General features: G+C 61.9%; 106 protein-coding genes, 1 tRNA gene and 1 riboswitch (1 of these 108 cut by a window edge). Of the genes, 55 read left to right on the top strand and 52 right to left on the bottom strand.

Annotated features, from left to right (window positions below; genetic code table 11):
* Window positions 1–6 precede the first annotated feature (6 nt).
* The gene (locus NP945_RS00265) at window positions 7–159 is read right to left on the bottom strand and encodes a histidine kinase (protein ID WP_127266685.1); all 153 of its coding nucleotides are present in this window, start codon (window positions 157–159) and stop codon (window positions 7–9) included.
* A gap of 210 nt (window positions 160–369) precedes the next feature.
* Here NP945_RS00265 and NP945_RS00270 point away from each other — a divergent pair, with 210 nt between their 5' ends.
* From NP945_RS00270 to NP945_RS00280, 3 genes are read left to right on the top strand one after another with little or no spacing between them, the layout of a single operon-like run.
* Window positions 370–981 carry a shikimate kinase gene (locus NP945_RS00270; RefSeq protein ID WP_256745265.1) on the top strand — a complete coding sequence of 204 codons (612 nt, stop codon included), beginning with the start codon at window positions 370–372 and terminating at the stop codon, window positions 979–981.
* Window positions 978–2114, top strand: a complete 1137-nt coding sequence (aroB, locus tag NP945_RS00275) for a 3-dehydroquinate synthase (protein ID WP_256745266.1) — start codon at window positions 978–980, stop codon at window positions 2112–2114. The genes NP945_RS00270 and aroB overlap by 4 nt, the downstream gene beginning before the upstream one ends.
* Window positions 2111–3004: an HlyC/CorC family transporter gene (locus tag NP945_RS00280; protein ID WP_127323131.1), complete on the top strand. Its 894-nt coding sequence runs from the start codon at window positions 2111–2113 to the stop codon at window positions 3002–3004. Before aroB ends, NP945_RS00280 begins: the two co-directional genes overlap by 4 nt.
* Window positions 3005–3028: 24 nt before the next feature.
* Here NP945_RS00280 and NP945_RS00285 read toward each other — a convergent pair whose 3' ends face one another.
* From NP945_RS00285 to NP945_RS00295, 3 genes are read right to left on the bottom strand one after another with little or no spacing between them, the layout of a single operon-like run.
* Window positions 3029–4570, bottom strand: a complete 1542-nt coding sequence (locus tag NP945_RS00285) for a SpoVR family protein (protein WP_256745267.1) — start codon at window positions 4568–4570, stop codon at window positions 3029–3031.
* A gap of 9 nt (window positions 4571–4579) precedes the next feature.
* On the bottom strand, window positions 4580–5890 hold the full coding sequence (locus NP945_RS00290) for a YeaH/YhbH family protein (protein ID WP_128308428.1): 1311 nt from the start codon (window positions 5888–5890) through the stop codon (window positions 4580–4582).
* Between the two features lie 17 nt (window positions 5891–5907).
* Window positions 5908–7857, bottom strand: a complete 1950-nt coding sequence (locus tag NP945_RS00295) for a PrkA family serine protein kinase (RefSeq protein WP_256745268.1) — start codon at window positions 7855–7857, stop codon at window positions 5908–5910.
* 240 nt (window positions 7858–8097) lie between these two features.
* On the opposite strand from NP945_RS00295, the gene NP945_RS00300 reads away from it, so the two are divergent.
* Window positions 8098–8904 carry an alpha/beta hydrolase gene (locus tag NP945_RS00300; protein ID WP_256745269.1) on the top strand — a complete coding sequence of 269 codons (807 nt, stop codon included), beginning with the start codon at window positions 8098–8100 and terminating at the stop codon, window positions 8902–8904.
* Window positions 8905–9004: 100 nt separating this feature from the next.
* Window positions 9005–10558, top strand: a complete 1554-nt coding sequence (locus tag NP945_RS00305) for an acetolactate synthase large subunit (protein WP_256745270.1) — start codon at window positions 9005–9007, stop codon at window positions 10556–10558.
* A gap of 30 nt (window positions 10559–10588) precedes the next feature.
* On the opposite strand, the gene NP945_RS00310 is transcribed toward NP945_RS00305, so the two are convergent.
* Window positions 10589–10891: a BolA family transcriptional regulator gene (locus NP945_RS00310; protein ID WP_027038090.1), complete on the bottom strand. Its 303-nt coding sequence runs from the start codon at window positions 10889–10891 to the stop codon at window positions 10589–10591.
* A 181-nt stretch (window positions 10892–11072) separates the two neighbouring features.
* Between NP945_RS00310 and NP945_RS00315 the strand changes: the two genes are divergently transcribed.
* The 4 genes from NP945_RS00315 to NP945_RS00330 all read left to right on the top strand — a co-directional run bounded on the left by NP945_RS00315 (window position 11073) and on the right by NP945_RS00330 (window position 15750).
* A complete protein-coding gene (locus tag NP945_RS00315) occupies window positions 11073–11702 on the top strand; it encodes a J domain-containing protein (RefSeq protein ID WP_013529366.1) in 630 nt (209 codons plus the stop codon).
* 123 nt (window positions 11703–11825) lie between these two features.
* Window positions 11826–12812: a cobaltochelatase subunit CobS gene (gene cobS / locus NP945_RS00320; RefSeq protein ID WP_013529367.1), complete on the top strand. Its 987-nt coding sequence runs from the start codon at window positions 11826–11828 to the stop codon at window positions 12810–12812.
* A gap of 11 nt (window positions 12813–12823) precedes the next feature.
* On the top strand, window positions 12824–14725 hold the full coding sequence (cobT, locus tag NP945_RS00325) for a cobaltochelatase subunit CobT (protein WP_256745271.1): 1902 nt from the start codon (window positions 12824–12826) through the stop codon (window positions 14723–14725).
* Entirely contained in the window at window positions 14722–15750 is a 1029-nt protein-coding gene (locus NP945_RS00330) for an esterase-like activity of phytase family protein (RefSeq protein WP_256745272.1), read from the top strand. The genes cobT and NP945_RS00330 overlap by 4 nt, the downstream gene beginning before the upstream one ends.
* Before the next feature lie 10 nt (window positions 15751–15760).
* Here NP945_RS00330 and NP945_RS00335 read toward each other — a convergent pair whose 3' ends face one another.
* The 3 genes from NP945_RS00335 to rpmB form a co-directional block, all read right to left on the bottom strand.
* A complete protein-coding gene (locus tag NP945_RS00335; protein ID WP_256745273.1) occupies window positions 15761–16432 on the bottom strand; it encodes a hypothetical protein in 672 nt (223 codons plus the stop codon).
* A 59-nt stretch (window positions 16433–16491) separates the two neighbouring features.
* A complete protein-coding gene (locus NP945_RS00340; RefSeq protein WP_127266961.1) occupies window positions 16492–17172 on the bottom strand; it encodes a queuosine precursor transporter in 681 nt (226 codons plus the stop codon).
* 186 nt (window positions 17173–17358) lie between these two features.
* A complete protein-coding gene (gene rpmB / locus NP945_RS00345) occupies window positions 17359–17655 on the bottom strand; it encodes a 50S ribosomal protein L28 (RefSeq protein ID WP_013529373.1) in 297 nt (98 codons plus the stop codon).
* A 257-nt stretch (window positions 17656–17912) separates the two neighbouring features.
* Here rpmB and NP945_RS00350 point away from each other — a divergent pair, with 257 nt between their 5' ends.
* The 3 genes from NP945_RS00350 to NP945_RS00360 are packed head-to-tail and all read left to right on the top strand — an operon-like array spanning window position 17913 to window position 20351.
* A complete protein-coding gene (locus tag NP945_RS00350) occupies window positions 17913–18701 on the top strand; it encodes a DUF3108 domain-containing protein (RefSeq protein WP_256745274.1) in 789 nt (262 codons plus the stop codon).
* A gap of 34 nt (window positions 18702–18735) precedes the next feature.
* A complete protein-coding gene (locus NP945_RS00355) occupies window positions 18736–19668 on the top strand; it encodes a DMT family transporter (protein WP_256745275.1) in 933 nt (310 codons plus the stop codon).
* Complete coding sequence (locus NP945_RS00360; RefSeq protein ID WP_256745276.1) at window positions 19665–20351, top strand: lysoplasmalogenase family protein; 687 nt, start codon at window positions 19665–19667, stop codon at window positions 20349–20351. Before NP945_RS00355 ends, NP945_RS00360 begins: the two co-directional genes overlap by 4 nt.
* 1 nt (window position 20352) lies before the next feature.
* Here NP945_RS00360 and NP945_RS00365 read toward each other — a convergent pair whose 3' ends face one another.
* Together NP945_RS00365 and gloB are read right to left on the bottom strand one after the other, a co-directional pair.
* Window positions 20353–20781: a cupin domain-containing protein gene (locus tag NP945_RS00365; RefSeq protein ID WP_256745277.1), complete on the bottom strand. Its 429-nt coding sequence runs from the start codon at window positions 20779–20781 to the stop codon at window positions 20353–20355.
* Between the two features lie 19 nt (window positions 20782–20800).
* The gene (gloB, locus tag NP945_RS00370) at window positions 20801–21568 is read right to left on the bottom strand and encodes a hydroxyacylglutathione hydrolase (RefSeq protein WP_256745278.1); all 768 of its coding nucleotides are present in this window, start codon (window positions 21566–21568) and stop codon (window positions 20801–20803) included.
* 137 nt (window positions 21569–21705) lie between these two features.
* Between gloB and NP945_RS00375 the strand changes: the two genes are divergently transcribed.
* The 3 genes from NP945_RS00375 (at window position 21706) to NP945_RS00385 (ending at window position 25337) form a co-directional block, all read left to right on the top strand.
* Window positions 21706–22488, top strand: coding sequence for a class I SAM-dependent methyltransferase (locus tag NP945_RS00375; RefSeq protein WP_256745279.1), 783 nt, complete (start codon window positions 21706–21708; stop codon window positions 22486–22488).
* A 132-nt stretch (window positions 22489–22620) separates the two neighbouring features.
* The gene (locus tag NP945_RS00380; RefSeq protein WP_128308797.1) at window positions 22621–24447 is read left to right on the top strand and encodes an ABC transporter ATP-binding protein/permease; all 1827 of its coding nucleotides are present in this window, start codon (window positions 22621–22623) and stop codon (window positions 24445–24447) included.
* A gap of 86 nt (window positions 24448–24533) precedes the next feature.
* Entirely contained in the window at window positions 24534–25337 is an 804-nt protein-coding gene (locus NP945_RS00385) for a DUF1194 domain-containing protein (protein ID WP_256745280.1), read from the top strand.
* A 69-nt stretch (window positions 25338–25406) separates the two neighbouring features.
* Here NP945_RS00385 and NP945_RS00390 read toward each other — a convergent pair whose 3' ends face one another.
* Window positions 25407–26342, bottom strand: a complete 936-nt coding sequence (locus tag NP945_RS00390) for a glycosyltransferase family 2 protein (protein ID WP_128309654.1) — start codon at window positions 26340–26342, stop codon at window positions 25407–25409.
* A 15-nt stretch (window positions 26343–26357) separates the two neighbouring features.
* Complete coding sequence (locus NP945_RS00395) at window positions 26358–27314, bottom strand: glycosyltransferase (protein ID WP_236383418.1); 957 nt, start codon at window positions 27312–27314, stop codon at window positions 26358–26360.
* Window positions 27315–27641: 327 nt separating this feature from the next.
* On the opposite strand from NP945_RS00395, the gene NP945_RS00400 reads away from it, so the two are divergent.
* On the top strand, window positions 27642–27962 hold the full coding sequence (locus tag NP945_RS00400) for a DUF1330 domain-containing protein (RefSeq protein ID WP_127268376.1): 321 nt from the start codon (window positions 27642–27644) through the stop codon (window positions 27960–27962).
* Between the two features lie 7 nt (window positions 27963–27969).
* On the opposite strand, the gene metW is transcribed toward NP945_RS00400, so the two are convergent.
* A complete protein-coding gene (gene metW / locus NP945_RS00405; protein WP_127268377.1) occupies window positions 27970–28587 on the bottom strand; it encodes a methionine biosynthesis protein MetW in 618 nt (205 codons plus the stop codon).
* Entirely contained in the window at window positions 28584–29753 is a 1170-nt protein-coding gene (locus NP945_RS00410; RefSeq protein ID WP_127271091.1) for a homoserine O-acetyltransferase, read from the bottom strand. The genes metW and NP945_RS00410 overlap by 4 nt, the downstream gene beginning before the upstream one ends.
* Window positions 29754–29867: 114 nt before the next feature.
* Window positions 29868–29945, bottom strand: a riboswitch (SAM riboswitch).
* A 135-nt stretch (window positions 29946–30080) separates the two neighbouring features.
* On the opposite strand from NP945_RS00410, the gene hisC reads away from it, so the two are divergent.
* Both hisC and NP945_RS00420 read left to right on the top strand, forming a co-directional pair.
* A complete protein-coding gene (gene hisC, locus NP945_RS00415; RefSeq protein ID WP_256745281.1) occupies window positions 30081–31190 on the top strand; it encodes a histidinol-phosphate transaminase in 1110 nt (369 codons plus the stop codon).
* Window positions 31191–31195: 5 nt separating this feature from the next.
* The gene (locus NP945_RS00420; RefSeq protein WP_256745282.1) at window positions 31196–32131 is read left to right on the top strand and encodes a prephenate/arogenate dehydrogenase family protein; all 936 of its coding nucleotides are present in this window, start codon (window positions 31196–31198) and stop codon (window positions 32129–32131) included.
* Window positions 32132–32138: 7 nt separating this feature from the next.
* Here the strand turns inward: NP945_RS00420 and NP945_RS00425 are convergent, their stop codons facing one another.
* On the bottom strand, window positions 32139–33062 hold the full coding sequence (locus NP945_RS00425) for a sugar kinase (RefSeq protein ID WP_256745283.1): 924 nt from the start codon (window positions 33060–33062) through the stop codon (window positions 32139–32141).
* 7 nt (window positions 33063–33069) lie between these two features.
* Window positions 33070–34068 carry a DUF2125 domain-containing protein gene (locus NP945_RS00430; RefSeq protein ID WP_256745284.1) on the bottom strand — a complete coding sequence of 333 codons (999 nt, stop codon included), beginning with the start codon at window positions 34066–34068 and terminating at the stop codon, window positions 33070–33072.
* 142 nt (window positions 34069–34210) lie between these two features.
* Here NP945_RS00430 and NP945_RS00435 point away from each other — a divergent pair, with 142 nt between their 5' ends.
* From NP945_RS00435 to NP945_RS00445, 3 genes are all read left to right on the top strand, one after another.
* Window positions 34211–34732: a gamma-glutamylcyclotransferase gene (locus tag NP945_RS00435; RefSeq protein WP_256745285.1), complete on the top strand. Its 522-nt coding sequence runs from the start codon at window positions 34211–34213 to the stop codon at window positions 34730–34732.
* A gap of 121 nt (window positions 34733–34853) precedes the next feature.
* Complete coding sequence (locus tag NP945_RS00440) at window positions 34854–35801, top strand: aldo/keto reductase (RefSeq protein WP_127329945.1); 948 nt, start codon at window positions 34854–34856, stop codon at window positions 35799–35801.
* 88 nt (window positions 35802–35889) lie between these two features.
* On the top strand, window positions 35890–36516 hold the full coding sequence (locus tag NP945_RS00445) for a LysE family translocator (RefSeq protein WP_256745286.1): 627 nt from the start codon (window positions 35890–35892) through the stop codon (window positions 36514–36516).
* A gap of 25 nt (window positions 36517–36541) precedes the next feature.
* Here NP945_RS00445 and NP945_RS00450 read toward each other — a convergent pair whose 3' ends face one another.
* Together NP945_RS00450 and NP945_RS00455 are read right to left on the bottom strand one after the other, a co-directional pair.
* Window positions 36542–37342, bottom strand: a complete 801-nt coding sequence (locus NP945_RS00450) for a 1-acyl-sn-glycerol-3-phosphate acyltransferase (protein ID WP_256745287.1) — start codon at window positions 37340–37342, stop codon at window positions 36542–36544.
* Between the two features lie 123 nt (window positions 37343–37465).
* Window positions 37466–38368, bottom strand: a complete 903-nt coding sequence (locus NP945_RS00455; protein ID WP_256745288.1) for a LysR family transcriptional regulator — start codon at window positions 38366–38368, stop codon at window positions 37466–37468.
* 117 nt (window positions 38369–38485) lie between these two features.
* On the opposite strand from NP945_RS00455, the gene NP945_RS00460 reads away from it, so the two are divergent.
* Both NP945_RS00460 and NP945_RS00465 read left to right on the top strand, forming a co-directional pair.
* Window positions 38486–38956 carry a DUF1348 family protein gene (locus NP945_RS00460; RefSeq protein ID WP_256745289.1) on the top strand — a complete coding sequence of 157 codons (471 nt, stop codon included), beginning with the start codon at window positions 38486–38488 and terminating at the stop codon, window positions 38954–38956.
* Between the two features lie 78 nt (window positions 38957–39034).
* Window positions 39035–39613, top strand: a complete 579-nt coding sequence (locus NP945_RS00465) for a pyridoxamine 5'-phosphate oxidase family protein (RefSeq protein ID WP_256745562.1) — start codon at window positions 39035–39037, stop codon at window positions 39611–39613.
* Here NP945_RS00465 and NP945_RS00470 read toward each other — a convergent pair whose 3' ends face one another.
* The 3 genes from NP945_RS00470 to ftsE all read right to left on the bottom strand — a co-directional run bounded on the left by NP945_RS00470 (window position 39614) and on the right by ftsE (window position 42119).
* Window positions 39614–40339: a YdcF family protein gene (locus tag NP945_RS00470; protein ID WP_127270825.1), complete on the bottom strand. Its 726-nt coding sequence runs from the start codon at window positions 40337–40339 to the stop codon at window positions 39614–39616.
* Between the two features lie 132 nt (window positions 40340–40471).
* Window positions 40472–41467 (bottom strand): ABC transporter permease, encoded by a 996-nt coding sequence (locus NP945_RS00475; RefSeq protein ID WP_027038121.1) that lies wholly within the window; start codon window positions 41465–41467, stop codon window positions 40472–40474.
* Window positions 41460–42119 carry a cell division ATP-binding protein FtsE gene (ftsE, locus tag NP945_RS00480; RefSeq protein WP_010911739.1) on the bottom strand — a complete coding sequence of 220 codons (660 nt, stop codon included), beginning with the start codon at window positions 42117–42119 and terminating at the stop codon, window positions 41460–41462. Before ftsE ends, NP945_RS00475 begins: the two co-directional genes overlap by 8 nt.
* 192 nt (window positions 42120–42311) lie before the next feature.
* On the opposite strand from ftsE, the gene NP945_RS00485 reads away from it, so the two are divergent.
* From NP945_RS00485 to NP945_RS00495, 3 genes are all read left to right on the top strand, one after another.
* Window positions 42312–42956 carry a hypothetical protein gene (locus NP945_RS00485; RefSeq protein ID WP_256745290.1) on the top strand — a complete coding sequence of 215 codons (645 nt, stop codon included), beginning with the start codon at window positions 42312–42314 and terminating at the stop codon, window positions 42954–42956.
* Between the two features lie 23 nt (window positions 42957–42979).
* Window positions 42980–43522 (top strand): hypoxanthine phosphoribosyltransferase, encoded by a 543-nt coding sequence (gene hpt / locus NP945_RS00490; RefSeq protein ID WP_256745291.1) that lies wholly within the window; start codon window positions 42980–42982, stop codon window positions 43520–43522.
* A gap of 74 nt (window positions 43523–43596) precedes the next feature.
* Entirely contained in the window at window positions 43597–43968 is a 372-nt protein-coding gene (locus tag NP945_RS00495) for a response regulator (protein ID WP_027038124.1), read from the top strand.
* On the opposite strand, the gene NP945_RS00500 is transcribed toward NP945_RS00495, so the two are convergent.
* Window positions 43969–44916, bottom strand: coding sequence for a DMT family transporter (locus NP945_RS00500; RefSeq protein WP_256745563.1), 948 nt, complete (start codon window positions 44914–44916; stop codon window positions 43969–43971). It abuts the gene before it with no gap.
* A gap of 222 nt (window positions 44917–45138) precedes the next feature.
* On the opposite strand from NP945_RS00500, the gene NP945_RS00505 reads away from it, so the two are divergent.
* The gene (locus NP945_RS00505; protein WP_256745292.1) at window positions 45139–46020 is read left to right on the top strand and encodes a LysR family transcriptional regulator; all 882 of its coding nucleotides are present in this window, start codon (window positions 45139–45141) and stop codon (window positions 46018–46020) included.
* Here NP945_RS00505 and NP945_RS00510 read toward each other — a convergent pair.
* From NP945_RS00510 to argH, 6 genes are all read right to left on the bottom strand, one after another.
* Entirely contained in the window at window positions 45999–46370 is a 372-nt protein-coding gene (locus NP945_RS00510; RefSeq protein ID WP_256745293.1) for a glyoxalase superfamily protein, read from the bottom strand. The genes NP945_RS00505 and NP945_RS00510 overlap by 22 nt on opposite strands.
* Window positions 46371–46482: 112 nt before the next feature.
* Window positions 46483–49071: a TIGR02302 family protein gene (locus NP945_RS00515; protein WP_127301959.1), complete on the bottom strand. Its 2589-nt coding sequence runs from the start codon at window positions 49069–49071 to the stop codon at window positions 46483–46485.
* A 235-nt stretch (window positions 49072–49306) separates the two neighbouring features.
* The gene (locus NP945_RS00520; RefSeq protein WP_127272538.1) at window positions 49307–50248 is read right to left on the bottom strand and encodes a threonine/serine dehydratase; all 942 of its coding nucleotides are present in this window, start codon (window positions 50246–50248) and stop codon (window positions 49307–49309) included.
* Between the two features lie 39 nt (window positions 50249–50287).
* Window positions 50288–51556 carry a diaminopimelate decarboxylase gene (gene lysA / locus NP945_RS00525; RefSeq protein ID WP_127331562.1) on the bottom strand — a complete coding sequence of 423 codons (1269 nt, stop codon included), beginning with the start codon at window positions 51554–51556 and terminating at the stop codon, window positions 50288–50290.
* A 63-nt stretch (window positions 51557–51619) separates the two neighbouring features.
* Entirely contained in the window at window positions 51620–51826 is a 207-nt protein-coding gene (locus tag NP945_RS00530) for a lipoprotein (RefSeq protein ID WP_256745294.1), read from the bottom strand.
* A gap of 117 nt (window positions 51827–51943) precedes the next feature.
* Entirely contained in the window at window positions 51944–53344 is a 1401-nt protein-coding gene (argH, locus tag NP945_RS00535) for an argininosuccinate lyase (protein WP_127408624.1), read from the bottom strand.
* A 35-nt stretch (window positions 53345–53379) separates the two neighbouring features.
* On the opposite strand from argH, the gene NP945_RS00540 reads away from it, so the two are divergent.
* Window positions 53380–54069, top strand: a complete 690-nt coding sequence (locus NP945_RS00540; RefSeq protein ID WP_256745295.1) for a TlpA disulfide reductase family protein — start codon at window positions 53380–53382, stop codon at window positions 54067–54069.
* 1 nt (window position 54070) lies between these two features.
* Here the strand turns inward: NP945_RS00540 and NP945_RS00545 are convergent, their stop codons facing one another.
* Complete coding sequence (locus tag NP945_RS00545; protein WP_127318798.1) at window positions 54071–56503, bottom strand: EAL domain-containing protein; 2433 nt, start codon at window positions 56501–56503, stop codon at window positions 54071–54073.
* Window positions 56504–56862: 359 nt separating this feature from the next.
* Here NP945_RS00545 and ugpB point away from each other — a divergent pair, with 359 nt between their 5' ends.
* The 4 genes from ugpB to NP945_RS00565 all read left to right on the top strand — a co-directional run bounded on the left by ugpB (window position 56863) and on the right by NP945_RS00565 (window position 61185).
* Window positions 56863–58173 carry a sn-glycerol-3-phosphate ABC transporter substrate-binding protein UgpB gene (gene ugpB, locus NP945_RS00550; RefSeq protein WP_023811116.1) on the top strand — a complete coding sequence of 437 codons (1311 nt, stop codon included), beginning with the start codon at window positions 56863–56865 and terminating at the stop codon, window positions 58171–58173.
* A 194-nt stretch (window positions 58174–58367) separates the two neighbouring features.
* On the top strand, window positions 58368–59252 hold the full coding sequence (gene ugpA, locus NP945_RS00555) for a sn-glycerol-3-phosphate ABC transporter permease UgpA (protein ID WP_023811118.1): 885 nt from the start codon (window positions 58368–58370) through the stop codon (window positions 59250–59252).
* A 9-nt stretch (window positions 59253–59261) separates the two neighbouring features.
* A complete protein-coding gene (ugpE, locus tag NP945_RS00560; RefSeq protein ID WP_127268504.1) occupies window positions 59262–60110 on the top strand; it encodes a sn-glycerol-3-phosphate ABC transporter permease UgpE in 849 nt (282 codons plus the stop codon).
* A gap of 7 nt (window positions 60111–60117) precedes the next feature.
* Complete coding sequence (locus tag NP945_RS00565; protein WP_256745296.1) at window positions 60118–61185, top strand: sn-glycerol-3-phosphate import ATP-binding protein UgpC; 1068 nt, start codon at window positions 60118–60120, stop codon at window positions 61183–61185.
* 137 nt (window positions 61186–61322) lie between these two features.
* On the opposite strand, the gene NP945_RS00570 is transcribed toward NP945_RS00565, so the two are convergent.
* The 5 genes from NP945_RS00570 to NP945_RS00590 all read right to left on the bottom strand — a co-directional run bounded on the left by NP945_RS00570 (window position 61323) and on the right by NP945_RS00590 (window position 67199).
* Window positions 61323–62405, bottom strand: coding sequence for an ABC transporter ATP-binding protein (locus NP945_RS00570; protein WP_127318804.1), 1083 nt, complete (start codon window positions 62403–62405; stop codon window positions 61323–61325).
* Window positions 62402–63982, bottom strand: a complete 1581-nt coding sequence (locus tag NP945_RS00575; RefSeq protein ID WP_256745564.1) for an iron ABC transporter permease — start codon at window positions 63980–63982, stop codon at window positions 62402–62404. Before NP945_RS00575 ends, NP945_RS00570 begins: the two co-directional genes overlap by 4 nt.
* A 174-nt stretch (window positions 63983–64156) precedes the next feature.
* Window positions 64157–65164: an iron ABC transporter substrate-binding protein gene (locus NP945_RS00580; protein WP_256745297.1), complete on the bottom strand. Its 1008-nt coding sequence runs from the start codon at window positions 65162–65164 to the stop codon at window positions 64157–64159.
* 158 nt (window positions 65165–65322) lie between these two features.
* A complete protein-coding gene (locus NP945_RS00585) occupies window positions 65323–66549 on the bottom strand; it encodes a cytochrome P450 (RefSeq protein WP_256745298.1) in 1227 nt (408 codons plus the stop codon).
* Window positions 66546–67199, bottom strand: coding sequence for an N-acetyltransferase (locus NP945_RS00590; RefSeq protein ID WP_127318816.1), 654 nt, complete (start codon window positions 67197–67199; stop codon window positions 66546–66548). Before NP945_RS00590 ends, NP945_RS00585 begins: the two co-directional genes overlap by 4 nt.
* Before the next feature lie 90 nt (window positions 67200–67289).
* Between NP945_RS00590 and NP945_RS00595 the strand changes: the two genes are divergently transcribed.
* The 4 genes from NP945_RS00595 to NP945_RS00610 all read left to right on the top strand — a co-directional run bounded on the left by NP945_RS00595 (window position 67290) and on the right by NP945_RS00610 (window position 71808).
* The gene (locus tag NP945_RS00595) at window positions 67290–68309 is read left to right on the top strand and encodes a hypothetical protein (protein WP_256745299.1); all 1020 of its coding nucleotides are present in this window, start codon (window positions 67290–67292) and stop codon (window positions 68307–68309) included.
* A 156-nt stretch (window positions 68310–68465) separates the two neighbouring features.
* Window positions 68466–69017: a sigma-70 family RNA polymerase sigma factor gene (locus NP945_RS00600; protein WP_127271203.1), complete on the top strand. Its 552-nt coding sequence runs from the start codon at window positions 68466–68468 to the stop codon at window positions 69015–69017.
* Window position 69018: 1 nt separating this feature from the next.
* On the top strand, window positions 69019–69657 hold the full coding sequence (locus NP945_RS00605) for an NrsF family protein (RefSeq protein ID WP_127271201.1): 639 nt from the start codon (window positions 69019–69021) through the stop codon (window positions 69655–69657).
* 216 nt (window positions 69658–69873) lie between these two features.
* On the top strand, window positions 69874–71808 hold the full coding sequence (locus NP945_RS00610) for a PAS domain S-box protein (protein ID WP_256745300.1): 1935 nt from the start codon (window positions 69874–69876) through the stop codon (window positions 71806–71808).
* Between the two features lie 57 nt (window positions 71809–71865).
* Here the strand turns inward: NP945_RS00610 and NP945_RS00615 are convergent, their stop codons facing one another.
* From NP945_RS00615 to NP945_RS00645, 7 genes are all read right to left on the bottom strand, one after another.
* A complete protein-coding gene (locus NP945_RS00615; protein WP_013529423.1) occupies window positions 71866–72744 on the bottom strand; it encodes a 3-hydroxybutyryl-CoA dehydrogenase in 879 nt (292 codons plus the stop codon).
* A 206-nt stretch (window positions 72745–72950) separates the two neighbouring features.
* Window positions 72951–73880 carry an electron transfer flavoprotein subunit alpha/FixB family protein gene (locus tag NP945_RS00620; protein WP_256745301.1) on the bottom strand — a complete coding sequence of 310 codons (930 nt, stop codon included), beginning with the start codon at window positions 73878–73880 and terminating at the stop codon, window positions 72951–72953.
* 23 nt (window positions 73881–73903) lie between these two features.
* The gene (locus NP945_RS00625) at window positions 73904–74653 is read right to left on the bottom strand and encodes an electron transfer flavoprotein subunit beta/FixA family protein (RefSeq protein WP_127277120.1); all 750 of its coding nucleotides are present in this window, start codon (window positions 74651–74653) and stop codon (window positions 73904–73906) included.
* Window positions 74654–74866: 213 nt separating this feature from the next.
* The gene (locus NP945_RS00630) at window positions 74867–75667 is read right to left on the bottom strand and encodes a rhomboid family intramembrane serine protease (protein WP_127272488.1); all 801 of its coding nucleotides are present in this window, start codon (window positions 75665–75667) and stop codon (window positions 74867–74869) included.
* Window positions 75668–75695: 28 nt separating this feature from the next.
* Window positions 75696–76277: a cob(I)yrinic acid a,c-diamide adenosyltransferase gene (locus NP945_RS00635; protein ID WP_127270629.1), complete on the bottom strand. Its 582-nt coding sequence runs from the start codon at window positions 76275–76277 to the stop codon at window positions 75696–75698.
* 22 nt (window positions 76278–76299) lie between these two features.
* Window positions 76300–76491 carry a twin transmembrane helix small protein gene (locus NP945_RS00640; RefSeq protein ID WP_013529428.1) on the bottom strand — a complete coding sequence of 64 codons (192 nt, stop codon included), beginning with the start codon at window positions 76489–76491 and terminating at the stop codon, window positions 76300–76302.
* A 25-nt stretch (window positions 76492–76516) separates the two neighbouring features.
* Window positions 76517–77383, bottom strand: a complete 867-nt coding sequence (locus NP945_RS00645) for an SDR family oxidoreductase (RefSeq protein ID WP_256745302.1) — start codon at window positions 77381–77383, stop codon at window positions 76517–76519.
* Between the two features lie 55 nt (window positions 77384–77438).
* On the opposite strand from NP945_RS00645, the gene NP945_RS00650 reads away from it, so the two are divergent.
* Window positions 77439–78290 (top strand): YihY/virulence factor BrkB family protein, encoded by an 852-nt coding sequence (locus NP945_RS00650; protein ID WP_127270626.1) that lies wholly within the window; start codon window positions 77439–77441, stop codon window positions 78288–78290.
* A gap of 86 nt (window positions 78291–78376) precedes the next feature.
* Here NP945_RS00650 and NP945_RS00655 read toward each other — a convergent pair whose 3' ends face one another.
* Complete coding sequence (locus NP945_RS00655) at window positions 78377–79273, bottom strand: DMT family transporter (protein WP_256745303.1); 897 nt, start codon at window positions 79271–79273, stop codon at window positions 78377–78379.
* Between the two features lie 148 nt (window positions 79274–79421).
* Window positions 79422–80297, bottom strand: coding sequence for a tRNA glutamyl-Q(34) synthetase GluQRS (gene gluQRS / locus NP945_RS00660; protein WP_256745304.1), 876 nt, complete (start codon window positions 80295–80297; stop codon window positions 79422–79424).
* Between the two features lie 73 nt (window positions 80298–80370).
* Here gluQRS and NP945_RS00665 point away from each other — a divergent pair, with 73 nt between their 5' ends.
* Both NP945_RS00665 and NP945_RS00670 read left to right on the top strand, forming a co-directional pair.
* Window positions 80371–81012 carry a DNA-3-methyladenine glycosylase gene (locus NP945_RS00665; RefSeq protein ID WP_256745305.1) on the top strand — a complete coding sequence of 214 codons (642 nt, stop codon included), beginning with the start codon at window positions 80371–80373 and terminating at the stop codon, window positions 81010–81012.
* Window positions 81013–81140: 128 nt separating this feature from the next.
* Complete coding sequence (locus NP945_RS00670; RefSeq protein ID WP_006328497.1) at window positions 81141–81698, top strand: HNH endonuclease; 558 nt, start codon at window positions 81141–81143, stop codon at window positions 81696–81698.
* Window positions 81699–81860: 162 nt separating this feature from the next.
* Here NP945_RS00670 and NP945_RS00675 read toward each other — a convergent pair whose 3' ends face one another.
* Window positions 81861–82379, bottom strand: a complete 519-nt coding sequence (locus tag NP945_RS00675) for a disulfide bond formation protein B (protein WP_013529434.1) — start codon at window positions 82377–82379, stop codon at window positions 81861–81863.
* A 34-nt stretch (window positions 82380–82413) separates the two neighbouring features.
* On the bottom strand, window positions 82414–83001 hold the full coding sequence (locus tag NP945_RS00680; RefSeq protein ID WP_023811139.1) for a YqaA family protein: 588 nt from the start codon (window positions 82999–83001) through the stop codon (window positions 82414–82416).
* 276 nt (window positions 83002–83277) lie between these two features.
* Between NP945_RS00680 and NP945_RS00685 the strand changes: the two genes are divergently transcribed.
* Window positions 83278–83362: transfer RNA gene (locus tag NP945_RS00685), tRNA-Leu, on the top strand.
* A gap of 6 nt (window positions 83363–83368) precedes the next feature.
* Here the strand turns inward: NP945_RS00685 and NP945_RS00690 are convergent.
* The 3 genes from NP945_RS00690 to NP945_RS00700 form a co-directional block, all read right to left on the bottom strand.
* Window positions 83369–84319, bottom strand: coding sequence for a tyrosine-type recombinase/integrase (locus NP945_RS00690; RefSeq protein ID WP_256745306.1), 951 nt, complete (start codon window positions 84317–84319; stop codon window positions 83369–83371).
* A 1008-nt stretch (window positions 84320–85327) separates the two neighbouring features.
* Window positions 85328–86014 carry a hypothetical protein gene (locus NP945_RS00695; protein WP_256745307.1) on the bottom strand — a complete coding sequence of 229 codons (687 nt, stop codon included), beginning with the start codon at window positions 86012–86014 and terminating at the stop codon, window positions 85328–85330.
* Window positions 86015–86073: 59 nt separating this feature from the next.
* Entirely contained in the window at window positions 86074–86292 is a 219-nt protein-coding gene (locus tag NP945_RS00700; protein ID WP_256745308.1) for a hypothetical protein, read from the bottom strand.
* Between the two features lie 123 nt (window positions 86293–86415).
* On the opposite strand from NP945_RS00700, the gene NP945_RS00705 reads away from it, so the two are divergent.
* Both NP945_RS00705 and NP945_RS31915 read left to right on the top strand, forming a co-directional pair.
* On the top strand, window positions 86416–86637 hold the full coding sequence (locus tag NP945_RS00705; protein WP_256745309.1) for a DUF6471 domain-containing protein: 222 nt from the start codon (window positions 86416–86418) through the stop codon (window positions 86635–86637).
* Between the two features lie 143 nt (window positions 86638–86780).
* Window positions 86781–87095 carry a helix-turn-helix domain-containing protein gene (locus NP945_RS31915; protein ID WP_372337951.1) on the top strand — a complete coding sequence of 105 codons (315 nt, stop codon included), beginning with the start codon at window positions 86781–86783 and terminating at the stop codon, window positions 87093–87095.
* Between the two features lie 220 nt (window positions 87096–87315).
* On the opposite strand, the gene NP945_RS00710 is transcribed toward NP945_RS31915, so the two are convergent.
* Window positions 87316–89625 carry a DUF5906 domain-containing protein gene (locus tag NP945_RS00710; RefSeq protein ID WP_256745310.1) on the bottom strand — a complete coding sequence of 770 codons (2310 nt, stop codon included), beginning with the start codon at window positions 89623–89625 and terminating at the stop codon, window positions 87316–87318.
* Window positions 89622–90062 (bottom strand): AlpA family transcriptional regulator, encoded by a 441-nt coding sequence (locus NP945_RS00715; RefSeq protein ID WP_256745311.1) that lies wholly within the window; start codon window positions 90060–90062, stop codon window positions 89622–89624. The genes NP945_RS00710 and NP945_RS00715 overlap by 4 nt, the downstream gene beginning before the upstream one ends.
* Before the next feature lie 232 nt (window positions 90063–90294).
* Here NP945_RS00715 and NP945_RS00720 point away from each other — a divergent pair, with 232 nt between their 5' ends.
* The 13 genes from NP945_RS00720 to brxL all read left to right on the top strand — a co-directional run bounded on the left by NP945_RS00720 (window position 90295) and on the right by brxL (window position 110973).
* A complete protein-coding gene (locus NP945_RS00720) occupies window positions 90295–90759 on the top strand; it encodes a hypothetical protein (protein ID WP_256745312.1) in 465 nt (154 codons plus the stop codon).
* 760 nt (window positions 90760–91519) lie between these two features.
* Window positions 91520–91855 carry a hypothetical protein gene (locus NP945_RS00725; protein ID WP_256745313.1) on the top strand — a complete coding sequence of 112 codons (336 nt, stop codon included), beginning with the start codon at window positions 91520–91522 and terminating at the stop codon, window positions 91853–91855.
* A gap of 762 nt (window positions 91856–92617) precedes the next feature.
* Window positions 92618–92905 carry a hypothetical protein gene (locus NP945_RS00730; RefSeq protein ID WP_256745314.1) on the top strand — a complete coding sequence of 96 codons (288 nt, stop codon included), beginning with the start codon at window positions 92618–92620 and terminating at the stop codon, window positions 92903–92905.
* A 159-nt stretch (window positions 92906–93064) separates the two neighbouring features.
* Entirely contained in the window at window positions 93065–95452 is a 2388-nt protein-coding gene (locus NP945_RS00735; RefSeq protein WP_256745315.1) for a hypothetical protein, read from the top strand.
* Window positions 95445–96947: a septum formation inhibitor-activating ATPase gene (locus NP945_RS00740; protein ID WP_256745316.1), complete on the top strand. Its 1503-nt coding sequence runs from the start codon at window positions 95445–95447 to the stop codon at window positions 96945–96947. Before NP945_RS00735 ends, NP945_RS00740 begins: the two co-directional genes overlap by 8 nt.
* A gap of 99 nt (window positions 96948–97046) precedes the next feature.
* Complete coding sequence (locus NP945_RS31920) at window positions 97047–97568, top strand: BrxE family protein (protein ID WP_135899109.1); 522 nt, start codon at window positions 97047–97049, stop codon at window positions 97566–97568.
* The gene (locus NP945_RS00745) at window positions 97565–98353 is read left to right on the top strand and encodes a BrxA family protein (protein WP_135899107.1); all 789 of its coding nucleotides are present in this window, start codon (window positions 97565–97567) and stop codon (window positions 98351–98353) included. Before NP945_RS31920 ends, NP945_RS00745 begins: the two co-directional genes overlap by 4 nt.
* Window positions 98334–98909 carry a BREX protein BrxB domain-containing protein gene (locus NP945_RS00750; RefSeq protein WP_256745317.1) on the top strand — a complete coding sequence of 192 codons (576 nt, stop codon included), beginning with the start codon at window positions 98334–98336 and terminating at the stop codon, window positions 98907–98909. The genes NP945_RS00745 and NP945_RS00750 overlap by 20 nt, the downstream gene beginning before the upstream one ends.
* A gap of 28 nt (window positions 98910–98937) precedes the next feature.
* Window positions 98938–102573, top strand: a complete 3636-nt coding sequence (gene brxC, locus NP945_RS00755) for a BREX system P-loop protein BrxC (protein ID WP_256745318.1) — start codon at window positions 98938–98940, stop codon at window positions 102571–102573.
* Complete coding sequence (locus NP945_RS00760; protein WP_256745319.1) at window positions 102563–104458, top strand: BREX-1 system adenine-specific DNA-methyltransferase PglX; 1896 nt, start codon at window positions 102563–102565, stop codon at window positions 104456–104458. Before brxC ends, NP945_RS00760 begins: the two co-directional genes overlap by 11 nt.
* A gap of 2 nt (window positions 104459–104460) precedes the next feature.
* Window positions 104461–106368: a BREX-1 system adenine-specific DNA-methyltransferase PglX gene (locus NP945_RS00765; RefSeq protein WP_256745320.1), complete on the top strand. Its 1908-nt coding sequence runs from the start codon at window positions 104461–104463 to the stop codon at window positions 106366–106368.
* The gene (locus NP945_RS00770; protein ID WP_135899096.1) at window positions 106365–108893 is read left to right on the top strand and encodes a PglZ domain-containing protein; all 2529 of its coding nucleotides are present in this window, start codon (window positions 106365–106367) and stop codon (window positions 108891–108893) included. Before NP945_RS00765 ends, NP945_RS00770 begins: the two co-directional genes overlap by 4 nt.
* Window positions 108883–110973, top strand: coding sequence for a BREX system Lon protease-like protein BrxL (brxL, locus tag NP945_RS00775; RefSeq protein ID WP_256745321.1), 2091 nt, complete (start codon window positions 108883–108885; stop codon window positions 110971–110973). The genes NP945_RS00770 and brxL overlap by 11 nt, the downstream gene beginning before the upstream one ends.
* Window positions 110974–111004: 31 nt before the next feature.
* Here the strand turns inward: brxL and NP945_RS00780 are convergent, their stop codons facing one another.
* Together NP945_RS00780 and NP945_RS00785 are read right to left on the bottom strand one after the other, a co-directional pair.
* Complete coding sequence (locus NP945_RS00780; protein ID WP_256745322.1) at window positions 111005–111568, bottom strand: hypothetical protein; 564 nt, start codon at window positions 111566–111568, stop codon at window positions 111005–111007.
* Window positions 111569–111734: 166 nt separating this feature from the next.
* Window positions 111735–111814: the end of an RES family NAD+ phosphorylase gene (locus NP945_RS00785; protein ID WP_135899092.1), read on the bottom strand. 622 nt of this gene lie beyond the right edge of the window; only the last 80 of its 702 coding nucleotides appear in the window; its start codon lies off the right edge, out of view; it ends in the stop codon at window positions 111735–111737.

Consider the following 111814-nt stretch of genomic DNA (forward strand, 5'->3'; position numbering starts at 1 on the left):
TCGGGTTCAGCTTTTCTTGGGGTTCAGCTTTTCCGGAGGGATGCGCACGCTCATTTCGCCCTTCTTTGGCTCGACGAACATCACCAGTGCGAACATCGCACCATAGGCAATGCCTGCCAGAATCGCTGTTACCACGACAAAGCGAAACAGTGTCGGCATCAATTTTCGCCCGTCTTCTTGTTCTGCGTTTCCAAACCCTGTCCCCTTATGGGACGCCAATCCGGCCAATTCAAGGAAGAAGCGGAGGCCTGTTAGCAACTTCTGATGCAGACCCTGCTGGTCCATATCGGGTTCAAGGCGCTTGCCCCGCTTGACGCAAACGGGCTTTTCATGTCGATACGCCGGCAAAGAGGGCCTTCGAAACATCCGATGAACGCGCTGCCAGCAAATCCTCCAGACGAGATCCACGCCGCGTTGCTTGGCCGGCTGGGCAGCCGTTCCGTCGTCTTCGTCGGATTGATGGGTGCCGGCAAGACGGCGATCGGCCGCAAGGTGGCGACGATGCTGGCTCTGCCCTTCATCGACAGCGACCAGGAGATCGAAAGCGTCTCGCGCATGACCGTTCCGGAGCTGTTCGAGCGCTATGGCGAGACCGAATTCCGGGCGCTGGAGCAGCGCGTCATCCTGCGCGTGCTGGAAAACGGCCCGCAGGTGCTGTCGACCGGCGGCGGCGCCTTCATGAATGCGCAGACGCGCGAGGCGATTGCAGCCCAGGGCGTGTCGGTATGGCTGAAGGCCGAGCTCGATCTTCTGATGGACCGCGTCTCCAAGAAACAGAACCGGCCATTGTTGAAAAGTGCCGATCCGCGCGCCGTGCTGGAGCGGCTGATGGGCGAGCGCTATCCGGTCTACGCGACATCTGATGTCACCGTGCCGACCCGCGACGACCGCAAGGAAGTCATCGCGACCGAGGTGGTGGACGCGCTGTGCCGGCATTTCGGCATCGATGAGACGACGGCGACGGGCGAGGTGGAACAGTGAGCATCGAGGCACCCGTTGTCGTCGAAGTCGGCCTTGGCGACCGGACCTACGATATCCTGATAGGTTCGGGGTTGTTGGCCCGCGCGGGTGCCGAGATATCGGGCCGCCTGCCGGGTACACGCGCCGCGGTCGTCACCGACGCCAATGTCGCGGCAGCGCATCTCGCTACCCTTCAGGCCAGCCTCGAAACGGACGGCATCCAGACCGCCGTGATCACGTTGCCGCCCGGCGAGAAGACCAAGAGTTTTGCTCATCTCGAAGAGGTGGTCGACGGTGTGCTGGCTGCGAAACTGGAACGCGGCGACATCGTCATCGCCTTCGGCGGCGGCGTTATCGGCGACCTTGCCGGCTTTGCCGCCGGCATCGTGCGGCGCGGGATGAATTTCGTGCAGATCCCGACCTCGCTGCTGGCGCAGGTCGATTCCTCGGTCGGCGGCAAGACCGGCATCAACAGCCCACGCGGCAAGAACCTCGTCGGCGTCTTCCATCAGCCGAAACTGGTGTTGGCCGACACCGGGGTGCTCGACACGCTGCCTATCCGCGAATTCCGCGCCGGCTATGCCGAACTCGCCAAATACGGGCTCATCGACCGGCCAGAATTTTTCACCTGGCTGGAAAAGAATTGGGTCCAGGTTTTCGCCGGCGGGCCGGAGAGGGCGCAGGCTATTGCCGAAGCCTGCCGCGCCAAGGCCGAAATGGTTGCGCGCGACGAATTCGAGACCGGCGACCGCGCGCTGCTCAATCTCGGCCACACATTCGGCCACGCGCTGGAAGCCGCCACCCGGTATGACGGAGCCCGCCTCGTCCATGGCGAAGGCGTCGCCATCGGCATGGCGCTGGCCTACCGGTTCTCGTCGCGGCTCAATCTGGCAAGCCCCGATGATGCCGCGCGCGTCGAGGCGCATCTGCGTGCCGTCGGCCTGCCCTGGCGGATAGCGGACATCCCGGGCGATCTGCCTGACGCCGAGGCGCTGCTTGCCTTCATCACCCAGGACAAGAAGGTATCGCGCGGCGCGCTGACCTTCATCCTGACGCGCGGCGTCGGCCAAGCCTTCATCGCCAAGGACGTGCCGGCCTCGGAAGTGCTGTCGTTCCTCAGGGAGAATCACCCAAAGGAAAGCGACCGGAGATGAACGAGCCCGGCTGGATCGTCGTCGCCGTCCTTGCCATCCTCATCCTGCTGCTCGTTGCCGTGCGCACGCGCCTGCTTGCCATGTTCGGATACGAGCTTTCGCGCATCGAGCCGCAGCGTTCCAGCCAGGACGAGTTGCGCGGCGCGGTCGACGATTTCCGCCGCGACGGCCAGGTGGTGCGCGAGGATCGCGACCGCGTCGGTGGCCTGTTCGATCTCGCCGAACTCGAAGTCTCCGACATCATGGTCCACCGCACCAACATGCGCTCGGTCAATGCCGACAATGCGCCGGAAGCGGTGGTGCGCGAGATCTTGCAAAGCCCGCACACCCGCATGCCGCTGTGGAAAGGCTCGCTCGACAACATCGTCGGCGTGCTGCATGCAAAGGATCTGCTGCGCGCCTTGAACGAAGTCGGCAACGACTTCTCCAGGATCGATGTGATGAAGATCGCCTCGAAGCCCTGGTTCGTGCCCGACACCACGACCTTGCAGGAACAGCTCAACGCCTTCCTTCGCCGCAAAGCGCATTTCGCCGTCGTCGTCGACGAATATGGCGAGGTCGAAGGACTGGTGACGCTGGAGGACATTATCGAGGAGATCGTCGGCGAGATCGCCGACGAGCATGATGTCGACATACAGGGCGTCAAGCAGGAGGCCGACGGCTCCGTGGTCGTCGACGGTACGGTGCCGATCCGTGACCTCAACCGGGCTCTCGACTGGAACCTGCCGGATGAGGAGGCCACCACCATTGCCGGCCTCGTCATCCACGAGACGCAATCGATCCCCGAGGAGAAGCAGGCTTTTACGTTCCACGGCAAGCGCTTCATCGTCATGAAACGCGACAAGAACCGGATCGCAAGGCTGAGGATCAGGCCAGCCGGCGACACCTGATACGCGAAGGGAGGCCGGGGCACGTCATCCGGCGATCTGGCTGGTCGAGCGTTCGTGGATCGTCGCGCCGGTCTCGGCATCCATGGCCGCCAGGCTGACTTCATAACCCCAAAGCCTGCGGATGTGACGAAGCGTGGCGTCGCGGCTGGCATCCTCGAGAAGGATGCCGTCATTGACCTTGTGCTGCAGGCGCAAATGGCGGTCGCCGAGCAGATCGACATCCACCACCTGAATGTCCGGCCGGTTCGCGCCGAGATCATAGCTGTTGGCGAGCGTGGCGCGTATCTTGGCGTAGCCGCGCTCGTCGTGGATCGAGGCGACCAGACAATGCGGTTGGTCGGCAGCGTCGCCAAGCACAAAAAACCGCCATTTCCGGATCAAGGCCGGACTGAGGTACTGGCGGATGAAGGATTCGTCGCGATGCTCGGCCCAGGCGTCAAGCAGGACCTCGCGCCAGTTGCCCTGGCCAGCGATGTCGGGGAACCAATCGCGGTCCTCGGCCGTGGGTTTGGTCGACATGCGCTGAATGTCCTGCATCATGTCGAGGCCGAGAGCATAGGGGTTGATGCCTGAAAAACGCGGATCGTCGAAGGCCGGCTGAAAGACCACGTTGGAATGATTGCGCAGGATTTCGAGCATGGCGCCTTCGCTGATCTGGCCGCGGTCGAACAGCATGTTCATCAGCGTATAGTGCACGAACGTGGCGCAGCCCTCGTTCATCACCTGTGTTTGCCGTTGCGGGTAAAAATATTGCGCGATGACCCGAACGATCCTGATGATCTCACGCTGCCAGGGCTCCAGGACCGGGCTGTTCTTTTCCAGGAAATAGAGCAGGTTTTCCTCAGGCAGGTTTAGCGATTTCTTCCGCTCCGGGTCCTGGCCCTTGTCGTTGGCCGCTTGCTGCGAAGGCGGCAGCGTACGCCACAAGTCGTTGTAGGAGCGCTCCTCGTATTCGAGACGCTCGCGAATTCCTTCGCGTTGCCGTTCCGAAGACAGCCTCGGCGGCCGGTGATAGCGAAACACGCCCTGATCCATCAGCGCGTGGGCGGAATCGAGCACAGCCTCGACGGCGGCGAGGCCGTGCCGCTCCTCGCAACGGACTATGTAGCCCTTGGCGAAGTCCAGGTAGCCGAGGATCGCACCTGCATCCGTCCATTGTTTGAACAATTGATTGTTCTTGAAGAAATGATTGTGCCCGAGCGCTGCATGGGCCGTCACCAAGGCCTGCAGGGCCATGGTGTTTTCCTCCATCAGATAGACGATGCAGGGATTGGAATTGATGACCAGTTCATAAGCAAGCCCTCGCCCGCCCTTGCGATAGAGCAGATCCTGGTGGAGGAAATGTTTGCCGAAAGACCAGTGACGGTACATCAATGGCATGCCAATGGACGAATAGGCGTCGAGCATCTGTTGCGAGGAGATGATCTCCATCTGAACGGGATAGGTGTCCAGATGAAGCTCTTCGACCGCAAGTGCCTCGATCGCGTCATAGGCCCGCGACAATGTTTTGAAATCCCAGTCGGACCCTGAAAAAAGCAGGCTGGATTTGCTGGCTTGTCTGACCATCGGGAACCCTCATGCCCGCTTGAGGGAGACCGGCTGCCTGCCGAAAAGCTGGCGAAAGACCGGGTAGATATCGGCGGGCGTAGCGATGCGGCTCATCTGGAAGTTCGGCCATTTCTGGTCGATGGCGTTATAGGCACGCCACAGCGATGTCCCGTTTTCGGTCGAGCCGAAAATATGGGCTTCACGCTCGTCGATGATCTCGACATAGGCAAAATACTGGCACAGCCGCATGAGCTCGCCGTTGAGCAGCGAAATGCATCGCTCTGAATCGCCGGCGAAATTGTCGCCGTCCGAGGCCTGGGCAGCATAGATATTCCAGTCGTGGGCCGGGTAGCGGCTCGCGATAATACGGTGCATTTCCTCCAGCGCGGTGGAAACGACAGTGCCGCCGCTTTGGGTGTTGTAGAAAAATGTCTCCTCGTCGACCTCCTGAGCCAGGTGCGTGTGGCGGATGAAGACAATCTCGATGCGGTCGTAGCGTCGTTTCAAGAACAGGTGCAGCAAGACGAAGAAGCGCTTGGCCAGATCCTTCTCGCGCTCGCCCATGGACCCGGACACGTCCATCAGACAGAACATGACGGCATTGGCGTTCGGCACCGGCCGGGAATCGAAGCGGTTGAAGCGGATGTCAACCGGATCGACATAGGCAATGCGTCGGCGGCGTCGTTCCAGCCGGTCAAGCTCTTCGCGCAATGCCGCGATACGCTGGCGCGCGTCGGCGCTGGATGGCGCCTCCTCGAGCGAGGCGATTTCCTCGAGGATCGCATCCAGTTCGACCTGCTTGGGGCGCCTCAGCGCAATGCGGCGGCCGTGGCTGTTGCGCATCGTGCGGCCGACATTGATGTTGGTCGGCGAACCGGTGGCGGCGAAGCCCGCCCTGCGCGGCTTGAAGGCAAGGATCTCCTTGAGGTTGAGCTTGACCATGTCGGGGAGTTCGAGATCCTCGAAGAAAAGATCGAGCACTTCCTCGCGCGACAGTACGAAACGAAAGTCGTCCTCGGATGCCTTGTTTCCCGGGGACGACGCTCCCCCGCCGCCTCCGCCGGGCTTGGGGATCAGGTCTCCAGCGGAGAAATGCCTGTTGCCCGGCAAGATGTGCTGGCGCCTGCCACTGTCGCGGGCGTTGCTGAAGCTCGGCTCGCTTGTGCCTCTTTCGGGCATGCGCACGGCGTGCTCGGAATCCGCGTCGGCGATCCTGCCGGTGCGGATCTGGTCGCGTATGCTCCGTTTCAATTCCTCGCGCGCGCGTCGCAGGAAGCGCTGGCGATTGCCGAGGCTCTTGTCTTTCGGGTTCAGGCGGCGGTCGATGAAGATCGGCATGGAACCATCCGGGTTCTCTAACCCGCCCTGTTCACCCGCATGTACCAGTCCACAAGGCGACGAACCTGCCGCTCTGTGTAGCCGCGCTCGACCATCCGCTGCACGAATTCATTGTGCCGCTTTTCCGTGACGCTGTCCTGCTTGGAGCCGAAACTGATCACCGGCAGGAGGTCCTCGACCTGGCCGAACATGCGTTTCTCGATGACTTCCCGCAGCTTTTCGTAACTTGTCCACGCCGGGTTGCGGCCATGGTTTCTTGCACGGGCGCGCAGCGTGAATTTCACCACCTCATTGCGGAAGTCCTTGGGATTGGCGATGCCGGCCGGTTTTTCGACCTGCGAAAGCTCGTTGTCCAAAACCTCGCGGTTGAGGATCTGGCCGGTGTCGGGATCCTTGTAGTCCTGGTCTTCGATCCAGGCGTCGGCATAGGCGATGTAGCGGTCGAAAAGATTCTGGCCGTACTCGCTGTACGATTCCAGATAGGCTTTCTGGATCTCATGGCCGATGAATTCGGCATACCGCGCGGCCAGCTCGGACTTGATGAACTCCAGATAGGCGGCTTCCGTCTCCTTCGGAAACTGTTCGCGCTTGATCGCCTCCTCCAGGATGTACATGAGGTGCACGGGGTCGGCGGCCACCTCTTCAGTGTCGTAGTTGAAGGTCTGCGACAGGATCTTGAAGGCAAAGCGCGTGCTGACGCCTGCCATGCCCTCGTCGACGCCGGCGGCGTCCCGATATTCCTGAACCGACTTCGCCTTGGGGTCGACCTCCTTGAGGTTCTCGCCATCATAGGCGCGCATCTTGGTGTAGAGCGGCGAATTGTCGTGCTCGGCCAAGCGGGTCGAGACGGTAAACCGGCTGAGGATGTCCAGCACCTCGGGAGCGCAGGGACTGGCGGCCAATTCGCTCTCCCGCAGCAGTTTCTCGTAGATCTGCCGCTCTTCGGTTATCCGCAGGCAATACGGCACCTTGACCACGAGGATGCGATCGAGAAAAGCCTCATTGTTCTTGTTGTTCTTGAACTGCAGCCATTCCGACTCGTTGGAATGGGCCACGATGATTCCCTGGTAGGGAAAGGCGCCGAAATTTTCGGTGCCGTTGTAGCTGCCTTCCTGGGTAGCGGTCAGCAGCGGATGCAGGACCTTGATAGGCGCCTTGAACATCTCGACGAATTCAAGCAGGCCCTGAGTGGTCCGGTTCAGTCCGCCACTATAGGAATAGGCGTCCGGATCGGATTGGCTGAAGTTTTCCAATTGCCGGATGTCCACCTTGCCGACCAGGGCTGAGACGTCCTGATTGTTCTCGTCGCCAGGCTCGGTCTTGGCGATGCCGATCTGGCGCAGTCGCGACGGCATCAGCTTGACGACGCTGAACTTGGAAATGTCGCCGGAAAGTTCGTCGAGGCGCTTGGCCGCCCATGGCGAAATGAGCCCATTCAACCGGCGTCGGGCAATGCCGTATTTTTCCTCCAGCAGGTCGCCCATGCGATCAGGATGGAAAAGACCAAGCGGCGATTCGAAAACCGGGCTGACCTGGTTGCCGACCTTCAACGTGTAGATAGGGCGCTGTTCCATCAACTTCTTCAGCCGCTCGGCAAGGGAGGATTTGCCGCCGCCGACCGGACCGAGCAAATAGAGGATTTGCTTGCGCTCCTCGAGCCCCTGCGACGCATAGCGAAAATAGCCGGCGATGCGCTCGATTGTGTCCTCCATGCCATAGAAATCGGCAAAGGAGGGGTACACTTTCAGGGTCCGATTGGAGAAAATGCGGCCGAGCCGCTCATCCTTGCTGGTGTCGACCAGGTTCGGCTCGCCGATCGCCTCGACCATCCGTTCAGGCGCCGAGGCATACATCGACTTGTCCTCGCGGCAGGCAAGGAGATATTGCTGGATGCTGATCTCTTCCTGCGCCGCGTTGGTGTAAATTTCCGAAAACAGATCAAAGACGTCAGACTGGTTCTCTCGCATGATGCTTTTGCCCTCGGAGCCGCTGTGGCTTCCATTCGGCTCACCTCGCATTCAACTGTCGGGGGGTACCGTTTGTTCCCTTCATGTGAAGAGGTGGCTGCGATCGTAAGATTTGAGGCCACTCCGAGATCAAGGCGCTCGGTGCGGAGCGGCATTCAGCGCGGGTAGCGGGTGTGTTGCGAATCCCTGACTGGACGGCTGGGGCCGCCGCGTGCAGTCTTGCCTCGTCAGGAGACAGTGATGATCGATCGACGAAGCCTGATCATGGCCTCGGTGGCGGCGATGCTGCCATTGAAAGCATCGGCCGCGTCGGAAACACGCCGACCCACGCCAAAAACCTTAGACTACGGGTCGGCCAAGCTCGACATCTATGCGCCCGATGGTGCAATCGGCCTGCCGGTCGTGTTTTTCGTTCATGGCGGCACCTGGCAGTTTGGCAAACGCAGTCAGGTCAACGCCAAACCGGCCTTCCTGCTCGCCAACGGCTTCTGCTTCGTCTCCATCGATTACCGCATGCTGCCGCAGGCCGATGTCGCCACCCAGGCCGGTGACGTCGAAAAGGCATACGCTTTCATCAGGGCCAACATCGCCCGGCATGGCGGCGATCCCAACCGCATTGTCGGCATGGGCCATTCGGCCGGCTGCCATCTGATTGCGCTGACCGGCATGCGCGGCGGATTGCCCGGCATAGCCGCGCTCATTCTCGACGATACCAGGGCCTATGATCTTGCAGCACTTGCCAAGAAGGGCGGCATGGTGCGGGCCTATGCCCGCGTCTTTTCCAATCCCGCGCAATGGGCGGCACTGTCGCCGGCCAGCCATGTCGACGGCCGCAAGCACCCGCCGACGTTCATTGCCTATTCGCGCGCCCCTGGCCGGAGTGAGGACTCCAAGGCCTTTGCCGAGCGCCTGCGCGCGACGGGCACCCAGGTCACACTGTTCGACGGCAGCGCCTACACGCATATGTCGATCAATCGCGATTTCGGCGAGGACGGTGACGCGCTGACCGCTGCCGCGCTGGCATTCCTGAAATCGACGGTTGGCTGATCCTTACGGCACTGGATCAGATCAAAAGTGGCGGCGGGATATTGCTGTGCGGGCGCGCCCGGGTGCAAGTGCTCTTCGATCGTGAGCGGGAGGGAATTGCATGAACGGCGCCGATGTCCTGTGTGACGTGCTTCTGGCCAACGATGTGACGGTCTGCTTTGCCAATCCCGGCACCTCCGAAATGCACTTCGTTGCCGCACTTGATCGCAAGCCGAAAATGCGTTGCGTGCTCGGGCTGTTCGAAGGGGTGGTGACTGGTGCCGCCGATGGCTATGCGCGGATGACCGATCGGCCGGCCGCGACGCTGCTGCATACCGGTCCCGGCCTGGCCAACGGGCTCGCCAACATGCACAATGCCCGGCGTGCCTTCAGCCCGATGATCAACATCGTCGGCGACCATGCGTCTTACCATCTGCCGCTCGATGCCCCGCTCACCAGCGATATCGAGAGCCTTGCGGCGCCGATGTCCAACTGGGTCGGCCGCGTCAAGGGCCCGGCCGATATCGTGCCGGCAGCTGAAGCAGCCTTTCGCGCCTCGCTGACACCGCCCGGCGTCGCGACGATGATCCTGCCGGCGGATGCTGCCTGGGGCGCAGTCGACGCGGTTTCGGTCGGCAAGGTGAAGCTGGTGCCAGCGCCGGCCGTCGATATGGACGCCGTGCGCAAGGTCGCCGCGGCGATCCGTACCGCTCCGGGCCGGGCAGGCATGATCGTTCGCGGAAAGGCCGCACGCGCCGATGCGCTCGCCATCGCCGGGCAGATTTCGACGGGCAGCGATGTCCGCCTGTTCGGCGAGGTTCTGATCGCACGGATGCAACGCGGGCGTGGGCGTGTCGCGCCGACCCGCATCCCCTATCCGGTCGATGCGGCGATGGCTGTGCTGAGCGACGTCGATGTTCTGATCCTGGTCGGTGCGAAGGAGCCGGTTGCCTTCTTCGCCTATCCGGGGAAACCGGGACGGCTCGTGCGGGAAGGCTGCGAGGTGCTGACACTGGCCGCCCATGGCGACGATCTGCATGCGGCGCTGGAGGCGCTTCGCGACGAACTTGGCATCAAACCGTCACAACAACAGGTGCTCGCGGCCGCTTTTCCCGACGAGGCAACGCCGAACGGCAAGCTGACGGAAGATGGCATCGCGCTGTCGGTGGCGCGCAAACTGCCGGCCGATGCGATCGTTTGCGATGAAGCGGTCACCTCGGCCAGGCGTTTCTTCGCGCTGTCGGCCTTTGCAGCGCCGCACGACTACATGATGGGCACGGGCGGATCGATCGGCGGCGGCATCCCGATGGCGACCGGGGCGGCAATCGCCTGTCCGGACCGCAAGGTGATCAACCTCGAAGCCGACGGCAGCGGCATGTACACGGTGCAGGGATTGTGGACGCAGGCGCGGGAAAAGCTCGACGTGGTGACGATCGTGTTTTCCAACCGAACCTATGCGATCCTGCACGGCGAGATGAAGAATGTCGGCGTCGGCGCCATCGGCGAGAACGCCAGGCGCATGCTCGACATCGACCATCCCTCGCTCGACTGGATTTCGCTGGCCAAAGGCATGGGCGTGGAGGCAGCCCGCGCCGAGACGTGCGAGCGGTTCGAAGCGCTGCTGGACAGCGCGCTGTCACGGCGTGGCCCGTTCCTCATCGAAGCGGTGCTCTGAGCGCGGCGAAAAACGATCGGCGGAACCGAACTACCAGCGCGTCTTTTCGCCGGGAGCCGCCGGTTCGATCGCCAGCGCGTGCACGCCGGCCTGCAATTCGTCGGCAAGCAGTTCATTGACGGCGCGGTGACGGTCGATGCGGCTCATGCCGGCAAAGGCGGAAGCGACGACGCGGACGCGAAAATGCGTCTCGCCGGTGCCGTCATAAGTGCCGTGATGGTCGGAGCCGTGATGATGGTGGCCGGCATGGAGATGGCTCTCGTTGATGATAACCAGCCTGTCCGGCGAAAATGCCTTATTGAGCTTGTCTTCCATGGTCGCCTGTATGGACATCGCCATCTCCCTTCACCACATATCGCTGGCGTCTCGGCCTGGAAACCGAAAATCGGTTTCGCAAGGGGCCGCCGCCGAGCAACAAAATCCGCCATTCGCCTGCTTTATGCCGCGATTCAGCGGTTAGGGCGATGATCGCGAAAATGTCAATTCTTGTTTCGCATCTGCGAACGCCCCATAAATGGGTAAGATGAAGCCGTACCCCAAATATTTCGAGAAGATTCGCGTCCGCCCCGACAAGGACGCGGAGCTGAAGTCGCACTCGCCGATCTGCCAGTGGGACGGCTGCAAGGAAGCGGGCACCCATCGTGCGCCGGTCGGGCGCATGAAGGAAGGCGAGTATTTCCACTTCTGCTTCGATCATGTGCGCGAGTACAACAAGGGCTTCAACTACTTTTCCGGCGTGCCGGACACCGAGGTCGCGCGCTTCCAGAAGGAAGCCATGACCGGGCACCGGCCGACCTGGAAAATGGGCGCCAACGGAGCCTCGACGCGATCGTCGCCCGATATGGCCCAGATGCGTTCCGGCCGGGCCGGCTACTATAACCGCATGCGCGACCCGTTCGACCTGTTCAAGGGACCGAAGGATCCGCGCGAGGCGCGCGAGCGCAAGGCCAAGCCGCTTGAGGCCAAGGCGCTGGAAACGCTTGGTCTTGATACAAAGGCGACTGGCAAGGAGATCAAGGCGCGCTATAAGGAACTGGTGAAACTGCACCATCCGGATGCGAATGGTGGCGACAGAGGTTCGGAAGACCGGTTCCGCGATGTGCTGCAGGCCTATCGCGTGCTCAAACAGGCGGGCCTGTGCTGAGCGGCCATACGGTTCGTGTCGTTTTCCAACTTTCATAAGGTTGGAAAAGGCTCTAAGACCGCCCCCGGACAAAATCGATTGCCGGCGAAATCAGACGTTTCGCCCGTGGAGACGTTGAGAGATATGAACAAGGTCGATCGTGACATCGCCAACCTGCCCGACACGACGGTGTCGGTGAAGGAGAAATTCGGCTTCGAGTCCAAGATGGTGGTGCCGGCCTATTCGGTGACATCGGAGCATGTGCCGGACATCGATCCGGACTATCTGTTCGACAAGAACACGACGATGGCGATCCTTGCGGGCTTTGCCTACAACCGCCGCGTCATGGTGTCGGGCTATCACGGCACCGGCAAGTCGACCCATATCGAACAGGTCGCCGCTCGCCTCAACTGGCCTTGCGTGCGCGTCAACCTCGACAGCCATGTCAGCCGTATCGATCTCGTCGGCAAGGACGCGATCGTCGTCAAGGACGGTTTGCAGATCACCGAATTCCGCGACGGCATCCTGCCCTGGGCCTACCAGCACAATGTCGCGCTGTGCTTCGACGAGTACGATGCCGGCCGTCCGGATGTGATGTTCGTCATCCAGCGCGTGCTGGAATCGTCGGGCCGGCTGACGCTGCTCGACCAGAGCCGGGTCATTCGCCCGCATCCGGCCTTCCGGCTGTTCTCGACCGCAAACACCGTCGGCCTTGGCGACACCACCGGCCTCTATCACGGCACCCAGCAGATCAACCAGGCGCAGATGGACCGCTGGTCGATCGTCACCACGCTGAACTATTTGCCGCACGACAACGAAGTCGCCATCGTGCTGGCCAAGGCCAAGCACTATCGCGACGGCAAGGGCAAGGACATCGTCAACAAGATGGTGCGCGTCGCCGACATGACGCGCTCGGCCTTCATCAACGGCGATCTGTCGACCGTGATGAGCCCGCGCACGGTGATCACCTGGGCCGAGAATGCCGAGATATTCGGCAATATCGGCATGGCGTTCCGGCTGACCTTCCTCAACAAATGCGACGAACTGGAGCGCTCGGTGGTGGCCGAGTTCTATCAGCGCGCCTTCGGCGAGGATCTGCCCGAGAGCGCCGCCAACGTGGTGCTGGGCTAAGCAGGGTCTCGATGGCGGGTCCGGGCGACAACACGCGCAACAAGTCGAAGACGGGGTCTGAAGCCGACAGCTTCAAGCGTGCCGTCACCGTCTGCATGCGCGCCATTGCCGGCGACAAGGAACTGGAGGTCGGTTTCGCCAAGGACCGGCCCGCACTTGCCGGCAGCCGCGCGCGTCTGCCCGAATTGCCGAAGAAGGCGTCCAAGACCGATATTGCGATCACCCGCGGCCTCGGCGATTCCATGGCGCTGAAGCGCGCCTGCCATGATGTGCGCATCCACACCAAGCTGGCGCCGGAAGGCAAGGCGGCCCGCGCCATCTATGACGCGGTCGAGCAGGCCCGCGTCGAGGCGATAGGCTCACGCGCCATGCAGGGCGTCGCCGACAATATCGGCTCGATGCTGGAGGACAAATACGCCAAGGCCAACCTCGTCGACATCAAGGACAAGGCCGACGCGCCGATCGAGGAAGCTCTTGCCCTGATGGTGCGCGAGAAGCTGACCGGCCGCCCGGTCCCGAAAAGCGGCGAGCGGCTGGTCGAACTCTGGCGCCCTTGGGTCGAGGAGAAGGCCAAGGCCGACCTCGACGGATTGTCGGCCAAGCTCGGCGACCAGCAGGCGTTCGCCCGGGTCGTGCGCGAGATGCTCGTCTCCATGGAAATGGCCGAGGAACTTGGCGACGACCAGGAGACGGAAGATTCCGAGGACAATGACGACAACCAGCCGCAAGGCGAGGAGCAGAGCGAGGAGGGTGGCGAAGAGGATTCCGGCTCCGAGCAGTCGCAGTCCGAGGATGCCGAAGCTTCGGCCGATGACGAGCAGTCGGCCGAGACGGAAGCCTCCGATGCCACCGCCGACGATCTGTCCGACGATGACGACGCCGATGCCGAAACACCCGGCGAGGCGCGCCGTAACGACAATCCCTTCACCAATCTGCCGAAGGAAATCGACTACAAGGTCTTCACCACCGCTTTCGACGAGACGGTCGGCGCCGAGGAGCTGTGCGAAGAGGAAGAACTCGACCGGCTGCGTGCCTTCCTCGACAAGCAGCTGGCCAATCTGTCCGGCGTCGTCGGGCGGTTGGCCAACCGCCTGCAGCGCCGGCTGATGGCACAACAGAACCGCTCCTGGGATTTCGACCTGGAAGAGGGTTACCTCGACCCGGCAAGGCTGGTGCGGGTCGTCATCGACCCGATGCAGCCGCTGTCGTTCAAGCAGGAGCGCGACACCAAATTTCGCGACACGGTGGTGACGCTGGTGCTCGACAATTCCGGCTCAATGCGCGGCCGGCCGATCACGGTCGCGGCAACCTGCGCCGACATCTTGGCGCGCACGCTGGAGCGTTGCGGCGTCTCGGTCGAGATCCTCGGCTTCACGACACGGGCGTGGAAGGGCGGGCAGGCGCGCGAGAAATGGCTGAAGGACGGCAAGCCGCCGAATCCTGGCCGGCTCAACGATCTGCGCCACATCATCTACAAGTCCGCCGACCATCCGTGGCGGCGGGCGCGGCGCAATCTCGGCCTGATGATGCGCGAAGGCCTGCTTAAGGAAAATATCGACGGCGAGGCGCTGCTGTGGGCGCATAACCGGCTGATCGCCCGGCCCGAGCAGCGCAAGATCCTGATGATGATCTCGGACGGCGCGCCGGTCGACGATTCAACGCTGTCGGTCAATCCGGGCAATTATCTCGAGCGCCATCTGCGCGCCGTCATCGAGCTGATCGAGACGCGTTCGCCGGTGGAACTGCTGGCCATCGGCATCGGCCACGACGTCACGCGCTACTACCGCCGCGCTGTCACCATCGTCGATGCCGAGGAGCTGGCCGGCGCCATGACCGAGCAGCTGGCTTCGCTGTTCGCCGAGGAAAGCGCGAAGGATACGCGACGCGGCGGTGGTATGCGGCGCGCCGGATGATTTCCAGGCGCGGCGGGTTTCGGCAGACGCTTTTCGCCGCCATCGTCCTGCTTTCCGGCGTGGCTTCGGCAGCAGCCGGTTTGGCAGACTCTGGTTCTGTCGAACCGGTCGAAATCTCGGCCCGCCCGATCACCCAATTCCACATTGGCCGTGCCGACAAGCAGTTCGGCGCTTTCGAATTCGTCGGCGGGCTGGAGATGACCTCGCCGACACGCGATTTCGGCGCGCTGTCAGCCTTCCGCTTCCTGAAAGCCGGCGGTGATTTCATCGGCGTTGCCGACACCGGCTTCTGGTTCTTCGGCACGGTGGTCCGCGACGCGGAAAAGCGACCCTCCGGCATCCAGAATTTCCGCATGCAGCAGATGGTCGACCAGACCGGCCGGCCGATCGACAGGAAATGGGAGGTCGATGCGGAAGGTCTCGCGGTCAAGGACGGCATCGCCACCGTCGGCTTCGAGCGCAGCCACCGCGTCGCCCAGTTCAAGATCGACCCCAACGACATGAAGGCGCCGTTCAAGCCGCTGGATTTCGTCGTGCCGGCCCGCGAGCTGCGCCAGAATCGCGGCTTCGAGACCGTCACCCACGCCAATGCCAACGGCCAGCATGAGGGCGGCCTGGTCGTGGTCTCCGAGAAGAGCCTGGACAAGGCCGGCAACATCTATGCCGCCATCATCGAAGGGCCGCACAAGGGCGTCTTCACCGTCAAGCGCAATGGCGATTTCGACATCACCGACGGCGCCTTCCTGCCCGATGGTGATCTGTTGCTTCTGGAGCGCAGTTTCTCGATGGCCAGCGGCGTCAAGATGCGGCTGCGGCGCATCTACGGCGAAAGCGTCGAGAAGGGCGCGGTCGCCGACGGGCCGGTGCTGCTGGAGGCCGACATGGACTACCAGATCGACAATATGGAAGGGCTCGACGTCTGGAGCCGCGACGACGGCGCGCTGATGGTGTCGCTGATCTCGGACGACAACCACTCGATCCTGCAGCGCAACCTCTATCTGGAATTCATTCTCCACCAGGATTGACCCGCCGGCTTTACGTCCTGGTGGCGATCCAGATGACATGGCGGGCGCCGCGCTTGCCGTTGGCGCGCGTACTGACCTCTTCGACCGCGAAGCCTGCCTGCTTCAGCCGCCGCGTGAAGCCGCTGTCGGGGCCTTGCGACCACACCGCCAGCACGCCGCCGGGTTTCAGGGCGCTGCGTGCGGCTGCGAGGCCTTGCACGCTGTAAAGTGCGTCGTTGGATTTGTGGACGATGCCTTCCGGGCCGTTGTCGACATCGAGCAGGATGGCGTCCCAGGCCGCGGGCCGCGACCGGATCAACTGCCCGACATCGGTTTCCTGGATGGTGACGCGAGGATCGTCGAGACAGCCGTCAAAGATTTCGGCCATCGGGCCACGTGCCCAGGCGACGACGGCGGGCACCAGTTCGGCGACGACAATTCCGGCATCATTGGCCAATTCTGTGAGTGCGGCGCGCAAGGTAAAACCCATGCCAAGCCCACCGATCAGGATTGTGGGCCGGCTATGGCCGGCAATCCGCTCACAGGACAGTTTTGCCAGCGCTTCCTCGGAACCGCTGAGGCGGCTGTTCATGAGCTCGTTGGTGCCCAGCATGATCGAGAATTCGGTGCCGCGCCGCTTGAGGCGAAGTTCTTGTCCGCCGTCCGGGGTCTTTGCCGAATCGAGCTGAACCCACGGGATCATGATCTTTGTCCGACCATGATCTTTTCCGAAAATCGGGTCCCACTTTTCGGGATCATGGTTTAAGCCGCAACAGCGGGCTGGCTCCAGCGGGCCGCGAGCAGACGGTAGGGGATCAACGCCACCACGGCGATGATCAGCTTCACGCTGAGGTCGCCCAGCGCCCAGGAGATCCAACGCATCGCGTCGACATGGAAGACGCCCATCAAGGGTGCGTTTTCCAACGCAAAGCCGTCGTTGGGACCAGCGAAGGCAAAGGCGGCCGAGAACGCGACGGTGAAGAACACGGCTGTGTCGAACACCGACCCGACCAGCGTGCCGACGATCGGCGCCCGCCACCAGCTCTGGCGGCGCAGCCGGTTGAAGACAGTCACATCGAGCAATTGCGCGGCAAGGAACGCCGCTCCGGACGCGGCCGCGATCCGCACCAGCCGGTCGGCGGCGGTCTCGAATTCGATCAGGCCGTGACGGAACAGGAAGGGCGGGACAAGGATCGAGCAGATCACCGCCGTCATGAAGCCGACAAAGACGATCCGGCGCGCCACAGTGGGGCCGTAACGGCGGTTGGCGAGGTCGGTGACCAGAAACGAGAAGGGATAGGTGAAGGCCCCCCAGGTCAGAAGGTCGGCCAGCGAGAGGCCGCCGATCTGGCCCTGCATCGGGAATTGCACGAGAATGTTCGATGCCACGACGACAAGCGTCATGGCGGCCACGAAGGGCAAGTATCGCGAGAAGAAAGTCATTTTTTTATCCTGGGTAATGGAACCAGCGGAACGTATTCCTAAATCGGATTACGCTAGCTTCGGAGTTTGAGCATCGGATTGCCGAAACCTTGCGGCTTCGATCCGATGCCTAGGCCAACAAAAGGTTGGCCAGAGGCCAACAACAAGAGGTTGGCCAGGGCGGTCGTCCCCCGCCTTTGAACTGTTTTAAGCGGCAGCCTGTTCGGCGGTCTTCTTGGCGATCTGCTTCTTCAGCAAACGGGCGCGCTGCGACAATTCCTTGACGTCGGCCTTGGCCAGGAAGGCGTCGAGGCCGCCGCGATGTTCGACCGAACGCAGCGCGTTGGCCGAAATGCGAAGACGCACGTTCTGGTTCAGCGCTTCCGAAATCAGCGTCACATTGACGAGGTTCGGCAGGAAGCGACGCTTGGTCTTGTTGTTGGCGTGGCTCACATTGTTGCCGGACATGACTGCCTTGGCAGTGAGTTCGCAGGTGCGGGACATTGTTCTAACCTTCAGTTCTCGGGGTCTGCCAAACACTCAAGCCCACGCCGGGTGGCGCGCGGTTCTGGTCAGGCGGCCTTATGGAAAAAGTTGGCGTTCCATAGTTGCATTTCGCCGAGGCGTCAAGCTCCAGCTTGCCTGCGGACACGCCCGGCATTTCATATTAAGGCCGGAATTCATCCTATAAGCGGTTCCATAGGGACATGCCAGACCGGAGTTGCCCGCCTCCGGCCGAAAATCAAGGACCCGATCCCGCCATGCTTCGTTCGCCACATGCCCTTGTTGCCATGCTTGCCATAGCTTTGCCGTCCGCCGCGTCTGCTGCCTCGCCGCAGTCGTTCAAGGGCGAGTACACGGTGTCGTTCCTCGGCCTTTCGATAGCGAAATCAACGTTTTCCAGCCGCTATGAGAACGGCGCCTACGCGATCCAAGGCAGTGTCACCGCGGCAGGGCTGGCCAAGCTGTTCGACGACACGCGCGGCACGATCTCATCCAAGGGCACGATCGCGGGCAAGAAAATGGTGCCGCAGGCATTCCGCGCCGACTACACCTCCGGCAAGAAAGCATCGGTGGTCGATATCCGCTTTGCCAATGGCAGGGTCACCTCGACGAAGGTCGTACCGGCACCGGGCAAACGCGACCCCAAGAACTGGGTGCCGCTCGGTGCCGGCGACCTGGCGTCGGTGCTCGATCCCATGGCCGCCACCGTCATTCATGCCGACAGTCTCGACCAGGTCTGCGGCCGCACGGTGAAGTTCTATGACGGCGAGATGCGTGCCGACCTGACGTTGACCTACGCGTCGAAAGGCACGATCTCGGTCCCAGGCTACAAGGGCGACACCGTCACCTGCCGGATGGGCTTCGAGCCGGTGGCGGGTTATCGCAAGGGCCGCAAGGCGCTCAACTATCTCAAGAACAAAAGCCGCATGATGGTGACGTTTGCACCGCTCGGCCAAACCGGCGTATATGCGCCGATCCGTGCCACGGTGGGCACGCAGATCGGCACCTTGACCATCAGCGCCGGGCGTTTCGAAGCCGTACAATAGCCAGGCGCGGAATTGGCGCGCCACTGGAGACAGAATGGGGCGCGCAACACTGATCGGCTTTTCGGCGGTCGCCATGTGGGCGTTGCTCGCACTGCTCACCGATGCGTCGGGCCAGGTGCCGCCGTTCCTCTTGTCGGCGATCACCTTCTCGATCGGCACCGGGGTCGGGCTCATCGCGCGGCTGTTCATGCCGGCACCCGACAAGAGCCAGAAGATACCGCCGCAGGTGTGGCTGATCGGCATTGCCGGCCTGTTCGGCTACCACTTCTTCTATTTCACCGCGCTGCGCAATGCGCCGGCGGTGGAGGCGAGCCTGATCGCCTATCTGTGGCCGCTGCTGATCGTGCTCGGCTCGGCGCTGATGCCGGGCGAAAAACTGGCGTGGAACCATGTCGTCGGCGCGCTGCTCGGCCTTGCCGGCACCGTGCTGATCGTCACCAAGGGTGGCGGGCTGGCCTTCGACGCCCGCTATTCCTTCGGCTATGCCATGGCTGCCGTCTGCGCCGTCCTGTGGTCGTCCTATTCGTTGTTGTCGCGGCGCTTCCCCTCGGTGCCGACCAGCATCGTCACCTGGTTCTGTGCTGCCACCGCGGTGCTGTCGCTCGCCTGCCACCTGGCGCTGGAACAGACCGTTCTGCCCGTCGGCGCCGGCCAGTGGCTGGCGGTGCTTGGTCTTGGCCTGATGCCGGTGGGCGCTGCCTTCTATGCCTGGGACATCGGCGTCAAGCGCGGCAACATCCAGGTGTTGGGTGCCGCAAGCTACGCCGCACCGCTGCTGTCGACGCTGGTGCTGATCGCGGCCGGCGTCGCCGAGCCGTCGTTGCGCATCCTCGCCGCCTGCGTGCTCATCACCGGTGGCGCGGCGCTCGCCGCAAAATCGCTGTTCCTGCGCAAGCCTGCCGCAACCGAGAGAGCCGCGGCATCCGAAGGCGGAGCCCGGGGCATTCGAAGGCGGAGCCGGGCATGACGATGCCGTTTGCGGGCGGTATCGACGCCAATGCCAATGCGACACTGATTTTTTCGCTGGCGGCGGCGATGATCTATGCGTTCACGCTAGGCATGCCGTCGACGCTCGCCCGCTCGGCGGCAAAGACGCTTGCCGTGGCGATGCTTGCCGTTCTGGCCGGGCTGCAGGGCGGCCCGCTGCTGCTGGTCGCCGCGCTCGCCCTCAGCGCCGCTGGCGACGCATTCCTGTCGCGCGACGGTGAAAAGGCGTTTCTCGGCGGTCTGGCCAGTTTTCTCGTCGCCCACATCGTCTATGTCGCGCTGTTCCTGCGCAGCGGTGGCGGATTGGGAGTGCTTGGTGCCGAGCCGTGGCGCGGTGCGATCGCGCTCGCCATGGCGCTGTTCGTGGTCATCATGCTGGCGGCGCTGTGGCGTCGCGTCGGTCCCAGCCTGCGTATCCCGATCACCGTCTATATCGCCGCGATCCTGGCAATGGGCATCTCGGCGCTGACAACAAGCAATATGTGGGTGATCGGTGGCGCCGTGCTGTTCATGGTATCGGACGGGCTGCTCGCCACCGAGAAATTCCTTGTCGCCGCCATCTCGCCCCACCGCGCCTGGATGCGCTTCGCCGTCTGGGCGCTGTACTACGCCGCCCAACTCGCGACGACACTTGGGTTCCTGCTAAATTTGGGTTCTTATTGAGTTAGGGTTGTTTCGGCTGCCAGCCGGGTGCGGCCAGCTCAAAGGCGGCAAACTCGAAGCCCGGCGCGACGGTGCAGCCGACCAGCGTCCATTCGCCCAGGCTGCGCGCGGACTGCCACCAGCCTACCGGCACGACGATCTGCGGCCGCTCGCCGGCTGCGAGATCAATGCCGAGCACCTGCTCTACAAGGGCGCTGCCTTCTTCCCACATCGAGAGCGCCAGCGGTGCGCCGGCATGGAAATGCCAGACCTCGGCGGCGTCCTTGACCCGGTGCCAGGCCGAAACCTGATGCTCCTCAAGCAGGAAATAGATGGCAGTCGAATGGCCGCGCGCGCCGCCGGTGCCATCGCGAAAGGTCTCGGCATACCAGCCGCCTTCCGGATGCGGCTTCAGCCCGAGCGTCGCGATAATTTCTGCGGAGCTGGTCATGGCGACGATACCACCGGGCCTAGAAATTGTCCTTACGCTTGCGGATTTCGGCAAAGACCTCGGCGTCCGAAGCTTTCTCCAGCCCCAGATGCTTGCGGATCGCCGGATCGTGCCAGCGCAGGAAGGGATTGGTCGACAGCTCCTCGCCGATCGTCGTCGGCAGCGTCGGCTTGTTGTCGGCGCGCAGCTTTTCGATCCTGGCGGCGCGTTCCTTCAATGCCGAATTGGACGGGTCGACGGTCAGCGCGAAACGGGCGTTGGAGAGCGTATATTCGTGGCCGCAATAGATGGCCGTTTCAGCCGGAAGTGCAGCCAGCTTCTTCAGCGATTCATACATCACCGGCGGCTTGCATTCGAACAGCCGTCCGCAACCCAGCGCAAACAGCGTGTCGGCGGTGAACGCCACACCCGAAGCCGGCAAATAGTAGGAAACGTGGCCGGCGGTGTGGCCGGGCGTGGCGATGACTTCGATCTTTTCATCGCCAAGATGGAGAACCGAGCCGTCTTCGACGGTCTCGTCGATGCCGGGGATCTTGGCCTTTTCCGCTTCCGGGCCGACGATGCGCAGCTTGAAGCGCTCCTTCAGCGCCAGATTGGCCTCGACGTGATCCATGTGATGATGCGTGGTCAGGATCGTCGTCGGCGTCCAGCCGGTGCGCTTTATCGCGGCCAGGATAGGCGCTTCCTCGGGCGCGTCGATGATCGCGGTCTGGCCGCTTTTGGGATCATGCACCAGCACGCCGAAATTGTCGCTGCGGCACATGAACTGTTCGATTTCGACCGGCATCGCATCTCTCCGTTTATGGCCGCAGACATAGGGCGCCGGCGCGTGGATGTCATCCCGGATGTCGAATGACATCTCGGAATGTCGGGTCGTCGCGGCCTTTTGTTGAAACCCGCCGATATCACGGCTACATCCCTGCCATGCATTCCGACATCGTCGATCTTCGCTCCTTCTATTCGACAACACTCGGCCGTTTCGCCGAGCGTTCGATCACCATGGCGTTGTCGTCGATATGGGCAGCGGTACCCAACGAGCGGCTGGTTGGTCTGGGTTACACCTTGCCCTGGCTGGAGCGGTTCGGCACCGATGCCGAGCGGGTCTTTGCCTTCATGCCGGCAACGCAAGGCGCGGTGGTGTGGCCGGCGACAGGGCCGACGGCGACGGCACTGGTCTTCGACGAGGAACTGCCGCTGGTCGATTCCTGCATCGACCGCATGCTGCTCGTCCATTCGCTCGAACATGTCGAGAACCCGCGTGAGACGCTGAACGAGATCTGGCGCGTGCTGTCGCCGGCCGGCCGGGTGGTCATCGTCGTGCCCAACCGGCGCGGTGTCTGGGCGCGCTTCGAGCACACCCCATTCGGCAATGGCCGGCCCTTTTCGCGCGGCCAGCTCACCGAATTGCTGCGCGAGGCCAATTTTACGCCCGCCGCCTGGTCCGATGCGCTGTTCTTTCCGCCGTCGAAGCGCCGTTTCATGATGCGCTTCCACAATGTGCTGGAGCGCGCCGGCCGCCGGCTGTGGCCGATCTTTTCCGGCGTCATCGTCGTCGAGGCGCAGAAACGGCTCTATCAAGGCGTGCCCGTGGTCCAGCGCGCCTCGCGCCGCGTCTTCGTGCCGGTGCTGTCGCCGCATGGCGCCACGCGGCTTGGCCGTCACAAAACCGATGCCAAGCCCTCGGCTGCGCGGGTGACGGCTTCGTGATCACGGCAAGCGTGCCTGACGTCGTTTTCCTGCCTATCTGTCGCAAGCGGACCGGCAGCCCATCCGGCAGCCCATACGAACGCCTGTCAAGTTTCTCCATCCGGTTTCAGCACGGACGCAAGGACCTCGGCCATGGCTGATCAACCGGACAATGCCGCCGTCGTTCAGCCGGTTGCGGTGGCGGTCGAAGCCAGCAGCCTGCGCGACCAGGTGGCGACGATCCGGCGGGCGCTGGCGCGATCGCCGGTTCGCAAATGGTTGCTGTGGACATCGGTCGGCATCATGGCCGTGATCATCGCAACGTCGATCGGCCAGGTTCTGCTCAATCGCTGGAACCAGCCTTTCTACGATGCGCTTGCGCGCCGCGACATGGCGGCCTTCCTGCACCAGCTCCTCGTCTTCGCGATGATCGCCGGCGGGCTGCTGGTGCTCAATATCGGCCAGACCTGGCTCAACCAGATGATCAGGCTCAAACTGCGCGAGGCGCTGACGCTGGATCTGATCGATCAGTGGATGCGGCCGGCGCGCGCCTTCCGGTTGGCCAATGCCGGCGCCATCGGCGTCAATCCCGACCAGCGCATGCAGCAGGACGCCGCGCATCTGTCCGACCTGTCAACCGATCTCGGCGTCGGGCTGCTGCAGTCGTGCATCCTGCTCGTGTCCTTCGTCGGGGTGCTGTGGGAGCTGTCCTCGGGCTTCGTGTTCCACATCGGCGGGACCTCGCTGGCCATACCGGGCTACATGGTCTGGGCCGCTATCCTTTACGCCGGCATCGCCTCCTGGCTGAGCTGGCTGGTCGGGCGCCCGCTCATCCGCCTGAACAGCGACCGCTATACACGCGAAGCCGAGCTGCGCTCCTCGATGGTGCGCGTCAACGAGAATGTCGATGCCATCGCGTTGTATCATGGCGAGGCCGACGCCAGGCGGCGGCTCGAACTCGATCTCGGCACGGTGCTGGGCGCCATGCGGCGCATCTACACCGCCCAGATCAACCTGTCCTGGGTGACCGACACCTATGGCTGGATCACCGTCGTGGCGCCCATACTGGTCGCTTCGCCGGTCTATTTCTCAGGTGATATCAGCTTTGGCGGGCTGATGATGGCGGTCGGCGCCTTCAACCAGGTCCACTCTTCCTTGCGCTGGTTCATCAACAACATCGGCAGCATTGCCGATTGGCGCGCCACGCTGATGCGCGTGGCCGATTTCCGCATCGCGCTCGATGAAACCGATGCGCTGCATGACACGGAAAAGCGCATTGCCTTCGGCCAAAACGTCAATGGCAGCCTGACTTTCGAGAAGCTCGAAGTGACCTCGCCGGAGGGTTGCACCAGACTCGCCGATCCGCATGTCGAAATCCGCCCCGGCGAGCGCGTCATGATCACCGGCGACCCCGGTGCGGGCAAGACGCTGTTCTTTCGTGCCATTGCCGGCCTGTGGCCATGGGGAAGCGGCCGGATCGGCCTGCCGTCGGGAGAAACCCCCATATTCGTGCCGCGCGTGCCTTATTTTCCGGTCGGCACGTTGCGCGAAGTCCTCGATCACCCGAACGGGCCCGCGCCGGCGAACGATGCCGACATTTCGGCGGTGCTGGCCGAGGTCGGTCTGGGACGGCTATCCTCATCGCTCGACCGTGCCGGGCGTTGGGACCATGAGTTGGGCGATGACGAACAACGCTCGCTGGCCTTCGCCAGGCTCGCGTTGCGGCAGCCGAAATGGGTGATCATCGACGAGGCGCTGGATGCGTTCGACGGCCCATCGCTAAGACGCGTGCTGTCGATGCTCGAGAAGCGTTTGCCGGGGACAGCGATCCTCAACATCGGGCGCGGCCAGCACAACAACCACTTCTTCCCGCGCGCGTTGACGATCGTCAAGGATTCCGGTGCGCCAGCCCTGAAGCCCGCCCGCGTCAGGGCCGGCGCGATCGAACCGCCGCCAGCCGCCGCTCGTCGCAAGAAATGAGCTGATTTCCGGGCGAGGGAAGCAAAGCTTTATTTTGCCGCGATCGCGAGGGAAGCTCCTCGGGAGAAACAATCCTGGCGACGGCCATGCTTGATGCCCTGCGCCTGCTTGCCTGTCTTGCCTGCGCCCAGGCTGCTCCCGCCGCCTCGCCGCGGGATGCGCTCGCCGTCGACGTCGAGCTGGTGCTGGCGGTCGACATCTCGCTGTCGATGGACGAGAAGGAGTTCGCCCTGCAGCGGGCCGGTTATGTCGAGGCGCTGCGGCATCCCGACTTCATCAAGGCTGTCCGCGCCGGCGCCACGGGCCGCATAGCGCTGACCTATTTCGAATGGGCCGGCACGGTCCGCGACGACGCGGTCATCGGCTGGCAGATCATCGATAGTGCCGAGAGCGCGAACAGCTTTGCCGACAAGGTCGCGGCTCGTCCGTTCCGCAGCTTTCGCGGCACTTCGATTTCCGGCGCGCTGGCCTTCGGCACCGAGCTTTTCGACCGCACGTCTTTCCAGGGCGAACGCAGCGTCATCGACATTTCGGGCGACGGACCGAACAATATCGGGCCGCCGGTCACCGCGACGCGTGATGCGGCGACTGCCAAAGGCATCGTCGTCAACGGCCTGCCGATCCTGATCAGCCCGTCGCCCACCTTCAGCCATCTCGACCAGTATTATGCGCAGTGCGTGATCGGCGGACCCGGTTCCTTCGTGCTGCCTATCTATGCCGCCGCCGAGTTTTCGACAGCCATCCGGCGCAAGCTGCTCCTGGAAGTGAGCGGCATTCAGGACGAGGTGACAAGCATCCCCGTCGACGCGGCGACGCCGATAGACTGCCTGCAAGGCGAACGGGACAGGCGGTTTCTATCGGATCCGTATTTTCCCGAACTTGACCGTTGAGCTCTCGACAGAGGGGTTAACGCGATCCGGAGGGAAAACCGTTCCACAATTTCCCGGAATCCCTCTCGGTTAAGCGGGCCGGGCACCAAATTGATTGCGAAACTCGTTGGAGAGATCGCGGCGCCAGCGCCGGCCATGGACATAGCCTTGCATCAATTCCGGCAGCGAATAGCCAAGCGTTTTGGATGAACGGTTGGCCATGTAGCCCTGAAATGCCTCCGGTATCCTGCCTCGCAGGATGTCGGCGATGAGCTGCCGCGAGATCATGTAAGGCGGAATGTGCGGGTAGGCATGGGCAATATGCGGATGTTTGCCCATCAGGTTCGCATAGGCCTCGACATAGCCGTCACGGCGGCCGGAAATCGAGTTTTCCGAATTGTATTTCGTCCAGTCCAGATCCCTGGACAACTGCGCACCGAAGCGCCGGGCAAGGCGCAGCAGCAATTCGCGATCCTGCATGCGGGTGATGTCGCTGTCGTAGCCGCCGATGGCCAGCAAGGCTTCGCGGCGAGCCGTGATCGCGGAGCCGGCAATGAAGATGGTCTGCCCAACCAGCGTCCGCTCCAGCATTGCGGGGCTCACGAACGCCTCGGGGTTGACGCAGTTTGTGATGCGATTGCCTTTCAGGGACACGAACGAACTGATCAGCACTTGCAGTGCAGGATTTTCCTCGAACCAGGTCAGGGTTCGTTCAAGCCGGTGCGGCATGTAGATGTCGTCGGAATCGAGGAACGTCACCAACGGTGCCCGCGCGCGCTCGATGCCGGCATTCCTGGCTGCGTTGGCGCCTCGCCATTTCGCCCCGACATAGATCAGCCGCGGGTCCTGGATGCGGGCCAGCGCCGATTCGGTCCCATCGGTCGAACCATCGTCGACGACAATGTGCTCAAGCCTCGACATGCTCTGGGAGAGTACGCTTTCCACGGCGCGCAACACCGTTTCGCGTCGGTTGTGGGTCGGCGTAATGACCGTGATGAGAGGTGTCGGTTCGATGGTTTTGCCCATTTTGACCATAGTGCTTCAGCTATGTCCCACGTAGAGGGGCACGTTTTCAACCTCGTCCCGAACCAGCCCAAGGGCCATGGCCGCTTGTGCACAAAAAACCAGCGCGCAAAAGGCCAATCCGACGATCAGTGCAAACGGGATCTGCCATGCCGGCATTCCGAGCCGAGTTGCATGCGTCAGAATACGCCCACCCACTTTCCAGGATGTCGAAAACCAACGTCTTGTCGCCTTCAGCACTCGCGCGGCTTGGGATGGCGATGCCAGTGCCACATATTTCCGGTCCGCATCGCGCCCGGTGACCAGGGCACGCCAAAAGAAAAAGCGCCAACCGCGCGGGGGATAATGGCTGGCCCGGGCATCGACTCTGACAAAATCATGCCCGCTTGCTCGTAACTGGCTGGTGAGCAACGTGCAAGAAACCTTGAATCCATTGCTGGCCGGAAAGGGATGGCCGGCTAACCAGCTTCTGCGGAAGGCGCAATTGTTAGCGTTCATCGCGCGCTTGGAGGCAAAGCGTCGATCACCATCACGCAGCGGGAAGAACCACAGAAGCGCAAAGGTCCGCGACGCGAAATCGTCACAGCCGAGATAGGTGTAACCGTTCACGGCGATCGTCTTCGGATCCTGGAGCGGTTTGAGAAGTGCCGACAGCCAGCCGTCTTCGATCACTGTATCGGAATCGCAGAAAATGACGATGTCGCCCTTGGCCAACGCGGCGCCTGCGTTCTTGACCTCATAGTACCGGCCGCCTGTGCAGGCGCTGAAGATCGTGTTTGCTACCATGCCAAGTTGCGGAACAATTTCGGTGAGACGATGCCGCAGAAGCGGTGTGTCGGTATCTGGTCCGCTGTGAACGACGATGACCTCCGGTTTTATGTATTGACCGGTTGTCGTCACGGCTTCTATTTCCCGTGCCAAAGCACTGAACGAAACGCCGATCTCATCTTCATTGATGGACTTGGCGTTTTCCATTTCGACAACGATCGAATAGGTCAGGTTCCCCGCTCCGTGCTTCGCTCGGCATCGCGTCCGGCATGACGCTACGAAAAACATGCTCCCGTGTCATCATCTGGTTGCAGAGTTCAATCCGTCCGCAACCACGAATTCGCAACCTTGCGTCTCAACGGCAACACCCTGAGGGCCGGAGACTGGAAACCGCCTCAGGATCACGCAGGCCGATTCGTCACGATCGCCTCATCTCATTCTTATTACTTTTGGGGTAATCGAATTCTGTCACGACCCTTGGCAATCTGTGCCTGCGGAGCCGGCAATCGGCTTCGATTGAAAGGGAGTGCACTTATGACCGCTTACGCCGTCGCCCATATGCGCCAAGCCACGATGGGCCCGCAGATCGTCGAATACCTGCACAAGATCGATGCCACGCTGGAACCTTTCGGCGGCCGTTTTCTGGTCCATGGCGGCGATGTCGAGGTGATCGAGAACAACTGGCCGGGTCATCTGATTATCATCGAATTTCCCGACAGGCAGCATGTGCATGGCTGGTACAATTCGCCCGCCTATCAAGCGATTCTGGCGCTGCGCACGGACAATTCGGAGGCCGACGTGGTGTTTGCTGACGGCGTCGAACATCCGCACAAGGCCACGGACATCCTCGAATAGCTTGCGGCTACTGCCGTTTCAGCAAGAACACTGCCTGCTGGCCGAAGAAGTTCCAGAACCACCACGGCATCGACAGGCCGATCTTCTGGCCGTTGGCGTCGAGAGCGGTTGCCTTCTCGACGGTCGCGCCGAGCTCGTCGCACAGATTGACGAAGTCGCGGATGGTGCAAAAGTGGATGTTGGGCGTGTCGTACCAGGAATAGGGCAGGTCCTTGGTCACTGGCATGCGGCCGTTGACGAACAGTGACAGACGCACACGCCAATGGCCGAAATTGGGGAAGGAGACGATGGCGCGATTGCCGATCCTGAGCAGTTCGTCGAGCACCAGCTTCGGGTTGCGGGTGGCCTGCAGCGTCTGCGAGAGGACGACGAAGTCAAAGCCCTTGTCGGGATAGAATTCGAGATCCTTGTCGGCATCGCCCTGGATGACCGAGAGGCCGCGCGCCACGCACTCGTTGACGCCGCGCTGCGACAGCTCGAGCCCACGGCCGTCGACCTGCTTGCTGTCCTGCAGCAATTCGAGCAGCGAGCCGTCGCCCGAGCCGACATCGAGCACGCGCGACTGTGGTGGGATGAGGTTGGCGACGACTTCAAGGTCGACGCGCTGGTCGCGGTTGACGCTCATAGGCCCAGCCCTCTCGCCCTGGCGGCCGAGCCGATGAAGCCGTTGATGGCGGCAAACAGTTCCGGCTCGTCGAGCAGGAAGGCGTCGTGGCCGCGGTCGGTCTCGATCTCGACGAAGGATACCGATGCTCCGGCGGCGTTGAGCGCATGCACGATCGAGCGGCTCTCCTCGGTCGGAAAAAGCCAGTCCGAGGTGAACGACACCAGGCAGAAGCGGGTTTTCGTGCCGGCGAAAGCATCGGCCAGCCGGCCGCCATGGTCGGCGGCAAGGTCGAAATAGTCCATCGACCGCGTCATGTAGAGGTAGGAATTGGCGTCGAAGCGATCGACGAAGGTCATGCCCTGGTGGCGCAGATAGCTTTCGATCTGGAAGTCGGCGTCAAAGCCGAAGGTCAGCGCTTCGCGATCCTGCAGATTGCGGCCGAACTTGCGGTGCAGGGCGGCTTCCGACAGGTAAGTGATGTGGGCGGCCATGCGCGCTACCGCCAGGCCCTTTTCCGGGCGTTTGCCGTGCTCGAAATATTTGCCGCCATGCCAGTCCGGATCGGCCATGACAGCCTGGCGGCCAACCTCATGAAAGGCGATGTTCTGTGAGGAATGGCGCGCGCCGGTGGCGATCGGCAGCGCCGAGAAGACGCGCTCCGGATAGCTCGACGCCCATTCCAGCACCTGCATGCCGCCCATCGAGCCACCGAGCACGCAGAACAATTTTTCGATGCCGAAATGGTCGATCAGCATCTGCTGCGCCCGCACCATGTCGCGAATGGTGATAATGGGCAGGTCAAGCCCATAGGGCTTGCCGGTGGCGGGGTTGGTCGAGGCCGGACCGGTGGACCCAAGGCAACCGCCGATGACGTTGGAGCAGATGACGAAGAAGCGATTGGTGTCGATGATCTTGCCGGGGCCGATCAGCACTTCCCACCAGCCAGGCTTGCCGGTCACCGGATTGGTGCTGGCGACGTGCTGGTCTCCGGTCAGTGCATGGCAGACGAGGATGGCGTTGGAGCGGGCATCGTTCAGCGTGCCGTAGGTCTGGTAGGCGATCTGGAACGGTGACAGCAGCGTGCCGGCGTCCAGCTTGAGCGGCTTGTCGGATCCAAAACGCAAAACCGGGCTCGACGGCTGGTCGACCTCGTTGTTGGTTTTACGGGCACGCAGAACGGCCATGACATCCATCTCACACTTTGAGCCCACGCATCGCGCTTGTCGAAAGTCGATGCCGATACGGGTGTCCGGCCGGGGCGGACAACAAAAAACCGGCATTGCGGTCGCAAAGCCGGTTACAGGATGCAAACGGCCCTTTAGCAAGTTGTTTAACGTGGCTGCAAGCCGACCGGCCAAATCACCACGGAAGTCGCACCCCTTCTAGGGCTGTGGCGCGCCGTCGTCAACGGCCAGCCCTGGGCGATGGCTGTCGCCTCTCGACATTGCAGGCCACGGCTTGTATTTCCGCTGCGGCTTCCCTCAGGAAGCGTTCTCGACGGATTTTGCGACATGAGCCAGACACCGGACCAGGCACGTCCAACCCCGCGTGCGGGCATCATGGACATCGACGCCTATGTGCCAGGCAAGAGCACGGCGCCCGCCGGCGTCGCCAAGGTCCACAAGCTGTCATCAAACGAGAATCCGCTAGGGCCCTCGCCGAAAGCGATCGAAGCCGCGCGCGAGATTGCCGGCAAGCTCGACATCTATCCCGACGGCACCGCCAGGCGGCTGCGCGAAGCGATCGCCGAGGTGCACGGCCTCAACCCGCAGAACATCATCTGTTCCAACGGTTCCGACGAGATTCTCGGCCTGCTGGCGCAGACCTATCTGGCGCCCGGCGACGAGGCCGTCATCACCGAACACGCCTTCATGGTCTACAAGATCTACATCCAGTCGGCGGGTGCCGTTCCGGTGACGATCAAGGAAAGAGACGAGCGCGCCGACATCGACGCCATCCTGGCCGCGGTCACGCCGCGCACCAGAATAGTGTTCCTCGCCAATCCCAACAACCCGACCGGCACCTATGTACCGTTCCAGGAGGTACGCCGGCTGCATGCCACGCTGCCGAAGAACGTGCTTCTGGTGCTCGACGCGGCCTATGCCGAATATGTCCGCCGCAACGACTACGAGGCCGGCATCGAGCTGGTCGGCAGCACCGAGAACGTGGTGATGACCCGTACCTTCTCCAAGATCGGCCTGGGTGGCGCGCGGATCGGCTGGATGTATGCGCCGATGCATATCGTCGACGCCATCAACCGCGTGCGCGGTCCCTTCAACGTCAATGCGACGGCGATCGAGGCCGGTATCGCAGCCATCCGCGACCGCGCCCATGTCGAGCGCAGCGTGGCGCACAACGAGACCTGGCTTGCCTGGTTGAGCGAGGAATTCACAAAGCTCGGGCTGCGGGTAACGCCGAGCGTCGGCAATTTCGTCCTCATTCATTTTCCCGATGACCAGAAGCATTCGGCGGCGGCGGCGGACGACTATCTGACGGCGCGCGGCTATATATTGCGGCGCGTTTCGGGCTATGGCTTTCCCAACGCGTTGCGCATGACCGTCGGCACCGAAGAGGCCAATCGCGGCGTTGTCGCCGCTCTCACGACATTCCTGAAAAGCTAGAGACCATGACATCACCGATGTTTGAAAAGATCGCGCTGGTCGGCATCGGCCTGATCGGCTCGTCGCTGGCCCGCGTCATCCGCCGCGAGGGGCTGGCCCCTCACGTGGCCATATCAACACGCAGTGCGGCGACGCTGGCGCGAGCCGAGGAGCTTGGGCTGGGCGATAGCTATACCACCGATGCGAGAGAAGCTGTCCGCGATGCCGACCTGGTCATCATTTCGGTGCCGGTAGGCTCATCCGGCGCGGTGGCCGAGGAAATCGCGCCGGCGCTGAAGCCGGGTGTGATCCTCACCGATGTCGGCTCGACCAAGGCGTCTGTCATCGCGCAGATGCAGCCTTATGTGCCTGAAGGTGTCCATTTCATTCCCGGCCATCCGCTGGCGGGCACGGAAAAATCCGGCCCCGACGCCGGTTTCGCCGACCTGTTCGACAATCGCTGGTGCATCTTCACGCCGCTGCCCGACACCGACCCGGACGCGCTGGAGAGGCTGTCGGAGTTCTGGCGCCGGTGCGGCGCCAACATCGACACGATGGACCCGCAGCATCACGACATGACGCTGGCCATCGTCTCGCATTTGCCGCACATCATCGCCTACAACATCGTCGGCACCGCCGATGATCTGCAGTCGGTGACCAAGTCCGAAGTGATCAAATATTCGGCTTCCGGCTTCCGCGACTTCACCCGCCTTGCCGCCTCCGACCCGACCATGTGGCGGGATGTCTGCCTGCACAACAAGGACGCCATTCTCGAAATGCTGGCGCGGTTCTCGGAAGACCTGGCGTCGCTGCAACGCGCGATCCGCTGGGGCGACGGCGAAAAGCTTTTCGACCTGTTCACCCGCACCCGCGCGGTGCGCCGCTCGATCATCGAGGCCGGCCAGGACATCGACGTGCCCGATTTCGGCCGCCAGGCCGTCGAGCATCCCGCGAAGGGCTAAGTCTGTTTCAGGCTGGCCAGGTCTGCGCAACCATGGCCAGCGTCTCGGCCCTTTCCGGCGCGCCCAGCCTGCCGCCGAAGCGCAGGCATTTGAGCGCGGCGGCCGCACTGGCAAAGCGCAAAGCCTGCTCGACCGGCATGGCTTCCGCCAACCCGACGGCGAAGGCGCCGTGGAAGACATCGCCGGCGGCGAGCGTGTCAACCGCCTTGATCCTTGGCGCCGCGACATGGCGCACACAGCCTGCGCGACGGTCGTGCCACCAACAGCCCGCCGCGCCGCCGGTTACCGCGACAAAGGCGTCGGTGCGGCTGGCGAGATCGGCGCAAGCCGTTTCCGGATCGAGCGCCTGGCCGCAGACGATGCGCGCCGCCGTTTCCGAAGCGACGATGTGCGTGGCGAGCGGCAACAGCTGTTCCAGGACCGGCAACGGTGCGGTGTCGGCATCGAGGATCGCCGGACGCCCAACGGCGCGTGCCGCCTTGAGTGCCAACGCTGCCGCGCCCGGCCAGCGGACATCGACCAGCACGGCGTCGAATGCCGTGAGGTCGGCGACCGGCAAGACTTCGGGATCGGCCTGGGCCAGCCTGTCATAGAACGGCACGATGATGCGCTCGCCATGCGCGTCGACCAGGATCGAGGCCAGCGCCGAGCGGGCGCCTCTGACGCGGCGCACAAAGGTGCAATCGACGCCTTCGGCCTCGATGCCGGCGATGAGCTGGTCGGCGACGGCATCGTCACCCGCACTCGCCCACAGCGATACCTCCGCGCCCAGGCGATGCGCGGCGCAGGCAGCACTGGTGGCCATGCCCGAGGCGATCTGGACGCCGTCGGAGGCAATGAACTTGCCTTGATGCACAGGCAGTGTCTCGACGCGCAGGATGGTGTCCAGCGTCAATGCGCCAACGCTCAGCAGCTTCACGGGTCCCGCCATGGTTGAGCTATTCGACCGGCTTGATCTTGCCCAGCGGAATGAAGCCGAGCGAGGCCTTGCCCCTGACCACCTTCAGCGGCATCGACGGTTCGTTGCCAAGCACTGCCAGGGCAGAAAAACCCTGCTCGATCTGGCTTTTCTGCTCGGGTATGGCGGCGCCAAGGATGGCCGCCACCGCCTTCGGGTCCTTCAGCCTGATCATCAGATCGGCGTTGACCAGACCCTCGGCATCAACCGAGAGCGGTCCCGAAACGGTGATGCGCGCCGTGCCCGACGACAGGTCAAGGTTGCGGATCTCGATCGCCTGGCCACGAAGGCTCTTCACCTGCGTGCCGATCAACGCGACACCGTTCTTCAGCGTGACGTCTCCGTTGGCATCGAGCGCCGGAAGCACGCGCCCGCCAATCGCGTCGGGGTCGATCTCGAGATCGCCGAAACTGCCGAGATAGTCGATATCGTCACCGTTGGGCTGCAGCTGACCCGATGCCTTGCCGGCGCTAAACAGTTGCACCGGATCGGTGTCGTCGGCCGGATCGGTCTGGCCGGACAGGCCCTCCGCCTCCAGCGAGATCCGCTGCGGCAGCGGCCACCACAATTTGAAACTGGCCTGCAGATTGTCCCAGTCGATCCACAGCGGCACCATGTCCGGAACGGAGGTCCTGAGCGGGCCGCGCAGATTGGCAACCGGCGACAGAGGCTGGATGATCTGGGCGGCCGCGTTGAAACTGCCGGCTGAAGCCGCAATGTTCCTGGCATCGTCCTCATAGGCGAGGTTGTCGCAGGAGACGGTAAAGCTCAAGGGATAGCCGCTGACCTGGAGATTGGCACAGCCGGCCTCGACGCCATTCTTGTTGAGCGTGGCAACCGCCTTGTCGGCCTCGCTCCTGACGCGGTCGGCCAGATAAAACCAGCCGCCGCTGTAAAGGGCGAACAGCACGACGATGAACGCTGCAAGCCAGAACAGGCGGCGACGGTTACTTGGCTGGCGTTCGTCACTTGACGTCATGCTTTGGCTCTCGTTAACGCATGGGTGTTGCGGACGGGTGGTCGATTCCGCCAGGCAGACAGACGAATAGTTAGACGGGACGGGCGGAAAAAACACCGGTCCGGGTGCGGTGTTGGCATCTTTTGCAATCAGGCGCGGCGATATGGGCGATTTTTGGGTGTTTGGCTATGGCTCGCTGATCTGGCGGCCGGGATTCGCGCATGTCGAAACACAGCGTGCCCGCCTGCATGGCTACCGGCGCTCGCTCTGCGTCTATTCCTTCGTGCATCGCGGAACGCGCGAGCGGCCGGGGCTGGTGCTCGGCCTCGACCGTGGCGGGTCCTGCGTCGGCCTCGCATTCCGCGTCCCCGGCGACTTGCGCGACGAGGTCATGGCCTATCTTCGCGAGCGCGAACTGGTCACCAATGTCTATCTGGAGCGCATACTCAAGATTCGCCTCGACGGGGGCGGTACGGTCGACGCGGTGGTCTACATTGTCGACCGCCAGCACGAGCAATATGCCGGAGCGCTCGACGCGGCGGATGCAGCGGCCGTGGTGCGCGGCGCGGTCGGCCAGTCCGGCAACAACGAGGACTATGTGCTGAGCACGCTTGAGCATCTCGAGGCACTGGGCATAAGCGACCACTGGCTGGAGGATGTCGCCAGCCAGGTCGCGCCTTTGTGAAGCTGGCTCTGCGGAAAAAGGCGGCCAGGCCTTTGACCTCGTTCAGGCAAGACCTAGGTTAGGCTCCGACCCTCAGCCCGCGGGCGCCATTTGCCCGCCCCAATCATCCCGGAGATCCGCCTTGCAGAAACGTCGTCTCGGTCGCACCGACCTGTCCATCGCGCCGCTGGTTCTGGGCGGCAATGTCTTCGGCTGGACCGCCGACGAGAAAACCTCGTTCGACCTGCTCGACCGCTTCGTCGGCGCCGGCCTCAACGCCATCGATACGGCGGATGCCTATTCGCGCTGGGTTCCCGGCCACAAAGGCGGTGAATCGGAAACCATCATCGGCAAATGGATGAAAGACCGTGGCAATCGCGACAAGGTCGTGGTGATCACCAAGGTCGGTTCGGATATGGGGCAGGGGCACAAGGACCTGTCCGCCGCATACATCGAAAAGGCCGTCGACGCATCGCTGAAGCGGCTGCAGACCGAAGTCATCGACCTCTATCTGTCGCACTGGCCGGACCCTGCAACGCCCTATGAAGAAACGCTTGGCGCCTACGAGAAGCTGCTCGCCAAGGGCAAAATCCGCTATGCCGGCTGTTCGAATCTCGACGCCGGCCAGTTGCGTGCCGCACTCGATGTGGCGAGCTTGCGCAGTCTGCCGCGCTACGAGGTGCTGCAGCCGGAATACAATCTCTACGATCGCTCGTCCTTCGATGGGCCGTTGCGCGATCTGTGCGTGGCCGAGGACATCGGCGTCATCACCTATTTCAGCCTGGCCAAGGGTTTTCTCAGCGGCAAATACCGCAGCGAAGCCGACCTCGGTCAAAGCCCGCGTGGCGGCGGGGTGAAGGACTATCTCAATGCGCGCGGCATGCGCATCCTTGCGGCACTCGACGCGGTTTCATCAAGGCATTCGGCCAAGCAGGCGGAAGTCGCGCTTGCCTGGGTTATCGCTCGGCCGGGCGTCACCGCGCCGATCGCCAGCGCCACCAAGCCTGAACAGATGGACAGCTTGATCAGGGCGGCGTCGCTGAAACTGACCGCCGCCGACATGACCGAACTCGACAGAGCGAGCGGCTGAAGCTTCAGGCGCGACGCCTCGCACGAACGTCCAAGACGCCACTCTGGTCCTGCCATACCGTCTTTTCGCGAGGCAGGACAGAGGAGAGATGACTGAGCCGCTTCTTTCGCAGCCGGATCTTTGGGGGCAACTTCTCGCGCTGATGCTTGCCGCCCTGGTGATCATGGGCAGCCCGGGTCCGGCAACGATAAGCGTTACCGCCGTTGGGGCCGCCTTCGGTTTGCGCCACTCGCTGGGCTATGCCTGGGGAATCATCCTGGGCACGATCGCCGTGCTTCTGGTTGTCGCGACCGGGGTCATGGCGGTGCTTACCTCGATGCCGAAGCTGGCGCCGTTGCTGGCTTTCGCCTCGGCGGCCTACATCCTCTATCTCGCCTTCAAGATCGCCACGGCGCCGCCCATGGCAGCACGCGGCGCGGAGGCTTCGTGTCCAACATGGCTGGCTGGATTCCTTCTCGCGGTCGCCAATCCGAAGGCCTATGTGGCAATCGCCGCCGTGTTCGCCGGTGTTTCGCCCAAACAGGGTAACACTGAGCTTGGTCCATGGCTGAAGCTGATGGCTCTCGCGCTGATGATCGTCGCCATCCACGCCGTGTGGCTTGTCTTGGGAGTGGCATTCGCGCGCTTCCTGCGCCGGCCGGCGGCCTCGCGGATCGTCAACCTGGTCTTTGCCGCGACGCTGGTGTTGACCACCGCGCTGGCCGTTTTCGGCTGAGAACTGCCGGCAGGAGACTTCCGGTTCAGGCTTTGTGTCTTGCGGCGTTGTCCAGCTCTTGCAGTCTTTTCACCGCTGTCGGCGGCAAGGCAGGCGGATTCGGGCCCCGCGCGGCATCAATCAGGAACTGGTCGCAGGCAGCCTCGGTCTCGCCGATCAGCCGGGCCATGAATTCGTCCTTGCTCAGTCCCGGTGGGATCGGCGGCAGGAAGCGCGCCTTCACGGTGCCGGGGTAGCGCAGAAATTTTCGACGCGGCCAATAGAGACCGGCGACATGGGCAACCGGCACCACCGGAATGCCAAGCTGCGCATAGATTTCGACGATGCCGTATTTGTAGGCCGGCTCGTCGCCCGGCGCGCGTCTTGTCCCTTCGGGGTAGATGATGAGCTGGCGAGGATTGCGCGCCATCTCCGCCTTGGTCGCGGCGACCACGGCCTTCAGCGCTTTCGAACGGCTGCCGCGATGAACCGGAATCATGCGCATCTTCATGATGTACCAGCCGAAGAACGGGATCCAGGTGAGCTCGCGCTTCAGGATGTAGAGAGGGTCGTGAAGATAGGGAAAGAAGGCGATCGCATCCCAGAACGACTGGTGTTTGGGGGCCAGGATGAAGGAGCCTTCGGGCAGGTTTTCCCGGCCGGTGATGTCGTTCTTCGTTCCGGCGATCTTGTCGTAAAGCCACATCGAGGTGCGCGACCAGAATTTCGGCACGAACCACGCGCGGTGACGGGGCGACAGGAAATAGTATGGGGTCCAGAGGATCATCTGGACGATCAGGTTGACGTAAAAGACGAAATTGAACGTCAGCGATCTGATGTAGAGCATTTGGGGGGAGCCCGGTGAGGAGGTGAGCGTTGGTTACACCAAGCGCGGGAAAAAAGGAAATGGCCGCAGGGCGCTTTGGCTGGCAACGAAGAACGGTCGCCAATGGGGGTTGGCCTGGTTCCGCTACATCAGCCGCGCCAGCCGCTCCTTCAGGCGCGGGGCGGCAAAATCGAGGAATGCGCGCAGCTTGACCGGCAGCAAGCCGTGGCCCGCATGCACCAGGCTTACCGGCCATGGCTTTGGCTCAAACTCCTGCAGCAGGATGCGCAGCGTGCCGGACCGCAGCGCGGCTTCGATCTGGTAGGAAAGCACGCGTGTCAGCCCGACGCCGGCAATCGCCGCATCGATGGCCGCTTCGGCGGTGTTGACCTGAAGCCGCGAGCGGACCCGAACCGGGATTTCGGCCTTGCCCTTGGTGAAGCTCCAACTGGCGGCGGAGGCAAGTCCCTCGAAGGTGATGCAATCGTGTGTTTCCAGATCCTCCGGGGTGGTCGGCGTGCCGTCTTCGGCAAGATAGGCCGGGCTGGCGCAGACGACGCGGCGGATCGCGCCGACGCCGATGGCGACCAGGCTCGAATCGGGTAACTGGCCGATGCGGATGGCGAGATCGAAATGGTCCTCGACCAGCTGGGTTATGCGGTCGGCCAGTGTCAGTCGGATGTCCACGTCGGGATAGGCGGCGAGAAAGCCGGTGACGACCGGCAGCACGTGCAGGCGGCCAAAGACGACCGGCGCGGTGATGGCCAGTTCGCCGGTCGGAGCACTGTATTCGCCGGCTGCCGTGCGTTCGGCCTCGCCGACGTCGTCGAGGATGCGGCGGCAGGCGGCAAGATAGGTCTGGCCGGCATCGGTCGGTGTTAGCCGTCGCGTCGAGCGATTCAAGAGGCGTGTGTTCAGATGGCGCTCGAGATCGGAAATCTTGCGGCTGACCGTCGCCAGCGGAATGCCGAAACGGCGGCTGGCTGCTGAAAGGCTGCCGGCCTCCACCGCGGCGACAAAGAGCGACATGGCTTCGAGACGATCCATAGCTTCTTCCGGAAAATGGAAGGACAGGTTACGAATATGTCATCTGCATTTGAATGATGGAAGGCTCTATATTGTGTCTGTCGGCCTGCCCGCAGCATGGCCCACAAAGGAGTTGCCATGTCCGAAGCCCGACCGCCGCTGCCGCCGTTTACCGCCGAGACATCAGCACAGAAGGCGCGCATGGCCGAGGATGCCTGGAATTCACGCGATCCGGCGCGGGTTGCGCTCGCCTATACCAAGGACAGCCGCTGGCGCAACCGCGCCGAATTCCTGCAAGGCCGCGACGCCATCCAGGCCTTCCTGACGTGCAAATGGAGTCGCGAGCTCGACTACCGGCTGATCAAGGAGGTCTGGGCCTTCCACGGCAACCGCATCGCCGTGCGTTTCGCTTACGAATGGCGCGACGACAGCGGTTCATGGTTCCGCAGCTACGGCAACGAGAACTGGGAATTCGATGAACACGGGCTGATGCGCCTGCGCATCGCCAGCATCAACGACCTGCCGATCGGCGAGTCCGATCGTAAGTATCACTGGCCGCTCGGCCGGCGACCGGACGACCACCCGACGCTGTCGGAGCTCGGACTTTAGCATCTTGCCGCAAGGAAGCTTTCAAGGAACGCGCATGCTTTCACCAGCGACGTCGCCTTCACGCCGACCGTCAAGGCGATCCAGGCCCGCAAGGGCTCACGTCAGTCCTATGCCCGCGTCGAGGAGCGTGGCGGCTGGCAGGCCGGCATCACCCCGGACCTTGCCGCCTTCATCGAAATGCAGACCAGCGTCTTCCTGTCGACCGCCAACAGCGAGGGGCAGCCCTATGTCCAGCATCGCGGCGGGCCGGCCGGCTTCCTCAAGGTGCTGGATGAACATACGATCGGCTTCGCGGATTTTTCCGGCAACCGGCAGTTCATCACGCAGGGCAATCTGGCCGACAATCCAAGGGCGTTCCTGTTCCTGATCGACTATATGCACCGCCAGCGCATCAAGATCTGGGGCACGGCGCGGGTCGTCGAGAGTGACGCCGAACTGATGGCGGAACTGATGCCGCAAGACTACAGAGCGCGCCCCGAGCAAGTCATCCTGTTCACCGTCTCGGCCTGGGATGCCAATTGTCCGCAGCACATCCCGCAACGGTTCGAGGCGGCCGACGTGGCGGCGGCACTCGGCGAGCGGGACAAGCGGATCGAGCGCCTTGAACAGGAGATCGCACGGCTCAGGGGAAATACGGGCGCGGCCGCAGCGGAATAATCAGCCGCCGGCCGCTGTTTCGGCCAGCGCTATGCCATTGGGCGTCGGCTTGACCGGCACGATGCCCCGCGCCAGCGCCAGCAAATATTTGTTGTATTCGGTGAACAGCACGCGCAATGCCCGCGGCTTGGTCAGCCAGCCGCCATTGTCGAGGTTGGAATTGACCACCGGATAGGGCTCGAGCTTGGCGCCATGCAGCAGCCTGCCCATTTCCAGCAGGCTTCGGGGCATATGATAATTGTTGGTGACAAGGATCACCGTGCCATAGGCGTGGCTCTCGACCCATTTGGCGCTTTCCTCCGCATTGCCGATCGTATCGAGCGCGGCGCGGTCGATGTCGACGCAACAGGAGAACAGCTTCTTGTCGCCGCCGGTCGCCGCCTGCAACTGGCGACGGCTGGCCGAAGGATGGACGCCGCTGATCAGCAGCCGCTCGCCCTTGCCGGACGCCAGCAGATCCATCGCCGCATCGAGGCGGGACTGGCCGCCGGTCAGCACGATGATCGCGTCCGCCTTGGCCGGATTGGCAGGCGTGGTCAGGTGACTGACCTTATTGGCGAACCAGCCGAAGCCGCCGGCAAACAATGTTGCGAGGATGAGGACAGAGAGAGCGGACAGGCGCAACGCGGCTCTTAGACGGCTCACAGTGGAGCGGCCATGCGAACGGGCAACCACCACTGGCATCTGCCCAGCCGTACCGGTCGAATCCCGCGCGTCCATCGCCATATGGTTAATCCTGAAATGCGGCTTTGGGTAGGTAAAAGACGCACTTTGCGTTACGTGAATTCTCCATCCGTGATCACCCTGTCCTATCTATGTCGTTGTCCCAAAACCCGTTCCACTTTTGGGCGACATGAATTAGCCTGCATCCGGCTGGCGGACATCGATGTCGCTGAGATAGGCAACGACGGTGGCGTGGGACGTGGCAGCCGTCAGTCCGCCGATCACCAGCACCATCAACACGACACCGAGATAGCCTGCCGAACCGATGGCGAAATTGCCGAACAGGGCGGTCGCCTGGTCGGCCTGCGGCGTCGCCATATTGCGCGACGACCACCAGGAAAAGACGATGAAGACGAGCACTGCCGCGGCACCGCCAGCCGCCGCTCCCTTCATGCCGGTGACCAGGAAATGCCGGCGGAATTCGCGCGCGATGAAGCGTGCTTCGGCGCCGACGAAATGCAGCACTTCGATGATGTGACCGTTGCCGGCCATGGCGCCGCGCGTCGCGAACACCACGGTCAGCACGGTCGCCGACAGCATCAATGCCAGCACGGCAATGCCGATGGTCACCGTCGTGCGGGCCATCGCTACCAGCCGGTCGACCCAGGTGCGGTGATCGTCGAGCGATGCGCTCGGCAGTTTCGGCGTGATCGCGGCGCGCATGGCAGCGAAATCGGGCGGGCTGTTCTCGTCGATGGTGACGATGATCAGGCGCGGCACGGGTAATTCGTCGATGTTGAGCCCCGAGCCCAGCCAGGGCTCAAGGAGCCTCGCGGTCGCCTCGCGGTCGATGATCCGGGTCGTCTTGACGCCAGGGAATTCCCCGGCGATCTGGGAGGCCTGGGTAAGGGCTGCTTCCATGTCGAGGCCGTCGACCGGCTTGATCTGGATGGTCGCCTCGCGCGAAATCTGGTTCTCCCAGACGGACGCTGTGTCGCGCACCAGCGTCACTGCGCCGAAAGTCAGGCAGGACAGGAAGGTCATGATGGCGATCACCAGGACCAGTGCCCGGCCAGCGATGTTCTGCGCCGGCACGATCGGCGCCATCCTGCGCTGGGCGCGGGGCTTTGCCTCGGTCGCCTCGGCGTCCTGCTCCCGTTCCACAAAATGTTCGGCGGACAGTTCAGTCATAGATGTCCAGCCTTCCGCCGGCCAGGATCATGCGGCGCGCGTCGACCTGTTCCATCAGGCCAAGGTCGTGGGTGGCGATCACCACCGCGGTGCCGAGCCGGTTGAGCTCGATGAACAGCCGCAGCAGGCGTCGCGCCAGAGGCGGATCGACATTGCCGGTCGGTTCGTCGGCGAGCAGGATTTCCGGCTGCTCGATCAGCGCCCGCGCGATCGCCGCGCGCTGCTTCTCGCCGCCGGACAGAACCGGCGGCAGCACGTGCATGCGCTCGCCCAGCCCGACCCACTTCAACAGTTCGGTGACATCGGTGCGGTAGCTCGCCTCCTCGCGCCCGCGCACGCGCAGCGGCAGCGCGACGTTCTCGTAGGTGGTCATGTGGTCGAGCAGGCGAAAATCCTGGAACACCACGCCGATGCGGCGGCGCAGATGCGGCAATTCGGTGCGCGAGATGCGCGAACGGTCCTTGCCAAAGATGGTGATCAGCCCGCGCGTCGGCTTCAGCGACATGAACAGCAGGCGCAGCAAGGTCGTCTTGCCGGCGCCCGAAGGCCCGCTGAGGAACTGGAAGGAGCGCTCCGGGATGTGCAGGGAGATGTCGCGGAGGATTTCCGGACCCATGCCATAGCGGAGGCCGACATTTTCGAAACGAATCAATTTCGACAACCTGAATTTCGGCACGGCGGCGAGCCGGCCTGTTCTGCGTAAAGACCATCGGCCGGCATGGTTAACCGGCGGTTAATCTCTGGGCTGTTTAGGCTCGTCACGAGGGCTCCGGTGGGGAAGCGTTAACCATTTGTGTTTACGCAAAAGAAACGAAAAGCGAACACGTGCTGCAATGCTGGGGCCATGATGGCTGACGATCGAACCGCGCGCCCGGTTTCCGGCGAAATCATGACCGATCCGGCGGCAATTGCCGCAGCGGACCGGTTCATGCGTGGTTCGGCCGCCGACATCGTCGATGCCGACTACGTGGTGATGCCGCGCCTTGCGCCTGCCGTGGAGAGCGTTTCGCCGCTGCCGCGCGCGATCGTCATGCCACCCGTCGCGGGCATGGACATGCTGCGCAAGCCCGAGGCCCCGCCGGAGCGGCTACCAGCCTCGCGCGGCGGGCCGATCTTCTGGGTCGCTGGTATCGGCGCTGCCTTGGCCGCGTTCTGGGTCTCCGGCGGGCACGCGCTGGTGCGCCAGGCGCCGTTCCTGTCCAGCGCGCAGGCGTCGGCGCTCAGCATTTCGGGCGTCACGTCACGCGTCGACGCTACCGGGCCGAACGCCGCACTGTTCGTCGATGGCGAGGCCGTCAATGATGGTGCGAAACCGACGCAGTTGCCGCCGCTCGAAATCCGGGTGACCGGCAATGACGGGCAGACTACCCGCTATACGTTGGGGACATCCGGCCGTTCGCTGGCGTCTGGCGAAAGATTCGGCTTTGCCAGCCGGCTCGACGTGCCTAGAAACGGTGTGAAGACCGTGTCGGTCACTTTCGCCGAATAGGCGATCACCGGGGAAGACCATCAATGCCCATCGTACGCGGCAAGGACATCGAGGTTCTGTTTTCAGCATCGGCGATCGCGCGGCGCAATCTCGAGCTCGCCAAGGAGATTGCCGGACACGACTATCACGATCTGCTGGTGATCTCGGTGCTGAAGGGCTCGTTTATCTTCGCCGCCGATCTTATCCGGGCCATGCACGATGTCGGCCTGTCGCCGGAGGTCGAATTCATCTTCATCTCCAGCTATGGCGCCGGCACCAGCAGCGGCGAGGTGAAGGTGCTGCGCGACATCGACAATGAGGTCGCCGGCCGCGACGTGCTGCTGATCGACGACATTCTCGAATCGGGCAAGACGCTGAGCTTTACCCGCGAGCTGATGTTGTCGCGGGGCGCCAAGAGCTGTTCGATCGCCGTGCTGCTCGACAAGCGCATGCGCCGCCAGACCGAGCTCAATGCCGATTATGTCGGCTTCGACTGCCCCGACTATTTCGTCGTCGGCTACGGCATGGACGTTGCGCACGCTTTTCGCGAGTTACCGTTTGTCGGTGTCGTCAAAGGGGATATCTGAGCGGCAACAAAAAGGTTTGCTGACGCTGCGCGCTTTCAGGAAAAGTCAACTTTTGGCGGCCAAATATGCCGGCCATGGCAAAGCTTCTGATCGTCGAGGACGATGAGTCCGTCCGCACCCTGGCCGCCCGCGCGCTTGAACGCGCCGGGCACACAATCGATATCGCGGCGGACGGCGCGCAGGGGCTTTCGCTGATCCAGGCGGCGCGTGGCGGCTATGATCTCGTCGTCTCCGATATCCGCATGCCGGAGATGGACGGCATCGAGATGGCGATCGCGGCTGCTGCATTGTTTCCGTCGATCAAGATCGTGCTGATGACCGGCTATGCCGACCAGCGCGAGCGCGCCGAGGAATTGAACGGCATCATCCTCGATGTCGTGCAGAAGCCCTTCACGCTGGCCGAAATCCGCTCGCGTGTCGAACGGGCGCTGATCTGCTTCGCCTGATCAGGCTGGATCGGCGGCGGTAAGCACGGGTGGAACATTCTTGCGCCGTTCGGTGTTGAGCGCCAGCAGGCCGGCGCCGATGATCAAGGCAGCACCGATCACCGTCGTCGACCGCGGCACCTCGGCGAAGAACAGGAAACCCCACAGCGGCGACCACAGGATGCCGGTGTATTCGAAGGTGGCAACGCGGTTGGCCGGCGCCATCCGGTAGGCCTGCGACAGCAGGATCATGCCGGCGGAGGCGACGAAACCGCAGGCGGCCATCTTTAGAAAATCCGGCAGCGTCGGCCAAAGCCATGGCCTTACCAGGAATTCCAGGCTCGGGTGGACGGCGTGCGTGATACCGGCAAGGTGAAACGCCCCGGCAACCACGGCGGCGCCGACGAGATAGGCGCCGTTCTGATAGAAGGCCATGACGGTGGACGATTCAGTATCGCCGATCTTGCGGGCCATCAGCTGCGAAAAACCATAGAGCGCCGCCGAGCCCAGCGACAGCAGCGCTGCCCAGTCGAACAGCCCTGCGCCGGGGCGCAGCATCACGAGGACGCCGAACAAGCCGATCAGCACGGTTGCCAGTGTCTGCCAGGAGACGCGCTCGCCAAGGTACGGTCCAGCCAGCACCATGATGAACAGCGGCGCCATGAAATAAAGCGCCACCGCATCGGCAAGCGGCAAGGCGGCGATGGCCAGGTAGTACATCGTATAGGAGGTGAACTGGATGAAGGCACGCACCGTCAGCATGCCGAATCGCTTCGACAGGATCGCGCGCAAGCCGACATCGGCATGGACCAGAACGATCAGGATCGGCAGAGCGACGATCGAGCGGATCGCCATCACCTCGGTCACTGGATAACCGCTGGACACGGCTTTGACGAGCGGATCCTGCAGCGAAAAGACCAGCACGCCGAGGCACAGGCTCAGGATGCCGCCCACCATCCGATTCTGCATCTGCATCCAGGCTCCTGCGCGTACGACCCGAAGCTGCCGCCTGCGGCGTAAAAAGAACCCGCCACCGTTTCGGGCAGCGGGCACGAGTGAGGACTCTTGATTGGTCCGCGGCTGATTTCGCAGCCGCATATCCAATGGGTGAAGCGACTATCGTCCGTCGTTTGACATGTTGCAAACGAATTGGAATGATGCCAGCAATCAAATTCCCTTATGGCGGATTTCATGCGGCCGACCCTCGACAGCGACCTCCTGCGAACCTTCGTGGCGATTGCCGAGACCGGCAATTTCACCAAGGCGGCGGAGCAGGCCGGCCGCACCCAATCCGCGGTGTCGATGCAGATGAAGAAGCTCGAAGAGCTGATCGGCGCTAGCCTGTTCGAGCGCGGTTCGCGCGGCGTCGCGTTGACGCGGCGCGGCGGCGAACTCATCGTCAACGCCCGCCGCATTGTCTCGCTGCTCGACGAGACGTCGGCATCGATGGCGGCAGCGCCGCTTGGCGGGCCGGTGCGCATCGGCATTCCGGAGGAATATGGCCACGCCATCCTGTCGCGCGCGCTCGGCGCCTTCTCGAAGCGTCATACACAGGTCGAGGTCACCGTGCGCTATGCCCATTCCGGGGCACAGATGGCGGCGCTCGCTGCCGGCGAACTCGATCTGTGCGTGGTGTTCGAATGGCAGGATCCCGCCGGCGGCGAAGTGCTGATGCACGACCCGACCGTGTGGGTGACGTCGCCCCTGCATCACATGCATGAGGAACAGCCGGTGCCGATCGCGCTCTACAACCGGGCCGGCTGGTGCAAGGACTTCGCCATCAAATCACTGGAGCAGCGCGATCTTGCCTATCGTGTCGCCTATACCAGCGACACCACCGGCGGCCTCAAGCTCGCCGTCACCTCCGGACTGGCGATCGCGCCGATTTCGCGCAGCAACATTCCGGACGGCTGTCGTGAACTGACCACCGCGGACGGATTCGGCGCCATCGATTCCTCCAACGTGGTGATGCACCGCAACCCCAATGCGTCAGGTGAGGCGATCGACGGCATGCAGGATGCGATCCGCGAAGCCTTCGTCAACAGGCTCAGTCAGCCAGCGGCATCCTCGTAGAAATGCAGCCTGTTGCCGAACGGATCGGCGACCGATACCTCTCGGGTCTTCCACGGCGTTTCTTCCAGGCCCGGCCTGGCAAAGCGGTAGTTTTTGCCGATCAGTTCGCCATGAAGAGCGGTGATGTCCTCGACCTCGATGCGCAGGGCGATGCCGGGTGCACCGTCGCCATGATGTTCGCTGAGATGCAGAACGCAGCCGTCGCGGCCGACCGCCATGTAAAGCGGCGCGTCGTCGGCGAAGCGATGTTCCCACTGCACCTCGAAGCCGAGGAAGCCGACATAGAATTCACGCGCCTTGGCAATGTCGAAGATGCGCAGGATGGGTGTAACGGCGCCAAGTCTGGGCATGGTGGTGCAACCGCGCGAGAGGGTCTTTAGGTGGGATGGACGCGGGCGGCAATCCCTATGTTTTTTCGCAATTCCGGACGGAAAACCGCTTCACACTTTTCCTGGAATTGCTCTATTTCAGCTCGAGCAGCCGTTCCAGATAGCTGCGTTCGATGTCGGGGCTGAGCGCATTGCCGAGCCGTTTGCGGATCGCTTCCAGTATCTGGCGGGCGCGCTGCACGTCGATCTCGTCGGGCACCTTCACCGAATCGCCGAAATCGGGACCCTGGCTGGCGCGTGGCCGGCCGAGCGGATCACGATCGGCGTTCTGCTGCCGGCCGCCTTCCTCGCCGCCGCCCTGGTCGCCCTGCATGGCTTGCATCTGCTTCATCATGTCCTTGGCGCCCTTGCGCAGCGCTTCCAGCGCCCGGCCCTGATGACCGACGGCCGCATCGCCTTCGCCCTCGCCGAGTGCCTGTTCGGCATTGCCCATGGACTTGCCGGCCTCGCCAAATCCTTCATTGGGCTCCATACCCATGCCTTCGAGGCCCTTCTTCAGCTGATCCAGGTCGCTTTGCAGCTGGCCCTGGCCCTGCTGCAGCTGTTTCAGCGCATCGGCGAATTCCTGGGGTGTCATCGGCTTTTGCCGGGCGAGCGGATCGCGGTCTTCGCCGACGCCGGGTCTGTCCTCATCCTGGCCGCCTTCGCCGAGCTGCTCGTCACGGTTCTGCCCGCGCTGGCGCTCGCCGCGCTGCATCTGATCCATGCGGAAGGTGTCGTTCATCATCTCCTGCTGACGCCGCAGGATCTCACCCAGCTTGTCCATCTGCTGGCGCATCTCGCTGTCCTGCTGGCCGCCTTGCTGCTGACGGCCGGCTTGCAGATTGTTCATCATGTCCTGCAGTTGCGACAGCAGTTGCTGGGCCTTGTCGCGATCTCCGGACTTCGCCAGGTTTTCGATCTGGTCCATCATGCGATCGATGTCGCTCTGGCGCAGTTCCTGGCCATTCTGCTGCATCTGCGGGGCGTTGGGATTCTGCTTGGCGCGCTCCGCGAATTCCTGCAGGAACTGGTTCATCGCCTCGCGCAGTTCCTTCATCGCCTTTTCGATTTCAGCGTCGCTGGCGCCATTCTTGATGGCGTCCTGCAGCGCCTGTTGCGCCTGGCGCAGCCGCTTTTCGGCGGCCGAAAGATTGCCTTCCTCGATGCCGAGCGCGATTTCCCAGAGATAGGAGACCTCGCTGCGCAATTGATCGTCGCTCTCGGCCATCTTCAGCCGGGTGCGGGCGCTCATGATGGCGAGATAGTGAGACATGTTGTCGAACGTGTCTTCCGGCCGCAGCGTGATGGCGTCCATCAGGTCGAGCACGCGCGGCTTGGCGTTGGCGTCGAGCGCCAGCAGGCGGCGCTGTTCGATCACGGCGCGTGCCAGCGGATTGGCGAAAGGCCGCTCCGGCATCAGCAGCGTCTTGGTTTCGCTCGATGCGGTGTGCCCGGCATCATCGGTGGCGACCAGCGTCAGCTTGATGCTGCTGCCGGCCCAGACATGCTCGGTCAGGTCCTTGGAGGTCTTGGCGGCGTTCGACTTGCCGCCGCGGCGCGGCAGCGTCAGCGGCATTTCAGGTGCACCGTACAGCGGGCGCGCATTGGGCGCCTGCGGATCGGCGAGCGCGAACACCGCTTTGGCGGTGGCGGCGCCATAGTCGTCGTCGATCTGGTAGTTTAGCTCGAAGGCGCCGTTTGCGGCGCGCTTGGGCTCGCCGACGAAGCGGATCTGCGGCGGCTTGTCCGATATGACCGCGAAGGCCCAGCGGCCGAGCTGGTCCTCGCCCGACGTCAGCGTCAGCGTGCCGTCGCCGGTCAGCTTGCTGGTGAACTGGAGCACCTTGGACGGCGGCGCCGGGCTTGCAGCCGGCTTGGCGGCGGCCTGCGGCGCAGCGGGATCGATGGCGCGGGCGTTGCCATTCTTGTCGGCATAGCCGAGCGTCTCCTCGCCTGAGCCACCCGTCACGCGCAGCGAAACGTCACTGCCTTCGGGAACCGTAAAGGTCGGGATCGCCTGGTTGGCGTCGGCGGTCAGGAAGATCGGCGGCTTGCCGGTATAGGCCGGTGGCGTCACCCATGCGTCGATGCGCGGCGGCACGATATCGCGCGCGCCATGGGCATTGAAGCCGTCGCTGATCCTGCCGCCCGTCGGTCCGAAGGAGAAGGCGAAGGCGGTAACGAGCAAAAGGGCCGCCACCGCGCGCAGCCCCCAGGGGTCGCGCTCCGGCACGCGCGTGCGCGGCAGGTCGGCGCCAAGGTTGTCGAGCTTTCCAGCCATACGCTTCTGGTGTTCGCGCCACAGCGCCTGCGAGAAGCTGCTTTCCCTGCCGCTGGGCCGGTCGGTCTGCACCAGCACCGGGCTGTGCAACAGTTGATTGGCGGCCTCTATGCGGCGGTCGATTTCGCCGGCGCCCGGCAGGCGGAAGAAGCGCAGCGGATAGAGCGCGGCCAGTGCCGCTATGGCAAAAGCAGCGACCAGGCCGATGCGCGCCATATCCGGCAGCCGGGAGAACAGCCCCAGCCAGGAGATGCTGAGGAACAGGCTGGCGACGATGACGAGCGGGAGCAGCAACGGCCAGCCGCGCTCGACCATCATCGAGACCCGCGTCGCCAACCGGCTCAAGGCCAGGCGTCCGGCCAGGCCGCGATCACTGCTGAAGGTGGGTCGTTGCGTCATCGGCCCTTCCTTGAGCCTATCCCGAAAACCGGGATGCGGCCTTATCCCTTTGAGCATGATCTGTTCCGAAAGGGATTTCACTTTTCGGGATCATGCTGTGGAGCGGGCAGGATAGCCCGACGCCTCACGACTCAAAGAATACCAGCAAACACGGCAAAGGCGAGGCAGTTCGGAAAAACGTGAAGTGGACCGTTATAGTTCCATCCTGCATACCCTTTAGAAGGCAGCAGGCCCTTTAGAAGGTAGCGGGGTCCGCATTCGCTCCGCAGACCAGCACGGCGACCCGTTCGCCCGCCGCCGGCGCATAGCGGCCCGACAGGACCGCGGCAAAGGCGGCGGCGCCACCCGGCTCGGAGATGATGCGGGCCCGGTTCCACAGCGCCTTCTGCGCGGCGATGATGTCGTCGTCACTGACCAGGATCGAGCGTTCGACAAAGGCTTCGGCAATCGGGAACATCATTTCGCCGACGCGCTTTGGCGCCAGCGAATCGGCGGCGATACCCTCGGCCGGCGCGTCGACGGGGTGTCCGGCCTCGAAGGCGCGATGAAGCGTCGGCGCTCCTTCCGGCTCGACGGCGATGATACGGATGCGGCCGGTAAACCAGGCAGCGATGCCGCCGATCAGGCCGCCGCCGCCGACAGCGACCAGCAGCGTGTCGATCTTAGGCAAATCGCTCTCGATTTCGAGCCCGAGCGTGCCCTGGCCGACGAGCGTTTCCTCCTGGTTGAAGGCATGGATCTGCAAGGCGCCGGTCTCCTCGGCGAACCGTTCGCTGGCCGCCAGCGCCTCGGCGTAGCGGGCGCCGCCGACGATCAGTTCGGCGCCGTAGGAGCGGATTCGCTCCAGTTTGGCTGGCGGGCTCACTTCGGGAACGAAGATGGTCGCCTTGTGGCCGAGCCGCATGGCGGCATAGGCGACGGCCGCGCCATGGTTGCCGCCCGATGCCGCTACGACACCGGCGTCGGGAACCGGCCGCTCCAGGAGATTGGTGAAGGCGCCGCGCGCCTTGAACGAGCCGGAATGCTGCAGGCATTCGAGCTTCAGGTCGACGGCCAGCGGCGGCTGATCGAAGTCGGCCATGTCGACGCGCAGCACCGGCGTGTGCCTGATATAGGAGCGGATGCGCGGTTCCATCGCGGCAATGCGCTCGCGTGTGACGGTGATGCCGTTCGTCATGATTGCTCCCTGGGACGGGTAGGTGTGTTTCCGGCGCTCCTATGCAAGCCAGTCGGGCATCGAATCCAGCCCAATCAGGTCGTCATAGGTCGGGCGTGGGCGCACGATGTGGAACCGGTCGCCGTCGACCAGCACCTCCGGCACCAGCAGGCGGGTGTTGTAGGTGCCGGCCTGCACCGCGCCATAGGCGCCGGCGGTTGAGACGGCAATCAGGTCGCCGGCCTTCAGCCTGGGCAGATCGCGGTCCAGGCCGATATAGTCGCCGGTCTCGCAGACCGGGCCGACCACGTCGACCATCATGCGCGGCGTGTCGGCCGGCGGCTGCACGACCGGACGGATGTCGTGGAAGGCGTCGTAGAGCGTCGGCCGGATGAGATCGTTCATGGCGGCATCAACGACGAGGAAGTTCTTGGCGTCGCCTTCCTTCACGAAAATCACTTCCGAGACGAGGATGCCGGCATTGCCCGATATCAGCCGGCCAGGCTCGAACATCACCTTCAGCCCGAGCTTGGTGACATGCTTCCTGACGATCTGGGCATAGGCGTCGGGCAGCGGCGGCGGGTTGTTGTCGATGCGGTAGGGAATGCCGAGCCCGCCGCCGACATCGATATGCTCGATGGCATGGCCGTCCGCCCGCAGCGCGCCGACCAGATCGACAAGCAGGGCGAAGGCATCGTCGAAGGGCTGCAGCTCGGTGATCTGGCTGCCGATATGGGTATCGATGCCGGTGATCCTGATGCCGGGAAGCTTTGCCGCGCGGGCATAAACCTGCCGCGCCCGCTGCCACGGGATGCCGAACTTGTTCTCGGCCTTGCCGGTGGAGATCTTCTTGTGGGTCTTGGCGTCGACGTCGGGATTGATGCGCAGCGAGATCGACGCCACCTTGCCAAGGGCGGTGGCTCGCGCCGACAACAGCTCGAGTTCAGGCTCGGACTCGACGTTGAAGCAGAGGATGCCGGCGGCAAGGGCAAAGTCCATTTCGCGCGCGGTCTTGCCGACGCCCGAAAACAGGATTTTGCCGGCCGGAATGCCGGCGGCCAGCGCCCGGCGCAATTCACCTTCCGAAACCACATCGGCGCCGGCGCCGAGCTTGGCCAGCGTCCGCAGCACGGCCTGGTTGGAATTGGCCTTCATGGCGTAGCAGACCAGCGCGTCGAGCCCGGCAAAGGACTGGGCAAACACCCGGTAGTGCCTGGTCAGGGTCGCCGTCGAATAGCAGTAGAATGGCGTGCCGATCTGTGCGGCGATGTCGGGTATCGCCACGTCCTCGGCATGGAGCACGCCGTCGCGGTAGTCGAAATGGTTCACGAGAGTGGTTCCGGAAGTTGGGGCGCGATGAGATCGGGTTGGAAGGCCCGGCTCTCGTCGGCTCTAGATCAGCGGGTCGAGGATGAATTTCTTGTCCTTGACCGGTTTTTCCGGCTCCGGCGGCACGGGCTGGTGGGCCTTTGAGGCATCCTTGCGCGCCTGCACGGCCGCCTCATAGGGCGTGTCGAGAGCGCCCCTCCTGCCGCAGGCCGAAACGGCCGCGATCGCAACCAGCAGCGTCAGCGTCACCAAAATCCTGCTTTCGGTCATCGATCCATCCGTCCGAAACGTTTGTCAGCCGCCGCTTTTAGCCGAGTTCTCGGCGCATTGCACCCCGGATATTGCTCGTCGCAATATCCGGGATATTACTGCTCGCAATATCCGGCATTACGCTTTCGCCAGTCGCTTTTTCCAGGCGCGGATCTGCTTCCTCACTTCCGACGGCGCGGTGCCGCCGAAACTGGTGCGGCTCTTGACCGAGTTCTGCACCGCCAGCACCGAAAATATGTCGGCCGTGATGCCGGAATTGATCGACTGCAAATCCTCCAGTGAAAGCTTCTCCAGCCCCACCTTCCTGTCTTCGGCCAGCGCCACCGCCCGGCCGGTGACATGATGCGCCTCGCGGAACGGCAGGCCGAGCGTGCGCACCAGCCAGTCGGCAAGGTCGGTTGCTGTCGCGTGGCCGGAGCCGGCGGCCTTCTTCATCGCGGCAGCGTTGACCGTCATGTCCGAGACCATGCCGGTCATCGCCGCCAGCATCAGGTCGAGCGTCTCGGCGGCGTCGAACACCGATTCCTTGTCTTCCTGCATGTCCTTGCCATAGGTCAAAGGCATGCCCTTCATCACCGTCAGCAGGCCGACCAGATGACCGGTGACGCGGCCGGTCTTGCCGCGCACCAGTTCGGCGGCATCGGGGTTCTTCTTCTGCGGCATGATGGAGGAGCCGGTGGAAAACGAGTCCGACAGCCTGACGAAGCCGAACTGCGGCGTCGACCAGATGATGATCTCTTCGGCCAGCCGTGACAGATGCGTGGCGCAGATCGCCGCCACGCCGAGGAACTCGAGCGCGAAATCGCGATCCGAGACGCTGTCGAGCGAATTGCGCATCGGCTCGCGGAAGCCGAGCGCCTTGGCGGTCCGGTGGCGGTCGATCGGGAAGCTGGTGCCGGCGAGGGCCGCGGCACCGAGCGGGCTTTCATCCATCCGCTCGATCGCATCGCGCACGCGCGACAGGTCGCGCGAAAACATCTCGACATAGGCCATGCAGTGATGGCCGAAGGTCACCGGCTGGGCCGCCTGCATATGGGTAAAGCCCGGCATCACGGTCGCGGCATGCTCCTCGGCCCGCTCCAGCAGCGCCTCGATCAGCCCTTTCAACGCCTCGGCGACGCGAAAGCATTCATCCTTGACCCACAGCCGCAAATCGACCGCGACTTGATCATTGCGCGAGCGGGCGGTGTGCAGCCGGCCGGCCGCCGGGCCGATCAGATCGGCGAGGCGCGCCTCGATGTTCATGTGGATGTCTTCGAGCCGTGTCGAAAACTCGAAGCTGCCGGCCTCGATCTCTTTCAGGATCGTGTTCAGCCCGTCAGCGATTTTTTCTTGGTCGGCCGCCGAAATAATGCCCGTTTGCGCCAGCATCTCGCTATGGGCGATCGAGCCTTTGATGTCCTGCGCATAGAGTTTGCGGTCGAAGGAGATAGACGCGTTGATCGCTTCCATGATCGCGGCCGGACCCGAGGCAAAACGTCCGCCCCACATCTGGTTGCTGGTTTTCTTGTCGCTCATGGCTATAACCCGTGCTTCGGAGCAGTTTTGAGAAAATGGCAGACGGTAGTAGATTCTTCCCGGCCCCGCGCCTGATCCTCGCCGCCTTGGTGGCGGGCGCGCTGGCGGGCGCGGTCGCGGTATATGTCAGCGAGAGCCGGTCTGGCAACAATGCACCGGCACAAGCTGCCGTGGGTGACAGCAGGGACGACGTGACCTGCGCGGCCAAGAGCGACCGCGCCAAGAAAGTCGCGGCGTCGGCCACCGGTGAGGTTGCGGCACTTTTGCCGGCCGATCCGCCTCAATCCCTGAAGAGCCTTGCCTTCAATGGTCCGGACGGCAAGCCGATGACGCTTGCCGATCATGCCGGCAAGACGGTGCTGCTCAATCTGTGGGCGACATGGTGCGCGCCGTGCCGTGCCGAAATGCCGGCGCTCGATGCGCTGCAGAAGGAAAAGGGCAGCGACTCCTTTGAAGTGGTCGCCGTCAACGTCGATGCCGGCGACGATGTGAAGCCGAAGAAGTTCCTCAGCGATACCGGCGTCGCGACGCTCGGTTATTACCGGGATTCGACGATGGCGCTGTTCAACGACCTCAAGAAGCGTGGCCTGGCGCTAGGCCTTCCCGTCACGATGCTGATCGACGGCGAAGGCTGCCTTATCGCCCATATGAATGGCCCGGCCGAATGGTCGGGGACGGACGCCAGGCGGCTGGTCGAGACGGCACTCAAGCCCGAGAGCCTGTAGTCTAGCGTGTGGCTAGCGCGGGTGCGGGCGCGAAGGCCAGAACGCTTCTGTCGCGCAGGCTGGCGGGTTTGCTGCCGACAGCGGGTGCGACGACGCCGGTCAGATCGCCGAATTCCTCGATGAGAGCCGGCTTGCCGATATAGTAGCCCTGGCCGATCTCGCAGGCTTCGGCGTCCAGGAACTTCAGTTCGCCGAGCGTCTCGACACCCTCCGCCAGAACCGGCAGGCCGAGCCCGCGTCCAAGTCCCAGGACGGCGCGCACGATCGCCGCGACCTGGCCGTTCTTGTCGACGGACTTGATGAATGAGCCATCGATCTTGATCTTGTCGAAGGGAAAGGCGCGAAGGTTGGAGAGCGAGGAATAGCCGGTTCCAAAATCGTCCATGGCGACGCGCACGCCCAGCGCCTTGACCTGCCGCAAGGTGGCCAATGCCCGCGGCATGTCCTTGACAAGCGCCGTCTCGGTGATCTCAAGCTCGAGCCTGCCGGGCGCCAGGCCGGAATTCAGCAAGGTTTCGTGGACCTTGCGGCTGAAATTCGTGTTGTGGAGCTGCACCGCCGAAACGTTGACGGCCACCGTCAGCGGATTTTCCCAGCGGGCGGCTTCCTCGCAGGCGGCCGTCAGCACCCATTCGCCAATCTGGCCAATGGCGCCGCTGTCTTCGGCGACCGGGATGAATATGCTCGGCGAGACGTCGCCGCGCGTCGGATGCCGCCAGCGGACCAGCGCTTCGAAACCGACCATCTTCCCGCTGCTGATCTCCTTCTGCGGCTGGTAGACGAGGTAGAACTCCTGGCGCGCGACTGCCTGGCGCAGTTCGTGCTCCATCACGCGCTTGTCGCGGGCCTCGGCCCCCATCGAAGCTTCGAAATAGCGGTAGGTGTCCTTGCCTTCGGTCTTGGCCCGGTAGAGCGCCGTATCGGCGTGGCTTATCAGGCTGGCCTGGTTTTCGGCATCCGATGGATACAGCGCAATGCCGATGCTGGCCGATACAAGGCCGCCGCCGACCGAGAGCCGGTTTTCCTCGCGCATGGCAGTCAGCACCGCGTCGGCGATACGGCCTGCCTCCAACGGGTCGGTCAGGTTCGGCGCGACGATGGCAAATTCGTCGCCGCCCAGCCGCGCCACCATCTGTCCTTGACGAAGAATGCCGGTAACGCAATGCGCAACCTTCTGCAGCATGGCGTCGCCCGCGCCGTGCCCATACAGATCGTTGACCTCCTTGAACCGGTCGAGATCGAGCAGCAGAAGCGCAAGCTGACCGCCTTTCCTGGTCCGGCCCATCGCAGCAATTTCCGTCTCCAGCCGGCCGGAAAAGCTGCGGCGATTGGCCAGTCCGGTCAATGGATCGAAATGGGCAAGGCGCAGGATCTCCTGTTCCGCCTTCTTGCGCTCGCGAATGTCTCGGACCGCAACCACGTTGTGAGGCTTGCCACAATAGTCGATGCTCCTGGCGATCAGCTCGACAGGAATGCTCGTGCCATCGCGGCCGCTCAATTCGGCCTCCTGCGGCTGTTCGCCGAAGCCCGACATGTCGGATCCGAAGAGATCGCCAAGCTGCATTCCGTTCAGCGTCGCTGTTGCGATGCCCGTCAATGTCGCCATGCTGTCATTGGCACTGATGATGCGGTGGCCGTCGCAGACGATCAGCCCCTCCACGGCGGCATTGGCCAGACCGTGCATGCGGTCGACCTCGAGCTTCTGGCGACGGAAGCGCAAATCGATCCACAGCGCCGATGCCGACAGAACCAGGATCACCAGTGTGGCGGCGGCGGCGGCGAAAGCCTGCGAGGTCGGCTCGATCGTGTATTCGGATATGACGATCGAGGGATCGGGGAAGATCGAGACGGCACCCATACCGATGAAATGCAAGGTGCAGATCGCCAGCGTCAGCAGCACCGCGCCGCCGGATGTCGCCTTCAAGGAGGGACGGCGCTGCACGACACGCAGCGCCAGCGCCGCGAGCGTCACGCCGGCCAGAAGGGAAACGGCGACAAGCAACAGGTTCCACTCGATGCGGCCCTGAACCTCGAATGCCGCCATACCGATGTAGTGCATGGCCGCGATGCCGCCGCCCAGCACGGCGCCGCCGACGAGATGATAATCGAACTCATTCCGCAAGGTGGCGATCCACATGCCGGCTGCCGTCAGAGTGACCGAAGCAGCGAGCGAAAGCACGGAAAGTGCGGGATCGTAAGCACTGGGTATGCCAGGTGTGAATGCGAGCATGGCGATGAAGTGCGTTGCCCAGATGCCGAAGCCGGTCGAAGTGGCCGCGATCATCAGCCAGGCAAGCCGGTTCCGATCGGTGGAGCGGCTTATGTGATGAAGCAGGTTGACTGCAGAGAAACAGGAAATTCCGCAGATCAGCGCGGCGAGTGCGACCAGTCTCAGATCGTGTTCGTTGACGATACAATTGTAGACCGTCAGCATTTTATTTCACCTGATCTTTGGAAATAAACAGGGCAGCAGGATTGAGTAGCGCGTTGCCGTTGAGGGATCGATAAAGTCGCCTGCAACCTTGGCGTGTCTCTTCGGGTTGCAGCGGCTGCAATCAGGGCTGGCACGCCGAAAGCCAGCTTGGCAGTCCCGACGGTCGTTCCTGGCGCTCGTCGTCGCGCTAAGCCGGCTAACCGTGTGGCTTTCCATGCGTCCAAGCGGAGGCGAGGTGGCGTGAGGTAAAGGGGTGAAGTTCGTCGATCTGCAACAAAACCGTTGTCTGATTGTCATGAGCGACACATATTGCCTCTGCGGGAGTGCCCCTTTCGCCAATGACAAACGGGAGATGAAACATGAAGTCCTTCGGCTTCGCGGCCGGTGTTGCCGCCACCTTTATGCTGCTTTCCTCAACCTCCGCTTTTGCTGTCACGCAGATCAGTTGGTGGCACGCCATGACTGGCGCCAATGCCGAAGTTGTCGACAAGATCTCCAAAGATTTCAACGCCAGCCAGAGCGACTATGAACTCGTTCCGGTGTTCAAAGGCACGTATCCCGAGACGCTGAATGCCGGCATCGCCGCCTACCGCGCCGGCCAGGCGCCCGACATCATGCAGGTGTTCGACGTCGGCACCGGCGTGATGATGGCAGCCGAAGGCGCAATCAAGCCGGCAGCCGATGTGTTGACCAGCGCTGGAATGACCTTCGACAAGAGCCAGTATCTGCCAGGCATAGTCGGCTATTATTCGAAGCCGGACGGCACCATGCTCTCTTTCCCCTATAACTCCTCCTCGCCGATCCTTTATTACAACAAGGATATCTTCAAGAAGGCTGGTCTCGACGTCGACAGCCCACCCAAGACCTGGAATGAGGTGTGGGAAGACGCCAAGAAGATCAAGGCGAGCGGCGCGGCCGCCTGCGGCTACACCTCGACCTGGCTGACCTGGATCCATCTGGAGAATTTCGCGGCCTGGAATGACGTGTCATGGGCCACCCAGCAGAACGGTCTGGCCGGCGGCGATGTCGAGCTCAAGATCAATGCGCCGATTTTCGTCAACCACTTCCAGGCGCTGGCGGACCTCGCCAAGGACGGCACCTTCAAATATGGCGGCCGCACCTCCGAAGCCAAGCAGATCTTCCTCGCCGGCGAATGCGGGATCATGACCGAATCCTCCGGCGGCCTTGGCGATATCGTCAAGTCCGGCATGAATTACGGCATCGGCCAATTGCCCTATGACAGCGACGCCAAGGGCGCACCGCAGAACACGACGCCGGGTGGCGCCAGCCTGTGGGTTTTCGCTGATAAATCCGACGAGGAATACAAGGGCGTCGCGGCCTTCTTCGCCTACCTGTCGAAGACCGAGGTGCAAGAATACCTGCACCAGAAGTCGGGTTATCTGCCGGTAACGCTTGCCGCCTATGAAGCGACCAAGAAGTCCGGTTTCTATGACAAGAACGTCGGTCGCGAGACCCCGATCCTGCAGATGACGGGTAAGGCGCCGACCGACAATTCCAAGGGCGTACGTCTTCCGAACCTGCCGCAGGTGCGCGATATCCAGAACGAGGAGTTCGAAAAGATGCTCGCCGGCCAGCAAACCGCGCAGCAGGCGCTCGACAATGCGGTTACGCGTGGCAATGCGGCGATCAAGGAAGCGCTGGGGAATTAGAGCGAGCGCAGGTCCTTGCTCTACGGCGCATCCACCTGTCCTGCCAGGCATCTCCCCTCGGCGAGGGGAGTTTTGCCGTCCCTTGCGATTTCGCCAACGGTCGATGATGCCCAATCCGAAACGCTCGTCAAAGGCATCTTGGCGAAGAGGGATGCCACATCGTGCCGCCCGCCTCATCACCTCGGAGTGGCTCCATGACCCCTCGCGTCGTGTTTCCCAACAAGATCCTTCCCTACCTGCTGGTGGCGCCGCAACTGGCCATCACGCTCGTGTTTTTCTACTGGCCGGCCGGTCAGGCGTTCTACCAATCCATGCTCAGGCAGGATCCGTTCGGACTGAGGACCAAGTTCGTCTGGTTCGCCAATTTCAGGAAAGTGCTTGCCGATCCGGCCTACCTGAACTCGATCAAGGTCACGGTGGTGTTTTCCCTTGCGACCGCCATCGTCGCCATGTGCGTGGCGCTCCTGCTTGCGGTCATGGCAGAGAAGGTGGTGCGCGGCAAAGGTCTCTACCGCACGCTCTTGATCTGGCCCTACGCGGTGGCGCCGGCGATCGCCGGTATGCTGTGGCTGTTCCTCTTCAACCCGTCGATCGGGTCGCTGGCCTACATGCTGAGGAGTTTCGGCATCGCCTGGGATCCACTGCTCAACGGCACTCACGCCATGATCCTGCTGGTGTCCGCCGCTGCCTGGAAGCAGATCAGCTACAATTTCCTGTTCTTCGTCGCCGGCCTGCAGGCGGTGCCGAAAGCCTTGATCGAGGCGGCGGCCATGGATGGCGCCGGCGAGACCAAGCGATTCTGGACCATCGTCTTCCCGCTGCTTGCGCCGACGACCTTCTTTCTGCTGGTCGTCAACACCGTCTATGCCCTGTTCGACACGTTCGGCATCGTCCATGCCGTCACCGGGGGCGGTCCGGGCAAGACGACTGAAACGCTGGTCTACAAGGTCTACAATGACGGCTTCGTCAATCTGATCCTCGGTGACTCGGCGGCGCAGTCGGTCATCCTGATGGTCATCGTCATCTCGCTCACGGCCATCCAGTTCCGCTATGTGGAACGCAAAGTCCATTACGGCTGAGGGCGAGCGATGATCGGCCAGTCACCGCTCCGCACCGTCATCGCCCACGCCGTGCTGATCCTCGGCATATTGATCGTTGCTTTCCCGATCTACTACACGTTCGTTGCCTCGACGCAGACGCTGCAAACGATCCTCAGGCCGCCATTGCCGCTCCTGCCCGGCGATCAGTTCTGGAACAATTACACCGAAGCGCTGTTCGGCGGTGTCGGCCGTATCGGCGGCGTCAGCGTCGGCAGGCTGCTGCTCAACACGACGATCATGGCGCTCGGCATCGCGGTGGGAAAGATCTTCATCTCGATCCTGTCGGCCTACGCGATCGTATTTTTCCGCTTTCCGCTGCGCATGACCTTCTTCTGGCTGATCTTCATCACCTTGATGCTTCCCGTCGAGGTGCGCATCCTGCCGACCTACAAGGTGATGGTCGATCTCGGCATGATCGACACCTATGCCGGCCTGATCATCCCGCTGATCGCCTCCGCCACCGCCACATTGCTGTTTCGACAGTTTTTCATGACCATTCCAGGTGAGCTGGTGGAGGCGGCGCGTGTTGACGGTGCGGGGCCGTGGCGCTTCTTCTTCGATATCCTGTTGCCGCTGTCGCGGACGAATATCGCGGCGCTGTTCGTCATCCTCTTCATTTATGGCTGGACGCAGTATCTGTGGCCGTTGCTCGTCACCAACAGCAGCAACATGAACACGATCGTCATCGCGTTGAGAAAGATGGTCTCCTTCGCCGATGCCGATACGCAATGGCACCTGGTCATGGTCACAGCGATGCTGGCCATAGTGCCGCCGATCCTGGTCGTGGTGCTGATGCAACGCTGGTTCGTTCGCGGCCTGGTCGATTCCGAAAAGTGAGAAGCTGATGGCGACCGTCGATCTGAAGGATGTGAAGAAGGTCTACCCCAGCGGTTTCGAGGCCGTGAAGGGCGTTTCAATCGCAGTTCCCGACAGGCAGCTTTGCGTGCTGGTAGGCCCATCGGGTTGCGGCAAGTCCACGCTGCTCAGGATGATCGCCGGGCTCGAAACCATCTCCTCGGGAACAGTTGCGATCGACGGCAAGATCGTAAACTCAATCGGCCCGACCGAGCGGGACATCGCCATGGTGTTCCAGAACTATGCGCTCTATCCGCATATGAAAGTCTACGACAACATGGCCTATGGGCTGCGCAACCGCGGCACGCCGAAAGATGAGATCGACAGCCGGGTCCGCGCGACGGCGAAAATATTGGAACTTTCGGCGCTGCTCGACCGCCGCCCGCGCGAGCTTTCCGGCGGCCAGCGCCAGCGTGTCGCCATGGGCCGTGCCATTGTGCGCAACCCGAGGCTTTTCCTGTTCGACGAGCCGCTTTCCAATCTCGACGCCAAATTGCGTGGCCAGATGCGCGTGGAGATCAAGAATTTGCAGCGCTCGCTTGGCGTCACGTCGGTCTATGTCACGCATGACCAGCTCGAGGCGATGACGCTGGCCGACATCCTCGTCGTCATGAATGCCGGACTGGTCGAGCAAATGGGGGCGCCGCTCGATGTCTACGAAAGGCCGGCCTCGACCTTCGTTGCTTCCTTCATTGGCGCGCCGCCGATGAATCTCCTGGCACTGACCGAAGGCGCCTCAGGCGCGGCGCTCGCAGATGGCACGGCGATCGCTTTCGCACCTCGGGAGGCAAGAGCTGCGACCCTCGGTTTTCGGCCCGAGGATGCCGACGTCACCTTCAATGCGGAGGCGCCGTCCGGCGCGCTCGTCCTGCCGGCGCTGGTCGAGGCAGTCGAACCGGTAGGCGCTGAAAGTTTCCTTCACTGTGCGGCAGGCGGCAACCGCATCGTCGTGCGTGTCGCGGGTCGCGCCACCGCCACGGTTGGCAACCAATTGCGCGTGGTTGCCAAGGCAGAAAAGCTGCACTGGTTCGATCAGGCAGGAAAGCGCGTCGGCTAATCCAAAGGATATGCCCAGAGCATTCCACCGTTTCACGGAAACGGCGAACTGCTCTAACTCTTTGTTTTGACGCAATTCCAGACGGAAAACCGCTTCACAGTTTCCTAGAATTACTCCAGGCTACCCGCATACGGCATTCAGGCGAAGACATGCGCCTTTCCCGATACGGTCAGCCGGACGATCTCGCCGACCGCCGGCGCGTCCATGCCCGGTTTGCGCAGGACCAGCGGCGTGTTGCCGATCGCGGCCGCATCGGGCGGATCGGCATTGTTCAAGAGCCGCACCGCGACCGTGCACATCGAGCCGGCGAATTCGGATTCCGTCACTTCGCCGAACAGCATGTCCGAGGTGCCGGACATGCCCTCGCGCGACGTTCTCTTCAGCGCGATCTGCTCCGGGCGAAGCATGATACGGGCGACATCGCGGCTGTCATTGGTGTCGACCGCGATGCGGCCGAGCGGAGAGTTGGCGAATCCATCCGATATCTTGGCCGGCAGGATGATGGCGTCGCCAAGGAATTCGGCGATCATCCTGTCCTTCGGCTTGAGATAGAGCTCGCGCGGCGTGCCGATCTGCGAGAACTTGCCGTCGCGCATCACCGCGACCTGGCTGGCGAAGGACAGCGCCTCGGCCTGGTCGTGCGTCACCAGGATGGTGGTGATGCCGGCAGCTTCCAGAAGCTCGGCCACCGCCTTGCGCATCGAAGCGCGCAGGCCGGTATCGAGCGCCGAGAACGGCTCGTCGAGAAGCATCAGCCTGGGCTTCATCGCCATGGCGCGAGCCAGCGCCACGCGCTGCTGCTGGCCGCCGGAGAGCTCGTGCGGGCGGCGCTTGAGGATCGCCTTGTCGAGGCCGACGATATAGGCGAGCTCGACGATGCGCTCAGTGCGCTTGTCCTCGCCGCGACCCATGCCGAAACCGATATTGTCGCCAATGGTCAGATGCGGAAACAGGGCGCCATCCTGCGCCACCACGCCGATGCCTCGCCGATATGCCGGCACCGCAGCGCCGCCATTGGCCAATATCGTACCGTCGAGCGTGATGTGCCCCTGGTCCGGCGCCTCGAAGCCGGCAATCAGCCGCAGCAGGGTCGTCTTGCCGCAGCCGGAAGGACCGACAATCGCCGTGCGGCTGCCGCTGGCGACGTTCAGGTCGACGCCGGCAAGGGCGGCCACCGGGCCGTACTGCTTGTGCAAGCCGCCGATTTCGAGAAAGCTCATCGTCCGGCCATCCGTTTCGACTGGACATAGAGCAGCCAGGTCAAGGGCAGCGACATCGCCACCATGATGAAGGCGTAAGGTGCCGCGGAGGCATAATCAATCTCACCGCTGTAGGACCAGAACGCCATCGCCAGCGTGCGGGTGCCGTTGGGTGCCAGCATCTGGGTAGCGGTCAGTTCGTTCATGATGCCGAGCGCCACCAGCGCCATGCCAGCCGCGGCACCCGGCGCCGACAGGCGGATCGTCGTCGACCACAGCGCCTGCAGCGGCGGGCGGCCGAGGCTGGAAGCGGCGCGTTCGAGCTCGACCGGTGCCTGCGCGATCGACGCCCGCAGGCTGACCAGCGCGCGTGGCAGGAACATCAGCGCATAGGCCACCAGGATGGTGAACAGGGTCTGGTAGAGCGGCAGCGCGATGCGCACCGTGATGGTGACCAACGCCAGCGCAATGACAACCCCCGGCAACGAGCCGACAGTGTAGTTGCAGCCCTCCAGCAGGCGCTGCAATGGCCCCGGGGCGCGGATCGAGATCCAGGCCATCGGCATGGCGGCGACGGTGGCGAGCAAGGCGCCGGCGAGCGCCAGGAACAGCGTCTGCCCAAGCGCCAGGCCGATCTCGTCCAGGCGCCAGACAGCGGCGCCGCCGGCGACAAGCCAGCCGCCGATGGTGACGAACGGCACGCCGAGCGCCAAAAGCGTGGTGACGACAAGCAAGAGCAGGCTCGGAATGGTGGCGCGCCCGAGGCTTGCGCGTTGCTGATGGCGCGCCGCACCCGAGCCGACGCGGGCATAGCGCTCCTCGCCGCGCACCAGCACTTCGAGGCCGAGCAGCACGAAGCAGCAGCTGACCAGCACGCCGGCCAGCATGTTGGCGGCCGGTCCATTGAAGGTCGACTGGAACTGGTCGACGATCGCCGTGGTGAAGGTGTCGAAGCGGATGAAGACATAGAGGCCGTATTCGGCCAGCAGATGCAGGCCGACCAGCAGCGAGCCGCCGCAGATGGCGAGCCGCAATTGCGGCAGCACGACCCGCCAGAACACGCGTCGGGGTCCAAGGCCGAGTGCGGCGGCGGCGTCCTCGAGGGCGGGATCGAGACGGCGCAATGCCGCCGACACCGGCAGATACAGGAACGGGAAATAGGCGATAACGGAAACCAGCACGCCGGCCCACAGGCCGTGCAGTCCCGGCACCATGGTGATCCAGGCGTAGCTGTGGACGAAGGCGGGGATGGCGAGCGGCGCCACGCACAGCCAGGACCAGATCCGGTCGCCCGGCAGGTCGCTGCGCTCGGTCAGCCAGGCCAGCGCAACCGACAGCACGATGGTGATCGGCACCGAGAGCGCGACCAGCAGGACAGTGTTGACCAGAAGCTCGCCGACACGCGGCCGGAAGACCAGCGCCGCGACGGTTTCCCAGCCGGTCTGCACCGCGATCCAGATGATGAAGGCGAGCGGCACCAGCGCCAGCAGCGCAACGAATATGGCGGCGAGGACCAGCCACAGCGGTGCGCGTCGCCGGGCCCTTCGGCCTGTGCCCGAAGGCAGGCCCGAACGCGCGAGATCGACCGCGGACTGCATCAGGTCAGACGCCGTGCCGTTGCCGTCCAGCGGCAGCAATTGAAGGACCGCGATCGCGGTCGGGAACACAGCGTGTCGTCATCGACGAATGCCATCTCGAAAAACAAAATCACTCCCGCGGAAGGCGAATTCCCGCGGGAGCGTGGTCGGGTGTCCTTTTAGGACGAATGGCAACTAAAGCAAGCCGGCTGCCGTCATCAGGTCGGTGACCTTCTTGGAGTTCAGCGTCGTGGCATCGACCTTCGGCGCCTGCAGATCGGCGAGCGGCACAAGCTTCGGGTTGGAGTCCGCACCCTTGCCGACCGCGTATTCGAAGGAATCGCCTGTTTTCAGCACGTCCTGACCGCCCTTGCCGGTCAGCCATTTCAGGAACGCCTGGGCTTCCTTGGGATGCTTGCTGGAGGCCAGCACGCCGCCGCCGGAGATCGAGACGAAGGCGCCCGGATCCTGGTTCTTGAAATAGTGCAGCTCGACATTCTTGCTGTTTTCGCCGGTCTTGGCCTGATCGCCGAAGTAGTAATAGTGATAGATGACGCCGCCTTCGATCTCGCCGGCATTGACCGCCTTCATCACCGTGCTGTTGCCCTTGTAGGCGGTGAAATTGGTTTTCATCGCCTTCAGCCAGTCGGCGGTAGCGGCTTCGCCCTTGAGCTGGAGCAGGGCGCTGACGATGGCCTGGAAATCGGCGCCCGACGGGGAGGCGGCCCAGCGGCCCTTCCAGCTCGGATCGGCGAGGTCAAGCATCGACTTGGGCAGCTGGTCGGCGGTCAGCTTGGTCTTGTTATAGGCAAAGACCGTGCTGCGCGCGGCGACGCCGACCCATTTGCCGCTGGCCGGCTGATAGTCCTGCGGAACCTGTGCCAACGTGCCGGCATCGACCGGCGCGAACAGGCCGGCGCTCTCGACCAGCGCCATGGCTGGTGAGTTTTCCGTCAGGAACACGTCTGCGGGTGAAGCAGTGCCCTCGGCGACGATCTGATTGGAGAAGTCGCTGTCGCCGCCATTGCGCACTGTGACCTTGATGCCCGTTTCCTTGGTGAAGCCTTCGGCCCACGCCTTGGTCAGACTTTCGTGCTGGGCGTTATAGACAATGATGCCGGCATCCTCGGCCATCGACGGGCTGGCGATCAGCATGATTGCCAGCGCCGTGGCGCCGGCGAGGGTGGAAAGAGCATATTTCATGACATTGTCCTAAAGTTCGGGTTGGCACCGGCTCACCTACCGATACCTGACAGGCGTAGTCAACATTGGTGATGTGCTTCAATCGGTCGCTGAAGCACAAACGCTTGATATCGGGCTCACAATTCCAAGTATGAAGGGACGCGAATGGCGTGCCGAATTCAAACCGATGGTTGATCCGCGGGCCGGATGAATGGGGCGGCTTGCAGACCGTGGAAAAGCACCGAATGCCGCCTGACGACCCTGGGAAGGTCCAAGCACCAGCCTTTGGCCTGCGTGAACAAGGCCTCCAGCAGTACAGCTATTTCTAACCGGGCGACGTGTTGACCCAGACAGGCATGCAGTCCGGTGCCAAAGGCAAGGGCCGACGAAATGCCGGAACCCAAATCCAACCGGTCGCCCGCCGGAAAAACAGAAATGTCTCGATTGGCGCTCGCCAGCACGGGTACGACGGCCTGCCCGGCTTTTATGGTTGCGCCACCAAATTGCATATCTTCCGCGGCGATGCGCGCTCCGGCATAGTGAACCGGAGCGCAAAAACGGAGCAGCTCTTCGGCTGCTGAAAACCAACTGACTTTCCCATCTTCAAGCAGCGAAAGCTGTTCTGGGAAGCGTGCAAGCGCGACCAGCGCATTGCCGAAGGTATCGACGACTGTCGCCTGCCCGGCAAAGAGCAGGAATACGATGTTTGCAATGGCATCGTCTCTCAGCCAGCGGCCAGCCTCGACTTCGGCAAGCATCTGAGCTGAAATACCGTTTGGGCGCACAGTACCGTGTTCTATCACGCTGGATACCCATGCCTCCAACCGGCGGCAGGCATCGTTTGCGTCTTCGTCTACGCCGCCGGCCCTTATTTCTAGAGCGTTGGCCATAAGCTGTGCGTCGGCGCCAATCCGCCAGGGATCGTCCATGTCGATACCAAGGATCTGTTCCAGGCCTGAAAACGATAGCGGCAGGCCTATATCACGAACCGCGTCGAACTCCGGTTTTTGTACAGCTGCCTGCGTAAGTTCCGACGCTTTGGCCGCAAGCCGGTCGAATAGCCCGTTGCTGGAGGAAAAGCTTAGCGAACCAGCCAATGGGCGGCGCAGGCGCATGTGCCGCGGCGGGTCGGACAGCAGCATGGAACGGGTCAACAGGTCCAGGGCCGGATTGGCGCTGATCTTTTGCCTGACCTCCTGATAGGCGCCCGGCGGTGCCTGCAGCAACAGCGGGTGTTTCAAGGCCTGGGAAACAAGCGCATGGCTGAACACGTAGAAGGCTTCACCGACCTCGGGATAAGGAGGTTTGCCCCAACTGGCGCCTCCTGAACTCCGACGACGGGCGAATTCGGGAAACGCATCGCTGCCATGGGCGATGGGGTCAAATAGATCAGCCTGATCTGTCATCGGGCAAGATCGACAGCAAAGATAACGCGAAATCCGCCGGAACTCATGTCTTCAGGTAGAAAATCGGACGCGAGATGTAGAAATTCGCACCGGAGAACACGGTTATAGAACCGCAGTAGCGGATCCCTCGTTATGGATTCCACCGAAGGCATGACACCGGTCCGATGCCAGTCGTCGATGGTCCGACGAAATTCCGGATCCGGCCGAACCTTGTCGGGCAACTCGTCCTGTGCTCCCGCGTAGGACGGGCAACGTCCGTCGCCGACCAACCAACGCGCACCGACCTGCCGTCCATAGTCAGACATTTGCGACAACAGGCGGCGTGCCATGTCGGTGCCGCGGAATTCGGGTCGCACACCAAGATTGTACACGTAGAGTGACCGTGCAGGTTGGCTCCTGGCAAGCGAAGAGTAGGCGGAGAAGGTCTTGGGGAACCTTCCCGTATCGTGCGGATCTTGGCTGGTTTCCACGAAGCAGATCGCGCCGGCAACAAGGTTCTCAACCATGGCCAGGATCATTGTATGCCCGAGCGAAAGCCGGTGGTGAATTGTTTTTTCGCTGGCACCGAGTCTTCCCCAGGCCGCGGCCTCCATCGCGGCCATGCCCGGAACGTCGTCTGCCATAAGCTGTTGAAATACGATCATCTTCATCGTCGAAAGTCGGCTCGTAATTGCGATATCGAATCGATAATTTTCTGATACCAGCTGTTGATGAGTGCATGAGTAGGGGCGGGTTGTCTCATGATCTTCTATGTTTGCCATCGCTTGCATGCCTATACCCTGGCAAGCCTGCTACTCTATTTTCGAACGGATTTGCAGGGTTCTGTGCGCTTTGTTCCCTATGACGAACGGGCGCATCTGCTTGAGATTTCCAGAGGCACCGTTCTTTGGACGGATTTGGACCGACTGAGCGAAGCAGAGATTGAAGCATGCTCCAATCTCAGCCAGCGGATGAAGTCGCAGCAGCCTGATCTGTTTCAACTCAACCATCCCCGAAAAAGCCTTCAGCGTTTCGATCTATTGCGTATGCTGTTCGCGGACGGCATCAATGATTTCAATGTATACAGACCCGAAAGTCTGCCGGCGGGAATGCGTTTCCCTGTCTTTCTGCGTGACGAGACGGGCGCCGCTTATAAAGTGCCGCCGCTGTTGCAATCGCCGGCGGAACTCGGCCAGGCGCTCTCGAACCTGGGTACGATGAATTTTGTTCGCCCCATGGTGGTGGAGTTTGGAGCAAAGGCTGGTGCCGATGGCAGCTACCGGAAATACTCGGCATATCGGATCGGCGAGCGCAGTTATGCGCAACACTGCTTCGCCAGCAAGGAGTGGTTCATAAAGGTACAGGGAGGCGGTATGTCGGGGCAACATCGAGTCGAGCATACCGCCTTTGTGCGCGACAATCCGCATGCGGTAGAGCTGATGCCGATTTTCGAGAAGGCGGGGATCTCATATGGCAGGATCGACTACACCATTGTCGATGGTCGTATCCAGGTTTTCGAGATCAACACCAATCCCACTGTATTGAACGACCCGCCCACACCCTTCGACAGATACGATTCGTTGCCTTACGCCAACATGCATGCAGATGCCTTGGCACAGCTGCCATATGCTAACGATCCCCTATCCACTCCGGTTATCGATGAGACACATTTCCAGATCTTGGGCCGCCTGAGAAACAAGTACCGTCGCAGACGGATGAAGCTGACCGTTCGAAAGGGCTTCAGGTCTTTCCGGGACGCCATGTTCGGCGCCAAGCCTTGAGTTCTCGAACAAGAGCGCGGGGCAATATCGCACTGGCGATCGGCGCGCGGTGTGCCGCAATCTTTCGTGATTTGCCGATAGTTTGGCTTGGACATTATTTCGCCGGCCACGTAACAAATCAGCGCCGAGACGCGAAATTCGGGGGAGTGAACTCTTGTGAGCGGCAAGGACGAGGCCGAACTTTCCCGGCTGATGCGGGCCGCGATCGCGGGAGATGAAAGGGCTTACGCCGACTTTCTGCACCGGATTGCCGCGCTGGTTCGCGGTTTTGCCAGGCGCAAGATCGTGCAGGGCGGGGTCGATCCCGAGGATGTCGTGCAGGAAACCTTGCTGGCCATTCATGTAAAACGACATACCTGGCGTCAGGATGCGCCGGTGTTGCCGTGGATCTACGCGATCGCCCGCTTCAAGGTGATCGATGCGTTCCGGCGGCGAGGACGGCGCATCGAGATCGATGTCGACGATATCGCCGAGACGTTCGCCGAGCCGGAAACCGAGACCGTCAGCGAGCGAGACATCAACCGGGCATTGGACAGCCTGTCGCCGGCACAGCGCTCCGTGGTCTCGGCCGTGTCGGTGGAAGGGCGGTCCATCGGTGAGACGGCGGCGAAGTTCGGCATCAGCGAGACGGCGGTGCGTGTGTCGCTGCATCGCGGACTTGCCGCGATAGCCAAGCGATTCGGACAGGGGCGGTTCGGGCGGGAATGACATGAGGACGGATGATCTCATCAAGGCGCTGGACGCCGACGCAAGCAGCAAGGCAATCCCGCTGCTGTCGGCCTGGTGGCTGGCCGCCGGTGCGGGGGCGGTGATCGCGGCCGTCGTATTCCTGCTGACCATCGGCCCGCGCCCGGACTTCATGGCGGCCGCTCACACGATGCGCTTCCTCTCCAAATTCGTCTTCACCATCGTGCTGGCCGTCAGCGCCTTCGCCCTGATCCGCGCCTTGTCGACGCCGGGCGCCTCGACGGGCCGGGCAATGGCCTGGATGGCTGCGGCGCCCGTGCTGGTCGCCGTGGCGGTGCTTCTTGAGCTTTTCATGGTGCCGGAGGCGCTGTGGGGTACACGGATGGTCGGCTCCAACATGATGCTCTGCATGGGCTTCATCCCGCTGATCGGTATTGGCCCGCTTGCCATCTTCCTGTGGATGCTGCGCTATGGCGCGCCGACACGGCCCGTGCTTGCCGGTGCGGTGGCGGGTCTGCTCGCCGGCGGGCTGGCGGCAACCTTCTATGCCGCGCACTGCTTCGACGACTCGCCGCTTTTCGTCGCCACCTGGTACACGGCAGCGATCGCAGCGCTCGCATTGCTCGGTGCGCTCGGCGGACGGTTTTTCATACGCTGGTAGCGTTTCGTAACGATCGCGGACCCGTGCACCGATCCTTAATCATGCCGGCAATTGTTTGCCGGTTAGCGACCACGCCGGCATGCCGGACGCAACCTTTCCTTAAAATCGATCCGCCAAGGTTGATGCGAGAACATGCGTTTGCGCACGGGGGTGGCACGTATCGTGATGTGGCGAGGATTAACCAGCCGAAAATCTCTTGCGCATGCAGGGCTGGCGTTGCTCGTCGCCGGCCTGGGCGTGCTGGCGACCTCGATCCTGCTGTCGAGCCTGGATTTCGGCACCGAAGCGTTGAGGCTCTGCCTGCAGATCGCGGTGGCGGTGGCGGCGGGCGCGCTGTTCCTCGCCGCCCTGTCTATCCGCAGGATCAGCAGGGATCGCCAGCAGATCGCCGAGAGCGAGCTGCGCTTCCGCCGCGCCATGGAGGATTCGGCGATCGGCATCGTGGTTGTCGGTCTCGACGGTCGCATCCGCCAAACCAATCCGGCCTTCGCCGCCATGCTTGGCTACACAAGCGAAGAGATCGAGGCGCTGACTTTCTTCCAGATCACGCATCCCGACGATCTGCTGATCGGGCGGGAGACGATGGACGATCTGAAGGCGGGCACGGTCAATTCCTTCCACTTCGAGAAGCGTTATCTCAGGAAGGACGGAACGCCCGTCTGGGCTCATCTTGCCGGTTCGGTCATTCGCGATGAGACCAGCGGCCGCCCGCTCTATCTCGTTTCGCAAATCGAGAACATCGACGCGCGCAAGCAGGCCGAGGCGCGCATTGCCGAGGCGGAGACGCGTTGGAATTTTGCTCTGGCTGGTGCCGGCCAAGGCGTCTGGGACCTCGACATGCGCAAGGGGGGCACGACCTATTCCTCGACCTGGGTCAAGATGCTGGGCTATGCGGATGGCGAGCTCGATGGCGACACCGATCGCTGGCTGACGATGATTCATCCCGACGATCGCGAGACTGTCGCCGAAGCCGATCGCGCCCATCTCGAGGGCAAGACACCGTTCTTTGAAGCCGAATTCAGGATGCGCCACAAGGATGGCCACTGGATGTGGATACTCGACCGCGGCAAGGCCATCGAACGCGACGAGGATGGACGGCTGATCAGGGCCATCGGCAGCCTGACCGACATCACCCGTCGCAAGGAGGCCGAAGAGCGCCTTACTGTGTCGGCGGCAATGCTTGCCGACGAAAAGGAGCGGCTGAGGGTGACGCTGCAATCAATCGGCGATGCCGTCATCTGCACCGATGCCGCAAACCGTATCACCTTCATGAACCCGGTCGCCGAAAAGCTGACCGGGATTGCCGGCGGCGAGGCTCTCGGCAAGATGCTTGGCCATGTCTACTGGGCGGTCGACGAGGAGACGGGGCACAGGATCGGCGTCACCCGGCCCGCAGTTGGCGTTCATGCGCCCGCCGACCAGAACAGCCGCGCCGTCCTGATCCGGCGCGACGACACGCGCTGCAGCATCCGCCAGGTGGTGTCGCCGATCATCAACGAACGGAACGAATTCTGCGGGCTGGTCATCGTCTTCCAGGACTTTACCGATGCGCGCGCGCTGCAGCGCCAGCTGGCGCACGCCGCGGCACACGATGCGCTGACCGGCCTTGCCAACCGCTCGAGCTTCATCCGCGCCATGGAAGACCTGGTCGGCCAGGCGCGCAAGGACGGCACCGCCGACACGACGAAGTCGGTCGGAGGCGCCGGACATCAGTTCATGTTCATCGATCTCGACCACTTCAAACTGGTCAACGACACCGGCGGACACGCGGCGGGAGGCGCGCTGCTGAAGCGGGTTGCCGAGGCGATTCGCGGCGTGCTTGGTCCAGACGATATCGTCGCTCGCCTCGGCGGCGACGAATTCGCGGTCATTCTGAAATCGGGTTCGGCAGCCGGCGCCAAGATCGCGGCACGCTCCATCATCGATGCGATCGGCGGGCTGGACTTCACCTGGGACGGCCGTCCTCACGTGATCGGCGCCAGCATCGGACTGGCTGCGATCAATGCCAGTTGCGGCGAGGTCGACGAGATCATCGCGAGAGCCGATGCGGCCTGCTATGCGGCCAAGGCGGCCGGCCGCGGCTGTGTCTCCATGGCGTCCGACGCACGGATCGTGGAGGGCCGGACAGAGCCGCTGGCGGCGGCCTCCTGATCGAGCCTGTCAACCGCCGATCCGAAGGCTTGTCCCTGATTTGCGTCGACGATGCGCTCAGCGCGTCGGAACGGGATGCTCGCCACGATAGTCGTAGAAGCCGCGCCCGGTCTTGCGGCCGAGCCAGCCGGCCTCGACATATTTCACCAGCAGCGGGCAAGGGCGGTACTTGGAGTCCGACAGGCCGTCATGCAGCACCTGCATGATCGACAGGCAGGTATCGAGCCCGATGAAATCGGCCAACTGCAGCGGCCCCATCGGATGGTTGGCGCCGAGCCGCATGGCGGTGTCGATGGCGTCGACCGAGCCGACACCCTCATAGAGCGTGTAGATCGCCTCGTTGATCATCGGCAACAGGATGCGGTTGACGATGAAGGCCGGAAAATCCTCCGAGACCGTGATCGTCTTGTCGAGCTGCTTCACATAGGTCTTGGCCGCCTCGAAGGTCTGGTCCTCGGTGGCGATGCCGCGCACCAGCTCGACCAGCTTCATCAGCGGCACCGGGTTCATGAAATGTATGCCGATGAACCGCTCAGGCCGGTCGGTCTGCGCGGCAAGCCGCGTGATCGAGATCGACGAGGTGTTGGTCGCCAGGATGGCTTCGGGATTGAGCTGCGGACAAAGCTGGGCGTAGATCTTGCGCTTGACCGTCTCGTCCTCTGTCGCCGCCTCGATCACCAGATCCGCGCCGGCAAGATCGGCCATCGCGGGCGCGGCCGAAATGCGGCCCATCGCGTCGTTGCGCACCTTCTCGTCGAGCTTGCCGGACCCCACCTGGCGGGCCATGTTCCCGCTGATTGTGGCGATGCCTTTCTCGATGCGGTCGGGCGAAATATCGTAGATCAGCACCTTGTAGCCCGAAAGCGCGGAGACATGGGCGATGCCGCCGCCCATCTGGCCCGCGCCGATGATGCCGATCGTCTCGATCTTGCTCATTACACCGATCCCGTCCTGAGCCCTTCCGCTTGAACTGCGAAAGCGCTCCACCTTTTTTTACCGCAATTCCGGACGCAAAACCGCTGCGCACTTTTGCTGGATTGCTTTTCGCCTTTGCGGCCTGCTTTTTGTGCGGTGCAAACTAAAAGGGCGGGGCGACTTCGTCTACCCCACCCTCACCATTTAATACGCTTTGGCAGAAAGCGTCAAAGCGCCTTTTGCAGCTCCGGCAGAATGACGAAGAGATCGCCGACGAGGCCGTAGTCGGCAACCTGGAAAATCGGCGCCTCCTCGTCCTTGTTGATGGCGACGATGACCTTCGAATCCTTCATGCCGGCGAGATGCTGGATGGCGCCGGAGATGCCGACCGCGATGTAAAGATCGGGGGCAACCACCTTGCCGGTCTGGCCGACCTGCCAGTCGTTCGGCGCATAGCCGGCATCGACCGCGGCGCGGGAGGCGCCGACGGCTGCACCGAGCTTGTCGGCGACCGGCAGGATGACCTCCTGGAACTTCTCCGCCGAACCCAGCGCACGACCACCCGAGATGATGATCTTGGCCGAGGTCAGCTCCGGACGGTCGGTCTCGGAAAGCTTGTTCTCGACGAAGGTGGACAGGCCGGGATTGGCCGCGGCCTTGACGGTCTCGACCGCCGCCGAGCCGCCCTCGGGGGCTGCCTGGAACGAGGCTGTGCGCACCGTGATCACCTTCTTGGGGTCGCTCGACTGCACCGTCTGGATGGCGTTGCCGGCATAGATCGGCCGCTTGAAGGTGTCGGGCGATACGACTTCGATGATCTCGGACACCTGCGCGACATCGAGCAGCGCTGCGACGCGCGGCGCGACATTCTTGCCCGACGAGGTCGCCGGCGCGATGATGGTGTCGTAAGCGCCTGCCAACGACACGACCAGTGCTGCCGTCGGCTCGGCCAGGCGCTCGGCAAGTTCGTCTGCCTCGGCCAGCAGCACCTTGCTCACGCCCTTGAGCTTGGCGGCAGCGTCGGCTGCCGGCTTGGCGCCTTTGCCGGCAACCAGCACATGCACGTCCGAGCCGATCTGCAGCGCCGCCGACAGCGCCTTGGCGGTCTGGTCGGAAAGCGTTGCGTTGTCGTGTTCTGCGATGAGGAGAATAGCCATTTTTCTGTTCCTTTCCCGATCGCTTACAACACGCCGGCTTCGTTCTTGAGCTTGTCGACCAGCTCAGTGACGCTCTTGACCTTGACGCCTGCCTTGCGGCCGCTCGGCTCCTCGGTCTTGATGACCTTCAGCCGCGGCTTGACGTCGGCGCCGTAGTCGGCCGGGGTCTTCTCGTCGAGCTGCTTCTTCTTGGCCTTCATGATGTTGGGCAACGAGGCATAGCGCGGCTGGTTGAGGCGAAGGTCGGCGGTGACGATCACCGGCATCTTCAGTTCCACGGTCTGCAGGCCGCCGTCGACTTCGCGCGTCACCTTGGCCTTGTCGCCGTCGAGCACGATCTTGGAAGCGAAGGTGCCCTGCGCCCAGCCAAGCAGTGCCGCCAGCATCTGGCCGGTCTGGTTGGAGTCGTCGTCGATCGCCTGCTTGCCGAGAATGACGAGGCCGGGCTGCTCGGCGTCGACGACGCCTTTCAGCACCTTGGCGACGCCGAGCGGCTCGGTCTGTTCGTCGGTCTTGACCAGGATGGCGCGGTCGGCGCCCATGGCGAGCGCGGTGCGCAGTGTTTCCTGCGCCTGCTGCGGGCCGATCGAGACGACGATGATTTCTTCAGCCTTGCCGGCTTCCTTCAGCCGGATTGCTTCTTCCACCGCGATTTCGTCAAACGGGTTCATCGCCATCTTGACGTTGGCGAGCTCCACCGCCGAACCATCAGCCTTCACGCGAACCTTGACGTTCGCATCCACAACCCGCTTCACGGGCACAAGGATCTTCATTTGCCTGTCACCTCTTCACGCTAGTTGGGCGCGCTATAACAGCCTGCGCCCGTTCTGAGTTGTCGAAAGCCGACATTCCTGACTGAATTTTGGCCGGATGGAATTCCGGCCGGATGGAAATTCTGGTGTTTGCCCGCCTTAGGTTGCGGCGGTGACGTTTCCGTAGTTGCGGCAACCCTGCACGTCAATACGCTGCAAGCGGCTCAAATCGGTTCAGTCCGAACTGGAAGTGTTTCCTCGCCCCCAGCGCGGCGTCGCGGCGGGCGGGTCGGGGATCAGCGGTTCCGTGGCAACCGGCGGTTGGTCGGGAGCGGTGGGCGCGACGTCCTCGTCGGCGCCGGCAAACAGCGGCACGCCGCGGCTGCGCAGGACGAGCACAAGAACGGCTCCGGCAATGATGCCGCCGATATGGCAGGCCCACGAAATCTGGTCCTCGCCGCCGGCGGCAAACATCACCACCTGGAACAGCACCCACAAGATGAGCGGGATGAAGGCCGGGATGCGGAGCGGAATGCGGGCAAAGGCCAGCACCCAGACCTTCACCCTGGGATAAAGGATCAGATAGGCGACGACCACGCCCGCGATGGCGCCGGAGGCACCGATCAGCGGCGCCTGCGAATCCCAGGCGACGAGGCCCTGGAAAGCGGCGCCGGCGATCGCACACAACAGGTAGAAGATGAGGTAGCGGATGTGGCCGAGCGCATCCTCGACATTGTCGCCGAACACCCACAGGAACAGCATGTTGCCGCCGAGATGGAAGATGTCTGCATGCAGGAAGGAATAGGTGAGGTAGCTCAGGCTTTCGGGGATGACGATGAAACGCGGATCGAGCTCGGCGGTGTCATGGACGACCGACGGGATGAAGCCGAGGCCAAGCACGGCGGCATTGGAGAAACTCTCGCCGCCGAGCGCGGTGGCGAGGTAGACCAGGGCATTGACCACGATCAGCCCGATCGTCACATATTGCAGCCTGATGTGCCGCAGCCTGTTGGTGTCGTAAAGCGGGATGAACATGCCCCAGGCCCTCTTCCGCTTTCGACAATCAGCGGTTCTTGCCGGGAACCCATAGCACGTCGGCGTTTCCGTTGTCATTGACCGCCCGGGCGGCGACAAACAGGAAATCCGAGACCCGGTTGATGTATTTCAGACCGTCGCGGTTGACGTGCTCGTCCGGATCCTGGGCAAGGGCCACGATCAGCCTTTCGGCCCGCCGCGCCACGGTGCGGGCAAGGTGAAGTGCCGCCGCTGCCGGCGTGCCGCCATTGAGCACGAAGGATTTAAGCGGCTGAAGCTCCTTGTTGAGAAGGTCGATGTCCTTTTCGACCCGGTCGGTCTGCACGGCGACGATCCGAAGCGGCTCATAGCCGAGCGGCTTGCCGTCGTCGGGCACGGCGAGATCGGCGCCGAGGTCGAACAGATCGTTCTGGATGCGGGAAAGCATGGCGTCGATCGCGGGATGGATCGCGGCCGTGTGGACCCGGGCGATGCCGATGCAGGCATTGGCTTCGTCGACCGTGCCGTAGGCGTCTACCCGCAGGTCGGATTTCAGCCGCCTCTCGCCGGTGCCGAGACCCGTGGTGCCATCATCGCCGGTGCGGGTGTAGATCTTGTTGAGCTTGACCATTTCGCCTCCCCGCCGACATCCCTCACTTGCGGGTGAAATACACCGCAAGCAGGATCAGCACCAGCGCCACGGCCTGCAGCATGACGCGCGCCTGCATCAGCTTGTTCGATGTGACGCCGGAGCCGCCGCGCATCATATTGATGAGGCCACGAACAAGCACGACCGCAACGGCGACCATGACCAGAATGGCGAGAATGTTGAAGACGGTTGCCATTGTTTCGTTCCAGTTGTTTTGGCGTTCAGGCGCGTTTGGCCATCAGGCGGTAAAGCATCGATGCCGGCAGGATGCGTTTGAGCACCGCACCGATCCTGGCCGGCAATGTTACCACATAGTGCGGTCGCGGGCGCCGCGACAGAAGTGCATGGCGCAGCGCCGCATGAACGACTTCCGGCCCTGGCTTCAAGGCCGATTGGCTGCCGCCGGCCCGCAGCCGTTCGAGTTGCGCCGCATAGTCCACGCGGTGCACGGAATTTTCGTGGTCGATGTTGCTGAGAAACCAAATGAGGCCATTGCTGGCGATCTTCGACTTCACCGGCCCCGGCTCGATCAGCGAAACGTGGACGCCGCTGCCGGCCAGTTCCTGGCGCTGGCAGAGCATCAAGGCCTCCAGTGCATGCTTCGACGCGGAATAGGCGCCGCGAAAGCGCACCGGCACGAGGCCAAGGATCGACGAACAGTGGACGATGCGGCCGTCACCCTGGCGGCGCATCACCGGCACCAGTCGGCGGGTCAAATCATGCCAGCCGAAGAAATTCGCCTCGAACTGCTGCTTGAGCGCCGCGACGGGCAGATCCTCGACGGCGCCAGGCTGGGCATAGGCGCCGTTGTTGAACAGGGCGTCGAGCCGGCCGCCGGTGCGGTCGAGCACCGCCGTCACCAGCGCGGCGATGGACTCCGGCTTGCAATAATCGAGATAGAAGGCCTCGATGCCATCGGCTTCGAGCGCCGCGATGTCCTGCGGCTTGCGCGCCGTTGCGAACACCCGCCAGCCTTCCGCCTTCAACGCGCGGGCGCAGTACGCGCCTATTCCCGAAGACGCACCGGTGATGATAATCGAGCGCAACTTTCGCGCCGGACTGTTCGTGGTTTCGCCAAGGGTTGCCATTTGCCGCAATCCCTTCCCATATTCCCGGCGTGGAGACAATTGGAGGGCGCGGTTCTTGTTGCGGAAGATCGTAGCCCTCAAGCGGGTCCTCTACGACGCGCTCGGCCATTTCAACACCGATGACGGCTGGGCGATGGCCAGCCATCTGGCGATCACATCGCTGATGGCGCTGTTCCCGTTCCTGATCTTCGCGACGACGCTGGCGAGCTTCCTCGGCGCGCAGGCGTTCTCCGACACCGCCGTGCATCTGGTCTTCGACACCTGGCCCGAACAGATCGCCAAGCCGATCGCGCGCGAAGTGCTCAATGTGCTGACCGTCCGGCGCACCGACCTTTTGACCTATGGCGTGGTGCTTGCTGCCTATTTTGCGTCGAACGGCATCGAGGCGCTGCGCACGTCGCTCAACCGCGCCTATCGCGTTTCGGAAACGCGCGGCATCATCTACCGCCGGGTGCAGAGCATCATCTTCGTTCTCATCGCCACGGCCGGTTTCCTGGCGATCAGCGTGCTCCTGGTGTTCGCGCCGCTGCTGGCGCGGATCGCCGAAGCCCATATCGACTGGATCAAGCCCTATATGGGCACCATCACGCTGTGGCGTTACGTCATCGCTTCGGCGGTCATTGTCGGCGGATTGTTTGCCGTGCATTTCTGGCTGCCGGCGGGCAAGCGCCGCTTCGTCTCGCTGGTGCCGGGCATCGTCTTCACGCTGGCGGCATGGCTTATCGGTTCGACCATCTTCGCCACCTATCTCGACCACTTCTCGTCCTATGTGACGACCTATGCCGGCCTGGCCTCGATCATGATCGCCGTGGTCTTCCTCTACATGGTCTCGGCGATCTTCATCCTTGGCGGCGAGCTCAATGCCGCGATCAGCCGCTATCTGGAGGCACGTGCGCGGGTGGGATGACAGGTAGAATTGAGGAATTGAAGAACTGAAGAATTGGAGAAAAAGCGGGCCATATCCGGCACTGTCTGTGCTTCTTCCTCAATTCCTCAATTCCTCAATTCCACAGTTCTTCCCTTCGTCTGCCGCGCTGTTGCCAGGCCAACGCCGAAGGTCGTGATCGCCATGCCGGCAATCTGCAGGGCGTTGAGCTGCTCGTCGAACAGGGCCCATGCGATGACCGCCGTCACCGCCGGTACCAGGTAGAACAGCGAGGCCACTTTCGACATCTCCCCGTCGCGGATCATGACCATCAGCAGGAAAATGGCGCCGAGCGACAGCACCAGCACCAGCCAGGCCATGGCGAAGATCAGCTCGCCATTGATGACGACGGTGTGGGTTTCGAAGGCGAGCGAGGCGAGGAGCATCAGCGAACCACCGCCGACATATTGCCACATGGTCGCCGCGACGAGGTCGCCGCCGGAAGCGAAGCGCTTTTGCCAGATGGTGCCGGCGCTCATGCCGAGCACCGAGACCAGCGAGGCGGTCAATGTCGCCGCGGTCACGCCGCCGTCCAGCGCGCCGAGCTTCGGCCACAGCACGATGACGATACCGATGAGGCCGATGCCAAGGCCAAGCCAGTGGCGCGGCAGGATCGCCTCGCCGAGAAACTTACCGGCAAGCACCGCCGTGATCAGTGGCTGCAGGCCGACGATGAGGGCTGAAAAGCCGGCCGGCATGCCCCTGTGGATGGCCCAGAAGACGGCGCCGAGATAGACGCCATGCATCAGGATGCCGGCGCCGGTGGCATGCAGCGCCTCCACGCGGGTGGCTCTTTTCGAACCCAGCACAAGCATCAGGACAGCCAGCAGGATGGCGGCGATGACGAAACGCGCGGCGAGGAAGGTGAACGGTTCCGCCCACGGCATGGCGTAGCGCGCACCGATGAAGCCGGTGGCCCACAGGACGACGAAGGTGGCGGGAATGAACCGCTTGATGCTGTGCATGTTCCGCAGACGCCGCACTGGAGGGAGTTGACCGTGGCGCTGCTCTACTGCGCTTCAACCCGGCGTGCAAAACGAAACCATTGATCCATGCATCACCGGAATTCAACGGGCGTCAAGTTCGACATGCGTTACCTTGGCCGCGCCGCGCTCAAAGCCCGACCATCCCCCTGATGTCGCCAGGCGACGCGCCGGCATTGCGCAAGGCGGCAAGGCCGGTATCGCCCAGGCTCTTCGACAGCTTTCGTCCGTCGGGCCCGAGGATGAGACGATGATGGAAGTAGGCCGGTTGCGGCAGCCCCAGGAGTCGCTGCAGCAGGCGCTGCACGCCGGTGGCGGAAAACAGATCCTGGCCGCGTACGACGTGGCTGACGCCTTGCAGCGCATCGTCCATGACGACGGCGAGGTGGTAACTGGTCGGGATGTCACGGCGCGCCAAGATCACGTCGCCCCAGTCCTGCGGGCGGGCTTCCACGGAGCGCGTCGCGGAAAGCGTTTCGTCGGAATACTCCGTCCAGGACAGGTCCTTGCCGACACGCGCCATGGCGGCCTCGACATCCAGCCGCCAGGCGAAGGGCGCATTCTCGACTATCCGCCGCTGGCGTTCCTTCAGCGGCAGCGCCTTGTCCGCGGCGGGGTAGAGCGGCACGCCATCGGGATCGCGCGGCCAGTCGCGCCCACGCTTTTCGCTGTCGGTGATGAAGGCGCGGATCTCGCCACGGCTCATGAAGGCGGGGTAGACGAGTTCCTCCCGGACCAGCCGCTCGAGCATCGCCTGGTATTCGGCGAAATGCTCGGACTGGCGGCGCACCGGCTCTTCCCAGCCAAGCCCCAGCCATTTCAGGTCGGCAAGCACGCCGGCCTCGAATTGCGGCGTGCAGCGCGTCGTGTCGATATCCTCGATGCGCAGCAGCAGGCGTCCGTGCGCCCGTGCCGCCAGCTTCTGGTTGAGCAGCGCCGAATAGGCGTGGCCGAGATGCAGGTCGCCGTTGGGGCTGGGCGCGAAGCGGAATGTCAGGAGTGTCATCTCTCAGGCGGCAATCATGTTTTGCGGCGCTTCGCCAATTGCTACCCTGTCGACGGTCGAGGAACAAGAAAGCATGCGCCGTATCGTGACATCAGACGACATTGCCCGGGGGCTCGATGCGCTTTGCGTGATCGACCCGCGCCTGGAAAAGGTGCGCGGCATGGCCGGCGAGGTGCCGCTGCGGCTGTCCGCGCCGGGGTTTCGAAGCCTGGCGTCGATCGTCGTCTCGCAGCAAGTGTCCCGCGCCAGTGCCGATGCCATCTTCGGCCGGCTGACCAAGCTCGTCGATCCGCTGACGCCGCAGGCGATCCTGGCCGCCGGCGAGGACATGTTTCGCGAAGCCGGCCTGTCGCGGCCCAAACAGCGCGGCCTGATCGCTGTTGCCCAGGCCGTGGTCGACGGCCTCGACCTTCATCACCTCTGTTCGCTCGGTGCCGAGGAGGCGATCACGACGATGACGGCGGTGTCCGGCATCGGTCCGTGGACAGCGGAAGTGTATCTCTTATTCGCCGCCGGGCATCCCGACATCTTCCCCGCGCGCGACGTCGCGCTGCAGAGCGCGGTCGGCCACGCGCTCGGCATCGAGCCGCGTCCGCCGGAGAAAACCCTGATCGCATTGGCCGAATCATGGAGCCCGTGGCGAGGTGTCGCATCACGGCTTTTCTGGTCCTATTATCGCGAAACCAGAGGGCGGGACGCCGCGCCGCCGGCCTGAATCCGCAAAAAATCATAAAAATCATGCATTTTTGGCGCTTAGGCGACGCGACAATCCGCTTCACATCCCTGTCATGTCGGGCTTACAGTATCCGCGCCGTTCGGGTCTAGAACCAAGGAGGTGAACACGTGACGGTTGCCGTATCTCCGGATGGGCTTCCAGCACTGGTGCTGAATGCGGATTACCGTCCGCTCAGCTATTACCCCTTGTCGCTCTGGTCGTGGCAGGATGCCATCAAGGCGGTGTTCCTCGACCGGGTGAACATCGTCGCCGAATACGAGCACGCCGTCTCCTCGCCGACCTTCTCGATGAAGCTGCCGAGCGTGGTCAGCCTGAAGGCCTATGTGAAGCCGTCCAGGCACCCGGCCTTCACCCGCTTCAATGTCTTCCTGCGCGATCGCTTCCAGTGCCAGTATTGCGGCACGCCGGAAGATCTGACCTTCGATCACGTCATCCCCCGCCATCGCGGCGGTGCGACGACATGGGAGAATGTCGTTGCCGCCTGCTCGCCCTGCAATCTGAGGAAGGGCGGCATGATGCCGGCGCATGCCAAGATGTGGCCGCTGCAGAAGCCTTTCCAGCCGACGGTGCACGATCTGCACAACAATGGCCGCCTGTTCCCGCCCAACCATCTGCATGAGAGCTGGATGGATTATCTGTACTGGGATGTCGAACTCGAACCCTGAGATCGTTCGAGAATTCGGGAGGCTGGCCGTCTGGAGCAATTGTCTGCGCTTCCGATGCTCACGGACCAAATGTCCGCTCCGCTTCGGTTCTCGACAATCACTCCATACGACTCAGCCTGCCGAATTCTTTGAACGATCTCGCGTCGGCGCCATCGCGCCAAATCAGTCGCGGGTGAGGGCGCCGCGGAAGGCGACGGCGGCGAGGATCAGGCTGGCGATGGCGTTCCAGCCGGCCAGGGACAGGCCAAGGATGCGCAAGGCGGCTTTGTCGCAGGACGGCGGCACGAATTTGTCGAGCGCGTCGAGCACGCCCTTGCCGCCGGTGTCGACCGGCCCGGCGCCTGCGGTACAATCGGTCGGGCCGGCCCACCACTGCCATTCGACGCCGGAGTGGTAGACGCCGAGATAGAGGCCGTAGAGCATCAGGATGCCGCCGACGGCCAGCAGGCCGCGCGTCAGCCAGCTGGGTGCGTGCAGCATCGACGCAATCACCGCCAGCACCATCAGCGGCACGCCGATATAATAGGGCGTGCGCTGTTCGAGGCAGAGGTGGCAGGGGATGTAGCCGCCGAGATACTGGAAGCCGAGCGCCGAGCCGACGGTGGCGGCCATGGCGACGGCGAGGAACAAGGCGGTCAGCGTGCGCTGGCGTCCGGTGTCGGCATTCATGGTCGCTGTCATTTCAATCGGTCCGTCCGGCTCGCGATGGTTCTGTTCAGAACGCGTATTTGACCAGGATATAGAGCAAAATCAGGGCAGCCGCGCCGGCGCCGGCGATGAGGCCGAGGCGCTTTTCGATGAATTCGCGGATCGGTTCGCCATAATGGCGCAGCAGCCAGGCGAGCAGCAGGAAACGGCCACCGCGGGCCACGATCGCCAGCACCACGAACAACAGCAAATTGACGCCGATGACGCCGGACAGGATCGTCACCACCTTGATCGGCGGCAGGTGGGCAGCGCCCGACGTGATCAGCATCAGGACGATGAAGCCGACGCCTGCCCCTGCGCGCAGCGCTTCGAACTCGTCGTACTTGCCGTAGAATTCGAGAATCGGCCTCGCCACGGCGTCATAGGCGTAGTGGCCGATGAACCAGCCGGCGATGCCGCCCAGCACCGAGGCGACGGTGGCGATCAGCGCATAGCGGTAGGCGCGATCCGGCCGCGACAGCGCCATCGGCAGATAGAGCACGTCGGCCGGCACCAGGAACACCGAGCTTTCGACGAAGGCGATGAAGGCCAGCCACCATTCGGCGGATTTGCGGGCCGCCAGCGACAAGGTCCAGTCGTAAAGTCCGCGAAGCATCGGCACTCCTAATGCGTGTCGTTCCATTGCGCAGGCAGGTTGGGGTTTAACGGCATGCACAGAACAAAGACCCAGAGCACGCCATCCGTCCCCGCAGACGTGCCGCGCTTTGATGCGCCGCCTGTCTAGAAAGATTTTCCGCGCTGCACAATGGCAGCCCCGTCACGAAATCGAAAGGCGCAGTTTGGTCGCATCTTGAGGGCGCCGGAGAATTGGCCAGTTGACGAACAGCCCTCCAACCGTATAGTCCCGCGCCATCCAGGCCGCCCGGCCTGAGCCCCTATGGCGGAATTGGTAGACGCGCTCGACTCAAAATCGAGTTCCGCAAGGAGTGCTGGTTCGATTCCGGCTAGGGGCACCACCACCTTCATTCAGGTGTTGAATTGCCGGAGCTTTTTGCGATTTTTGTCCCACTTTTCGTCGTCGACTTTTTTGGTGGGACAATTTCGTCCTGATTTTGTTCCGGGATGGCCAAGAGGTGGGCGGCCTGTCCGGCCATCCGGCGGCGTTGCGCTTTCCTCGTGTAGTGCGTCGTTTGCTGCTTGGTGGTCCATCCGAAGATCGCCATGAGTTGCTCGTCCGTGGCGCCGTTCTCGGCTGCTATGGTGGCCCCTGCCTTCCGCAGGCCGTGGAGCGTACAGTACGGAAGCTCTGCTTGATCGCACCAGTCTCGCATCTTGTTGCCCAGCGAATTGACCGTGAACGGCGTTCCCCACTCTGAGACCAGGAAGGTTAGGTCGCCGCAGGCAGTAGCGTCGATCGTCGCCCGCAACTCAGGAAGCAGGGGAAGTTCGACTTCCACACCTGACGATTTGCTGGTCTTCTGGGGACGGATGTGCAGCCATCCATTCGTCACGTGTTGGCGTCCAAGGATCGCAAGATCCTGACGACGGAGGCCTGTGAACAAACCCAAATGCAGTGCCAGACGTGCCTTGCTGCCAAGGGGATGGCGTGCTTCGAACTGGCGCACTTCCCCCCTGGACCATGTATGAAATCCGTCACCCGACCTGAGGCGCTTCACGCCGAGTGCTGGATTGGTCTTGACGAGGTCATTTTCGACTGCCCAGCCGTACATGGCCGAGATGACCTTGACGACCTCGTTTTGTGCGCCTGGTGTCGAACGAAGATCGTCACGAATCTCAAGAACGTGTTTCCGCTCTAGCAGGTCAAAAGGGAGTGCCCCCCGTTTGCTACCGCCCTTGTGCAAGCTGTCACAGATTTCATCGAGAACCGATGACCGCCGGGTCAGGATCTTTGGGGACAGCCTTACACGTCGCTTGTATTCCTGACACAGCCATCGAAAAGATCGCAGGGACACTGGTTCCTGCCGGTCCGCAACGCCGATGGTCTTAAGGGGCGAGTAGGGAACGTTAAGCCGAGCGCAAGCCACCTCGGTCTCGAACTCCTGCGTTCCGGGTCGTTCTCGCAATCGAATTTTGGACCGGCCGGGGGCGCGAAAGTAAAGGCGCACGTTTCCGTGCCGGTCACGATCAGGGGAAACGCCTTTTGGTAGCTTTCTCGGCATCAGTTCCAGGGGTTGGTTGATAGGGACGACGTGCCCGATCCGTTAGGTTCGCCCCGATGCGGGATCGCTCGGAAGGCGGCTGCAACCTCCTCCACATCCCAAAGAAGGCGTGAAGCAATCGGCCGTGGCTCTGGCATTTGACCGGCGGCGACTAGCTGAGTGAACAGCGACGTGCCGATCCCGATGAGCGCTGCAGCTTGGTCAAGGTTGACCGCAACAGGTGTGAGGTTGTCTGGCAGTCGGCTTGACGGTCGCTTCATACTGTGTGGGCTCAAATCATGTGGAACGCACCTCGATCTAGTTCCGCCCATGTCGCGGTTCTATGGGTCATTAGCGTGGTACTCTAGGGGGAGCGGGTTTTCGAAATAGCAGGCCTGCGGAGGCGAGTGCTATTACCCGAAAAAGCAAAAATTTTTGCGGGCCGAGGGTAGGTCCATTCCCGCCATCGGTCAGTCCCAGATGAGGAAAAAGCGTATACTCCTTCCGGCTGGAGCTAATTGCGCGCACCTAATCGAAAGATCCGCGACCGAGTCGGTTCCAAAACCTTCCAGCCGGCGGCCGAGCTGCAGGACGGAAATGTCAGCCCAAAATCCAGATGGCCGTGCCATCGCGCCTCGCGCCTGCAGCGCGAAAGCTCGGCTGAGAAGGTGTCGCCCGCGAGATGCCGGTGGATCGTTGGAGGTGCGACTGACAATAGGTGGATCCGACGAACGCCGCGAGAGCCGCGGGCGAACGTGCCACCGAAGAAGACCATTGGACAAACATTGGCTGCTTGAAGAAGGAGGAAGAGGTGGCAGAGGATCATTCAGGATCCTCTGCATCAAGCTTTGCGATGCGTTCGACGGCCTCTCGAAGCGTTGCCGCCTTCCGCCGGCCTCGCTCCTGGATCATCTCTCGGAGCCGATCAGACGGGATGGTCGGCACGAAGTCCGCCGAGCTTATTTCGGCATCCTGATAGGTGAACTTGAGCGCCGTTGCGCCGACCAGATTGACGTGTTGGGCAAGGACGGACGCGAGCTCGTTGAGGCTGGCGGCGTGGGCGTACAGGAGCGCGGTGGCTACAGGCGATCTGCGGATAATTGCATTGCTGACCAGGAGCTCGAAGCCCTTCCACCACATCAGTTCCCCGATGCCTCGCCCTGTGACCGAGGCAGCGGACTGAGCCGCGCTCACGTACCTGGCCAGAAAGTCTTCTTCATAAACGACTTCGTGGTCGCCTCGCGCCCAGTTGACCTCGGCGTTTCCCTTTTGGTTAACCCTCGCGTGGAGATAGGCCCGCGGTTTCCTGTTCTCATCGCGTACGGCGGAGCTCCAGTTGGCGGGATAGATAAGGACATCGACGTGTTCTTGGTTTAGGCCGCAGGCGTAGTCGTTGTCGAGCATTTGGGAAAGATCCTCGTGCAGTCTGGATGTTCCGGTCCGGTCGCGATCGCGGGCCAGGGCCAGATAGTCGGAGCTCGAGATGAACGGGTCGAACAGTGTGGTCATTGAAAGTCCTGTGGAGGAGGAAGGCTGTGCGTCGTGAAATTTGGCTTCGGATCGCTATGTTAGGAACGAGTCGCCCGTTCGAAGCGGCGCATGACATGGTGGTAAACTTCAGGGATCTTGTGGCCGGCGTCCGTCATCAGGGTGGCAGCGCTTCGCAGCGTTTCAATCGTGGCTTTAAGGGCAGGGAACTCTTCATCTTCGTGATGAAGGTCCAGTTCCGAGGAGAGTTCGCGAAGGAGGTCGGTCAGCACTTTTGCCGTTGTCTGGTCGATGGTCATGTTGTGAGTTCCTTGGGATTAGCCGTTGATCGTGTACGGTGCATTTGCACTGTATACGATACATAAGTGGCGTGAAATTGCCTTCAATAGGCCGCCAAAGATTTTTTGCTGGAGAATGTTCGGATGACCGAAACCGAGTGGGAGCGACTGATCAGCGGGGTGTTGAAGGCCGAGCTAAAGCTTCAGGGCTTGAGCTACGCCGACCTCGCCGAGAAGTTGGCTGCAATTGGTGTCGAGGAGAAGGCGGCCAACATCCGCAACAAGCTCTCACGGGGACGCTTCAGCGCCGTGTTCCTAGCGCAGTGCCTCACTGCCATAGGGTCGAAGAGGCTGAAGCTCGACTGACATTCGTTGGGGCGCCGGCGCCTGGTCCATGCAGTGATGTAGACGCAGCTACCGCAGCTGGTTGAGCAGTCGGCCCTTTGGACCTGGCTCAGGTTTTGGCGCAGGCGGGCAGAAGCATTGGAAACAGAGCTAGGCAGTAGACCATGACCGAGTGGATCACGACGACACAACTCGCCAAAGAACTCCAGGTCTCGGACCGGACAATCAGATATTGGGCGATCAGCGGCGAAGTCCCCGCTCACCGATTGGGTCGGCAATTCCGATTTCACCGGCACGAAGTAGACGCTTGGTTGTCCAGCAAAAGGATCTCGCGGTCAGAGGTCTTTCAGCCGCCGGCCGAGCCACAGCCCCTGAGGGCCATAGTTCGCGGAAACGACGTGGAAGCCGATGTACGCAGGCTTCTCGAGAAGAGAAGGCAAAGGGCCCTAAAGGAAGCCAGCGGCGAACGTCAATCGTAGTTCAGTAGGGCACGCGGGTGTGTTGTTGTGTAAGGGCACAGCCCGCATCCTGCCCTCAGTCCTCTCAACATGCTTCCGGTGAACGATCCGCAGTACGGCAGTAGGTGGGGGCAGTTCCTAGTTCTCGGCTAAAGAGCCCTGGAAAACTTTTAGCTTTATACATTCTAGGTAGAAAGTTTCTAAAAGTCTGAGAACTCAGGAACTAGGAACCGAGCGTTTGTCAGACGTTCTGTTGTCGAGCCGTTTCCTGGACCAATCCAAGGACGATCCCAGACGGAGCAACCACCCCCTCGTAGTGAGCCTTGCGCTCCGCGTGAGTGGCTAGCAGCCACCGTTGCGGGTTACGCACCGCCCAGAGATCCACCGTGGAGCCGTTTGAGAGCTTGGTCTTCTGCAGTTTCCTGGCGCCCAATTCCTGGAGTCCCCTGGTGACTTTGGAAGACGATGGCCCACCGGCCATGGACAAGGGATGCGCGAGCAGGGAGACGATCTCCTGCACGGTCACCAGGTCCCTTCGGATACGGTCGGTTCGCAGGAGCTCTTGAACATCCGCCGCAACAGGCGTTCTGCTAGCTTCAATGATCTCGGCCTTCGCCTCTGTCACGGGCGGTCGGGCATTCGGGGACCATGCCGAGATGTCACGCTGCAGCAGTCTGGCCTTTAAGGCAGGAAACTGCTGAACACCGATGCTGAAAAGTCGATCGTAATAGCCCTGGTCGCGTGCGGGAGCGTCGACTCGAAAGACCGCGTTCCGTCGTTCGCCCGGCTCGAATACGGCCGGGACAGCGTGGTTGGTGTGGATAAAGATACCCCTAGGCGATCTCACTTCATGCGCTCTGATGTACTTCTCGTTGGCCACAACTTTTTCGCTGGTGAACCACGGCTTCAGCGCGTTCGTAACTTCCCATTTAGATGATGTTGCCATCTCCTCAATGATGAGGACCTGCTTGTTGCCCAGGGCGCGCTTATAGTCACTCGCGTGGATAGCGGCATCATCGACCTTAACGTTCTGCTCCCCGAAAAGGCCCGTCAGTAGGTCGTTGATGAACGACTTGCCAACCCCAGGCTCTCCAATGAGCATTATCGCGTGTTTGACCTTGATGGCCGGATGCTGAAGCAGGTGAGCGAGATAGTCCAACACCCAAGCTCGTTCGTGATCCTTCGGAAGCAGAAGCACGAAGTGCTCATCAATGACCTCGGTACTGCCATCCCTTGCCTCCAGTCCCCCGGGGCGCCATTCGTTCAGCACGGCCGTCCCTTCGGGGCGCCGGATGATCAATCGCTGATCACCGGCGATGTAATCCGTCCCAATGACTTTTGGTGACCGAGCGTCGTGAATGAAAAGGCTATGGATCCTTTCGAGGCGGTGAGCGAAGTGATTGTTGAAGGAGACGGCGGGCAATGCCGTCATAGCCCCAGAGACTGGATGGTACGAGTCCGTCTGAGCAGAGAGGACATACTGCGCCTGCAATTCGAGGAGCTTCTCGTCCCCGAAAGCCAGCTTGTAAGGCGACACCATCTCAGCGGCCTTGAACGGGCACCGCGCGCATGCCGATGAACCCAGGCTAGTTTCGATATCGGTGCACGTCCGCGGCTTGACCTTTCTGGCATGCCGGAGCTTCGCGGCGGTGTCGTCGTCGCGGTAGCGAGCACTGTCCAACGCCGACAGGCGGTGAAAACCATCGTCACCGTCTTCACAATGTGCGGCGAGCGTTGCCACGGCGTACCATTCGGGTTCACTGACGTCTTGCGGCGTCTCAGAGAGCCGATGCACAAAGCCGCAGTGCTTTTCGATCAACGAAAACTCGCCACCCTTGCGCTCGACTTCCACCGCTGGCGTGGCCGGCGTCTTCTCGGCTGTTCGTCGATGGGCTCCGGCACCAATCAACATCTCGTAGTCAGCGACAGTAAGGCGTTCCTGCGTTTCTGATACCAACTCGACGACGCGAACATCATCGTACTTCCAGTTGCGGGCCCCGACCGGGCGAGTAATACGGGCCAGGTCCGACACATTGTCGAGCGCCCAGCCTTGGGTCTGCAGGGCGTTTCGGACGATTGCAGTGACGCCTTCCGTGACGGCGGCTGCCCTGGCTCGGTCAGTTCGATCCGCAAGGATCAGCGGTTCGTTAAAGAGGTAGTGAAGATACAGACCACCACCACTTGAAATGATCCTGGACGGCTCGGGGAGGGCCGTCTCCCTGAGGACTGCAAGCGCGTCAGAAGCGCTCGGAGCATAGTTCGTCTTGGCGTGCTTGCCGCTGGCCAGATCAAGATCAATGAGAATGCCGGGCAGCACACTGGCGCAGTCCGCAGCCCTGGACGGTTCGGAGAAAAGACACCAACCGACATAAGCGCTGTGACGACTATTGTGGGCTTGCACCCATGCCTCGAGCTGCGGTCTCTGCTCAGGCCATCGAAAGAACTGCTGCTGCCTGTTGGCGAACCCGCATGCAAATCCAGTGGCGCCATGCCATCCAGCGGCGAAAGCATCCAAGTCCGGGTGTTGTGATTCTTGATCAGTCGCGCTCATCGTGGCGTCCTCCCCGCCGAGGCGAGCGACGGCAAGTCGCAGAGGGCCACTTCGGGAACGTCGGTGTCTTCGCAAGAAAGAAACACCGGCTGCTGGTTATCGGGGAGGTCATCAACGATGTCGCTGCGCCAGGGCCGCAGATGCAGGGACCCGTCCTTCAACTCGAAAACGGCATACCGCTGACCCATATCGATAACCATATATTTGGCCTTCACGATCTCGAGGTAGATGGAGCCAGATCGGGTATCGAGCGTGAAGCCCGCGGAAGGACCGTCTGTAATTCCCAAAAATCTCTCGACATCGCCTTCTGAGTAGCGTGGCTTGCCACCGATCAGGTGTGGCTTCGGCAACCTGCCGTCGTGGGCCATTCGTGCGACAGTCTTCTCCGAAACGTTCATCAGGCTCCCGACCTGTGCTGGTGTCAAAAGTCTTCTCATTTCAATCCCTTGCGTTTGTGGTTTTGCCCGACTGTGGTGGGCACAAACGAAAGATGGGCTGAGCTAAGAGGCCTTGCCACCTAGGGGTGCAGCGCGACGCTGCACTTCAACTTCACCGGAGGAGGCTGAGTGGTGGAAGCGGGTGAGACTGTAGACCTATGTACTGTCCACTAGTGGCTGCCAGGCGATGCAATCGAGCAACTGGAGTCGCGACACGTTGTGGATGCCGGTGATGAAAGAACCAAGCTGCGTTGTGAAATACGAAGGCAACAAATGGGAACCCCATGGCATCGCCGCCAAGATCGATGTTCAAAGGTTCGTTGTGGCTGCGATGGAGTCCATCACGCCACCGTGGCGCCCGATACCGTCCCGCCTTGTAGCGCGGTTTCTGGGAACCTCCCTTCAGGCTCTTGCGAATTATCGAGTCCGCGGTTTGGGTCCCGAAACGGAGCCAATGCGCCGGGGATGGGGGAACCGCATATATTATCGCCCGGACAAGATCGCCGAATGGCTCTCAGGTGGCAAATGTTCCGATTGGCAGTTTTCGGCGTTGTGGCTTCAGAGGATGGGTATGGCGCTCGATGTGGTCAGCGAGGATGCAGTCCGCGAACGTATCGCGCAGCTGGAGCGCGTGGACAATCTGTTCCCCGCGGTCAACCGGCTGTGGCGAAGTTTTCGTGAGGTCGAGGCGTCCTAGTTCAGTGAAATGATTGTACGTAGCGAGTCATTTCGCTCCGCCCAGTTGAGCTCTCGCCGAGCGCCAGCGCCGACCGGCTTCAAAGTATCACTTCCAGTACTCTAGGAAGAGCGAATTTCGCGTTTTCCGTTTAGGCGAACATTCGCCACATCAGGCCAGCCGCAGCCCTCGCCGGATTCCGAACCTTCCTACGTGCTGTGGCGCCCGAGTAACAAGCAACAAGGCACAGGAATGAAAATTACTTCGAAATTCCCCAGGGTGGATGGGTCCGATCGGCTCAGGGTTTACCTTGAAAAGGAGGATGAAGAGGCGCCACGGTGCGAGCCTAAACATCTCGTCCCGATAATCATTCACGGCTACATCGACAGCGTTAGCGGAGACAATGGCGTGGCGACAGGAATGTCCATCATGGTCACAAAGGTTGAGGCCGATTGGGAGGCAGAACCATCGAGCTGGGAAGTCGAGCTGTCGCGCGGATCGGAGAAGCGCCACTAGCCGCCGCCTTGTCAGCGTCGGCGCGGCCAATCGACCACTACGAGATCGCGGTTACAGCAGAATCCCAGGACGCAGCTGCGCCTCGCAGACGCCATACGATACGTCGAGGCTTCGCGGGTTCCCCAGACCGGCCGAACAGCAATCTCGCAGGTACTATGGGACAAGCCAAATTCGCCAATCGCAAGGCATAGCAGCACCTCCTACTTGACCCACGAAGCTGGCGCGCTGGGTGCCGGCAGAAACAATTTGACAGTAGGAGTAGTACATGGATGTCCTTGGTCTAGCGCTTGATCTTGTTGAAGGGATACCGATAAAGGCGCAGTCCAACTCGCTTGCCGTTCGAGCCTACCTTGGTGGTGAGGCGCTAGCTATGGCGGTGGACCAAACAAGAAAAATCGAGAACAAAGAAAAAATTGTTGGTATATTCGTCATCACGGAAGGATCTGGAGCATATTATGATAGCGCCATACGCTTCTATACGCAAACAGAAAAACTAAAGACTTACGTTCATGAGAATTATTTTCATGGATGTTTGGACATGGAGGACGCGATTTTCACCTTCGAACAAAATCATGAGGGGGTCGAGTTTTTCACGATCTAAGTCGCGGAAGAGCGACCGGGTTGATGGACAATGTTCTCGGCTACCTTGGTGGACGAGAGCGAGAGCCCTAATCCCGCGTCCGAAGCGGCTTGACAATGAACTGGCGCAAGATCAAGTGCTCGAGAAGGAAATGGACATCATCTCAGGGGGCGGGCGCTCCACCGCCGAAGGGCTGGTATGCTGAGGCCACGCTTGGTCGGCCGCGTAGGGTTCCCGAAGGGCGAGAAAAAGCTTCGCCACGCGTCGCTGAAGGAGTTCATGAAGAAACCGTAGGCGGCCGGCACCTCAGGTTGGGAAAGTGCTGTGATCTAAAACTTGGCCCGTTGCGGAAATCACCGCGGGTCACCAAAAGGGTTACAGGGGGCGGCCGATACAATCGCCCCCAGCCTGCCCGTCCCGTGCCAGCTATATCAAAAGGGTCTGCGGCGCTTTCTCACGGGTGAGGACACCGCAGGCCCAACCTAGCAATCCCGACATGTGGTTGGTTTCGTCACGCCTGCAAACGACGGCTTTTCCCAAGAGGTTTTGCTCTCTGTGCGTTCTTTTTTTCGAACTGCAACTTCGGCTCTCTTCGCAGCAGGTGCTGCTTGTTCCTATCCAGCTGGCGCGTCCGCTGGTACGGTTGAGTGGCACCAATGGTCTTACAACTGCATGAAGGATCATACGGACCCGTATGGCACCGTTCTAAATCCGGCTAATTGTTGGGCCAGTATTTGTGATGGCGTCAAGCATAGCGACCCATACGGATTGGGTGACAGATGCTTGTCTGTCTTTGAGTTTACCAGGGAAGGACGGCATCTTACAGGCGTTCACGTAGAGGACTTGTGCGAACCCAGGCCGACTGAAATAGCGGTCGACGGCAAGCGAATTGATCTGCTGCCCGACGAGGAGCAGATTGATGCCGTACGCCAGGGAAAACACATCATCCGCCGCGTGCAGGGTCGTGGATGGCCATACTGCGACGACGTGGATATAGAGGCCGATCTGTCAGGCGCAGACTACGTATATAAGCAGCTGCTAAAGATGAGTAAGAAGTTCCTCGGCGATTAAGTACACCCTCTACCAGCGCGGACCGTTGCTCGTGCAGTCGCCAGTTCCGCTTCGACATTTTGTTCGCCTGAAATAGTTGGAGACACTCTCCCCCAGAATGCCTATGAATTTAGGCTCATGCGTGTATTGGCTGGGCAGCCAAGCATGAGGGGGGACTAATTGGCCTTATCGCCGCTTGATTTGATATCTGCGCGACCGTGGCATCGTGCAGTTTTCACGACTTACGCATTGAGCCTTTCATTCTTCGAGGCCGTGCTGCTTGACGCTCTTGTGCGTGGTGGTGGGCGGGAAGCGCTTATTCTGGCGGACATCGAGGGGGTAAGGGCAGGGCTTAGCGAGCAAGGTGCGCGACGGGTGGGCCGAGACTATGAGGTCGAGCCAATATCCGTAACCTCGGGTGTTTTCCACCCAAAGCTTTCCGCATTGGTCGCCGACGACGAATGTCATCTGCTGGTGGGATCAGGTAACCTGACGTTCAATGGGTGGGGAGGGAATCTCGAGGTCGTCGAGCACCTGCACCCCAGCTTTTCCGCTGACGCTATCGACGATACCGCTGGCTTCTTCGAAATGTTGGCTCTCGCCGACAACGTCCGCCACGGCGCCGGTCATCATTGCGAGGTTGTCGCCAACGATCTCCGGAAGTCGACGTTCGGGCGGCCCCGTGACGGGAACATCCGTCTCTTCCACAGCCTCGACGGTGCGATATCGGACAAGATCGCCGATGCCGTCGAGGTTCTGGGCGGAGCGACAAGGCTGGTTGCGGCGGCACCTTTCTGGGACAGCGGGAAAGCGATCAGTCGCCTTTGTGAAACCATCGGCCTCGATCACGTTTTCATTCATGCTCACGGCGGCGGCACGGTACAAGGAAAGATCGGGTCAAACTGGCCATCCGAGACAAGCGTCGAAGTTCGCGCGGTCGAACTCGACGTGCTCAAGGAAGAAAAGCCACGCAAGCTCCACGCGAAGGCGTTCGAAATCATATGCAGACGCGGCCGGCTGCTTATCTCCGGCAGCCCCAACGCCTCGACCGCAGCTTTGGGCGCGGGACGCAACGTTGAGGCCTGCGTAGCCCGGTTTCAACGGGATCGCATAGTTGGCTGGACATACGTTCCCTCGTCGCCGCCTCAGGCAATCGACCCGGGCGATGACGCCGACGACGGAAGCGAACCGATCGGAATCCTGCGAGCGGTCCTCGAAGGCGACCGCGTCTCCGGCCAGGTGTTGGCGCCGGCAATGACGGGTGCGGCCTCGGTCTTCCAGATCACCACGGAAGGCCCCCGCAAGCTGGACGACGTTTATCTTGCGGACGACGGTTCCTTCACCGCCAACGCGCCGGGCCTGGAGGTTCAGTCCTGGAAGGGCGGAAGGCTGGTTGTGCGCGTAGAAGCTGCCGATAGATCGGCCGCAGAAGGCTTTGTTTCGCTTGCCGCATTCACCGAGATGACACGTCGCGCCGGCGCGCTCGGACCGCGCTTGCTGGCTATCCTGGCGGGAACCGAGACCCCTGCCGACGTTGCAGCCATGATGGTCTGGCTGCACGAGGACCCCCGCAGGATGGCACAAGCGCCAATGCCGATCAGCGGCGGCGGTGCTGGAGTTCGCGCATCGCCCGAGGATCAGACAGTCGACGTTGCCGACCTGCGCAACGTTCGCACCTCGGTGCCGGGGACGGACCGGACGGCTGCTGGCGGGGCCGGTTGGCTCCGCTTCATGGAATACGTGTTCGCCGCGCTGCGGGAGAAGCGCGGCCCCCTGGAGCAAGTAGGAACCGTCCGCAATGTCGATACCGACAGCGAGGAGGAAGGCGACACCACGGAAGAGGTCCAGGCGGCTGATCGAGCCGTGGACCATTCAATGGCCGTGTTCGAGAAGTTCCTCGACAAGATGCTTTCTCCCGGACTGGTCGACCTTCACGCTTTCCGGGCTTTGGACCTGACGCAATACATCTGCGAGCGGCTTCTGCCGGATCAGCAACGGGCAAAGGGGTGGCTTCAGCGGCTGCTCGACGCGTTGACCAGAATTGAGATTCCCGATGACAGCCGCGAACTGGTTTCTGCGGTCGCTCTCACTCTCCTCGGGACGCGGATCGACGAGAACGAGTTGCGTGCCGCCCGGTCGAGGCTCGTTGGAATCGGAGCTGATCTGCACGGCGACTGCCCGTCGCCCGAACTCGCACGCGGTTTTCATTCCGTGCTCGACCAGAATGCGTCTTTTCCCGAGCTCTGGAGCCAGGTGCGCGCAATCAGGACTTTCCGGGAACAGGCCAGGACCTACATCGATGCTCTCGCGCGGGGACAACCCGCCGGCGGTTACGGGGATCTCGCCCTCGCCGCAAAGGACGAGTTCGCGACCATGGCCGACGCGTTCGCATCGGAGCGGTCAAGAAAGAAAATCGTGGTAATGAAGCAATGGTCGGAGGCATGCCCGAAATGCCACCGGACGCTGCCGAGGATCGAGATCGGTAAGCTGCGCTCGACAGCGGTGGCGACAGCCAGGAACTGCTGCGGTCACGTCCTCATCTGGCCGGAGGAGGCTGAACATGGCTGAAGTTTCCCTGGCCGACATGACCGCGGCCGCAAGCGCGGCCGATGGTCCCGTGTTTGTGCCTCCGACCGCCCCCAGACTCGGCGGCGTCGACCCTTTGGGGTTGCGTCAGACCAATTTCGACCTGATGGACCAGGTCCTCCCGGGCCTGAACAATGTCGCCCGTCACATCCGCCCTTTCGTGATCGTCGCCTGGGCTTGGCGCCGGGCGCGACATCTTGCGGAGAAAGAGGATGCCGCGAAGATTAAGGTCGATCTTCTGATGGATTTCGTGGACCGCATCGAAGTGATCTACGCGTGGTCCCAGTTCCTGTTGGACTCCAACGCGGATCTGCCTGGCCGCCAGGTTCTCGGGCCGCTCGTGCGTGAAACTCACTACAAGTTCGGTGGCCCCGCATGGAAGAAGCGCCGGGAAGAGCGTCGCTATTCCACGGCATTCACAGCCGCGGTCAACTACGGCCCCGGGCTCAAGTCGCTAGGCTGGGTCGACCGGCACCCAGTCCATCTTGAAATATTGGTGCCAACGGCTGCTGCCGAGCGTGCGCTTGACGCATTTGAGGCACTAATTGCGGACAGGCTCGATCATCCCGCCTTCAGTAGCCTCGGCAGCGTGAGCGTCAGTTCGGACGAGGTTCTGAGCTGGGCGGAAGCATGGTCGTTCGACACGGTCACCGACGCCGAGAAGGAAGCAGCCGCTGACATGCTGTTCGGGACATTGGCACCCATTCACAGAAGACTGGGAGGCAGTCTCATGTTGGAAGCGGTCGCCAATGCCTCCACTGCTGACGTCGAACTCGTCCGCAGCACGATGGCCGGAGCGCCTTCGGGCTTCACTCCGCCGACTATTCTGGAAGAAACCGCGGCGAGATGGCGAAAACTGCAGATCCGCCAACTATTCCGCCTGACGTTGGAAACGTTATTTAGCTGGATCCTGCGCCAGCTCGACGAGCGGTCAAAGACCACCGAGGAGCTTGTCGCGGCGTTTCTCGAAGAAGCCGGGATCGACCCTGATCTGCGCACCGCGGAAACGTGGCTGGAAGCCGGTCACCTTTTCGAAGTCGGCCCGACTGACCTGATGAACCGTATTACCGAGGTTCTCGCCGACGCTTCACGATCTGGCCTCGCCGCCGTCATCATCGACGGGTTGACCTTCTGCATAGCCAACGCGCCTGACGCGGGAGAGCATTTCGACCGACAGGACCGGCTGCCGCTGTTCCGTGCCAAGCGCGAAGCCGCAGCTTGGGAGGACGCTCCGGCGAAGGAGTTCGCGCGCCATGTTCTGGAGACTTGGGTGCTGGCCCAGCACGTGTACTGGTCGGTCGGGCGGGGACTGGCGGATGCAAGGGCGCGCGGCAGGTTCATCCTCCGCCTCAAGGTCGTGATGGACGAGGGCGGCTGGACATTGGCGCCGGGGGTGCCAAGTGCCTTCACGCCCCGGCCGACCCCTGACAGACTTCAGACAGCTCTCAGCCTAGCGACCGAATGCGACCTGCTATAACCCATGATTCTTTCGCAGATTAGGCAGCCCCAGGCCGTCCCCGCTGCGGAAGTGAAAGGGGACTTCGGCTTCGGCGAGACACCACAGGACTAAACGCACATGGGTAGCATCTCCAAATCAGACGAACTCATCGAGACGCAGACTATATCTCTGCGACTAGCGGTTGGCGCCCTTGGGGAACGGGACAATGCTGGATGGTGGCAGTCGGGCTTCATGTCGACGACGAGTTCTGCGTTTCTTATGCCGGTGTTTGGGTCGAAGTCGTGGCAGACACGGTACGAAGGCGTTGTAGAGTCCGCGAGGCGTGTGCATGACGAGCGCATAGGTGTCGGGCGTGCCTTTCACCCCTTTCGCCTCCCAGAAAACATGGAGCAAAGGCTCTTCGACCGGGTGCAAACGATGCGTCAAGAGTTGGTGGACGAAACCATTTCCGCCGACAAGGCCAGAGCTACGCTCGAACGGCTCGCGGAACACGCGGTCACGGCGAGATCAGGCCCGGCATTGGTGGGGGCGGCTGCGATGCTTGACGAGCCGGGTTGGATAGCAGAGCTCGCGTCGTTGTATCTTGCAGCGTTCTCCGCGGGTGTTCAGTGTTTCCCTTATTTCACTGGCGCACGATGAATAATGTGCCGAAGTATACAACTCAACTCCAGGCGGGGCTAGGCATTGTGCCTGAGACCTTGAAGCTGCTTGCAGTGTGGGAACCCAACATGACAGGCAACGATTTGGTCAAGACTGCCCTGGCCACAGGCGATTTTCCTGGCATGACGGCTCGCCGTCTGCGAAATCTGATTTTAGAGGCCTTTCGTCCAAGGTATTTGGTCGACAGCGCTATGCCCGCCCGGCTGCTGAAAGCTGTTTCCGGAACCATACCCAGGGAAGACTTCCGCTCACTCTGCTTCCTGTTCACCTGCCGAGCAAACATGGTCCTCGCTGACTTCGTCCGTGAAGTTTATTGGCCTGCTTACTCCTCAGGTGGAAGGTCGATTTCAAAGGCGGACTCGCTACGATTTGTCTCCTCGGCCGTGTCGGATGGGCGAACCACAAGCCGATGGTCCGAGTCTACAGTCATTCGCGTTGCAAGATACCTCTTGGGCGCGTGCGCCGATTTCGGCCTGCTTGGGCCTATGAAGGGTGGCGCAAGGGCCCTCAGCACATTTCGCATCACGCCAAATGTCGTTTCTGTCCTGGCTCATGATCTCCATTTTCGGGGGATTGGTGACAACGCGCTGCTCCGCAATACTGATTGGACGCTGTTTGGGCTTGAGCCGGAAGATGCATTGGGCGAGCTGAAACGCCTATCCTTGCGCGGTGAACTGATCGTGCAGTCGGCGGGAGGTATCACGCAGGTGTCGTGGAAACATAAGTCAATGGAGGAACTTGCCAATGTCCTCTCTGAAGGCTGACTTCGACGAGTTAATCCGCCGGGTTGAGGCAGGCCGAGAATTCGCGCATGCGAGCTTCGAGCCGATCTTCTATCTGGTCTTTCACCCGAACCAACTCCTCGAGGTGAAGCAACTCATGCCCGCTTGGACGTCCAAGTTGGCCAATGCGGGCTGGCAGGTCGAGACTTTTTCCATCGCCGAGCACATAGCCGACATCCTTGCTACGGCGCCGCTCCGCAAGGTCTGGCTTGAGGCCGACCGCAAGGATCCCCTTTCTTGGGGACGGACCAACACTGCGCTTGCCAACGCTCTCAATGCCCAGGGGCGCCTCCAGTCGCGGTTGGAGGAGCGGCTCAACGCCCTGCAGGGCCAGCCGTCAACCATCATGCTGGTGACGGATCTTCAGGCACTTCACCCATATCTGCGAATTGGGGCGATCGAGGCGCAACTTCAGGGCAAATTCCACATCCCCACAGTCTTCCTTTATCCAGGCACTCGAACAGGAAAGACGAGGCTGAGGTTTCTCGGCTTCTATCCCGAAGACGGCAACTATCGATCCGTGCACGTCGGCGGCTGACACAAGAAGACATTTGACAGGAAACGCTATGCCTCAGATCCGCACCCTCTTCGATACAGGCAAGGACATCCATCGCACCATCGAGAAGGTTATCACCTATCAGGCCTCCCAAGAGCAGCGCCTGCAGGCGGAGATCTCTGAATACATCGTCACTGAAAGCATAGAGCAGCAGCTGGAGCAGCTCTTGGAAAAGATGCAGGCAGCGATGGAAGCCGGCTCCAGCCACGAGATCGGCGTGTGGGTTTCCGGCTTCTATGGTTCGGGCAAGAGCTCCTTCACGAAGTACTTCGGCCTGGCCTTTGATGAACGTGTCGCGATAGGCGGAAAACCCTTTCTGCGGTACCTGCAAGACAGGCTCCATCGCCCGACAACCAAAGCCCTACTATCGAAGCTCGTGGCGAGTTTCCCGGCCGCGGTCGTCATGCTCGACCTAGCGAGCGAGCAGATCGCGGGCGCTTCCCTGGCGGAGGTTTCCACCGTCCTCTACTACAAAGTCCTCCAATATGCCGGCTATTCCCGGAACCTCAAAGTCGCCGCTCTTGAACGCCGACTCCGTAAGGAAGGCCGATATTCGGAGTTTGAGCAGGCGTTCAGCGTCGAAACCGGCGAGGAATGGGCCAACTACAGGAACGATGAGTTGGTTGTGGACAGCGTCGTTCCTCGGATCGCCCACAAGCTGTACCCCAACCTCTTCCGCACGGAGCAGACATTCACCACTGCCACCAGCGATACCATCTATCTGATGGACGACCGAGTTCAGGAGATGATCGACGTCGTGCGCGAAGCGTCGGGAAAAGAACACATCATCTTCGTCATCGACGAAATTGGCCAGTACGTAGGCAGCCAGCAGACCAAGATCCTCGATCTGCAAGGCCTAGCCCAGAACCTGAAGGACCTGGGTGGCGGAAAGGTGTGGATTGTCGGCACGGCGCAGCAGACACTAACCGAAGACGACCCCAGAGCGGCGATCAACTCGCCCGAGCTTTACAAGCTGAAGGATCGCTTCCCCATCACGGTCGCGCTTGAGTCGAGCGACATTAAAGAAATCTGCATACGTCGCCTCCTGGGTAAGTCTTCAGCAGGTACAACAGAGCTTGGCGTCCTATTTGACCGCCATGGGCAGGCACTCCGCCAGCATACCAAGCTGATAGATGCCAAGTTCTATGACTCCGGCTTCGATCGAGAAACCTTCACGAACCTCTACCCCTTCCTGCCGGCCCATTTCGACATTTTAATGCACTTGCTCGGCGCCCTTGCCAAGTCGACCGGCGGCATCGGTCTCCGATCGGCGATCAAAGTCATCCAAGACATCCTGGTCGAGGGAGCCGGGTCGCTGAAGCCCGTGGCGGACCGAGAAATCGGATGGCTCGCCACCACGGTAACGCTCTACGATGCTCTGGACAAGGACATCCGGCGTGCCTTCCCGTCGGTCCACCAAGCCGTCGAGAAGGTCCTCATTCGCTTTTCCGATGACGAGTTTTCCCAGGGTGTAGGCAAGACCGTCGCAATTCTCCAGATACTCAGCAATCTGCCGGTGACGATGGAAAACGTCGCCGCGCTGATGCAGCCTGCGATCGCCGCCGCTTCATTGGCGGACAAGGTAAAGGAGGCAGTAGACCGGCTGCTCAAAGACCCTATCGTCCCCCTGGGTGAGAAGGACGGCTCGCTCCGGTTTTTCAGCGAGAAACTAAACGACGTGGAGCAGGAACGGGCCCAGCTTGTTCCTCGCTCGCCCGATCTTCGGCGAGTCTTCAACGAGGCCCTAAAAGAGATATTCGAGCCGCTACCTAGTGTCAGGCTCCACGGATCGTTGTCGGTGACAACGGGGCTCAAACATCTGTCCGGCGGCCAGCAAACCTCCCTGGCCGGGGAACGGGAAACGGTCCAGACCGCCGTGTCGTTCGCTGATCCGACCGACTACGATGGAGAAAAAGGGCGCCTCACTAACGAGTCACGACACAAGTCGTCTGAAAGCTTGATCTACCTGCTTGCCAGACGATCCCATGAGGCCGACGACCTTGTCGCGGAAATTTGCCGCTGCCAACGCATCGCCGAATTGCACAGGCATGACCCAGATCAGGAGGTCAAAGAATACTGCCAAAGCCAGATCGATCGCGCGTCTCGTTTGACCTCTGAGCTTGCCCAAAAAGTCATTCGCGGGCTAACGAATGGATCCTTTGTATTTCGCGGTAAGGTCACGGCGGTAGACAGTCTTGACCCGTCCCTTGTCCCTGCATGCAAGAAGCATTTGGCGGAAGTGGCGGAGCGCGTGTTCGACCGTTATCAGGAAGCACCTGAGCGCGTCGGGACGGATCTCGCGGAAAAATTCCTCCGTCTGCCGAACCTGAGGACGGTCACATCGCAGATCGACCCTCTTGGCTTGGTCCATGTCATAGGCGGCAATCCAACCATCAAGACCGATCATAAGGGCCTCGTCAGCATCAAGGATTACATCGAGCGAAACGGCACGGTGGAAGGTAAGAAGCTGCTGGATGTCTTCTCAGATGCGCCCTTCGGCTGGTCACCTGACACCGTTCGCTACATGGTCGCCGCCCTCCTTATCGCAGGCGAGATGAAGTTGAAGGTTTCGGGCCGAGAAGTCACGGTGACAGGCCAGCAGGCCATAGAGGCGCTTAAGACCAATAATATGTTCAAGTCTGTCGGCGTGGCGTTGCGCAACGATCGACCCTCGATGGACGTTCTGGCTCGGGCTGCGCAGCGCCTGACCGACCTCTCCGGCGAGTCGGTTGTTCCGCTCGAGGAAGACATCGGCAAGGCAGCCCAGAAGCTCCTTCCATCACTGCAACATAAGCTTGCTCCACTAGAGGAACGGCTTCTGGCACTTGGCCTGGCCGGAGTGGAGACGGCGCGATCGGCAAACCGGCAGATAACCGACATGCTGCTCTCCGACGCTTCCGACGCCCCACAACGGTTCGGCGCGGAACAGTCGCCGCTTTATGAGGGATTGAAATGGGCCCTAGCCGCCAAGCTGGCCTTCGACCAAGGCATTGTGGAGACGATCAAGTCTCTTCGTGAACTGGAGCGCGGTATCGACGAGCTGCCTGGAACCGGCATCCCGAAAGAGCTTCGCGATGCAGCCCGCGAGGACCTTGATACCGTCGCTGACATGTTGGCTCAGGATGATTTCTTCAAGCGCAAGGCCGACCTCAGCACCCGCAGAACCGCCATCGAGGCCCGCGTGGCCGACGCGGTCAAAGCGATGAAGGCCTCTCAGGAGGCCCGCATCCGAGCCGCCGAGAACGAATTGTCTCTGCTCCCCGAATGGTTCGACCTAACCGCTGAGGAGCAATCCGGAACGCTTGCGGACATTCAGGCGCTGGCCATCGCGGCCAGTCCGGATATCATCGGGCTCAAACGGCTCGTGTCACGGCAATTCGATATTGACAGCGTTATTGCTGAGACAAAGGCCAAGGTCATTCAAGAAGGGAAGTCCCGCCGCCAGGCCGCGAAGTCCGCTTCTTTCCAGCAAGGTGGCTCGTCTAGTTTCCGGGAAAAAGGGCTGATGCAGGTGACTGTTCCTGCGCGCATTGCGACCTTAGCTGAGTTGGATGATTTGATTAGAGCCTTGTCTGACCTGCGTCGCGAAATAGCGGAAAACGAAATCGACCTTGTTGTCGCGAAGGACGGACCTCATGGCCTTTGACGACAAGACACGCGGTCGGTTGCAGCGCTTCGTGACCGATGCGCGATCCGTCCTCTTTGGCGAGTTCGCGCAGCAGTTCCAACAGGACTATGGCCTCGATCCACAGTCGGGCACGGTCGCCAGCCTTGACAGCCTTGGGCACCTGGATGACCGGCGGCTAGAAACGGCGCGTATCCTGCGCGAGATCCTAGACCACTATCTCGCCTCCTCGCCCGAACGGGGCGAGGATGCCCGCAAGGTCGCCCTTGACCGGATGGTGCGTGAGCAGGCCTTCACCACGCTGAACCGGCTCGTTGCGCTGCGGATGATGGAGGCTCGTGGGCTGCTCATCGAGTCTGTCGCCAAAGGCTATCAGTCCAAGGGCTTCCAGCTCTACCAGCGCGTCGCGAGCACGGCCCTCGGTGAAACCGGTGACGCCTACCGCGTGTTTCTGATGAGCCTGTTCGACAACTACCGGGCCGAACTCCCCGCCCTTTTCGACCGATACGCACCAACGGGCCGCCTTTTCCCTCGGGAGCCCGCATTTCTTGCGCTGCTTGAGCTGATTAACGCCACGGATATCGAGCCGCTGTGGGGCGAGGATGAGACGATCGGCTGGATCTACCAGTATTTCAATTCGAAGGAAGAGCGCAAAGCAATGCGCGAGGCGTCCCAGGCACCCCGCAGCAGCCGGGAGCTCGCCGTCCGCAACCAGTTCTTCACGCCGCGCTATGTCGTGGAGTTTCTGGTCGACAACACGCTAGGACGGCTCTGGTTCAATTGGACGGGTGGCCGGACCTCGCTGCGCGATCGCTGCCAGTATCTGCTGATAAAGCAGGATGAGGCACCCGTGCCGCTCCGCCGTCTGCGCGACCCTCGCACGATCAAGCTGCTTGATCCGGCCTGCGGCTCGATGCATTTCGGGCTTTATGCGTTCGACCTGTTCCAGGAAATCTACCTCGAGGCCTGGGATTGGGAAGAGGCGCATGGCCCAGGCGCGCTGGATACCGAGAGTGGCGGCGATTTTGATCTCGGGCCGCTGAGCCGGACTTATGCGGATAAGGACGCCTTCCTACGCGACGTGCCGCGGCTGATCATCGAGCGAAACATCTATGGCGTCGATATCGATCCGCGGGCAGCGCAGATCGCCTCGCTGGCGCTTTGGCTGCGCGCGCAGCGGGCTTGGCACGATGCGGGGGTCCGAGCGCAGGACCGGCCGCAGATCGGTCGGGGTCAGGTCGTTGCCGCCGTGGCGCCCCCGGCCGAGGTGGACCTGCGCAAACGACTCATGGATGAGCTCGACCCCCTAGATGCCGAACTTTTCGAGCAGACGCTGTTCATGCTCAAGGGCCTACCCGAGCTTGGTGTGCTGCTGCAGGTCGAAAAGGAACTGCCCGCGCTGATCCGCATGGTCTTTGGGGAGCATGGCGCCCTGTTCCGCTCCGAGGATATGGCGCAGTGGCAGAAGGCCGAGGCTCGACTGCGGGAGGCGCTGATCGACTATGCTCGCGCGGCACGATCCACATATCAGGGGCGACTTTTCGTCGAAGATGCCCTTCAGGGTTTACGGCTAGTCGACCACTGCCGAGAGGTGTTTGACGTGGTAGTGATGAACCCTCCATTCGGTGCATTGTCGGAAGGGACAAAGACACAATTGGCCAAAGCGTATCCGCGAAGCAAAAACGACTTACTGGCAATCTTTGTCGAACGCGGCTTGGCACTACTGCGGCCGGCCGGCCGGCTTGGCGCGATTACTTCACGTACCTGTTTCTTCCTCTCCAGTTTCCAGAAATGGCGTGAAGAGGTGCTGTTAGGGGTCGGCCGCCCGGAGGTCATGGCCGATTTAGGCCTTGGGGTAATGGATGACGCTCTTGTTGAAGCTGCCGCGTACGTGTTGGAGAAATAGTGGTGACGACGTTTCTTCGCTTACTGGCCGATCCAGACAAAGCAGGCAACTTGCTTGCAAGCTGCATTTCCCTGCGTCTTGGCGTCGACGATGAACGTGTTTTCGAGGTAGAGCCCTCGGCGTTTAAGAAAGTCCCAGGCGCTCCTTTCGCCTACTGGGCGAGCGAGAAGGTACGATCTGTTTTCAAGACCATTCCGGCATTTGAATCGAGCGGCCGATCTGCGCGACAGGGACTGGCCACCGCTGAAGACTTCCGATTCTTACGTTTGTCCTGGGAGGTCAAAGAGGGAGTTGAGCGGTGGGTAGGGTTTGCGAAGGGAGGCTCCTACACTCCATTCTACGCAGATATATACCTTTGCGTAAATTGGATGAATGGCGGAGCCGAGCTCAGGGTTTTTGCGGGCAGCGTAATTAGAAACCCAGATTACTATCTTCGCCCAGGCATAACTTGGTCGCTTAGAACCAAAAGCCGGTTGTCGATGAGGGCTTTGCCAAAAGACTGCATATATTCCCACAAAGGACCTGCCGCATTTCTTGAATGCGACGCGTCGGAAGAGATCCTGGCGCTCATATCGATTTCATCTAGCTCATCGTTCTACAGTCTAGTCGAGCTCCAACTCGCGGCTGCGGACCTTCGCGCTGGTGGTGCGGCTCACTCATTTGAAGTCGGCGTGATACAGAAAACGCCCGCTCCCTATCTAGGTAATGAAGAAAAAGTATTGCTCGCCGCATTGGCTCGCAGGGCGTGGTCACTGAGGCGCACCCTCGACACCATCGAAGAAACGTCCCACGCCTTCCACTTGCCGGCCGCTCTGCGCAGCCGCCTGGGTGACTACGACCCGCCCGCAATCGACGTTGAGTTGTCGGGACTGCAGGCCGAGATCGACGCCATCGCGTTCGACCTCTACGGATTTGACGAAGCGGATCGCGCCGCAGCGTTAAGGTCAGCCGGCATGGTTGACGAGGATGTCAGTGACGGAGCCGAGGCCCCAGACGACAGCGAAGACAATGGCAGCGCGACCCCTCTCGACCAGACAGCCGGCTTGTTGAGCTGGGCGGTCGGCGTGGCCTTCGGCCGCTTCGATTGGCGTCTGGCAACTGGCGAGCGTGCCCCACCGCCCGAGCCGGAACCCTTCGACCCACTGCCTGCGAAAAGCCCTGGCATGTTGCCTGATGGTGCGGCATCGTTCCACAGCCATGTCGGAATTCTGGTGGACGACCAGGGCCACCCGCATGATCTACTCCTGCTTAGCGAAGAAGTTCTCGCGCGCGTCGACGCTCCGGTGCCGGCCGATATACGCTCTTGGCTGCAACGCGATTTCTTCCCCCTCCACCTGAAGCAATACAGCAAAAGCCGCCGCAAGGCCCCGATTTACTGGCCGCTCTCGACCGCATCGGGGGATTACACCCTCTGGCTCTACTACCCTAGCCTGACTGCCCAGACGCTCTACACAGCCGTTAACGATTTCATCGAAGGACCCAATGGAAAGCTGAGCCAGGTCCGCAGAGACATAGCCAGCCTTCGTGACAAGGGCAGTGCCCGCTCGCGTGACGACGACCGGGTGTTGGAGACGCTACAGTCCCTAGAGCTCGAACTGAGTGAGTTGCGTGATCTGGTGTTGCAAATCGCCCCGACCTATCGCCCGAACCATGACGACGGCGTCCAGATCACTGCTGCGCCGCTGTGGGAGCTGTTTCGCAACAAGCCGTGGCAGAAGGTGCTGAAAGAGACCTGGGCCAAGCTGAAGAAGGGTGACTACGACTGGGCGCATCTGGCTATGGCTTATTGGCCCGAGCGCGTGCGCGAGAAGTGCAAGACCGACAAGTCGCTCGCCATCGCCCACGATCTGGAGCACCTCTACGTCGAACCAAAACCCAAGGCCCGCGGTAAGAAGAATATCAACTCATGACAATTGCAGGCTTTATTCGAGAAGAAATTTTCCTCCCCCGGTTGAGGAAGGCTTCGGTCCTGGTGGTCTACGATCCGGGCAGACGGTACCGCGAAATCTGCGAATCGTTGGCTGATGAAGGCACCGCGGTCATTGATGCCAGCACAAGCAGCATCGAGGCGCGGGAGGCCGCCATGCTGGCGCTGGCCTCGCTGGGGCAGCCAGGGCGATCGAGAACCCTCTTAGTGTACGTGCCTGCCAAATGCCCGGTCACCGACGAGGAACGGCAAACGGATCCCTACGCGGTCTACGCAGCCTGCGGAGCCATTTTCCCTGATGGAGATGGCGACGGGTATGAGAGCATCTGTCTAAAAGCCAAACCCGATCAGGCTACAGAGATTCGCCGGATGTTCGCTGAGAACTCTTCTCCGTCATTCGCGCTGATCGACAATGTCGGCGGAGGTCTTTCCTGGCCCACACTCAGGACACATCTGCACGCGGAGTCCGCACGCGAGATCATTCTTGCTCTCCTCGTACCAACCCCAAAGCAGGTGGAGGCAATGAGGACGGGCGACGGATGGGCACCCGAGGCAAGAGCCCTACTGGAGAAGTCGTTGGGCCTCAAGTTGATGACAAAGGCCAAGACTCTTTCGCCGATAGCCGACGAACTATGGCGCTTCCTGCTTTTCAGCGAGTTCGCCTTCGACCTTCCCGTTGCGCTGCCTGGCGCTCTGTCCAACGTCCCGAAGGCCACAGAGGCGGCCCGCCCCCTGGTAGAGCATCTTTGCGACACTCTTCGCAACGGCGCTTCGAGCCGGAACGAATACATCGCCCGCGCCGAGGCGGTGGAGGACGACCTAAATCTGCCGGAGGTCTGCACGGGCATTGTCGACCTGGGCATGCGTGACACGTTCCCCTTCGAAGAGCGGACTTTCCTGGCGGGCGCTGTGAATGCGCTCGTCACCGAGGACATCGACGGTGCCAAGGGTATTGTCTCCCGCCATGCCAGCTCTGTGTGGAGAAGCAAGGGCGAGAGCCAGGCACAATGGGGGTTGATCGAGACCGGCCTCAGGCTGGTTGAGGGATGTGAAGATGCTGACCGCGAACTGGCGGAGAACGCCCGCAGTCTCGACATGCTGATAGGCCATTATTCGACATCGCTGCGGGAAGTTGACCGACTGCATCGGGAGTTCGAGCAGGCTGTTGCAGACTACATACCCTCAGACGCCTCTCTTTCGGCCGCGGTAGATCATTGCCGCAGGCGGTACGCGAAACTGATTGAGAAGGTGCAATCGCTATTTTCCAGACAAATCGAGACGAGTGGCTGGCCCCCGCCGGGGCGCTTATCCAACCGTGATGTCTTCGACACCGTGGTCGAGCCGATGCTCAAAGAAAGCGGCCGCAGGGTGGCTCTGATCATGGTGGACGCGCTGCGATACGAGCTCGGCGTTGCCCTACACAAACAGTTGGCGGAGACTGAGCAAGCCGAGATCAAGGCTGTTTGCGCGCAACTTCCCACCGTCACGCCGGTCGGCATGGCCTCGCTTCTGCCAGGCGCGGGCACGGGGCTTCGGCTGGTTAAGGATGGAGACGGGTTTTACGTTGCCCTCAATGAAAGCAAGATGGCTTCAGTGGCCAACCGCATGGAGGTGATGCGCGCCCGCTTCGGTGACAGGTTTAGGGAAACACAACTGAGCGCGTTCATCAGGTCCAAAGGCGAGCTGCCGAAATCAGTCGAACTCCTCGTGCTTCGCACCGTCGACATTGATACCCACCTAGAGAATGCCCCGTCGGAGACGCTCACGACGCTCAACCTCATCCATCAGTCCCTTAAGGCCATCCGCCAAGCGGTGCACAAGCTCAAGAATGAGCATTTCTCGGATGTGATCGTCGCTACCGACCATGGCTTCATGCTGAATGCTCATGCCGAGGCTGGCGACGTCTGCTCGAAGCCTCCGGGCTCGTGGACCGTAGTCCATGAGCGCGCCCTTCTGGGCGAGGGTCAATCAGATGCCGCCAACTTTGTTCTCCCAGCCGAAAAGGCGGGCGTACGGGGAGACTTTGCCAAATTGGGGGGGCCGAGGAGTCTGGCGCCTTACCGGAAGGGATTACTCTATTTCCACGGGGGTGCATCGCTTCAGGAGGCAGTGGTTCCCTTGATCACTATCCGCCTCAAGCAGGTCAAGCAGCCACGGATCGCTGCGGCCAAGGTCGTGCTGTCTTACAAGAACGGCGCGAAGCGGGTCACCACACGGCTGCCGGTGGTCGACCTGGCGGTCGAAGGCGAGAACATGTTCTCGCTGGACGAGACCTTCGAGATACTCCTTGAGGCACATGACAAGAAGGGAGAGGTCGTTGGAGAAGCGAAGCGAGGTGGTCTTGCCGACGTCGCGACTGGCATCATTACAGCCAAGCCTGGTGTCAAGATCCAGGTTACGGTCAAGATGGCAATGGAGTTCGAAGGTAAGTTCGTCCTGAAGGCACTCAATCCGGTGACGTTGGCGCAGTATGCCTCGCTCGAACTGGAGACCGACTATGCAGTCTGACTATGTGATGGATGCCTTAGACACGAAGCTGAACGATGCCTTCGACGGAAAGGTCGTCCGCAAGGATCTCTTACACCGCATCAAGAAAGGCACGAATATCCCCACTTTCGTGCTCGAATTCCTGCTGGCTCGATACTGCGCCAGCAATGAGCCGGCGGAGATCCAGGCGGGTATGGAGGCCGTCCTTTCCACGCTCCAGGAAAATTACGTCCGTCCTGATGAGGCTAATGCTGCGCAGTCTCGCGTGGCAAGGACAGGCAAGCACAAATTCATCGACAAAGTGCACGTCCGCTACGTCGAAAAGGAAAAGCGCCATTGGGCGGCCATGGAGAATTTCGCCTCACAACGAATTGCCATTGGCGAGAAATTCTACAGGGACAACGATCGTCTCCTCGAAGGTGGTATCTGGGCCGAGGTGGTAATCGCTCACAATGATATCGACGCCGACGCTTATGCCTTTTATGTCGAAGATCTGCGGCCCGTTCAGCTAAGTCGGTTTGATTTCGCATCCTACGGCGAGGCGAAGAAAGCGTTCACTCGGGACGAGTGGATCGATGCGGTCCTCCGTTCGGTCGGCCTTGAGCCATCGAAGCTTTCGCATCGGGTAAAGCTGCATTTTATTGCTAGGCTTGCCCCGTTGGTAGAGCCGAATTTCAACTTCATTGAGCTCGGTCCCCGGGGTACGGGAAAGTCGTATTTCTTCAGCGAGTTCTCACCTTACTCCACGCTCATCAGCGGCGGACAGGCGACCAAGTCGGTTCTCTTTTACAACAACGCCCGGCACAAGATCGGGCTCGTGGGCTTTTGGGACACCGTTGCGTTCGATGAGGTGGGCGGGATCAAGATCAAGGATCCGGACACGATCCAGATCATGAAGGACTTCATGGCCAATGGCCGGTTCTCGCGCGGCGTGGAAGTGATCGCCGACGCCAGTTTGGCGTTTGTCGGCAACATCGACATGTCGATTGAGCAGATCGTCAACTCGACGGAGTACGACTTGTTCCAGCCTTTGCCCGAGCAATTTGACCTGGCCGTCATGGACCGCTTCGCCTGTTACCTGCCAGGCTGGGAAATGCCCAAGAACAGCAGCGCTTTTTTGACCGGGAGGTTCGGCCTTATCACCGACTACCTCGCCGAAGCCTTCCATTATCAGCTCAAGCACAGCAACCGCTACGAGGAGGTCAGCAAACGGGTAAAGCTGGGATCGGCTGTCGAGGGCCGTGACGAAAAGGGGATCAAAAAGACGCTTTGTGCGCTGCTTAAGATCCTTCACCCGACCGACAGCCCGACAGATGAGGAATTCGACGAGTACGTGGCTTACGCGGTCGAATGTCGTCGTCGCGTGAAGGAGCAAATGAACAAGCGCAAGCCGGACGACGAATTTGCAAAGATTGAATTGTCATTCGTTGACCGCAACGGCAAGGAGGTCGTCGTCCATTGCCCCGAAAGCATCGGTGCGTCCGCGACGCTAGAACCCGCCCGGCGCCGGGCTCGACCGAATGCCGACGCGGTGATTGACCAGCAAGAGTTCGCGCAGAAACCCGAGCACTCACCGGCTCCACCAGCCGAAATCCCCACGCGTTCTCAGGAAGAGGAAAGCCCCTCCGAACGGCACTACACGATTGCGTATGGTGATACGGGACATTCCTACGACACGATTTTCGGTCCCTACCTGCCTGGTGCAAAATCGGTGGTTGTGGAGGACCCATATCTCCGCATGCCACACCAGATCGCCAACTTTGTGCGGTTCTGCGAGACCGTGGTCAAGGCCGACACAGTCAGGAGTATCACTCTGATTACTTCCTATGATGACCAGACCGACATGGTGGGGCTGCAGTCCAAGCTTGAGGAATTAAAGCAGAGCTTGCTGGAGTACGACGTGGCACTAAAGATCAGTCTGAACGAAAAGATGCACGACCGGGAGGTCAAACTTGACAACGGCTGGACGATCAAAATCGGGCGTGGTCTGGATTTCTATCAAAAACCTGAGGGCTGGTATGCTATCGGCGCGACCGACGTCAGCTTGAGACGCTGCCTGGAGACGAAAGTCGACGTGTTCCGGGGCCCTCTGCAGCAATAGGAAATAATGGCAGGGGATCTTTGGCGCCGCACTACTCTTCGGCGGGATCGGTCGTTTGGAAACTAACTCCCTGAATCCAGCGGGCTCGTTTACTCCGGCGTTCGTGCATGGCCAGGAACAGCGATCGTCCGCTGTTGACCAGAGCAAGTGCGTTGCTGGCAAACAGCGGTGACACGCGAAGCCACGCTGTCCAGCGCGGCTCACCGCGCACCTTCTCGATGAGTCCCATGCCTGAGGGCGGGTTGTAAATAGGGATCTGCCTGCCGCGGTAGGAACGAAACTTCAGCGATCCATGTTCGTCGCGTGCTTGTACGTCTCTGACCGTTGCCCCAATGCGCCGGCGGTCCGAATTCGATCCATAGATCGTCAATTCATAAGCTTCGCCGGCCCGGCTCTCTGGATAAGTCGCCACGCCGGCCAGCGTCAGTTGGGTTGTGATCCGGTATAGAGGGGCGTCATCATCTAAATCCCAAGCATACTGGGGCTGATAAATCTCGGGTTCGATGCGAGTTTCGACGCTTGCCTCGCAATGGTCCACTTTGATGGCAAGATGCGTGTGTTCGTCTTCGGGCTGACGCTTCCTCCTGTGGGGCATCGGATAATCCACCTGTCGAGATCGCGCGATCGATCATAATCCTGATATAGTCCTCTTGAAGGCGGAAGCTTTGATTGAGGCGCGCCAGACGGCATTCGCACGTTCGGCAAGACAGGGCGGCAAAAGCAGATTGCGACAGGGCCGCCCAGTAGAGGCATGGGCGCTGCTACGCTGCCGCTTTAGGTGCGGAGAATAATTCACTCCGATCAATGTCCGCATTCGAGGAAAAATCAAAGATTCTGTTGA

The sequence above is a fragment of the Mesorhizobium sp. LMG17149 genome (assembly GCF_024518695.1).
Lineage (GTDB): Bacteria > Pseudomonadota > Alphaproteobacteria > Rhizobiales > Rhizobiaceae > Mesorhizobium.

What these genes read in the sequence shown, in the direction of transcription:
- NP945_RS00265 (WP_127266685.1), bottom strand. Translation starts at nt 159, where the DNA reads ATGCCGACACTGTTTCGCTTTGTCGTGGTAACAGCGATTCTGGCAGGC.
- NP945_RS00270 (WP_256745265.1), top strand. Translation starts at nt 370, where the DNA reads ATGAACGCGCTGCCAGCAAATCCTCCAGACGAGATCCACGCCGCGTTG.
- NP945_RS00280 (WP_127323131.1), top strand. Translation starts at nt 2,111, where the DNA reads ATGAACGAGCCCGGCTGGATCGTCGTCGCCGTCCTTGCCATCCTCATC.
- NP945_RS00285 (WP_256745267.1), bottom strand. Translation starts at nt 4,570, where the DNA reads ATGGTCAGACAAGCCAGCAAATCCAGCCTGCTTTTTTCAGGGTCCGAC.
- NP945_RS00290 (WP_128308428.1), bottom strand. Translation starts at nt 5,890, where the DNA reads ATGCCGATCTTCATCGACCGCCGCCTGAACCCGAAAGACAAGAGCCTC.
- NP945_RS00295 (WP_256745268.1), bottom strand. Translation starts at nt 7,857, where the DNA reads ATGCGAGAGAACCAGTCTGACGTCTTTGATCTGTTTTCGGAAATTTAC.
- NP945_RS00300 (WP_256745269.1), top strand. Translation starts at nt 8,098, where the DNA reads ATGATCGATCGACGAAGCCTGATCATGGCCTCGGTGGCGGCGATGCTG.
- NP945_RS00305 (WP_256745270.1), top strand. Translation starts at nt 9,005, where the DNA reads ATGAACGGCGCCGATGTCCTGTGTGACGTGCTTCTGGCCAACGATGTG.
- NP945_RS00310 (WP_027038090.1), bottom strand. Translation starts at nt 10,891, where the DNA reads ATGTCCATACAGGCGACCATGGAAGACAAGCTCAATAAGGCATTTTCG.
- NP945_RS00315 (WP_013529366.1), top strand. Translation starts at nt 11,073, where the DNA reads ATGGGTAAGATGAAGCCGTACCCCAAATATTTCGAGAAGATTCGCGTC.
- cobS (WP_013529367.1), top strand. Translation starts at nt 11,826, where the DNA reads ATGAACAAGGTCGATCGTGACATCGCCAACCTGCCCGACACGACGGTG.
- cobT (WP_256745271.1), top strand. Translation starts at nt 12,824, where the DNA reads ATGGCGGGTCCGGGCGACAACACGCGCAACAAGTCGAAGACGGGGTCT.
- NP945_RS00330 (WP_256745272.1), top strand. Translation starts at nt 14,722, where the DNA reads ATGATTTCCAGGCGCGGCGGGTTTCGGCAGACGCTTTTCGCCGCCATC.
- NP945_RS00335 (WP_256745273.1), bottom strand. Translation starts at nt 16,432, where the DNA reads ATGATCCCGTGGGTTCAGCTCGATTCGGCAAAGACCCCGGACGGCGGA.
- NP945_RS00340 (WP_127266961.1), bottom strand. Translation starts at nt 17,172, where the DNA reads ATGACTTTCTTCTCGCGATACTTGCCCTTCGTGGCCGCCATGACGCTT.
- rpmB (WP_013529373.1), bottom strand. Translation starts at nt 17,655, where the DNA reads ATGTCCCGCACCTGCGAACTCACTGCCAAGGCAGTCATGTCCGGCAAC.
- NP945_RS00350 (WP_256745274.1), top strand. Translation starts at nt 17,913, where the DNA reads ATGCTTCGTTCGCCACATGCCCTTGTTGCCATGCTTGCCATAGCTTTG.
- NP945_RS00355 (WP_256745275.1), top strand. Translation starts at nt 18,736, where the DNA reads ATGGGGCGCGCAACACTGATCGGCTTTTCGGCGGTCGCCATGTGGGCG.
- NP945_RS00360 (WP_256745276.1), top strand. Translation starts at nt 19,665, where the DNA reads ATGACGATGCCGTTTGCGGGCGGTATCGACGCCAATGCCAATGCGACA.
- NP945_RS00365 (WP_256745277.1), bottom strand. Translation starts at nt 20,781, where the DNA reads ATGACCAGCTCCGCAGAAATTATCGCGACGCTCGGGCTGAAGCCGCAT.
- gloB (WP_256745278.1), bottom strand. Translation starts at nt 21,568, where the DNA reads ATGCCGGTCGAAATCGAACAGTTCATGTGCCGCAGCGACAATTTCGGC.
- NP945_RS00375 (WP_256745279.1), top strand. Translation starts at nt 21,706, where the DNA reads ATGCATTCCGACATCGTCGATCTTCGCTCCTTCTATTCGACAACACTC.
- NP945_RS00380 (WP_128308797.1), top strand. Translation starts at nt 22,621, where the DNA reads ATGGCTGATCAACCGGACAATGCCGCCGTCGTTCAGCCGGTTGCGGTG.
- NP945_RS00385 (WP_256745280.1), top strand. Translation starts at nt 24,534, where the DNA reads ATGCTTGATGCCCTGCGCCTGCTTGCCTGTCTTGCCTGCGCCCAGGCT.
- NP945_RS00390 (WP_128309654.1), bottom strand. Translation starts at nt 26,342, where the DNA reads ATGGGCAAAACCATCGAACCGACACCTCTCATCACGGTCATTACGCCG.
- NP945_RS00395 (WP_236383418.1), bottom strand. Translation starts at nt 27,314, where the DNA reads ATGGAAAACGCCAAGTCCATCAATGAAGATGAGATCGGCGTTTCGTTC.
- NP945_RS00400 (WP_127268376.1), top strand. Translation starts at nt 27,642, where the DNA reads ATGACCGCTTACGCCGTCGCCCATATGCGCCAAGCCACGATGGGCCCG.
- metW (WP_127268377.1), bottom strand. Translation starts at nt 28,587, where the DNA reads ATGAGCGTCAACCGCGACCAGCGCGTCGACCTTGAAGTCGTCGCCAAC.
- NP945_RS00410 (WP_127271091.1), bottom strand. Translation starts at nt 29,753, where the DNA reads ATGGCCGTTCTGCGTGCCCGTAAAACCAACAACGAGGTCGACCAGCCG.
- hisC (WP_256745281.1), top strand. Translation starts at nt 30,081, where the DNA reads ATGAGCCAGACACCGGACCAGGCACGTCCAACCCCGCGTGCGGGCATC.
- NP945_RS00420 (WP_256745282.1), top strand. Translation starts at nt 31,196, where the DNA reads ATGACATCACCGATGTTTGAAAAGATCGCGCTGGTCGGCATCGGCCTG.
- NP945_RS00425 (WP_256745283.1), bottom strand. Translation starts at nt 33,062, where the DNA reads ATGGCGGGACCCGTGAAGCTGCTGAGCGTTGGCGCATTGACGCTGGAC.
- NP945_RS00430 (WP_256745284.1), bottom strand. Translation starts at nt 34,068, where the DNA reads ATGACGTCAAGTGACGAACGCCAGCCAAGTAACCGTCGCCGCCTGTTC.
- NP945_RS00435 (WP_256745285.1), top strand. Translation starts at nt 34,211, where the DNA reads ATGGGCGATTTTTGGGTGTTTGGCTATGGCTCGCTGATCTGGCGGCCG.
- NP945_RS00445 (WP_256745286.1), top strand. Translation starts at nt 35,890, where the DNA reads ATGACTGAGCCGCTTCTTTCGCAGCCGGATCTTTGGGGGCAACTTCTC.
- NP945_RS00450 (WP_256745287.1), bottom strand. Translation starts at nt 37,342, where the DNA reads ATGCTCTACATCAGATCGCTGACGTTCAATTTCGTCTTTTACGTCAAC.
- NP945_RS00455 (WP_256745288.1), bottom strand. Translation starts at nt 38,368, where the DNA reads ATGGATCGTCTCGAAGCCATGTCGCTCTTTGTCGCCGCGGTGGAGGCC.
- NP945_RS00460 (WP_256745289.1), top strand. Translation starts at nt 38,486, where the DNA reads ATGTCCGAAGCCCGACCGCCGCTGCCGCCGTTTACCGCCGAGACATCA.
- NP945_RS00470 (WP_127270825.1), bottom strand. Translation starts at nt 40,339, where the DNA reads ATGGCGATGGACGCGCGGGATTCGACCGGTACGGCTGGGCAGATGCCA.
- NP945_RS00475 (WP_027038121.1), bottom strand. Translation starts at nt 41,467, where the DNA reads ATGACTGAACTGTCCGCCGAACATTTTGTGGAACGGGAGCAGGACGCC.
- NP945_RS00485 (WP_256745290.1), top strand. Translation starts at nt 42,312, where the DNA reads ATGATGGCTGACGATCGAACCGCGCGCCCGGTTTCCGGCGAAATCATG.
- hpt (WP_256745291.1), top strand. Translation starts at nt 42,980, where the DNA reads ATGCCCATCGTACGCGGCAAGGACATCGAGGTTCTGTTTTCAGCATCG.
- NP945_RS00495 (WP_027038124.1), top strand. Translation starts at nt 43,597, where the DNA reads ATGGCAAAGCTTCTGATCGTCGAGGACGATGAGTCCGTCCGCACCCTG.
- NP945_RS00500 (WP_256745563.1), bottom strand. Translation starts at nt 44,916, where the DNA reads ATGCAGAATCGGATGGTGGGCGGCATCCTGAGCCTGTGCCTCGGCGTG.
- NP945_RS00505 (WP_256745292.1), top strand. Translation starts at nt 45,139, where the DNA reads ATGCGGCCGACCCTCGACAGCGACCTCCTGCGAACCTTCGTGGCGATT.
- NP945_RS00510 (WP_256745293.1), bottom strand. Translation starts at nt 46,370, where the DNA reads ATGCCCAGACTTGGCGCCGTTACACCCATCCTGCGCATCTTCGACATT.
- NP945_RS00515 (WP_127301959.1), bottom strand. Translation starts at nt 49,071, where the DNA reads ATGACGCAACGACCCACCTTCAGCAGTGATCGCGGCCTGGCCGGACGC.
- NP945_RS00520 (WP_127272538.1), bottom strand. Translation starts at nt 50,248, where the DNA reads ATGACGAACGGCATCACCGTCACACGCGAGCGCATTGCCGCGATGGAA.
- NP945_RS00530 (WP_256745294.1), bottom strand. Translation starts at nt 51,826, where the DNA reads ATGACCGAAAGCAGGATTTTGGTGACGCTGACGCTGCTGGTTGCGATC.
- argH (WP_127408624.1), bottom strand. Translation starts at nt 53,344, where the DNA reads ATGAGCGACAAGAAAACCAGCAACCAGATGTGGGGCGGACGTTTTGCC.
- NP945_RS00540 (WP_256745295.1), top strand. Translation starts at nt 53,380, where the DNA reads ATGGCAGACGGTAGTAGATTCTTCCCGGCCCCGCGCCTGATCCTCGCC.
- NP945_RS00545 (WP_127318798.1), bottom strand. Translation starts at nt 56,503, where the DNA reads ATGCTGACGGTCTACAATTGTATCGTCAACGAACACGATCTGAGACTG.
- ugpB (WP_023811116.1), top strand. Translation starts at nt 56,863, where the DNA reads ATGAAGTCCTTCGGCTTCGCGGCCGGTGTTGCCGCCACCTTTATGCTG.
- ugpA (WP_023811118.1), top strand. Translation starts at nt 58,368, where the DNA reads ATGACCCCTCGCGTCGTGTTTCCCAACAAGATCCTTCCCTACCTGCTG.
- ugpE (WP_127268504.1), top strand. Translation starts at nt 59,262, where the DNA reads ATGATCGGCCAGTCACCGCTCCGCACCGTCATCGCCCACGCCGTGCTG.
- NP945_RS00565 (WP_256745296.1), top strand. Translation starts at nt 60,118, where the DNA reads ATGGCGACCGTCGATCTGAAGGATGTGAAGAAGGTCTACCCCAGCGGT.
- NP945_RS00570 (WP_127318804.1), bottom strand. Translation starts at nt 62,405, where the DNA reads ATGAGCTTTCTCGAAATCGGCGGCTTGCACAAGCAGTACGGCCCGGTG.
- NP945_RS00575 (WP_256745564.1), bottom strand. Translation starts at nt 63,982, where the DNA reads ATGCAGTCCGCGGTCGATCTCGCGCGTTCGGGCCTGCCTTCGGGCACA.
- NP945_RS00580 (WP_256745297.1), bottom strand. Translation starts at nt 65,164, where the DNA reads ATGAAATATGCTCTTTCCACCCTCGCCGGCGCCACGGCGCTGGCAATC.
- NP945_RS00585 (WP_256745298.1), bottom strand. Translation starts at nt 66,549, where the DNA reads ATGACAGATCAGGCTGATCTATTTGACCCCATCGCCCATGGCAGCGAT.
- NP945_RS00590 (WP_127318816.1), bottom strand. Translation starts at nt 67,199, where the DNA reads ATGAAGATGATCGTATTTCAACAGCTTATGGCAGACGACGTTCCGGGC.
- NP945_RS00595 (WP_256745299.1), top strand. Translation starts at nt 67,290, where the DNA reads ATGATCTTCTATGTTTGCCATCGCTTGCATGCCTATACCCTGGCAAGC.
- NP945_RS00605 (WP_127271201.1), top strand. Translation starts at nt 69,019, where the DNA reads ATGAGGACGGATGATCTCATCAAGGCGCTGGACGCCGACGCAAGCAGC.
- NP945_RS00615 (WP_013529423.1), bottom strand. Translation starts at nt 72,744, where the DNA reads ATGAGCAAGATCGAGACGATCGGCATCATCGGCGCGGGCCAGATGGGC.
- NP945_RS00620 (WP_256745301.1), bottom strand. Translation starts at nt 73,880, where the DNA reads ATGGCTATTCTCCTCATCGCAGAACACGACAACGCAACGCTTTCCGAC.
- NP945_RS00625 (WP_127277120.1), bottom strand. Translation starts at nt 74,653, where the DNA reads ATGAAGATCCTTGTGCCCGTGAAGCGGGTTGTGGATGCGAACGTCAAG.
- NP945_RS00630 (WP_127272488.1), bottom strand. Translation starts at nt 75,667, where the DNA reads ATGTTCATCCCGCTTTACGACACCAACAGGCTGCGGCACATCAGGCTG.
- NP945_RS00635 (WP_127270629.1), bottom strand. Translation starts at nt 76,277, where the DNA reads ATGGTCAAGCTCAACAAGATCTACACCCGCACCGGCGATGATGGCACC.
- NP945_RS00640 (WP_013529428.1), bottom strand. Translation starts at nt 76,491, where the DNA reads ATGGCAACCGTCTTCAACATTCTCGCCATTCTGGTCATGGTCGCCGTT.
- NP945_RS00645 (WP_256745302.1), bottom strand. Translation starts at nt 77,383, where the DNA reads ATGGCAACCCTTGGCGAAACCACGAACAGTCCGGCGCGAAAGTTGCGC.
- NP945_RS00655 (WP_256745303.1), bottom strand. Translation starts at nt 79,273, where the DNA reads ATGCACAGCATCAAGCGGTTCATTCCCGCCACCTTCGTCGTCCTGTGG.
- gluQRS (WP_256745304.1), bottom strand. Translation starts at nt 80,297, where the DNA reads ATGACACTCCTGACATTCCGCTTCGCGCCCAGCCCCAACGGCGACCTG.
- NP945_RS00665 (WP_256745305.1), top strand. Translation starts at nt 80,371, where the DNA reads ATGCGCCGTATCGTGACATCAGACGACATTGCCCGGGGGCTCGATGCG.
- NP945_RS00675 (WP_013529434.1), bottom strand. Translation starts at nt 82,379, where the DNA reads ATGACAGCGACCATGAATGCCGACACCGGACGCCAGCGCACGCTGACC.
- NP945_RS00680 (WP_023811139.1), bottom strand. Translation starts at nt 83,001, where the DNA reads ATGCTTCGCGGACTTTACGACTGGACCTTGTCGCTGGCGGCCCGCAAA.
- NP945_RS00695 (WP_256745307.1), bottom strand. Translation starts at nt 86,014, where the DNA reads ATGACCACACTGTTCGACCCGTTCATCTCGAGCTCCGACTATCTGGCC.
- NP945_RS00700 (WP_256745308.1), bottom strand. Translation starts at nt 86,292, where the DNA reads ATGACCATCGACCAGACAACGGCAAAAGTGCTGACCGACCTCCTTCGC.
- NP945_RS00705 (WP_256745309.1), top strand. Translation starts at nt 86,416, where the DNA reads ATGACCGAAACCGAGTGGGAGCGACTGATCAGCGGGGTGTTGAAGGCC.
- NP945_RS31915 (WP_372337951.1), top strand. Translation starts at nt 86,781, where the DNA reads ATGACCGAGTGGATCACGACGACACAACTCGCCAAAGAACTCCAGGTC.
- NP945_RS00710 (WP_256745310.1), bottom strand. Translation starts at nt 89,625, where the DNA reads ATGAGCGCGACTGATCAAGAATCACAACACCCGGACTTGGATGCTTTC.
- NP945_RS00715 (WP_256745311.1), bottom strand. Translation starts at nt 90,062, where the DNA reads ATGAGAAGACTTTTGACACCAGCACAGGTCGGGAGCCTGATGAACGTT.
- NP945_RS00720 (WP_256745312.1), top strand. Translation starts at nt 90,295, where the DNA reads ATGAAAGAACCAAGCTGCGTTGTGAAATACGAAGGCAACAAATGGGAA.
- NP945_RS00725 (WP_256745313.1), top strand. Translation starts at nt 91,520, where the DNA reads ATGGATGTCCTTGGTCTAGCGCTTGATCTTGTTGAAGGGATACCGATA.
- NP945_RS00740 (WP_256745316.1), top strand. Translation starts at nt 95,445, where the DNA reads ATGGCTGAAGTTTCCCTGGCCGACATGACCGCGGCCGCAAGCGCGGCC.
- NP945_RS31920 (WP_135899109.1), top strand. Translation starts at nt 97,047, where the DNA reads ATGGGTAGCATCTCCAAATCAGACGAACTCATCGAGACGCAGACTATA.
- NP945_RS00745 (WP_135899107.1), top strand. Translation starts at nt 97,565, where the DNA reads ATGAATAATGTGCCGAAGTATACAACTCAACTCCAGGCGGGGCTAGGC.
- NP945_RS00750 (WP_256745317.1), top strand. Translation starts at nt 98,334, where the DNA reads ATGTCCTCTCTGAAGGCTGACTTCGACGAGTTAATCCGCCGGGTTGAG.
- brxC (WP_256745318.1), top strand. Translation starts at nt 98,938, where the DNA reads ATGCCTCAGATCCGCACCCTCTTCGATACAGGCAAGGACATCCATCGC.
- NP945_RS00760 (WP_256745319.1), top strand. Translation starts at nt 102,563, where the DNA reads ATGGCCTTTGACGACAAGACACGCGGTCGGTTGCAGCGCTTCGTGACC.
- NP945_RS00770 (WP_135899096.1), top strand. Translation starts at nt 106,365, where the DNA reads ATGACAATTGCAGGCTTTATTCGAGAAGAAATTTTCCTCCCCCGGTTG.
- brxL (WP_256745321.1), top strand. Translation starts at nt 108,883, where the DNA reads ATGCAGTCTGACTATGTGATGGATGCCTTAGACACGAAGCTGAACGAT.
- NP945_RS00780 (WP_256745322.1), bottom strand. Translation starts at nt 111,568, where the DNA reads ATGCCCCACAGGAGGAAGCGTCAGCCCGAAGACGAACACACGCATCTT.